Source organism: Tsukamurella sp. 1534, assembly GCF_000312385.1.
Lineage (GTDB): Bacteria > Actinomycetota > Actinomycetes > Mycobacteriales > Mycobacteriaceae > Tsukamurella.
This window is the reverse complement of sequence record NZ_HE997627.1, coordinates 724,019-807,776: the sequence shown is the minus strand read 5'-3', so window position 1 is coordinate 807,776 and position 83,758 is coordinate 724,019. Positions and strand designations below refer to the sequence as shown.

83 protein-coding genes are annotated in these 83,758 nt (G+C 71.4%); 52 read left to right on the top strand and 31 right to left on the bottom strand.

The genetic code is table 11. The annotated features are described in order from the left end of the window. The 4 genes from BN39_RS16235 to BN39_RS16220 all read left to right on the top strand — a co-directional run. Nucleotides 1–612 (top strand): NlpC/P60 family protein (locus BN39_RS16235; protein WP_019203492.1); only part of this gene is annotated, 612 nt, incomplete at its 5' end. A gap of 67 nt (nucleotides 613–679) precedes the next feature. Then, nucleotides 680–1,534, top strand: a complete 855-nt coding sequence (gene lepB, locus BN39_RS16230) for a signal peptidase I (RefSeq protein WP_019203491.1) — start codon at nucleotides 680–682, stop codon at nucleotides 1,532–1,534. 6 nt (nucleotides 1,535–1,540) lie between these two features. Continuing rightward, complete coding sequence (locus BN39_RS16225) at nucleotides 1,541–2,224, top strand: ribonuclease HII (RefSeq protein WP_040768135.1); 684 nt, start codon at nucleotides 1,541–1,543, stop codon at nucleotides 2,222–2,224. A 51-nt stretch (nucleotides 2,225–2,275) separates the two neighbouring features. Then, the gene (locus tag BN39_RS16220) at nucleotides 2,276–2,581 is read left to right on the top strand and encodes a DUF2469 domain-containing protein (protein WP_040768524.1); all 306 of its coding nucleotides are present in this window, start codon (nucleotides 2,276–2,278) and stop codon (nucleotides 2,579–2,581) included. Between the two features lie 30 nt (nucleotides 2,582–2,611). Here BN39_RS16220 and BN39_RS16215 read toward each other — a convergent pair whose 3' ends face one another. Continuing rightward, nucleotides 2,612–3,220, bottom strand: a complete 609-nt coding sequence (locus tag BN39_RS16215) for a vancomycin high temperature exclusion protein (protein WP_019203488.1) — start codon at nucleotides 3,218–3,220, stop codon at nucleotides 2,612–2,614. 158 nt (nucleotides 3,221–3,378) lie between these two features. On the opposite strand from BN39_RS16215, the gene BN39_RS16210 reads away from it, so the two are divergent. The 3 genes from BN39_RS16210 to dprA are packed head-to-tail and all read left to right on the top strand — an operon-like array spanning nucleotide 3,379 to nucleotide 6,418. After that, on the top strand, nucleotides 3,379–3,747 hold the full coding sequence (locus BN39_RS16210) for a YraN family protein (RefSeq protein ID WP_040768523.1): 369 nt from the start codon (nucleotides 3,379–3,381) through the stop codon (nucleotides 3,745–3,747). Next, entirely contained in the window at nucleotides 3,747–5,267 is a 1,521-nt protein-coding gene (locus BN39_RS16205) for a YifB family Mg chelatase-like AAA ATPase (RefSeq protein WP_019203486.1), read from the top strand. Before BN39_RS16210 ends, BN39_RS16205 begins: the two co-directional genes overlap by 1 nt. Continuing rightward, nucleotides 5,264–6,418: a DNA-processing protein DprA gene (gene dprA / locus BN39_RS16200; RefSeq protein WP_040768132.1), complete on the top strand. Its 1,155-nt coding sequence runs from the start codon at nucleotides 5,264–5,266 to the stop codon at nucleotides 6,416–6,418. The genes BN39_RS16205 and dprA overlap by 4 nt, the downstream gene beginning before the upstream one ends. An 11-nt stretch (nucleotides 6,419–6,429) precedes the next feature. Here dprA and BN39_RS16195 read toward each other — a convergent pair whose 3' ends face one another. From BN39_RS16195 to BN39_RS16185, 3 genes are read right to left on the bottom strand one after another with little or no spacing between them, the layout of a single operon-like run. Then, entirely contained in the window at nucleotides 6,430–7,230 is an 801-nt protein-coding gene (locus BN39_RS16195) for a MerR family transcriptional regulator (RefSeq protein ID WP_202803304.1), read from the bottom strand. After that, nucleotides 7,217–7,762, bottom strand: a complete 546-nt coding sequence (locus tag BN39_RS16190) for a VOC family protein (protein WP_019203483.1) — start codon at nucleotides 7,760–7,762, stop codon at nucleotides 7,217–7,219. Before BN39_RS16190 ends, BN39_RS16195 begins: the two co-directional genes overlap by 14 nt. A 57-nt stretch (nucleotides 7,763–7,819) precedes the next feature. Beyond that, complete coding sequence (locus BN39_RS16185; protein ID WP_019203482.1) at nucleotides 7,820–8,362, bottom strand: YdeI/OmpD-associated family protein; 543 nt, start codon at nucleotides 8,360–8,362, stop codon at nucleotides 7,820–7,822. A gap of 276 nt (nucleotides 8,363–8,638) precedes the next feature. On the opposite strand from BN39_RS16185, the gene BN39_RS16180 reads away from it, so the two are divergent. The 5 genes from BN39_RS16180 (at nucleotide 8,639) to BN39_RS16160 (ending at nucleotide 13,456) form a co-directional block, all read left to right on the top strand. Next, the gene (locus tag BN39_RS16180) at nucleotides 8,639–9,508 is read left to right on the top strand and encodes a MetQ/NlpA family ABC transporter substrate-binding protein (RefSeq protein WP_040768522.1); all 870 of its coding nucleotides are present in this window, start codon (nucleotides 8,639–8,641) and stop codon (nucleotides 9,506–9,508) included. Then, a complete protein-coding gene (locus BN39_RS16175) occupies nucleotides 9,505–10,551 on the top strand; it encodes a methionine ABC transporter ATP-binding protein (RefSeq protein WP_019203480.1) in 1,047 nt (348 codons plus the stop codon). The genes BN39_RS16180 and BN39_RS16175 overlap by 4 nt, the downstream gene beginning before the upstream one ends. Continuing rightward, the gene (locus BN39_RS16170) at nucleotides 10,548–11,225 is read left to right on the top strand and encodes a methionine ABC transporter permease (protein WP_019203479.1); all 678 of its coding nucleotides are present in this window, start codon (nucleotides 10,548–10,550) and stop codon (nucleotides 11,223–11,225) included. Before BN39_RS16175 ends, BN39_RS16170 begins: the two co-directional genes overlap by 4 nt. A gap of 112 nt (nucleotides 11,226–11,337) precedes the next feature. Further along, nucleotides 11,338–12,531 (top strand): alpha/beta fold hydrolase, encoded by a 1,194-nt coding sequence (locus BN39_RS16165; protein ID WP_019203478.1) that lies wholly within the window; start codon nucleotides 11,338–11,340, stop codon nucleotides 12,529–12,531. A 28-nt stretch (nucleotides 12,532–12,559) separates the two neighbouring features. Next, entirely contained in the window at nucleotides 12,560–13,456 is an 897-nt protein-coding gene (locus BN39_RS16160) for a tyrosine recombinase XerC (RefSeq protein WP_019203477.1), read from the top strand. 9 nt (nucleotides 13,457–13,465) lie between these two features. On the opposite strand, the gene zwf is transcribed toward BN39_RS16160, so the two are convergent. From zwf to BN39_RS16140, 4 genes are all read right to left on the bottom strand, one after another. Then, on the bottom strand, nucleotides 13,466–14,941 hold the full coding sequence (gene zwf, locus BN39_RS16155; protein ID WP_040768518.1) for a glucose-6-phosphate dehydrogenase: 1,476 nt from the start codon (nucleotides 14,939–14,941) through the stop codon (nucleotides 13,466–13,468). Between the two features lie 137 nt (nucleotides 14,942–15,078). Then, nucleotides 15,079–15,573 carry a M23 family metallopeptidase gene (locus BN39_RS16150; protein ID WP_019203475.1) on the bottom strand — a complete coding sequence of 165 codons (495 nt, stop codon included), beginning with the start codon at nucleotides 15,571–15,573 and terminating at the stop codon, nucleotides 15,079–15,081. Nucleotides 15,574–15,684: 111 nt separating this feature from the next. Then, nucleotides 15,685–16,773, bottom strand: coding sequence for a M48 family metallopeptidase (locus BN39_RS16145; protein ID WP_040768127.1), 1,089 nt, complete (start codon nucleotides 16,771–16,773; stop codon nucleotides 15,685–15,687). 9 nt (nucleotides 16,774–16,782) lie between these two features. Beyond that, nucleotides 16,783–17,970: a multidrug effflux MFS transporter gene (locus tag BN39_RS16140; protein ID WP_019203473.1), complete on the bottom strand. Its 1,188-nt coding sequence runs from the start codon at nucleotides 17,968–17,970 to the stop codon at nucleotides 16,783–16,785. Between the two features lie 237 nt (nucleotides 17,971–18,207). On the opposite strand from BN39_RS16140, the gene BN39_RS16135 reads away from it, so the two are divergent. Beyond that, complete coding sequence (locus tag BN39_RS16135) at nucleotides 18,208–19,578, top strand: dicarboxylate/amino acid:cation symporter (protein ID WP_019203472.1); 1,371 nt, start codon at nucleotides 18,208–18,210, stop codon at nucleotides 19,576–19,578. Here BN39_RS16135 and BN39_RS16130 read toward each other — a convergent pair. Next, nucleotides 19,536–21,053: a carboxylesterase/lipase family protein gene (locus tag BN39_RS16130; RefSeq protein WP_019203471.1), complete on the bottom strand. Its 1,518-nt coding sequence runs from the start codon at nucleotides 21,051–21,053 to the stop codon at nucleotides 19,536–19,538. The genes BN39_RS16135 and BN39_RS16130 overlap by 43 nt on opposite strands. A 91-nt stretch (nucleotides 21,054–21,144) precedes the next feature. Here BN39_RS16130 and BN39_RS16125 point away from each other — a divergent pair, with 91 nt between their 5' ends. Together BN39_RS16125 and BN39_RS16120 are read left to right on the top strand one after the other, a co-directional pair. Further along, nucleotides 21,145–21,741 carry a TetR/AcrR family transcriptional regulator gene (locus BN39_RS16125; protein WP_019203470.1) on the top strand — a complete coding sequence of 199 codons (597 nt, stop codon included), beginning with the start codon at nucleotides 21,145–21,147 and terminating at the stop codon, nucleotides 21,739–21,741. 102 nt (nucleotides 21,742–21,843) lie between these two features. Beyond that, nucleotides 21,844–23,382, top strand: a complete 1,539-nt coding sequence (locus BN39_RS16120) for a sodium:alanine symporter family protein (RefSeq protein ID WP_019203469.1) — start codon at nucleotides 21,844–21,846, stop codon at nucleotides 23,380–23,382. Between the two features lie 37 nt (nucleotides 23,383–23,419). Here the strand turns inward: BN39_RS16120 and BN39_RS16115 are convergent, their stop codons facing one another. From BN39_RS16115 to BN39_RS23005, 5 genes are read right to left on the bottom strand one after another with little or no spacing between them, the layout of a single operon-like run. Then, the gene (locus tag BN39_RS16115; protein WP_019203468.1) at nucleotides 23,420–24,616 is read right to left on the bottom strand and encodes a glycerate kinase; all 1,197 of its coding nucleotides are present in this window, start codon (nucleotides 24,614–24,616) and stop codon (nucleotides 23,420–23,422) included. Between the two features lie 8 nt (nucleotides 24,617–24,624). Beyond that, nucleotides 24,625–26,190 carry an SLC13 family permease gene (locus BN39_RS16110; protein ID WP_019203467.1) on the bottom strand — a complete coding sequence of 522 codons (1,566 nt, stop codon included), beginning with the start codon at nucleotides 26,188–26,190 and terminating at the stop codon, nucleotides 24,625–24,627. Next, a complete protein-coding gene (locus BN39_RS16105) occupies nucleotides 26,187–26,867 on the bottom strand; it encodes a response regulator transcription factor (RefSeq protein ID WP_019203466.1) in 681 nt (226 codons plus the stop codon). The genes BN39_RS16110 and BN39_RS16105 overlap by 4 nt, the downstream gene beginning before the upstream one ends. Next, nucleotides 26,864–28,309, bottom strand: coding sequence for a cell wall metabolism sensor histidine kinase WalK (locus tag BN39_RS16100; protein WP_019203465.1), 1,446 nt, complete (start codon nucleotides 28,307–28,309; stop codon nucleotides 26,864–26,866). Before BN39_RS16100 ends, BN39_RS16105 begins: the two co-directional genes overlap by 4 nt. Beyond that, on the bottom strand, nucleotides 28,302–28,703 hold the full coding sequence (locus BN39_RS23005) for a hypothetical protein (protein WP_019203464.1): 402 nt from the start codon (nucleotides 28,701–28,703) through the stop codon (nucleotides 28,302–28,304). The genes BN39_RS16100 and BN39_RS23005 overlap by 8 nt, the downstream gene beginning before the upstream one ends. Before the next feature lie 320 nt (nucleotides 28,704–29,023). Here BN39_RS23005 and rpsB point away from each other — a divergent pair, with 320 nt between their 5' ends. The 8 genes from rpsB (at nucleotide 29,024) to BN39_RS16055 (ending at nucleotide 35,284) form a co-directional block, all read left to right on the top strand. Then, nucleotides 29,024–29,878: a 30S ribosomal protein S2 gene (gene rpsB, locus BN39_RS16090; protein WP_019203463.1), complete on the top strand. Its 855-nt coding sequence runs from the start codon at nucleotides 29,024–29,026 to the stop codon at nucleotides 29,876–29,878. A 49-nt stretch (nucleotides 29,879–29,927) separates the two neighbouring features. After that, nucleotides 29,928–30,752 (top strand): translation elongation factor Ts, encoded by an 825-nt coding sequence (gene tsf / locus BN39_RS16085; protein WP_019203462.1) that lies wholly within the window; start codon nucleotides 29,928–29,930, stop codon nucleotides 30,750–30,752. 118 nt (nucleotides 30,753–30,870) lie between these two features. Then, a complete protein-coding gene (locus tag BN39_RS16080) occupies nucleotides 30,871–31,266 on the top strand; it encodes a VOC family protein (protein WP_019203461.1) in 396 nt (131 codons plus the stop codon). After that, nucleotides 31,263–32,042, top strand: a complete 780-nt coding sequence (locus BN39_RS16075) for an AraC family transcriptional regulator (RefSeq protein ID WP_019203460.1) — start codon at nucleotides 31,263–31,265, stop codon at nucleotides 32,040–32,042. Before BN39_RS16080 ends, BN39_RS16075 begins: the two co-directional genes overlap by 4 nt. 10 nt (nucleotides 32,043–32,052) lie before the next feature. Then, on the top strand, nucleotides 32,053–32,991 hold the full coding sequence (locus BN39_RS16070; protein WP_159103258.1) for an SGNH/GDSL hydrolase family protein: 939 nt from the start codon (nucleotides 32,053–32,055) through the stop codon (nucleotides 32,989–32,991). Between the two features lie 10 nt (nucleotides 32,992–33,001). Next, nucleotides 33,002–33,763 (top strand): UMP kinase, encoded by a 762-nt coding sequence (gene pyrH / locus BN39_RS16065; RefSeq protein WP_019203458.1) that lies wholly within the window; start codon nucleotides 33,002–33,004, stop codon nucleotides 33,761–33,763. Nucleotides 33,764–33,815: 52 nt separating this feature from the next. After that, nucleotides 33,816–34,373 carry a ribosome recycling factor gene (gene frr / locus BN39_RS16060; RefSeq protein WP_019203457.1) on the top strand — a complete coding sequence of 186 codons (558 nt, stop codon included), beginning with the start codon at nucleotides 33,816–33,818 and terminating at the stop codon, nucleotides 34,371–34,373. Nucleotides 34,374–34,375: 2 nt separating this feature from the next. Continuing rightward, the gene (locus BN39_RS16055; RefSeq protein WP_019203456.1) at nucleotides 34,376–35,284 is read left to right on the top strand and encodes a phosphatidate cytidylyltransferase; all 909 of its coding nucleotides are present in this window, start codon (nucleotides 34,376–34,378) and stop codon (nucleotides 35,282–35,284) included. A 6-nt stretch (nucleotides 35,285–35,290) separates the two neighbouring features. Here BN39_RS16055 and BN39_RS16050 read toward each other — a convergent pair whose 3' ends face one another. Both BN39_RS16050 and BN39_RS16045 read right to left on the bottom strand, forming a co-directional pair. Further along, on the bottom strand, nucleotides 35,291–36,547 hold the full coding sequence (locus BN39_RS16050) for a nitrate/nitrite transporter (protein WP_019203455.1): 1,257 nt from the start codon (nucleotides 36,545–36,547) through the stop codon (nucleotides 35,291–35,293). A 58-nt stretch (nucleotides 36,548–36,605) separates the two neighbouring features. Then, nucleotides 36,606–37,040 (bottom strand): lipopolysaccharide assembly LapA domain-containing protein, encoded by a 435-nt coding sequence (locus tag BN39_RS16045; RefSeq protein ID WP_019203454.1) that lies wholly within the window; start codon nucleotides 37,038–37,040, stop codon nucleotides 36,606–36,608. Between the two features lie 147 nt (nucleotides 37,041–37,187). Here BN39_RS16045 and BN39_RS16040 point away from each other — a divergent pair, with 147 nt between their 5' ends. Beyond that, a complete protein-coding gene (locus tag BN39_RS16040) occupies nucleotides 37,188–38,513 on the top strand; it encodes a DUF1254 domain-containing protein (protein WP_019203453.1) in 1,326 nt (441 codons plus the stop codon). 18 nt (nucleotides 38,514–38,531) lie between these two features. Here the strand turns inward: BN39_RS16040 and BN39_RS16035 are convergent, their stop codons facing one another. The 7 genes from BN39_RS16035 to BN39_RS16005 form a co-directional block, all read right to left on the bottom strand. After that, nucleotides 38,532–39,746 carry a CdaR family transcriptional regulator gene (locus tag BN39_RS16035; protein WP_019203452.1) on the bottom strand — a complete coding sequence of 405 codons (1,215 nt, stop codon included), beginning with the start codon at nucleotides 39,744–39,746 and terminating at the stop codon, nucleotides 38,532–38,534. Between the two features lie 63 nt (nucleotides 39,747–39,809). Further along, nucleotides 39,810–41,153 (bottom strand): DUF1254 domain-containing protein, encoded by a 1,344-nt coding sequence (locus BN39_RS16030; RefSeq protein WP_019203451.1) that lies wholly within the window; start codon nucleotides 41,151–41,153, stop codon nucleotides 39,810–39,812. A 47-nt stretch (nucleotides 41,154–41,200) separates the two neighbouring features. Next, complete coding sequence (locus BN39_RS16025) at nucleotides 41,201–41,515, bottom strand: DUF202 domain-containing protein (protein WP_019203450.1); 315 nt, start codon at nucleotides 41,513–41,515, stop codon at nucleotides 41,201–41,203. 1 nt (nucleotide 41,516) lies between these two features. Continuing rightward, complete coding sequence (locus BN39_RS16020; RefSeq protein ID WP_081586128.1) at nucleotides 41,517–41,918, bottom strand: YidH family protein; 402 nt, start codon at nucleotides 41,916–41,918, stop codon at nucleotides 41,517–41,519. Further along, nucleotides 41,915–43,270 (bottom strand): MFS transporter, encoded by a 1,356-nt coding sequence (locus BN39_RS16015; protein ID WP_019203448.1) that lies wholly within the window; start codon nucleotides 43,268–43,270, stop codon nucleotides 41,915–41,917. Before BN39_RS16015 ends, BN39_RS16020 begins: the two co-directional genes overlap by 4 nt. A 38-nt stretch (nucleotides 43,271–43,308) precedes the next feature. Continuing rightward, nucleotides 43,309–44,463, bottom strand: coding sequence for a CaiB/BaiF CoA-transferase family protein (locus BN39_RS16010; protein ID WP_019203447.1), 1,155 nt, complete (start codon nucleotides 44,461–44,463; stop codon nucleotides 43,309–43,311). Nucleotides 44,464–44,615: 152 nt separating this feature from the next. Further along, nucleotides 44,616–46,547 (bottom strand): alkyl/aryl-sulfatase, encoded by a 1,932-nt coding sequence (locus BN39_RS16005; RefSeq protein WP_019203446.1) that lies wholly within the window; start codon nucleotides 46,545–46,547, stop codon nucleotides 44,616–44,618. Between the two features lie 145 nt (nucleotides 46,548–46,692). Here BN39_RS16005 and rlmN point away from each other — a divergent pair, with 145 nt between their 5' ends. After that, nucleotides 46,693–47,808: a 23S rRNA (adenine(2503)-C(2))-methyltransferase RlmN gene (rlmN, locus tag BN39_RS16000; protein ID WP_019203445.1), complete on the top strand. Its 1,116-nt coding sequence runs from the start codon at nucleotides 46,693–46,695 to the stop codon at nucleotides 47,806–47,808. A gap of 40 nt (nucleotides 47,809–47,848) precedes the next feature. Here rlmN and BN39_RS15995 read toward each other — a convergent pair whose 3' ends face one another. Next, nucleotides 47,849–48,112, bottom strand: a complete 264-nt coding sequence (locus tag BN39_RS15995; protein WP_019203444.1) for a DUF2631 domain-containing protein — start codon at nucleotides 48,110–48,112, stop codon at nucleotides 47,849–47,851. A gap of 120 nt (nucleotides 48,113–48,232) precedes the next feature. Between BN39_RS15995 and BN39_RS15990 the strand changes: the two genes are divergently transcribed. The 7 genes from BN39_RS15990 to BN39_RS15960 are packed head-to-tail and all read left to right on the top strand — an operon-like array spanning nucleotide 48,233 to nucleotide 54,414. Further along, nucleotides 48,233–48,547, top strand: a complete 315-nt coding sequence (locus BN39_RS15990) for a DUF952 domain-containing protein (protein WP_040768507.1) — start codon at nucleotides 48,233–48,235, stop codon at nucleotides 48,545–48,547. Nucleotides 48,548–48,596: 49 nt separating this feature from the next. After that, complete coding sequence (ppk2, locus tag BN39_RS15985) at nucleotides 48,597–49,460, top strand: polyphosphate kinase 2 (protein ID WP_019203442.1); 864 nt, start codon at nucleotides 48,597–48,599, stop codon at nucleotides 49,458–49,460. Nucleotides 49,461–49,481: 21 nt separating this feature from the next. Beyond that, complete coding sequence (gene dxr / locus BN39_RS15980) at nucleotides 49,482–50,624, top strand: 1-deoxy-D-xylulose-5-phosphate reductoisomerase (protein ID WP_019203441.1); 1,143 nt, start codon at nucleotides 49,482–49,484, stop codon at nucleotides 50,622–50,624. A gap of 35 nt (nucleotides 50,625–50,659) precedes the next feature. After that, nucleotides 50,660–51,895, top strand: a complete 1,236-nt coding sequence (locus BN39_RS15975; RefSeq protein ID WP_019203440.1) for an RIP metalloprotease — start codon at nucleotides 50,660–50,662, stop codon at nucleotides 51,893–51,895. Between the two features lie 16 nt (nucleotides 51,896–51,911). Beyond that, nucleotides 51,912–53,060, top strand: a complete 1,149-nt coding sequence (ispG, locus tag BN39_RS15970; protein ID WP_040768117.1) for a flavodoxin-dependent (E)-4-hydroxy-3-methylbut-2-enyl-diphosphate synthase — start codon at nucleotides 51,912–51,914, stop codon at nucleotides 53,058–53,060. 34 nt (nucleotides 53,061–53,094) lie between these two features. Further along, nucleotides 53,095–53,919 carry a GNAT family N-acetyltransferase gene (locus BN39_RS15965; RefSeq protein WP_019203438.1) on the top strand — a complete coding sequence of 275 codons (825 nt, stop codon included), beginning with the start codon at nucleotides 53,095–53,097 and terminating at the stop codon, nucleotides 53,917–53,919. Nucleotides 53,920–53,937: 18 nt separating this feature from the next. Further along, nucleotides 53,938–54,414 carry a DUF456 domain-containing protein gene (locus BN39_RS15960; protein WP_019203437.1) on the top strand — a complete coding sequence of 159 codons (477 nt, stop codon included), beginning with the start codon at nucleotides 53,938–53,940 and terminating at the stop codon, nucleotides 54,412–54,414. Between the two features lie 59 nt (nucleotides 54,415–54,473). On the opposite strand, the gene BN39_RS15955 is transcribed toward BN39_RS15960, so the two are convergent. Beyond that, nucleotides 54,474–54,842 (bottom strand): ion channel, encoded by a 369-nt coding sequence (locus BN39_RS15955; RefSeq protein WP_019203436.1) that lies wholly within the window; start codon nucleotides 54,840–54,842, stop codon nucleotides 54,474–54,476. A 67-nt stretch (nucleotides 54,843–54,909) separates the two neighbouring features. Between BN39_RS15955 and BN39_RS15950 the strand changes: the two genes are divergently transcribed. The 6 genes from BN39_RS15950 (at nucleotide 54,910) to BN39_RS15925 (ending at nucleotide 62,341) form a co-directional block, all read left to right on the top strand. Then, nucleotides 54,910–55,641 (top strand): SDR family NAD(P)-dependent oxidoreductase, encoded by a 732-nt coding sequence (locus BN39_RS15950; RefSeq protein ID WP_040768504.1) that lies wholly within the window; start codon nucleotides 54,910–54,912, stop codon nucleotides 55,639–55,641. 88 nt (nucleotides 55,642–55,729) lie between these two features. Continuing rightward, nucleotides 55,730–57,568, top strand: coding sequence for a penicillin-binding transpeptidase domain-containing protein (locus BN39_RS15945; protein WP_019203434.1), 1,839 nt, complete (start codon nucleotides 55,730–55,732; stop codon nucleotides 57,566–57,568). Between the two features lie 266 nt (nucleotides 57,569–57,834). Continuing rightward, nucleotides 57,835–58,641: a hypothetical protein gene (locus BN39_RS15940; protein WP_051159028.1), complete on the top strand. Its 807-nt coding sequence runs from the start codon at nucleotides 57,835–57,837 to the stop codon at nucleotides 58,639–58,641. Between the two features lie 451 nt (nucleotides 58,642–59,092). Next, the gene (gene map / locus BN39_RS15935; RefSeq protein WP_019203432.1) at nucleotides 59,093–59,962 is read left to right on the top strand and encodes a type I methionyl aminopeptidase; all 870 of its coding nucleotides are present in this window, start codon (nucleotides 59,093–59,095) and stop codon (nucleotides 59,960–59,962) included. A 10-nt stretch (nucleotides 59,963–59,972) separates the two neighbouring features. Continuing rightward, a complete protein-coding gene (locus BN39_RS15930; RefSeq protein WP_019203431.1) occupies nucleotides 59,973–61,496 on the top strand; it encodes a cobyric acid synthase in 1,524 nt (507 codons plus the stop codon). 17 nt (nucleotides 61,497–61,513) lie between these two features. After that, nucleotides 61,514–62,341 carry an alpha/beta fold hydrolase gene (locus BN39_RS15925; RefSeq protein ID WP_040768503.1) on the top strand — a complete coding sequence of 276 codons (828 nt, stop codon included), beginning with the start codon at nucleotides 61,514–61,516 and terminating at the stop codon, nucleotides 62,339–62,341. A 212-nt stretch (nucleotides 62,342–62,553) separates the two neighbouring features. Here BN39_RS15925 and BN39_RS15920 read toward each other — a convergent pair whose 3' ends face one another. Further along, entirely contained in the window at nucleotides 62,554–63,969 is a 1,416-nt protein-coding gene (locus tag BN39_RS15920) for a mycothione reductase (protein WP_019203428.1), read from the bottom strand. A gap of 11 nt (nucleotides 63,970–63,980) precedes the next feature. Continuing rightward, nucleotides 63,981–64,973, bottom strand: a complete 993-nt coding sequence (locus tag BN39_RS15915) for an alpha/beta hydrolase (protein WP_019203427.1) — start codon at nucleotides 64,971–64,973, stop codon at nucleotides 63,981–63,983. Between the two features lie 128 nt (nucleotides 64,974–65,101). Here BN39_RS15915 and mqo point away from each other — a divergent pair, with 128 nt between their 5' ends. The 9 genes from mqo to BN39_RS23910 all read left to right on the top strand — a co-directional run bounded on the left by mqo (nucleotide 65,102) and on the right by BN39_RS23910 (nucleotide 76,913). Next, nucleotides 65,102–66,601, top strand: coding sequence for a malate dehydrogenase (quinone) (gene mqo, locus BN39_RS15910; protein WP_019203426.1), 1,500 nt, complete (start codon nucleotides 65,102–65,104; stop codon nucleotides 66,599–66,601). Nucleotides 66,602–66,605: 4 nt separating this feature from the next. Next, nucleotides 66,606–67,046, top strand: a complete 441-nt coding sequence (locus BN39_RS15905) for a GNAT family N-acetyltransferase (protein ID WP_019203425.1) — start codon at nucleotides 66,606–66,608, stop codon at nucleotides 67,044–67,046. Further along, nucleotides 67,043–68,914, top strand: coding sequence for a VWA domain-containing protein (locus BN39_RS15900; RefSeq protein WP_019203424.1), 1,872 nt, complete (start codon nucleotides 67,043–67,045; stop codon nucleotides 68,912–68,914). Before BN39_RS15905 ends, BN39_RS15900 begins: the two co-directional genes overlap by 4 nt. An 88-nt stretch (nucleotides 68,915–69,002) precedes the next feature. Continuing rightward, nucleotides 69,003–69,620 (top strand): cob(I)yrinic acid a,c-diamide adenosyltransferase, encoded by a 618-nt coding sequence (gene cobO, locus BN39_RS15895; RefSeq protein WP_019203423.1) that lies wholly within the window; start codon nucleotides 69,003–69,005, stop codon nucleotides 69,618–69,620. After that, nucleotides 69,614–70,969, top strand: a complete 1,356-nt coding sequence (locus BN39_RS15890) for a cobyrinate a,c-diamide synthase (protein WP_237741706.1) — start codon at nucleotides 69,614–69,616, stop codon at nucleotides 70,967–70,969. The genes cobO and BN39_RS15890 overlap by 7 nt, the downstream gene beginning before the upstream one ends. Nucleotides 70,970–71,032: 63 nt before the next feature. After that, entirely contained in the window at nucleotides 71,033–71,632 is a 600-nt protein-coding gene (locus tag BN39_RS15885) for a DUF4822 domain-containing protein (protein WP_019203421.1), read from the top strand. Nucleotides 71,633–71,662: 30 nt separating this feature from the next. Continuing rightward, the gene (gene cobA / locus BN39_RS15880; RefSeq protein ID WP_019203420.1) at nucleotides 71,663–72,913 is read left to right on the top strand and encodes a uroporphyrinogen-III C-methyltransferase; all 1,251 of its coding nucleotides are present in this window, start codon (nucleotides 71,663–71,665) and stop codon (nucleotides 72,911–72,913) included. Nucleotides 72,914–73,127: 214 nt separating this feature from the next. Then, nucleotides 73,128–75,509 carry an MFS transporter gene (locus BN39_RS22815; RefSeq protein WP_019203419.1) on the top strand — a complete coding sequence of 794 codons (2,382 nt, stop codon included), beginning with the start codon at nucleotides 73,128–73,130 and terminating at the stop codon, nucleotides 75,507–75,509. Between the two features lie 321 nt (nucleotides 75,510–75,830). Continuing rightward, nucleotides 75,831–76,913, top strand: coding sequence for a hypothetical protein (locus BN39_RS23910; RefSeq protein WP_019203418.1), 1,083 nt, complete (start codon nucleotides 75,831–75,833; stop codon nucleotides 76,911–76,913). A gap of 47 nt (nucleotides 76,914–76,960) precedes the next feature. On the opposite strand, the gene yaaA is transcribed toward BN39_RS23910, so the two are convergent. Next, nucleotides 76,961–77,713 (bottom strand): peroxide stress protein YaaA, encoded by a 753-nt coding sequence (gene yaaA, locus BN39_RS15865; protein WP_019203417.1) that lies wholly within the window; start codon nucleotides 77,711–77,713, stop codon nucleotides 76,961–76,963. A gap of 25 nt (nucleotides 77,714–77,738) precedes the next feature. On the opposite strand from yaaA, the gene BN39_RS15860 reads away from it, so the two are divergent. Beyond that, the gene (locus tag BN39_RS15860) at nucleotides 77,739–79,496 is read left to right on the top strand and encodes a proline--tRNA ligase (RefSeq protein ID WP_019203416.1); all 1,758 of its coding nucleotides are present in this window, start codon (nucleotides 77,739–77,741) and stop codon (nucleotides 79,494–79,496) included. A 69-nt stretch (nucleotides 79,497–79,565) separates the two neighbouring features. Here the strand turns inward: BN39_RS15860 and BN39_RS15855 are convergent, their stop codons facing one another. The 3 genes from BN39_RS15855 to BN39_RS23000 are packed head-to-tail and all read right to left on the bottom strand — an operon-like array spanning nucleotide 79,566 to nucleotide 81,339. Beyond that, entirely contained in the window at nucleotides 79,566–80,345 is a 780-nt protein-coding gene (locus BN39_RS15855; RefSeq protein WP_019203415.1) for a DUF4190 domain-containing protein, read from the bottom strand. 32 nt (nucleotides 80,346–80,377) lie between these two features. Next, complete coding sequence (locus BN39_RS15850) at nucleotides 80,378–80,812, bottom strand: ferritin-like domain-containing protein (RefSeq protein ID WP_019203414.1); 435 nt, start codon at nucleotides 80,810–80,812, stop codon at nucleotides 80,378–80,380. Continuing rightward, the gene (locus tag BN39_RS23000) at nucleotides 80,809–81,339 is read right to left on the bottom strand and encodes a hypothetical protein (RefSeq protein WP_019203413.1); all 531 of its coding nucleotides are present in this window, start codon (nucleotides 81,337–81,339) and stop codon (nucleotides 80,809–80,811) included. The genes BN39_RS15850 and BN39_RS23000 overlap by 4 nt, the downstream gene beginning before the upstream one ends. A gap of 115 nt (nucleotides 81,340–81,454) precedes the next feature. Here BN39_RS23000 and rimP point away from each other — a divergent pair, with 115 nt between their 5' ends. The 4 genes from rimP to BN39_RS15825 all read left to right on the top strand — a co-directional run. After that, the gene (rimP, locus tag BN39_RS15840; RefSeq protein ID WP_237741705.1) at nucleotides 81,455–82,021 is read left to right on the top strand and encodes a ribosome maturation factor RimP; all 567 of its coding nucleotides are present in this window, start codon (nucleotides 81,455–81,457) and stop codon (nucleotides 82,019–82,021) included. Continuing rightward, nucleotides 82,022–83,026, top strand: a complete 1,005-nt coding sequence (gene nusA / locus BN39_RS15835) for a transcription termination factor NusA (protein WP_019203411.1) — start codon at nucleotides 82,022–82,024, stop codon at nucleotides 83,024–83,026. Then, entirely contained in the window at nucleotides 83,023–83,277 is a 255-nt protein-coding gene (locus BN39_RS15830) for a YlxR family protein (protein WP_040768108.1), read from the top strand. The genes nusA and BN39_RS15830 overlap by 4 nt, the downstream gene beginning before the upstream one ends. 197 nt (nucleotides 83,278–83,474) lie before the next feature. Further along, the coding region (locus BN39_RS15825) for a translation initiation factor IF-2 N-terminal domain-containing protein (protein WP_040768106.1) at nucleotides 83,475–83,758 on the top strand (284 nt) is incomplete at its 3' end.

Below are 83,758 nucleotides of genomic sequence, written 5' to 3'. Positions count from 1 at the left end.
GCCGCGGGGCAGGGGGCCGCAGATCCGGCGGGGGCGGCGCGCGGGTTCGCGCAGAACCTGCTGAACTCCGCGACCTCCGTGTTCGGATTCGGCGCGCCCGCGCAGCAGCAGGGTGTGGCTCCCGCGCCCGCCGCCGCGCCCGCGCCCGCCGCCGCGCCCGCGCAGGCCGCCGCATCGTCGTCGGGGTCGCAGGCCATCGAGACCGTGATCGCGCGGGCCCAATCGGTGATGGGGACGCCCTACGTCTGGGGCGGCGGAACCCACTACGGCGCGAGTCAGGGCGTCCGCGACGGCGGCGTCGCCGACAGTCACGGCGACTTCGCCCGCTCGGGCTTCGACTGCTCCGGGCTGATCCAATACGCCTTCGCCGCCGTGGGCATCGGCCTACCCAAGTACTCCGGGTACCAGTACAACGTGGGACAGAAGGTCCCGGTGTCGCAGCTCAAGCGCGGCGACATCGTGTTCCGGGGCGAGGGCGGTACGCAGCACAACGCGCTGTACCTGGGGAACAACCAGATCATCGAGGCCCCGCAGTCCGGAGGGGTGGTGCACATCGTGCCCTTCGACGCGTCGACCTTCCTGCCCCAGGCGGTCCGGCTGATCAACAGCTGACCATCCCGCGGGCGACGGGCGCCGACGCTTCAGGACCGCGCGCGGGTGCGCTCGGTAGGGTGTATTCGTGCCCGAGCAGACGAACCCCCAGTCGGCCCCCGATCCCGACGGCTCCGCGTCCTCGGCCGCCGGACCGACCGGTCGGCCGCGCGGCCGCCACGCCGCGTCCGAGGCCGAACCCGCCACCGCGCCGCGAGCCGGGAAGAAGGGCAAGGGGGCCAAAGCCGGGAAGAAGACCAACTGGCCGCTGGAGATCGGCGCGATCGTCCTCGTGGCGCTGGTGCTCAGCTTCCTGCTGCAGAACTTCGTCGGCAGGCAGTGGTACGTGCCGTCCGAATCGATGGAACCCACCCTGATCGGATGCAACGGATGCACGGGAGACCGCATCGTGACGCAGAAGATCAGCTACTACGGCGGCGACCCGCAGCCCGGCGACGTGATCGTGTTCAAGGGCCCCACCGCGTCCTGGGACATGGAGGGGCGCCCGTCCGTGCGCTCGGAGAACACCGTGATCCGGGGGATCCAGGAGGGACTCTCCTACGTCGGCCTGCAGCCGCCCAACGAGAACGATCTCGTCAAGCGCGTGATCGCGACGGGCGGCCAGAAGATCGAGTGCCGCAACGAGACCGGCGTCACCGTGGACGGTAGGAAGATCACCGAGCCGTATCTCGCGGACGTCGCCAAGCAAGTCGCCCAGGCCGACGCGTGCTGGGGCAAGCCGTTCGGACCGATCAGCATCCCCGACGGCAACGTGTTCGTCATGGGCGACAACCGGACCGCCTCCGCGGACTCGCGATATCACATCGACGACGAGCTCCAGGGCACCGTCCCGAAGGCCGACATCCGCGGCAAGGTCGCCGCGATCATCTACCCGTTCGACCGGTGGCAGCGCGTGCGCTCCATCAACCCGCAGCAGGGCTAAGGCGTCATGCGTGACCGTTGGCCCCCTCGGCCGGTGGTGCGGACATCGTCGGGCCTGAGCACCCTGGAGAACGTGCTCGGCCGGGCGGGGCTGGGGCCCGTCGCGGGCATCGACGAGGCCGGGCGAGGCGCGTGCGCCGGCCCGATGACGGTGGCCGCGTGCGTCCTGCCGCCCCGCATCCCGCCGGCGCTCGCGCGGCTCGACGATTCGAAGAAGCTCACCGAGAGCGCGCGCGAGGAGCTGTACCCGAAGATCCTCCAGCACGCCGTCACGTGGTCCGTGGTGTCGATCCCGGCGCCGGAGATCGACCGGATCGGGTTGCACGTCGCCAACATCACGGGGATGCGACGGGCCGTGGCCGCCCTGCAGGTGCGTCCCGGGTACGTGCTGATCGACGGGTTCTCGGTGCCCGGGTTGGGCATCCCGTCGCTGCCCGTGATCGGGGGAGACGCCGCCGCGTCGTGCATCGCCGCGGCCAGCGTGCTCGCCAAGGTGACCAGGGACCGGGTGATGGCCGAGCTCGACGGGCACTTCCCCGGGTACGGCTTCGCGGTGCACAAGGGCTACTCGACGGCCGTGCACATGGACGCGCTCGGCGTGCTGGGGCCGAGCAGCGAGCACCGGATGCGGTACCAGAACGTGCGCGCGGCACTGGCCGCGTCTGCGGGTCGCGCGGCTGCGGCGCGCTAGTCTGGAAAGGTTCGCAGGGTACGTCAGATGGATGACGGTGAGGAGGACGACGTGAGCGCAGAGGATCTCGAGAAGTACGAGACCGCCATGGAGCTGTCCATGTACCGCGAGTACAAGGACGTGCTGAGCCAGTTCACCTACGTGGTGGAGACCGAGCGCCGGTTCTACCTGGCCAACGGGGTCGACCTGATCCCGCGCAACGCCGACGGCGAGGTCTACTTCGAGGTGCGGATGACCGATGCGTGGGTGTGGGACATGTACCGGCCAGCACGGTTCCTCAAGCAGGCCCGCGTGGTCACGTTCAAGGACGTCAACATCGAGGAGCTGGACAAGCCGGAGCTCCGGCTGCCGGAGTGACCGGCGGCGGAGTTCTCGGTGGCGCCGCGGCTAGCGTTCGCGGGTCCGCGGGCCCGGATCGCTGAGCGCGTCGAGCGCCGCCTTGGGCCGGGAGAGGGCGATCTCGCGGAACCAGTTACGGACGGTCAGGTAGACGCCGGCGTCCGAATCCGCCTCCGCGCCCACGGCGTCGATGCCCTCGGTGCGGCACAGGGCGACGGCGCGGCGCAGGTGGAAGTCCTGGGTCACCAGGACCGCGGCATCGATGGCGAACACCGCCTTCGCCCGGGCGCAGGTCTGGTAGGTCGTCACCCCGAAGCGATCGTCGGTGATCGATCCCGGGTCCACTCCGCGCTCGACGAGGTACCCGCGCATCGCCGCGACCTCGTCACCCTTCTTCGATCCCGCGTGGCCCGAGAGGAGAACGCGTTGGGCGCGGTGCTCGCGCAGCACGGTCAGCGTCGTGTCCAGCCGCTCCCGCAGGTACACCGACGGTTCCCCGTCGTGCACCCGGTCGCCCAGCACGATGACCCACTCCCGCGCCGCATTCGGCTCGACGCGCGACCGGCTCTCCCAGTGCACCCAGGCGCTCGACGCTGCGACGATGACGACGACCGCGATCACGACGATCCGGATCACGCGCCGGGAGAATGCCCACACCGGATCGAGCCTACTGAGCGTGGCGCGGAGCCGATTCGGCGCTGCTGATCGGCGATCGATCCACAACTGAACGTATGAAACTTCTTTTCTCCACAGGTGGTGCCTCTGGGCGGCGCACGTGCCGATTTCCGGGGCCGGCCCGGCGCATGATCTGCGCCATGGGGAACAACGAGGTTGGGCGCGCAGGGGAGGACCTGGTCTGCGAATACCTGGCCGACCGGGGGTGGACGGTGCTCGATCGGAACTGGCGGTACTCGGGCGGCGGGTTGCGGGGCGAGTTGGACGTGATCGCCCGGTCGCCGGACGGGCTGCTCGCCGTCGTCGAGGTCAAGACACGGTCGGGGACCGCGTACGGCAGCGGGTTCGAGGCGGTGACGCCACGGAAGGTCGCGCAGTTACGGGCGCTCACCTCGCGGTGGCTCGCGGAGCGTGAGGGTGCGTTCGCGCAGGTCCGGATCGACGTGGCGTCGGTGTTCACGCCGCCGGGCGGCCCCGTGACGCTCGAGTACCGGGCGGGGGTGGCGTGATGTCCGCGCTGAGCAAGGTGCACTCGGTCGCGATCACCGGGGTCGACGGCGCCGTGGTCGAGATCGAGGGGTTCATCGGCGGCGGGTTGCCGGCCGTGCACCTGGTGGGCCTCCCGGACACGGTGCTGCAGGAGTCGCGGGACCGGATCCGTGCGGCGATCGTCAACATCGGACTGAAGTTCCCCGACACCCGGGTCACGTTGGCGCTCTCGCCCGCTACGCTCCCGAAAGTCGGTTCCGTGTACGATCTTCCGCTCGCAGCGGCGATCCTGCGGGCGGTGGAGCGGGTGCCGGATGACATGCTCGCGGGCACGGTGCTGTTGGGCGAGCTGGCGCTGGACGGGCGGGTGCGGCCCGTGCGCGGGGTGCTGCCCGCGGTGCTGGCCGCGAAGGAGGCCGGGTTCCGGCGCGCGGTGGTGCCGCTGGCGAACCTCGACGAAGCCGGCCTGGTGGACGGGATCGAGGTGTTCGGCGCGGCGCACCTCGCCGACGTGGTCTCCTGGCTGGCGGGGGAGGGGCCGCTCGTCGCCCCGGCGGGTGGTCTCCCCGAGGCCGAGGCGCCGTCGGTGCCGGACCTGGCGGACGTCGTGGGCCAGCCGGAGGCGAAGACGGCGCTGGAGGTGGCGGCGGCCGGGGCGCACCACGTGATGCTCACCGGCCCGCCCGGCATCGGGAAGACGATGCTCGCCTCGCGGCTGCCCGGGATACTGCCGCCGCTGGGTCGGCGGGAGGCGTTGGAGGTCACCGCGATCCATTCGATCGTCGGGCAGTTGCCGTCCGACCGCCCGCTGATCACGGTGCCGCCGTTCGTGGCGCCGCACCCCACGTCGACGGTGAGTTCTCTCGTCGGAGGCGGCAGCGGCCTCGCGCGGCCCGGTGCCGTCTCCCTGGCCCACCGCGGGGTCCTCTTCCTCGACGAGTGCGCGGAGATGGGGCCCAAGTCGCTCGAATCCCTGCGGACGCCCTTGGAGGAGGGGCAGATCCGCCTCGCGCGCCGCGACGGCGTGGTGAAGTACCCGTCCCGCTTCCAATTGGTGCTGGCGGCGAACCCCTGCCCGTGCGCGCCCGCCCGGGACAGCGACTGCACCTGCACGGCGACGGTCCGCCGCCGGTACCTCGGCAGGCTGTCGGGGCCGCTGCTGGACCGGGTGGACCTGTGGGTGCGGATGGAACCGCCCGGGACCGGAGCCCTGCACGAGGCGGATTCGGCGGAGGAGTCGAGCGCGGCGGTCCGGGCGCGGGTACGGCAGGCTCGTGAGGCGGCCGCCGCGCGCTGGGCGTCGGAGGGGTGGCTGACGAACTCGGAGGTGCCGGGGGTGGTGCTGCGCCGACGGTTCCGGCTCTCCCGGGCGGCCCTCAAACCTCTGGAGGAGTGTCTCCGGAAGGGGGCGATCACCGCGCGCGGGGCTGACCGCTGCCTGCGTGTGGCGTGGACGGTGGCGGACCTGGCGGGGTTGGACGAACCGGGAGAGGCGGAAGTGGTGCAGGCGTTGTTGTTCCGGGATCAGGGGCGGCCATGAGCGGATGCGACGGTGCCCGGGTGGCATGGGCCTACCTCAGCCGTGTGGCGGAGGCGCCCTGCGGACCGCTGATCGGGCTGATCGATGCGGTGGGCGCCGAGGCCGCCGCGGACATGGTGCGGCGCAGGGAGTTCCCCGAGGAGTTCGTCGACGTCCTCGAGGCGACCGCGGCGCGTGCGGACCGAGTGCGGGCGGAGGCGGATCTGGAGCACATCGGCCACCTGGGTGGCCGGCTGGTGACGCCGGACGACGAGGAGTGGCCCGAGTACCGGTTCGGGGAGTTGGCGCTCAAGAACCAGACGCCGCAGATGACGCACGAGGACGAGTGGCGGGAGCTGCGTCCGGTGGCGCTCTGGGTGATCGGGCACGGACGCCTCGACGATCTGCTGGAACGGTCGGCGTCGATGGTGGGAACCCGCGCACCGTCGAGCTACGGGGAGCGCGTGGCCGACCAGTTCGCGGGAGACCTGTCCGCGCAGGGGTTCACGATCGTCTCCGGCGGGGCGTACGGCATCGACGGGGCGGCACACCGGGCCGCGCTCGCCGCGGGCGGCCCGACGCTGGCGTTCGTCGCGGGTGGGCTCGACCGGCCGTACCCGGCGGGCCACGCCGGCCTGTTCCGGCGGATCGGTGAGGAGGGGGCGGTCGTCTCGGAGTACCCGCCGGGAACGGTGCCCGGGCGGCATCGGTTCCTCAACCGGAACCGCCTGGTGGGGATCGCGACCCGCGGTGTGCTGGTCGTGGAGGCCGGATTCCGGTCCGGGACGAGGAACACCGCGACGTGGGCGAAGCACCGCGCCATCCCGGTGTGCGCGGTACCGGGGCCGATCACCGCCGCCACGTCCGTGACGTGCCACCAGCTGATCCGGGACGGGGCGACACTCGTGACACGCTGCGAGGAGGTCGTCGAAGCGGTGGGGACGATCGGCGAGATCGCGCCCGAGATCGACGCGCCGGTGCGCGCGACGGACGACCTCGACGGCCCCGCGCTGCGGGTCCACGACGCGCTGCCGGCGCGATCGGCGTTGCCCGCGTCGGAGATCGCCGCGATCGCGGGCCTGCCGGGCCGCGCCGTGATCGGCCAACTCGCGCTCCTCGAATCCAAGGGCCTGGTGACCCGCGACGGTGCGCTCTGGCGGTTGACCCGATGACCACCGCGGGGTCAGCGCCAGGTGGCCGCGTCCGGATCGATGCCGTGGGCGCGGGCCGACTCGTCGATGATGCGCCGGAACCATTCCGCCAGACCGGGGCGGATCCCGTTGTAGTGCCCCGCGAAGCCCGGATCCGACGCGAACATCCGGCCCAGGCACACCTGCATCTCCCGGGTGAGGGGGAAGAAGTGCGAGAACAGCTCGCGATGCTTCTCGGCGAGCGCCGTGGCGTCGTCGTCGCCCGGCTCGACGCCGCGGTCCGAGGCCCGGGCGAGCTCGTTCTGCAGCGCCGACATCGCGTCGGCGAGCGCCTGCCACTCCTGCCGGGACCGGGACGCGGAACGTTCGGCGAACTGCGCCCACTGCCGCGTGCCGCCCCACAGCGCGTGGGCGTCGGCGGACCGCCCGGCGTCCCACTCCGGCCCGAACACGGCGGACTGCTCCTCGGCTCTGAGCAGCACGCCGCGCTCATGGGCCTCGGACAGGCGCCCGAGATTCTCGTCGAGCCTTCGCAACTCGTCGATCCGCTCCGCCAGGTGCGCGCGGTGATCGCGCAGGGTGGCCGCGATCCCCGCGCCGCCGTCCACGATCTCCCTGATCGCGTCCAGGCCGAGGCCCGCGTCGCGGTAGGCGACCACGCGCCGCAGTCGCTCGAGGTCGTCCTCGGTGTACCTGCGGTGCCCCGCCGAGGTGCGGATCGAGGGGGAGGCGAGGCCGATCTCGTCCCAGTGGTGCAGCGTGCGCACCGTGACGCCGGCCGCCTCGGCGGCCTCCCCGACGGTGACGCCGTGCGCGCGTTCACTCTCGACCATCGACGTCATTGTCGCGCACCTCCTCCCGGGGCGCGGTGATCCCGGCCGCCGCGAGGTCCCGGGCCTCCTCGGAATCGGGATCGAACTCCTTCGGGGCGGTGAACACGACCCGCACCCGTTCCGGCGTGATCACCTCCACGTCGCGGGTGAGCCAGGGGGTGTCGCGGGGGCCGCGGACGCAGCCCGGCACGAGGCCCGCGCAGGCGGCGGCGACCTCGTCGATCTGGCTGAGCACGCAGGAGAAACTCACGGTCGTCGCCGGCGCCTCGGCGGGGAGCGGTTCCGTGGCCGGCACGAGCAGCACGTCCTGATAGGCCCACCGGCGCAGGTGCACCACCTGGCCGGGGACGGTGAACAGCTCGACGAAGCCGAGCCCGCGGAGCCAGAAGTCCGTCGAGACGGCGAGATCGGAGGTGGGGACGGTCACGAACGCGGGCATCGCGTAGATGCCGCGGAAGACCTCAGGGGCGGATGCATCGGCGCCGCGCTGGGACGTGGGGCCGATCTCGAAGGCGTCGAAGTACTCGTTCATGCCCCGGACGATGCACCCTCACGCGGCGTGAGGTGCAAGTCCGGAGCGTGCCGGCCGTCAGTCGGCCTCGATGAGCTTGCCGCTCGTGGAGATCTCGGGGTCGGTGCAGGAGGAGAGGTCGAAGCAGCACGGCCGCCGCTTGCCGGAGCGCATCTTGTCGACGGCCACGTCCACCCGCTTCGCCCGCGTCGCCGGGTTCTTGGTGGCGCCGATCCAGCGCACCCATTCCCAGCGCGCCATGGACGTGATGCCGGACCACACGTCGGCGATGTCGGGGGCGCCGTCGAGGGCCGCGGCGAGGTCGTCGGGAACCTCGGGCTCGGGCCACTCCTTGGTGGGCGTCAGCTCCAGTGCGACCGGATCGCCGGCACCCGCCCGGATCTCCTCGAGCGGACCGTCGATCCGGAGCCAGTGCCCCTTGCGCCCATCCGGTTCGACGACCGTGCGGAACTCGTGCCCGTCGACGGTGCCCGTGGCCGCGACCTGACCGCGCGACGGCAGCGCCGCGCTCGCCTCGGCGGGCAGCGGAACGATGGTGCGGTCGCCGATCCGGCGGACGACGGTGTCGAACGCGATCGATGCGGGTGCCTTCGTGGCCATGGTGTCCTCCTCATGGGGCCGCTGTACTCGCACTCCAGATTAGGAGCGGAGAGGCCGCGGGGCTTCTCGAATCCTGACCGACTCGGCGACCCCGCCCGCGCACGTGGTTTCGCGCACTCATGAGTCAAACCCGGTGCGCGCCGTCGACCCTGGTCAGCGGGACGCCGAACGGCGCGGAACCCGGCGTTCCGCGCTGCGCTGTACCGGCTGGTAGGTATCGTTTCCCGAGCTGGGAGATCCCCGGCGCACAACGACGTTGGAGAGCAATCCGTGAAGATGAAGCGTTTCGCGTTCGCCCTGGTAGTGCCCGTCGCCCTCGCCTCGGTCGCGGCGTGCGGCTCCGGCTCGAGCAGCGACACCATCAGGATCGGCGTCACGGACGGCGCCCAGCAGTTCTGGACCGTCTACAAGGACCTGGCCAAGGATCAGGGCATCGACGTGGAGCTGCAGAACTTCAGCGACTACCAGCAGCCCAACGCCGCCCTCAACGACGGCGACCTGCAGATCAACGAGTACCAGCACCTGCAGTTCCTCGCGGAGTACAACGCCAAGAACAACACCGACCTGGTGCCGATCGGCGCGACCGCGATCTACCCGCTGCCGCTGTACTCGAAGAAGCACAAGGCGGTCGCCGAGATCCCGCAGGGCGGCACCGTCGTGGTCCCCGACGACCCGACCAACCAGTCCCGTGCGCTCGGCGTGCTCTCCTCCGCCGGCCTCATCAAGCTCAAGGGCGATGTGAACCGCCAGGTCACCCCCGCCGATATCGACACCGCCGCCTCGAAGGTGTCGGTCAAGCCGGTGGACGCCAACCAGACCGCGCTCAGCCTGGACAGCGTGGACGGCGCCGTGGTCAACAACGACCCCGCCGAGAACGCGAAGCTGGGCAAGGACCTCATCATCGCCAAGGACGATCCGGCGAGCCCGCAGTCGCAGCCGTTCATCAACGCCTTCGTGGTGCGCCAGGCCGACAAGGACAACGCGACGTACCTCAAGCTGGCCGCGCTGTACAAGGACCAGAAGGTCGTCGACCAGCTCAAGAAGGACAAGGGCGACTCGTTCATCCTCGTGGACAAGCCCGCCGCGGAGCTGCAGCAGCTCACCGCCGACCTGCAGCAGCAGGTGAAGGCCGCCGGACCCAAGTGAGCACGGACACCGACACCCGGGTGGCCATCGAATTCCGCGAAGCCACCCGGGATTTCGGCACGACGAAGGCGCTCGACGGGGTCAGCTTCGCCGTGCGCGAGGGATCGATCACCGGCGTCATCGGCCAGTCCGGCGCGGGCAAGTCGACGCTGATCCGCACGATCAACGGGCTCGAGTCCACCACCTCCGGCGAAGTGCGGGTGCTCGACACCGTGGTCGGCACGCTCGGCGAGCGGGACCTGCGCTCCCTGCGCGCGGACATCGGAATGATCTTCCAGCGCTTCAACCTCATGAACTCGCGCACTGTCGCCGGCAACGTCGAGTACCCGCTCACGCTGGGCGGAACGGGGAAAGCGGAGCGTAAGAAGCGCGTCGCCGAGTTGCTCGACTTCGTGGGCATCGGCGACAAGGCGGATCAGTACCCCAGCCGGCTGTCGGGCGGCCAGAGCCAGCGCGTCGGCATCGCCCGCGCCCTGGCCCGGAACCCGAAGATCCTGCTCGCCGACGAGGCGACCAGCGCGCTGGACCCCGGCACCACGATCGAAGTCCTGGACCTGCTGCAGCGGGTGAACCGTGACTTCGGCACCACCATCGTGGTGATCACCCACGAGATGGACGTGATCCGCCGGATCTGCGACACCGTGGCCGTGCTGGACCAGGGCGCGCTCGTGGACCACGGCCCCGTGTACGACGTGTTCTCCGCGCCCACGTCGCCCGCCACGGCGTCGCTCATCCACGCGGCCGTCGGCGACGACGTCGCGCCCGAGACGCTGCGCCGCCTGCACGAGGCGCGGCCCGGCACCGTCGTCACCGTGGACGTGCGGGACGAGCCCGACGCCCTCGACGCGGCGGAGGTCTTCGCCGCGCACCGCGTGGCGGCCCGCGTGCTGTACGGCGGCGTCGCCGAGGTGGGCGGCCGGCCGTTCGGTTCGCTGACCTACTCGGTGACCGGCGACCAGGCCGGGATCGACGCCGCGATCGCGCAGCTCGGGCGCCTGGCGCACGTCAAGGATCCGCAGACGGGGAAGGAGATCGACCGATGACGTTCCTCAGCGACATCTTCCCTCCGGGCACGCAGGACGTGTTCGTCGAGGCCATCGGCCAGACGGTGTACCTGGTGGGCTTCACCATGATCATCGGCGGCGTCCTCGGCCTGGCCTACGGCACGCTGCTGTACGCCACCCGCCCCGGCAACCTGCTGGCCAACCGTGCCGTGTTCAGCGTGCTCAACGTGCTGGTGAACATCATCCGGCCCATCCCGTTCATCATCTTCATCACGGCCATCGCGCCCATCACCAAGGCGGTCATCGGAACCCGCATCGGCCCGGAGGCCGCCGCCTTCGCGATGACCGTGATGGCGACGTTCGTGATCGGCCGCGTGGTGGAGCAGAACCTCGTGTCCGTGGACCCGGGCGTGGTCGAGGCCGCGCGGGCCATGGGCGCGAGCCGGCTGCGGACGCTCGCGACCGTCGTGATCCCGGAGGGCTTCGCACCGCTGACGCTGGGCTACACGTTCATGTTCGTCGCCGTGGTCGACATGTCGGCGATGGCCGGTTACGTGGGCGGCGGAGGCCTCGGCGACTTCGCCCGCCAGTACGGGTACCAGCAGTCGAACTGGCAGCTGACCGTCGTGGTGATCGTCGTGCTCATCATCGTGGTGCAGATCGTCCAGTTCTTCGGCAACCGGCTCAGCCGCCGCCTGCAGCACCGCGGCTGACCGCGGCTGACCGCGGCTGACCGCGGCGCAGCTGCGGCGCGGCGCCGCGCCGGCCCGCACCCCGCCGCGTCGCGCCTGCGGTTCCGGCGACGAGTTGGGTACGGTCGGGGCCGTGGACCAGCTCGCCCGAAGCGCGGAACGACTCGTGACCAACGGCGGCGGCCGCGTGCGGCGCCCCGCCGGCGACGGCACCGTCGACGTCGCGTACGTGCGCCCCGCGCCCGACCGCGGCATCCCGCTGGTCGTGCTGCCCGGCGGCCCCGGCCTGGCGTCGGTCCTGCCGTACCGCCTGCACCGCAAGGACGCCGTCCGCCGCGGATTCGACGTGGTGATGATGGAGCACCGCGGGATCGGCCTCTCGCGCACCGGCCCGGGCGGCGGCGACATCCCGCCCGAGACCGTGTCGGTGACCGCCGCGGCCGACGACCTGGCCGCCGTGCTCGACGACGCCGGGCTCGACAACGCCGTGATCTACGGGACGTCGTACGGCACCTACCTGGCGCAGGTGTTCGGGGCCCGCCATCCGGAGCGCGTGGCCGGGATGGTGCTCGACTCGCCCGTGCTCTCCGGCGCGGACGACGTGCACGCGATCCGCGCCCACGTGCGTCGCCTGCTCTGGCAGGGGCCGGGGGACGCGGCGCGTGCGGCGCGCGACCTGCTCGGCGCCGGCATCGTCCCGGTGTCGGAGGTGGGTCACGTGGGCCGCATCGCCTACGAGTTCGCCGGCGAGGACGCGGTGGTGCGCCTGTTCCGCGACCGGCTGGCCGGCCGCTCGCGCAGGGTGTGGGATCGCCTCGCCCACCTCGGTGAGGGCGAGGTGGACGGGCCGGGCCGGCGGATGATGTTCGAGCTCGATCTGGTGCGGGGCATCACCTACGGCGAGCTCGGATTCGCGCACGCCCCCGACGGGCTGCCCTTCGATCCGCGCGAGGAGTTCGTCCGCGAGGGAACCCCGCCGTTCACCGGTGACCCCGTGGACCTGCCCGCCGCCCTCCCGGCCTTCACCTGGCCCACCGCGGTGATCTCGGGGGAGCGGGACCTGCGAACCCCGCGGCCGATCGCCGAGCGGATCGTGGATCTGGCCCCGAACGCGGTGCTCGTGCCGCTCGCCGACACCGGCCACAGCGCACTCGACACGCACCGCCTCGCGGGGTACGCGGTGGCCCGCGCCGTGGCCGAGGAGAACCACCGGGTGCTGCCCGAATGGGCCGGGGAGCTGGCGGGGCTGCCGCGCCGCGGGGTGTCCCGGCACCTGGGCTCGGTGATCCGCTGGGGACTCGCGGCCGACCGCGTGCTCCCCGGCTGAGCGCCCCGCCGCGCCTATCGTGGAGACCATGACCGACGCCCTGGCCGAGTACGAGACCTATCTCAGGCTCGAACGCGGCCGGAGCGAGCACACAGTGCGCGCCTACCTCGCCGACCTGCAGTCGATGCTCGCCTTCGCGGAGGAGCGCGGGGTGGCGGCGGACCGTCTGGACCTGGCGACGCTGCGGGCCTGGCTCGGTGGGCGCGCGGCGGCAGGCGCGGCACGCACCACGCTGGCGCGCCAGGCGTCCTCGGCGCGGACCTACACCGCGTGGGCGACCCGCCGGGGCCACCTCGACGCCGATCCGGGCGCCAGGCTCAAGGCACCGCGGGCGCGGCGGACCCTGCCGTCGGTCCTCTCCGCCGACGATGCGACGCAGGCGCTCGCCAACGCCGCCTCCGGCGCGGCCGAGGGCGACCCGATCGCCGTACGCGACCAGGCGATCGCGGAACTGCTGTACGCCACCGGCATCCGAGTCTCCGAGCTGTGCGGGCTGGACGTGGGATCCGTGGACCGGGGCAATCGCGTGCTGCGGGTGATCGGCAAGGGCGACAAGGAGCGGACGGTGCCGTTCGGCGCGCCCGCCGCCGACGCCCTGCGCCGCTGGCTCGACGAGGCGCGGCCCGCGCTGGTGGGGGCGCGCTCGGGTTCCGCGTTGTTCCTCGGGGCGCGCGGCGGGCGCCTCGACCCGCGGCAGGCGCGGACCGTCGTCCATCAGGTGACGGGATCCGTCCCGGGCGGGCGTGAGGTGGCTCCGCACGGGCTGCGGCACACCGCCGCCACGCACCTCCTGGACGGCGGTGCGGACCTGCGCGTGGTGCAGGAGCTGCTGGGGCACAGCTCCCTCGCCACCACGCAGCTGTACACGCACGTCTCCGTCGCGCGGCTACGTGCCGCCCACGAGCAGGCGCACCCGCGGGCCTGAAGCCTCGGGTCAGTCCCGCCAGCTGCGCTCGAACGGCAGCCGCCACGCGTTCGGCGCGATCAACTGGTGGATCGAGTTCGGGCCCCACGAGGCCGGCTCGTAGAGCTTCACCGGCGGCGGGTCGTCGAGCAGCGGAATCGAACGCTCCCACAGGGATTCGATGCCCTCGGCGGTGGTGAACAGGGTGTGGTCGCCGTGCATCGCGTCGAGGATCAGCCGTTCGTACGCCTCCAGCACGTCGTCGGCCCGATCCGTCTCCTCGGTGGAGAACTGCATCGACAGCTTCTCCAGCCGCATCCCCGGGCCGGGGCGCTTGCCGTAGAAGCTCAGCGACACCTTCGATTCGTCGGCGAGGTCGAAGGTGAGGTGATCCGGGCCCTGCTGGCCGATCCCGGATCCGCTGGGAAACATCGACTTCGGCGCCTCCTTGAAGGCGACGGAGATGATCCGCATGCCCTGCGCCATCTTCTTCCCCGTGCGCAGGTAGAAGGGCACGCCCGCCCAGCGCCAGTTGTCGATGCGGGCCTCCAGCGCGATGAATGTCTCGGTATCCGATTCGGGATCGACGCCCTTCTCCTGCCGGTAGCCCATGTACTGGCCGCGGACCACGTCCTCCGGGCGGATCGGTTCGAGCGATCGGAAGACCTTGTTCTTCTCCTCGGAGATGGCGCGCGGTTCCAGGGCGGTCGGCGGCTCCATCGCGACGAACGCCATCACCTGGAACAGGTGGGTGACCACCATGTCCTTGTAGGCGCCGGTCGGCTCGTAGAACGCGGCGCGCGCGTCCAGGCCCAGGGACTCCGGGATGTCGATCTGCACGTGATCGATGAAGTTGCGGTTCCAGATCGGCTCGAACAGGCCGTTGGCGAAGCGGAACGCGAGGATGTTCTGCGCAGCCTCCTTGCCGAGGAAGTGATCGATCCGGAAGATCTGCTTCTCGCGGAAGGTCTTGTGCACCTCCGCGTTCAGGGCCAACGCCGACTCCAGGTCCTCGCCGAACGGCTTCTCCATGATCACCCGCGAGCCCTCGGTCAACCCCGCCTTGGCGAGGGTGTCGATGACGGACGTCGCGGCCTTGGGCGGCACGCTGAGGTAGAACAGGCGGCGCACGCGCTGTCCCTGCTCCGCGCCCAGCTCCTTCTCCTTCTCCGCGACCGCCTTCGCGAGCGCCTCCGGCCCCGCGGAGGTGTTGACGTAGGACAGGTCCGGCGCGAACTCCTGCCACTGTTCGTCGGTGAGCTTGCGCGCGCCCACTTCGTCGACGGCGCTGCGGGCGAAAGCGCGGAACTGCTCGTCGGTCATGTCGTCGAGGCTGGTGCCGATCACCCGCATATCGGGCCCGAGCCCCGACACCGCGAGATAACCCAGGCCGCACAGGAGCTTCCGTCGCGAGAGGTCGCCCGTCGCGCCGAACAGCACGACGACGGTGGGGTCGTGCTCCGGCCGCTTGCGCCGGGTGCTCGCGGAGCTGCTGGGGTACGCGATGGTCTGGGCCTCCTGGAGCCGCTCGGCGGGCGTCTGGCCCGATTCGGGGTCCGACGGTGCGCTGTCCGGTGTCTGTTCGTCCGTCACGGGACCAATCGTTGCACCCGCGGGCCGTTTCCGCGCGACCCCGGCGCATTTCATCCGTCGGGCAGGAGCCGCACCGGAGCGGCTCCGACCAGCAGCCGCGGGTCGTAGTAGCGGGCCGCGTGTCCCGCACCCCTGCGCAACCCCCAGTGCAGGCACGCCGCCACCGGGCAGCCGGGATGGCCCGCGGCCACCCGGCCGATCGGGCTGCCCACGGACACCTCGTCGCCCTCGCGCACCAGCGGACCGTCGACGGGCTCGTAGGTGGTGAGGAGACCGTTCGGGTGCATCACCGAGACGACCGTGCGGTCGTCCACCCGGCCCACGTGGTGCACGCGCCCGGCGCCCGACGCGTGGACGGGCTGCCCGGCGACAGCGGCCAGGTCCACGCCGCGGTGCCCGGACTGCCACCGCTTCTCCGGGTTCGCGAACGGCGTCACCACCGCGGGCCGAGGATCCAGGGGCCAGTCGTAGCCCGGCGAGGCCCGCGCCGCCGGAGGGGACATCAGGACAGGCACCAGGCCGAGCAGGAACGTGATCGTGCGCATGCTCCGACGATGCGGCACGACCCCGTCGTGAACGGCGTGAACCAGGTGCTCCTGTGGAGGAGAACGCTTCCTCCACAGGGGGCTTGACAGATCAGCGGAAACGGGGGCCGGTCATTCGCCGGCGGCGTCCCCGGTGCCCCCGTCGTCGTACTTGCGGGCCGAGTTCCGGCGCCACTCGTCGAACTTGCGGCCGACGCCCGTCGCCACGTCGGTCACGCCCTGGCCGACCGTGTTGACCGCGGACGAGCCGTAGTCCCGCAGGGTCGTGATGAGGGGATCGGCGGACGCGTCGAAGTTCTCCTTGTAACCGCGCGCCGCGGTCCGGAACTCCTCGGCGGCGCTGGCACTGTCGTCGTCCTCACGGCGCGGGTACTCGCCGGCGAGGATCCGCCCGTAGTCGCCGCGCTCCACCCAGCGGTTGAGGTCGGCAGCCCGCAGCACGGAGAACGGGTGCGACCGCAGCTCCAGGTTGAGCAGCTTCAGGACGCCGTCCCGGAGGTCGCCCGTGCGCTCGTACTCGGCGGCCTGCGCGAGGAAGCGCTGGGTGTCCATCTCGTCCAGCCGGGTGCCGCCCGCAGTCTTCATGTGCACCCGCATCGCGACATCGGGGTCCTGCACGCAGAGCAGGCCCGCGCGGTCACCGGACAGCTCGGACTTGCGCTGCCACTCCATCAGGGCCGCGACCATCGCGCGCAGGGCCCACCCGCCGATCGGCATCCAACCGAAGCTGCCGGCCAGGCGCAGCAGGTGCATCAGCATCGTCCGGTATACCGCGTGACCGGAGAGCGCGTGGCCCAGTTCGTGGCCCAGCACGAAGTGCTGCTCGTCGGCGTCCATGAGGTCCAACAGGCCGGTGTTGATCACGATGAACGGCGTGTCCATGCCGATGGTGAAGGCGTTCACCGCGGGGTCCTGGACCACGTAGACCTCCGGCGTCGTCGGCGCGTCGAGGACGCGGACGCAATCGGCCAGCATCGCGTGCAACTCCGGGAACTGCCGCTCGTCCACCCGCACTCCCGACGCCAGGTACAACAGGCGGTGCTGGCGCTCGCGGAGGAGGGCGGATATGGCCTTGAGGATCGTGTCGAAGCCCTTGAGGCCGCGGAGGGCGACCAACGCGGCGCGATCCGAGGGGTGTTCCCACGCCCGCGAGCTGATCCCCGGGAACGAGGGCAGAGTTTCCAATTCTGAAGAAGCCATGTTTCGAACCTAGCGGGCGGCGGTTGGCTCCCGCTTGGCGAACGCGAAAGCAGCGGCCGCGCCGGCCGCGCACACCACTATCGCCACCCCCAACACCACCGGGTTCCCGCCGATCCCGGCGAACAGCGCCGCGACCCCGCCCAGGACGAACCGCGCCGAGCCCAGCGCCGCCGACGCGGTGCCCGCGAGCGAACCGTGATCCTCCAGCGCCAGCGCCGCCACTGTCGGCATCACGAGCCCCAGGCTCGAGACCGTGACGAACAGGGCCGCGATCACGAACGGCGGCGAATCCGCGGTGAGCGCGGCCAGGGACGCCACCGATCCCGCGACCATGCCCCCGAGGCCGAGCCGCACCAGCGCGCCCGCGGGGACCCGCGTCACCAGGCGGCCCGCGAGCAGGTTCGTCACCAGAAGCCCCACCGCGTTCACCGCGAACACCACACTGAACGCGGACTCGGAGTAGCCGTAGTGGCTCTGGAACACGAACGCCGACGTCGAGATGTACGCGAACATCGCCGCGAACGCGAGGCCGCCCGCCAGCGTGAGCGCGACGAACCTGCGGTCCCGGGCGAGCGAGGCGAACCCGGCGCCCACCGACGCCCAGCCCGCGGGCCGACGGTCCGCCGCCGGCAGCGTCTCCGGCACCAACAGCGCGGCGACGGCGAGCAGTGCCACGCCCAGCACGGCGAGCACGACGAACAGCCCCCGCCAGTCCATGACGCGGAGCAGCTGCGCGCCGGCGAGCGGAGCGACGATCGGCGCCACGCCGCCCACCGCCATCAGCGTCGCGATCATCCGCGCCGCATCGGCACCGTGGAACAGATCACGCACGATCGCGAGGCTGAGCACGATCCCCGCGGCGCCCGCCAGGCCCTGGAGGAGCCGCGCACCGTCGAGCAGGTACACCGACGGCGCCGCCGCGCACAGCAGCGAGCTCAGGATGAACAGCGCCATGCCGGCGATCATCGGGCGCCTGCGCCCGATGGAGTCCGAGAGCGGCCCGACGAACACCTGGCCCAGCGCCAGGCCGATGAGGCAGGCCGTGAGCGTCGCCTGGATGGACGCCTGCGAGGCCTGCAGATCCGCCGCCGCGGCGGGCAACGCCGGCAGGTACAGGTCCGTGGTGATGGGGCCGAACGCCGACAGCGATCCGAGGATCAGCGCGAGGCGCCCCGGCGACGGTGGCGTGCGGTTCATGTACTCCCGTTTCTCGTGGTCCGATCCTTTGACTCGTGAAGGATCACACTACGTGGACCGCGGTTCGTTACCGGGATGCAGGGGCGTACTGTGGACGGGTGCAGATCCTCCTGACGAGTCGGCGCTTCGTCGACCAGGTCCAGACGGCCAGCGCGCTCTGTCGCCGCTGAGCGCCGTCCCGCCTCCGCACATTCTTCGTCCGTGACCCGGACCCTCACATCTCCTAAGGACACGACTATGTCCAGCGCTGTATCCGCGGACCCCGCGAACAAGCCCTCCCGAATCCCGCCGCTGCTGAAGAACTTCGGCTTCCAGATCGTCGTCGGCCTCGTGGCCGGTGTGATTCTCGGCCTCCTCGCCCGCTCGCTGGCGCCCGCCGCCGACGGCAACGTGAACTGGCTGATCGGCACCCTCAAGACCATCGGCTCCAGCTACGTCAAGCTGCTCACCGTCGCGGTCGTACCGCTCATCGTGACCGCCGTGATCGCGTCGATCGCCAACCTGCGCAACGTGACCAACGCCGCGCGACTGGCGGGGAAGACCCTGCTGTGGTTCGCGATCACCGCGTTCATCGCGGTGGTCATCGGCATCGTCCTCGGCCTGGTGCTGCAGCCCGGTGCGCACACGACGGTGACCGGCGAGGGCAAGGCACCGTCGACCACCGGATCCTGGTGGGCCTTCCTCACCGGACTGGTCCCGTCGAACTTCCTCGGCCTGCAGGCCAAGGCGTCGGACGACGGTGCGATCTCGTTGAGCTTCAACGTGCTCCAGGTGCTCGTGGTGGCCGCCGCCATCGGTATCGCCGCCCTCAAGGTGGGGGAGAAGGCCGAGCCGTTCATCCGGTTCAACGAGTCGCTGCTCGCCGTGATCCAGAAGGTGCTGTGGTGGATCATCCGGCTCGCGCCGATCGGCACCGCCGCGCTCATCGGCACCGCGGTCGCGACCTACGGCTGGGATGCGATCGGCTCGCTCGGCGTGTTCACCGGTGCGATCTACCTGGGCCTCGCGATCGTCGGATTCGTGGTGTACCCGTTGCTGGTTCGCGCACACGGCCTCTCGGTGAAGCAGTTCTTCACGGGCGTCTGGCCCGCCGCCCAGCTGGGCTTCGTGTCCCGCAGCTCGATCGGCACACTGCCCGTCACCGAGCGGGTGACCGAGCGCAACCTGGGCGTGCCCCGCGAGTACGCGTCGTTCGCGGTGCCGCTGGGCGCGACGACCAAGATGGACGGGTGCGCGGCGATCTACCCCGCGATCGCGGCGATCTTCGTGGCGCAGTTCTTCCACCTGGAGCTCGGCATCACCGATTACCTGCTGATCGTCGTGGTCTCGGTGATCGGGTCCGCGGCGACCGCCGGCACCACCGGCGCCACCGTGATGCTCACGCTCACGCTGTCCACGCTGGGCCTGCCCCTCGCGGGCGTCGGCCTGCTGCTGGCCGTGGAGCCGATCGTCGACATGGGACGCACCGCGCTCAACGTGACCGGACAGGCGCTGATCCCCACGATCGTCGCCAAGCAGGAGGGCATCCTCGACGAGGACGCCTACAACGCGCCGCGCACGGACGTCTACGCCGACGAGTCCGAGGAGCCCTCGCCCGTCGCGGCCTGATCACGCGGGGCGAACGGCGCGGGTGGCCGGCCCTGCCAGATCCGGCGCGAGCGCTCCTCGGGATACGGCGCCGTCGTCGACGGGGCGCCGAGGAGCCGGGTGGTCCGGCGATCGGCGTCGTAGCGGGGCCAGCCCGGATCGCCGGTGGCGCAGAACCGCACCCAGGTGTGGAGGAGCTCGTCCGATACCGCGCGCGCACCGTCCGGCGCGTCCTCGCCGAAGAGGAGGACGCCCGTGGGGCAGTCCAGCGTTCCGAACGCGAGCGGGACGTCGATGCTGTGGCAGGCGCCGTAGACCTCTGACTCCCAGCACATCTCGAACAGGAACGATGTGCCGCCGGCCGCGGCGTTCGCCTCGGCGAGCAGCACGGACGGCATGCGGAAGGTGGCGTCGGAGTACACGATCTCCACCATCTCGTCCGCGGTCGCGTGCGGATACGCGGCGCGGTACTCGGCGGGGTCGCCGGGCGCGAACACCTCCCGCGCCGTGGCCGCGTCCTCCTCGGTGAACGTGCCGCGCACGCCCATCATGATGCTGAACAGCCGGAACTCGTCGCGCATGTGCCCGGCGAGCAGGTCGACGCCCGCGGCGCGGCCCGTTTCCAGTGCGGTCCAGGGGATCTCCCGAAGGAGGTCGCCGTCGATGATCGGGCAGACGACGATCCCGAGGTGGGCCATGCGGCCCCACCGCTCCCGGCGGGTCGGCGAGTCGGCGCAGAGCGCGGTGACCTCCTCGGCGAGGCGCTGCGGCGGGACCCCCGCGAAGGCCGCCGCGGTCGGCGCGACGCCGAGGCGCTCCGCGAGCGCGGCCGTGACCTCCGCCGCCAGCGAAGGGCTGATGTGCAGCCCGGGGACGGAGTGCGTGATGGCCCGCCGGAACAGGGGCCGCGCCCGCGGGATCGTGAGCAGGGCGGCGACCGACCCCGCGCCGCCCGACGTGCCGGCGATGGTCACCGCCTCGGGGTCGCCGCCGAACGCGGCGATGTTCCGCTGGACCCACTCGAGCGCGGCGATCTGGTCCAGCAGGCCCCGGTTCGACGGTGCGCCGTCCAACAGCGCGAAACCCTCGGCGCCCATCCGGCACTGCACGATCACGACCACCAGGCCCTCGCTCGCGAGCGCGGTGGGATCGAACATCGGGTCGGCCGCGGTCCCGGCCATGTAGCCGCCGCAGGAGATCCACACCAGGACGGGCAGCCCCGACCGGCCGGGGTCCGGCGTGCACACGGAGACGGTGAGCCAGTTCGCGTCGTCCGACGCCTCCGCCTTGGGGCCGGGCCCGGACTGCGGCGGCGGGGGCCCGAATTCGACCGCGGGCCGTACGCCCTCCCAATGGGGGGCCGGTTCGGGGGCGGCGAACCGCAACGCCCCGACGGGCGGCAGTGCGTAGGGGATGCCGCGGAAGACGGCGGTGCCCCGGAGGGAGCGGCCCTCGACGACGCCCTCGGCGGTACGGACTGCGGGATTCTCGCGCATCTCGGTGACCTCTCTGTGGCGCGTCGTCTGGTCCGAGGTTATCAGCCATATGTATTATTTCAAGTGTATTGAAGAGGAGAGGAGGGCCGCGATGCCGAAACAGGTCGATCATCAGGAGCGGCGCGAGGCGATCGCCCGTGCACTGTGGCGCGTGGTGGACACCCGCGGCGTCCTGCGGCTGAGCCTGCGCGAGGTGGCCAAGGAGGCGGGGATGTCGCACGGCCAGCTGCAGCACTACTTCGCCTCCAGGCAGGAGCTGCTCACCTTCGCCATGGATTTCGCCGCCGCCCACACGGGGGAGCGGGTGGCGCGCGGGCTGGCCGGCCTCGGCGAAGACCCGCACCCGCGCGACATCCTGCGGCTCACACTCGTCGAGATGCTGCCGCTGCACGATGACGCGCGCGCGACGAGCCGGATGAACGCCGCCTACGTCCTCGAGGCCCTGCACGACGACGCCGTCCGCGCCAGGACGCGGGACGGCATGCGGCAGGGGCGGGCGCAGGTCGAGGAGCTCATCGTGCGTGCGATCGCCGACGGACTGATCGCGGCCGACCGCGCACCGTCGACCGAGACGGACCGGGTGCTCGCGCTCACCGGGCTGACGCCCCTGCTCGAACTCGGCGTGATCACCCCCGACGCCGCGCTCGCCGCGATCGACCGCCACCTCGACGACCTCTTCGTGCGCTGACAGCGGCACGCCGACCGGGAAGTTTGCGGCGGGATTACTTGTGGGTAACAGAAGATCGCGGATGTGCTCCCATCCCTTGAGAGTCCGCTTAAGGTTGCTCGCATGTCTGAGCTGCTGGCGACGCTGAACGAGTACGTGTGGAGCAAGGGGCTGATCTTCCTCTGCCTCGGGGTGGGGATCTTCTTCAGCATCCGCTCCCGCCTGGTTCAGGTGCGGCAGATCCCGGCGATGCTCGGGCAGCTGAAGAAGGGCGAGAGCTCGGATTCGGGCGTCAGCTCCTTCCAGGCGCTCGCGATGTCGCTCGCCGGCCGCGTGGGCACCGGCAACATCGCCGGCGTCGCCACCGCCATCGCGTTCGGCGGCCCCGGTGCGGTGTTCTGGATGTGGGCGATGGCGTTCCTCGGCGCCTCCACGTCGTTCGTGGAGTGCACGCTCGGGCAGATCTACAAGGAGCGCGACCAGCTCACGGGGGAGTACCGCGGCGGGCCCGCGTACTACTTCAGGCGCGCCTTCGCGCACACGAAATTCGCGGTCGCCGGCAAGGTCTACGGCCTCGCATTCGCCGCGGTCACCGTGCTGGCCTGCGGCCTCCTCATGCCCATGGTGCAGTCCAACTCCATGGCCGCCGCGATGGAGAGCGCGTGGGGTATCGAGCCGTGGATCGCCGCGGTCGGCGTGGTGATCGTGCTCGCGTTCGTGATCATCGGCGGGGTCAAGCGGATCGCGACGTTCGCGTCGGTCGTGGTGCCCGTGATGGCGGTGCTCTACATCGTTGCCGCACTGATCATCATGGCGTTCAACCTCGACGCGGTCCCCGGCGTGATCGGCCTGATCATCAGCGACGCCTTCGACCTGTCCGCGGGATTCGGCGCCCTCGTGGGCACCGCGGTGCTGTGGGGCGTCAAGCGCGGCGTCTACTCGAACGAGGCCGGTCAGGGCACGGGCCCGCACGCCGCCGCGGCGGCCGAGGTGAGCCACCCCGCCAAACAGGGCCTGGCCCAGGCGTTCGCGGTCTACGTGGACACCCTGTTCGTGTGCTCGGCCACCGCGTTCATCATCCTGAGCACGGGCGCCTACCGGGTCTTCGAGGGCGAGTCGAACACGGACCCGGTGAAGTCGGAAGGCGGCGCCCTCATCGGGAATCCGACCGTCGGGCCGGCGTACGCGCAGCAGGGCTTCGACACCGTGTTCAACGGGGCAGGCGCCAGCTTCATCGCGATCTCGCTCGCGTTCTTCTGCTTCACCACGATCGTGGCGTACTACTACATGGCGGAGACCAACCTCCGCTTCATCATGGGCCGCGCGGCCACCGCGCTGATCCCCGGTCTCGGTTCGCCCGTCGGCAAGGTCCTGACGATGCTGCTCCAGGTGCTCATCCTGGTCTCGGTCACCATCGGGTGCGTCTCCGAGGCGAAGGACGCGTGGGCGATGGGCGACCTGGGCGTCGGGCTCATGGCATGGCTGAACATCCTCGGCATCCTGGTGCTACAGAACGCCGCCTTCGCGGCGCTCCGCGACTTCGAACGCCAGCAGAAGATGGGTATCGACCCGCAGTTCGATCCCACTCCGCTCGGCATCGTCGGCGCCACGTTCTGGGAGAAGCGCACCGTCGAGCGTGACCGCGAGAGGGTGCTCGAGTAGCGGCCGCTCGCCCCGGTGACCGACGGACCGATGCCGATCATCCGGTGGCGCCGAACGAGCAGCCCAGGGTGACGAGCCGCAGCGTGCGCTCGGTGGCGTTCGCCACCAAGGGGGCGGCCTCGCTGACGGCCTGCGCGATGTCCATCGGGATGGGGATGATCCCCATGACCGCGTCGATCCCGATGTCGTGCACATCGGCGGCGCCCTCGCCGATGCTGCCGGCCAGCGCGATCACGGGCTTGCCGTGCCGCTTGGCGCGGCGCGCGACCTCGGCGGGGATCTTGCCGTGCGGGGTCTGGTAATCGACGGCGCCCTCGGCGGTGAGGACCAGATCAGCGCGGCGGATGTGAGCGTCGAGGTCGACTCCGCTGAGTTCGCCGTCCATGAGCACCTCGAAGCGGCTCGTGAGCGCGGCCCCGCACACCGCGGCGAGTGCGGCGCCGATCCCACCGGACGCGCCGGTGCCGGGTCCGTTCCGTACATCGAGACCCGGTGCCGCGCAGGCGTTCTCCAGGACGTCCGCCCAGCGCTCGAGTGCGCTGCTGAGGAGCTCGACCTGCTGAGGGGTCGCGCCCTTCTGCGGGCCGAAGACCCGCGCGACACCCTTCGGTCCACACAGCACGTTGTGAACGTTGCAGGCGACCACGATCTCGGCCTCGGCCAGGCGGGGATCCAGGCAGGCGAGGTCGAGCCGGGCAGCGTCGGCGAGCCCGGCACCCCCGGGGGCGATCGGCGCACCGTCGGGCCCGAGAACCCGTGCGCCGAGCGCCGTGAGCATCCCTGCGCCGCCGTCGGAGACGCCGGAATCGCCGCACCCCACGATGATTCGGCGCGCGCCCGCGTCGAGCGCGCCACGGATCAGCTCGCCGACTCCGTGCGAGGTGGTGCGGGTGGGGTCGCGGAGGTCGGCCGGCACCAGCCGCAGGCCTGCGGCAGCCGCCATCTCCACGACCGCGGTGCCGGCGGCGTCGCCGCCGAGGAGGGCGAAGTGGGAGGCGACGGGCTCGCCGACCGGGCCGGTCACGATCGCGGGGACGAGGCGGCCGTCCGTCGCCTCCGCCAGCGCTCGCGCGGTGCCTTCGCCGCCGTCGACCATGGGGACCGCCTCGATGACCGCGCCGGGCAGCACGCGCCGTACGCCGCGAGCCATCGCCTCGGCGACCTGGGCGGCGCTGAGACTCTCCTTGAATCCGCTGGGGGCGACCAGGATGCGGTGGGGGACGGTGACGGGCACGGTGGTTCCTAACGGTGGACCGGCAGCCCGAGCGGCGGCCAGACGAGGTATGAGAAGAGCAGGACGAGCGCGATCATCAGAGGCGCGAGGAACAGCGACAGCTTCCGCAGGTGCCCGGGGGCGTACGTGCGGGTTCCCTCGACGTCGCTGAACAGGGCGACGGGCTTGGCCGACGACGGGAGCGTGTGGCAGAAGCCGGCCGCCGCGGTGGACGCGAACGCCGCGGCGGCGGCGCTGACTCCCATCGTGGGGGCGAGCGCCACAACGACGGGGATGAGCACGGCCGATCGAGCGGACCGGGACTGGATCACCAGGTGCGCGACGGTCGAGACCGCCACTATCGCGAGGAGGAACACGAAGGGGCTGCGCACACCCAGGCCGCCGAAGAGCCGGTTCGCGATCCACTCCGCCGCGCCCGAGGCGATCAGGGCGTCGCCCAGCGCCAGCGTCGCCGCCATGAACAACAGCAGCGACCACGGAACCGCACCCAGGGTCTTCTTCAGGGTGGTCGAGCCGTAGCGCGGGGAGGTGGTGACCAGCGCGCCCAGCAGCGCGACGATGGCGGGGTGCAGGCCGTGCAGCGGCTCGGTACACCACAACACGATCACCGACGCCAGGATCAGGGCCGCGCGCGACTCCTGCACGGTGAGCGGGCCGGTGACCGGGGTGCCCGAGGCGGCTTCGATGTCGGCGACCGGGATCGAGATCGGTTCGCGCCGGTCGGCGCGCCTGCTGAACAGCAGCAGCACGAGCTCCGCCGCGAGATGACTGGAGACCACGGCGAGGGGAAGCCCCAGCACCAGCCACTCCGCGAAGGAGAAGCCCGTGCCGGTCGCCGTGTGCAGCACCTGCGACGTGACCAGGTGCGCGCCGGCGCCCAACAGGGAGCCGACGGCGGACAGCAGGATCACGGTGGGGAACACCAGGGCGAGGACGAGCACCACGCGGTGGCGCGGCCCCGCACCGCGCCCGCTCCCGAGCGCGGCCGCGATCGCCACGAACACCGGCAGGGTGAGGGCCGCTCGGCCGGACGTCGACGGGATCGCGAACGCGGTCGCCACCAGCGCTGCGGTCACGACGTGAACCAGGCCGCGGACCGTGCGCGCCGAACCCACCAGCCACGCGGCGGCGCGGATCGCCAGCCCGGACGACGTGACGCCAGCGGCGATGACGAACGCCGAGACCAGCAGCCAGATCATGTCGGAGCCCAGGGTGGCGAAGAGCTCGTCACTGTCGACGACCTCGAAGACCACCAGTGCGGTGCCCGCTGCCAGCGCGACGAACGTGTCGTCGAGCGCGGTGAACACCCACGCCCATACCGCGATGGCGAACACCGTCAGCGTGATCCGGGCGTCCGGTGTGAGTGCGCCGTCGTCGGAGGGCAGCCGGGTGAGTGCGGCGAGGAGGGCGAGGAGCGCGCCGCCGCTGATCAGCAGGCGTCGGCGGGGGAGCCGGAGCCGCGGTGGCCGCCCGCGGTCCGGCCGCCGGGCTACGGGAGTGGTGCTGTGGAAGACCCGCGTGCCGCGGTCGTGGACGGCGTCGCCCGGGATACCGCTGCCGTGTACCGTGCTCATGGCGCGGCCTCGCGGAGCCGGTAGCCGAGCCCGCGCACGGTCTCGATGCGGCCGTCGCCGAGCTTGCGGCGCAGCGCCCGGATGAAGACCTCGACCACGTTCGACGTGGGGTCGTGGTCGTAGCCCCAGACTCGATCGAGGATCTGTTCCCGGGAGAGGATGTGGCCCGCGTTGAGCATCAACAGTTCGAGCACCGCGAACTCGCGTGCGGTGAGGTCGGCGATCACGCCGTCGCCGGAGACGCGCCGGCTGCGGACGTCGAGGCTCAGGCCGGCGGCCCGCATCGTGCCGGCTCCGCCTCCGCCGTTGCCGCTCTCGCCGGCGCGGATGCGCAGCCGCACCCGCGCCAGCAGTTCGGCGAATTCGAAGGGCTTGGTCATGTAGTCGTTCGCGCCGCCCTCCAGCCCCGCGACGGTGTCGTGCACGGTGTCTCGGGCGGTGAGCACGATGACCGGCACGGCGTTCCGTTCGTCGCGGAGCCGTTGCAGCACATCGAAACCGGAGAGCCGGGGGAGTCCGATGTCGAGGATCACCAGGTCGAAAGCTCCGGTGCGGGCGAGCAGGAGCGCGGTCTCGCCGTTGTCCGCCACGGTGGTCAGGTAGCCCGCCGACCGCAGCCCCTTCTCGACGAACGCGCTGATCCGCTCGGAATCCTCCGCGATCAGGACGTGACTCATATCCGCTCCTCCCGTGTCGGCAGCGCGATCCCGAACGTCGCGCCCTGCCCCGGCGTGGAATCGACGAACGCCGAACCGTTGTGGCCGTCCGCGATCGCGCGCACGATGGCGAGGCCGAGTCCCGCCCCGGAGTGCTCGCCGACGGTGCGCCGGGCGGTCCCGCGCGCGAACCGCTCGAAGATCGTGGACGCCTCGGCCGCGGGAACTCCGGGCCCGGTGTCCGAGACCGCGAACACCACGACCGGCGCGCCGGTCTCGTCCTGCGCGAAGTACGACGAGAGGCGGATCTCGGCTCCGTGGTCGGTGTGCTGCGTGGCGTTCTGCGCGAGTTGCAACATCGCCTGTGTGACGCGCTGGGCGTCGATGCGGGCGGGCCCGTCCGCCACGTGGGTGAGTACCCACGTGCGGGGTGCCAGTTGTTGCACCTTCGCATCGATGTCCAGCGTGAGCTCCGCGACGTCCACCCGACCTCCGATCTGGATGAAGTCGTCCCGCTCGGCCTTCGCGAGCGCCAGCAGGTCGGTCACGATGCGGCTCATCCGGTCGAGCTCCTGCGTCACCAGGTTCAGGGTGGCCCGGCGCTCCAGCGGATCATCGCCGAGAAGCTCCAGGTGGCCGCGGATGATCGTGATCGGGGTCCGGAGTTCGTGCCCCGCGTCGTCGACGAACCGCTGTTCGGTGGCGAAGGCGGATTCCAGGCGGTCCAGCATGGAGTTGAACTCGACCGCCAGATCGGCGAGATCGTCGTTGCCCTGGACCGGGATCCGCCGCGTGAGATCCTCACGTGAGATGTCCGCGGCGGTCAACCGCATCACCCGGATCGGCCGCAGGATCTGCCCCGCGATCAGCCAGCCGAGGATCGCGGTGAGCGCGACCGCACCGATCGAGGCGGCCGCCATCAGCCGTGTCGTGCTCGCGACCTCGGCGTACGCCGGTGCGGTGTAGTTCCCGACGAACAGGTGACCGCTCTCGCCCGCGTCCGTGGCGATCGCCGCCTTGGCCCAGCGCAGCTCGCCCGCCGGTGTCTGCGCGACGCCCGACGTGTCGTCCGATCCGAGGAGGTCGGTGTCGAGCGCCACGTCGTGCTCGGCGCGGGCCGGCGTGTCCGCCCCGCGCACCGACATCACCGCCCGGCCGCCGTCGACGATGCCCAACAGCACCTCGCCCTGGCCCGGCTGCTGGCGGCGGAGGAAGACGTCGAGCATCGGTTCCGCCGCGGTGAACGGCCGGGCGGTCTCCGGGTTGACGCCTTCGGCGGCGAACTGCCGGAACTCGGCGACCTCCTGCGCGACGTCGTCGTTCGCATCGTGCCCGGCCCGCGCCTGCAGCGCGCTGGACACGCTGATCACCATGGCGGTCAGAACGAGGGCGGTACTCAGCATGAGCCAGCCCAGGATCCGCCAGCGGGCGGAGAACCGGCTTCCCGCGCGCCCCTCAGTCATCGCCGTCCTCCCCGGCGTCGTCCCCGGCGTCGTCGCCCACGTCGTCGCCCACGTCGTCGCCCGGTGGGACGGGCTCGGTCGCGACGGTCGGTGCCACGTCGACGGCCCCGCCGCCGGTGGGAGCCCCCGGCCCGGTGGGCGCCGCTGGACGTCCGGGGGGCGGCGCCGCGGGCTGCGCCGGCGACGGTGCGCGGGTCGGCGACGGCGACGAAGCCGTCGGCGGCGGCGCGGGCGAGGGACTGACCGTGGGCTCCACGTGCACTGGGACCGGTGCGGTGTCGCCGATGTCCGGTGCCCCGGGGCGGGAGGCGATCGCCTGCGCCGCGAGGGCCAGCAGGACGGGCACCGCGAGAATCGTCACGAGTGCCAGGAGGCGAGCGCCGGACTTCGTCATGCCTCAATCCTGATCGATGGCGATGAGGCGGCCATGAGCCTCCGATGAGGGCTTCTTCATCGCGGGCTCCATCCGGGGTTCACGCACCGACGATTTCGCAGGTCGGCGCTGCGGGCGTACACTGAATCCGCGCTCCGTCCGTATGGCGGAGTGACTTCGCGTGTTCCCCCGGCGCCGCCAAGCGGCGTGCCGTGCAGCGCGGTCCCCTCCCCGGAGGGGTGCAGCACGGCGGAACACCAGGACACCGCGCACCGTCCGGCCCGCTGACCAGCGGGAACCGGCCGTCGCGGCGTGAGAACTACAACTACGAAAGAGGCATCATGGCTGTCGTAACCATGAAGCAGCTGCTGGACAGCGGCGCGCACTTCGGTCACCAGACCCGCCGGTGGAACCCGAAGATGAAGCGTTTCATCTTCACCGACCGCAACGGCATCTACATCATCGATCTGCAGCAGACGCTGACCTACATCGATAAGGCCTACGAGTTCGTCAAGGAGACCGTCGCCCACGGTGGCACCGTCCTCTTCGTCGGCACCAAGAAGCAGGCTCAGGAGAGCATCGCCGAGGAGGCGACCCGCGTCGGCATGCCCTACGTGAACCAGCGCTGGCTGGGCGGCATGCTCACCAACTTCCAGACGGTCCACAAGCGTCTTCAGCGCATGAAGGAGCTGGAGACCATGGAGCAGACCGGTGGCTTCGAGGGTCGCACCAAGAAGGAAATCCTCATGCTCACGCGTGAGAAGAACAAGCTCGAGCGCACCCTCGGCGGTATCCGCGACATGGCCAAGGTCCCCTCGGCCATCTGGGTCGTGGACACCAACAAGGAGCACATCGCCGTGGGCGAGGCCCGCAAGCTGGGCATCCCGGTCATCGCGATCCTCGACACCAACTGCGATCCCGACCTCGTCGACTACCCGATCCCGGGCAACGACGACGCGATCCGCTCCGCCGCTCTGCTGACCAAGGTCGTGGCCTCCGCCGTGGCCGAGGGCGTGCAGGCCCGCGCGGGCGTCGCCACCGGCGATGCCAAGCCCGAGGCCGGCGCCGGCGAGCCCCTCGCCGAGTGGGAGCAGGAGCTCCTCGAGTCGGCGACGGTCGCCGCCGGTGCCGACGAGGCGAAGGCCACCGAGGCGCCCGCCACGGAGGCCCCGGCCACCGAGACCCCGAACGCCTGATCGCGTTCGGTCGCACGACCTTCCCTTCTTAGATAGGAGCCGCACACACATGGCGAACTACACCGCCGCTGACGTCAAGCGTCTCCGCGACCTCACCGGGTCGGGGATGATGGACTGCAAGAACGCGCTCACCGAGACCGACGGCGATTTCGACAAGGCCGTCGAGGTGCTGCGCATCAAGGGCGCCAAGGACGTCGGCAAGCGCGCCGGTCGTTCCACCGCCGAGGGTCTCGTGGCCGCCAAGGACGGCGTCCTCGTCGAGCTCAACTCCGAGACCGACTTCGTGGCGAAGAACGCGGAGTTCCAGGAGCTGGCCGACAAGATCGTCTCCGCGGCCGCCGCCGCGAAGACGGGTGACGTCGAGGCCATCAAGGCGCTCGAGGTCGACGGCCAGACGGTCGAGGCCGTCGTCGAGGCCGCGTCCGCGAAGCTGGGCGAGAAGCTCGAGCTGCGCCGCGCGGCCCGGTACGACGGCCCCGTCGCCGTGTACCTGCACAAGCGCAGCTCGGACCTGCCGCCCGCCGTGGGCGTGCTGGTCTCGTACTCGGGCGAGGGCGACGACGCAGCCGAGGCCGCCCGCGGCGCCGGCATGCAGGTCGCCGCGCTCAAGGCGAAGTTCGCGAGCCGCGACGAGGTCCCCGCTGACGTCATCGAGAACGAGCGTCGCATCGCCGAGGAGACCGCGCGTGCTGAGGGCAAGCCGGAGCAGGCGCTGCCGAAGATCATCGAGGGCAAGACGATCGCGTACTACAAGGACACCGTCCTTCCCGATCAGCCGTCGGTGACCGACAACAAGAAGTCGGTCCAGCAGGTGCTCGACGAGGCGGGCGTGAAGGTCCTCGCCTTCACCCGCTTCGAGGTCGGCCAGGAGTAACACCCCCTTCGACGGGCCGTCGCCGTGCAGGAGCACGGAGGCGGCCCGTCGTCGTGTCTCGGGACGCGGTGCGGATTCCTTCAAGCCCGGGGTGCGGCCGCGGTGCGACCGTGGAGGCATGAACACGACACGCACTGACAAGAACATCTGGCCCGGACTCACCTACCAGGACCCGCTCGCGCAGCGGGACTGGTTGCGGCGCCTCGGTTTCGAGGACGGCGTCCTCGTCGAGGGCGACGGGGAGGGCGAGGTAGTCCACTCCGAGATGCTGTGGCCCGAGGGCGGCCGCGTGATGATCCACTCCGCCTGCAAGCAGGACAAGACCTTCTCCGCGCAGACCGGCACCGGCAATCTCTACGTGGTGGTCGGCGACCCCGACGCCGTGTACTCCCGCGCGCAGGACCTGGGTGCCCGCCTGGTGCGGGAGATGCGGGAGGAGGACTATGGGTCCCGAGGGTTCAGCATCGCCGATCCGGAGGGCAACTCGTGGAGTTTCGGTACCTACGCGGGATGACCGCCGTGCCCGGGGCGTCGCCCGTGGGCACCGCCCGTGCGGTCGCCTACGAGATCACCGGCGCCGCCCCGGGGGACCACCTCGCCGTACCGTCGCCGACCCTCACGATGATCGTCGACCTGGGGCACGGCCTCGACCTCACGGGGCCCGGTCTGGACGGCCTCACGACGTTCCGGCTGTGCCTCTCGGGCATGCACCCCACGCCCTACCTCGTGCACCACGACGGGATGCAGCGCGGCGTCCAGGTGGACCTGCGGCCCAGCCTCGTCCGCGCGCTCACCGGCATGCCCGCGGCCGAGCTCGCGGGGGAGGCCCTCGACCTCGAGGCTCTCCACCCGCGGCTGGCCCGCGAGCTGCACGGCCGCGTCGCGGCCGCGGCGCCCCACGAGCGGGAGGCCGTGGCCGCCGGGGTGCTGTCCCGGCACGCGACGTCCGAGCGGACCGTCCAGCCCGACGCCGCCGCGGCCTGGGATCACCTCGCCCGGCACGACGGGAACGTCACCGTCGCCGAGCTGACCGAACGCTCCGGATGGTCGGCGCGGTACCTCGCGATGAAGTTCACCGCCGAGTTCGGGATGGGCATCAAACAGGCCGCCCGCCTCATGCGGTTCGACGCGGCCCGTCGCGAACTGGAGGCCGGCGCGCCGGCCGCCGATGTCGCGGTCCGCCGCGGCTACGCCGACCAGGCGCACCTCAGTCGCGAGGTGCGCGCGTTCCTCGGGCTCTCGCCCTCCGCCTACCTCGCACGACGGCAGCGGGAATTCACCCCTGTGTAGTGTCGCCGGGGTGCCCAGGACTCTCCGTGCGACCGCCGCCCTGCTCGTGGTGTGTCTCGTCGCACTCGTGGTGGGCGCCTCGACCGCGATCGGCGGGGGTAGCGGGTACATCCATTACCAGTCGAATGGCAGAAACTACATCCCCGACCTGCCCGGCGGAGGCCAGTACGTCTCCATGGGCGACAGCTACGCCGCGTCGGGATCGCTGAGCAAGCGGTACGCCCTCGACTTCTGCAGCCGCAACTCCGACGATCTGGGACACGTCCTGGCCCAGCGGCTGCAGCCCAACACCTTCACCGACAGGGCCTGCTCGGGTGCCTCGCTCGACGACCTGACGCAGCTGTCCTGGAAGCCGCAGAGCTCGCCCCAGATCTACGGTGTCGGCCCGTTCACCCGCCTCGTCACCGTGATCGCCGGCGCGAACTCGCTCGGCTTCGGCGGCGTGATCACCCGGTGTTTCACCGACCCCGGCGTGCGCACCGAGGCCGCGTGCCGCGAGGAGGTCGAGCGCAACCTCCCCGGTACCCAGGGGTGGAACTTCGTGCGCGCCCAGTACGCGGCCACCATCGACGCCATCCGCAAGGCAGGCGCGCCGGACATGCGGCTGCTCATGGTCGGCTACCTGCCGCTGTTCCCCGCCGAGGGCGAGGTGGACCCCGCGTGCCTCGCCGCCGCCGAGATCCCGCAGTGGAGCGTTCCCCTGTGGCGGACCTGGTACGACGCGCTCCAGCGGATGGTGAAGGAGGTGGCGGCCGACCGCGGCGCCATCTACATCGACCCGCCCGTCGACCACCCGGCGTGCAGCCCGGATCCGTACGTCGCGCTGCGCGGCGCGACGATCAAGGGCGAGGGGCCGGACTCCTTCGGCCTGCACCCGACGGTGCTCGGGCAGCGGGCTCTGGGCAACCTGATCGAGGACCGGCTCCGAGGACTCGCGCGGCCCGCATAGGATAGGACCCGTGACGGACGTGGCCCAGGGACTTCAGGATCAGGACTCGGAGCAGAACCAGGGGCGGCACGGCTACAAGCGTGTGCTGCTCAAGCTGGGCGGTGAGATGTTCGGCGGTGGCCGCGTGGGCCTCGACCCCGACGTGGTGAGCACCGTTGCGCAGCAGATCGCCGAGGTCGCGCGCAGCGGGCACGAGGTGGCCGTCGTGATCGGCGGCGGCAACTTCTTCCGCGGCGCGGAGCTCCAGCAGCGCGGCCTCGACCGCGCCCGCTCGGACTACATGGGGATGCTCGGCACCGTGATGAACTGCCTGGCCCTGCAGGACTTCCTGCAGCGCGAGGGCATCGACACGCGCGTGCAGACGGCGATCACGATGGGGCAGGTCGCCGAGCCGTACCTGCCGCTGCGGGCGCGCCGGCACCTGGAGAAGGGCCGCGTCGTGATCTTCGGCGCCGGCATGGGCATGCCCTACTTCTCCACCGACACCACCGCCGCGCAGCGCGCACTCGAGATCGGCGCCGAGGTGGTCCTCATGGCCAAGGCGGTCGACGGGGTCTACGACGCCGATCCGCGCACCCATCCCGATGCGAAGCTGTTCGCCGAGATCACCCACCGCGAGGCGCTGGAGAAGGGCCTCAAAGTGGCGGACGCCACGGCCTTCTCGCTCTGCATGGACAACAGGATGCCGATGCTGGTGTTCAATCTCCTGGAGGAGGGGAACATCGCCCGCGCCGTCGCGGGGGAGAACATCGGCACCCTGGTCCGCCCCTGAGGCCCCACGGCCTCCTCGTGACACACCACCCACTTCAGCAAAGGACGACGCAGTGATCGACGAAACGCTCTTCGACGCCGAGGAGAAGATGGAGAAGGCCGTCTCGGTGGCCCGGGAGGACTTCCAGTCGATCCGCACCGGCCGCGCCAATCCGGCGATGTTCTCCAAGGTGGTCGTGGACTACTACGGCTCGCCGACCCCCATCACGCAGATCAGCTCGATCTCCACGCCCGAGGCGCGGCTCGTGGTGATCAAGCCCTACGAGGCCAACCAGCTCGGCAACATCGAGACCGCGATCCGCAACTCGGACCTGGGCGTCAACCCCACCAACGACGGCCAGCTGATCCGCGTGGGCATCCCGCAGCTCACCGAGGAGCGCCGCAAGGACCTGGTCAAGCAGGTCAAGGGCAAGGGTGAGGACGCGAAGGTCGCCATCCGCAACGTGCGCCGCAAGGCCAACGAGCAGCTCGCGAAGATCGGTAAGGACGGCGACGCCGGCGAGGACGAGGTGAGCCGCGCGGAGAAGGACCTCGACAAGACGACCGCCAAGTACACGGCGCAGATCGATGAGCTGGTCAAGCACAAGGAAGCCGACCTGATGGAGGTCTAGCGGTGGCAGATTCACCCGAGTCGGTCGGCTCCGACACCTCGCCGCCCGACTCCCCGGCAGGGGATGCGCAGTCCGGCAAGCGCAAGATCAGCGCCGGCCGCAACCTTCCCGCGGCGATCGCGGTCGGCGTCAGCCTGGGCGCGATGATCGTCGCGATCCTCGTGTTCGCGTCGCACCTGTGGGTGCCGCTCGTCGCCGCCGCCGTCGCCGTCGCCACCTGGGAGGTGGTCAAGCGGTTCCGCGCGTCGGGCACCAACCTGGAGCTGTGGCCGATGCTCATCGGCGGCCAGGCCATCATCTGGCTGTGCTGGCCGCTCGGCCCCGAGGGGGTGCTCGCGGCGTTCGTCGCCACGGTGCTCGTGGCCACCGTCTGGCGCCTCCTGGGGCATCAGAGCACCGCGGAACCGCACTCGTTCACCCGGGACATCTCGACCACCGTCTTCGTGCTCGCCTGGATTCCGCTGTTCGCCTCGTTCGGCGCCATGCTGGTGCTGCCGGAGGACCGCGGCCCGCAGCGGGTCGCGGCGCTGATCATCCTGGTCGTGTGCTCGGACGTCGGCGGCTACGCCTCGGGCGTCCTGTTCGGCAAGCACCCGATGGTGCCCGCCATCAGCCCCAAGAAGTCCTGGGAGGGCTTCGCCGGATCGATGGTGGCCGGCGCGATCGGCGCCGTGCTGGTGCTGAAGTTCCTGCTCGACGTGAATCCCGTCTGGGGCCTGCTGCTGGGCCCCGTCGTCGTGATCACCGCGACGCTCGGCGACCTCCTCGAATCCCAGGTCAAGCGCGACCTCGGCATCAAGGACATGGGCACCCTGCTGCCCGGCCACGGCGGCATCATGGACCGCCTGGACTCGCTGCTGCCCAGCGCGGTGGTGGTCTGGGCGGCGCTCACCGCCCTCATGGGGTCCTGACACCGGTCAGCGGCGGCGCAGCGCCTCGCGCAGTGGTCGCGGCGTGATCCCCTCGCGGCGCCGGGCCTTGCGTCGCGTGACGAGGACGCCGATCAGCGCGATCGCCCACAGCGGGTACTGGGCCGTCCACGCCGCGCGGAAGCCGTCGAAGGTCAGGCCGGCGCCGGAGCCCATGATGGAGCCCATGGCCTGGATCAGCAGGAGGCTCGCGAGGAAGCCGCCGATGTTGACCATGCCCTGCGCGGTGCCGAGCACGCGCGTCGTGTTGAACGTGCGGGCGTAGTCGAAGCCGATCGCGGAACTGGGGCCGCCGACGGCGATCACCAGCACCAGGAGCGTGAGTAGCCACACCGGTGACGGCTCGTCCCGCACCAGGACGATCGTCCAGAGGGTGGCGCTGGCGACGATGATGGTGATCACCATCCATGAGCGGCGCACCGGGAACCGGCCGGTGAGGAACCCGATGACGGGGCCGGAGGCCAGCGTCGCCAGCACGCCGAAGCTGATCACGCCGCCCGCCGTTCCCGACGAGAGGCCCTGGGCGTTCGTCAGGTAGGGCACGCCCCACATCAGCATGAACGCGGTCACGGAGAACATGGTGCCCATGTGCGTGAAGAACCCGAGCCGGGTGCCGGGGTGCATCCACGTGGTGCGGAGGATCCCGGGGATCTCCGAGACCTTCACCGTGAGGTGCGGCGCCGTCCGGCCGGGCGGGGCGTCGCGGACCGTCGCGAGCACGGCCAGCGTGGCGAACAGGCCGAGCGCCGCCGCCGCGGAGTAGGCGGTGCTCCATCCACTGCCCTGCAGCAGCGCGAGGAACGGCACCGCGGAGAGCACCTGCCCCAGCTGCCCCGTCATACCCGTCAGCTGGGTGACCAGCGGGATCCGGCGCACCGGGAACCACGCCGGCACCAGGCGCAGCACCGAGACGAAGGTCAGGGCGTCGCCGCTACCGACGGCCACGCGTCCCGCGATGGCGAGCGGTAGCGACTCCGTCAGCGCGAGTGCCAGCTGACCGAGGGCCATCAGGAGCGCGCCGCTCGCGATCAGCCGGCGCGAACCGAAGCGGTCCAACAGCAGGCCCGCCGGGATCTGCATGCCCGCGTAGACCACGAGCTGGAGCACCACGAAAGCCGCGAGCGTCGCCGGGGCGGCGCCGAAGCGTTCACCGGCTTCGGTACTGGAGACGCCGAACGATGTGCGCTGCAGGATCGCGACGACGTAGGCGAGAGTCCCGACCGACCAGACGACCCAAGCGCGCATGGGGTCATCGTTTCACCCCGGCCCGGGGCCGCGCATCACTGCCCGGCGCCGCGTCGAGTCAGTCCTGCAACTTCTTCGCCGCGCGGCGGAGCTGGACGATCCGTAGCGCTCCCGCCAGGCCGACGAGGAGCGCCCCGCCGATCGCGGCGATGAGGAGCGACACGCCCAGGGGCAGCGTCGCGGTCCAGAAGATCAGGTTGATCTCGGTGTTCTGCTGGTTCTGCACGATGAACACCAGCAGGAGCAGCAGCACCACTGCGCCGCCCACGAGCCCGGTCCACAGCGCGGCGGAACGGGTGTGCTTGACCTGCTCGTATGCGTTGCGGGTGTCGACGCCGCGCTTGGTCCCGGCGGCGTCCGCCGGCCCGCTCGGCAGGGCACCGTCGAGGTCCTCGCGCTCGACCGGGAGCCGCGCGTCGTCCGCCGCGTCCTCGGGCACCGCTGCTCCGAGAGATTCTTCGCCGTCCCGAACGCGGTCTTCGTCCTTCGCCATGGCGACATCCTGCCACGACGGGGAGTGCACCGTGCGTTGTGACGCGGCGACAGTGTCCCCGGCGCCGGCCTGGGACGGACGCCACTACTGCCGGCCTGCGCAGCGCGGCAGGGTGGGTGCATCCGATCGAAGACAGGAAGCGCACACATGACTGTTGACCACTCGGCCCCGCGCGACGCGCGACGCGATCCCATCGACGGTGCCGCCGATGCGGCGGCCCGATGGGCACGGCTCGGCTTCCGTGCGTACCTGTGGGGGTATCCGGCCGTGATCACGGCGCGCACGCGGGACTACGCCACGGACCCGACGAGACGGGACGGCTTTCCACCGAACACGTTCTCGCACAGCGCCGCGCTCTACACCCACGAAGACCGCCTGATCGTCAAGCCCAACAACGACACCGTCTACTCCTGGGCGTGGGTGGACCTGTCGGCGGGACCGGTCACCCTGACCGTGCCGCCCGTGCAGCGCTATCACAGCTTCCAGCTGATGGACGCGTACACGAACACCATCGGCTACGTCGGCACCCGCACGACGGGGTCCGGCGGTGGCGAGTACCTCGTCGTCGGCCCGGGCGACGAGGGTGCGCCCTCGTCCGGTGCGACGGTACTGCGGTCGCCGACCGCTCACGTCTGGCTGCTCGGTCGGACTCTGGTGGACGGACCGGATGATCTCGCCGCGGCGACCGCGATCGAGGAGAGTTACCGGCTCACCGGCCCCCACGTGGCACCGCCGAGTGGTCCGGCACCGTCACCCCACACCGTCCGCGAGGCGGGGCTCGGCTACTTCGACGAGTTGTGCGCCGTCCTCGCCTCCGACCCGCCCCCGGCGCGCGATGCCGAGTTCCTCGCGGAGTTGGCCGGATTCGGCATCGCCGCCGGTCGGGTTCCGAGCGTCGAGATCACCGACCCGGTGGCCCGGGAGATGTTGGGCGCCGCTGTCGGCGCCGCGCACGACTGGCTCGAATCGTACGGCGGCGCGACGACACGGCCGGGGTGGAGCTACAGCACCAGGCTCGGCGACTACGGAGCCGACTCCCTTCTCCGGGCGGCCATCGCGCTGCGCGGCCTCGGCGCCGTCACGGCGGACGAGGCCGTCTATCCGACCAGCAAGTACGACGCCGACGGCGAGCGGCTCGTGGGGAGCAACGAGTACGTGCTCAGGTTCGCCGCGGACGAACTGCCGCCGGTCGACGACGGGCACGGATTCTGGTCGATCACGATGTACGACGAGGAGAACTTCCTGGTCGAGAATCCGATAGACCGCTACTCGATCGGCGATCGGACGCCGGGCGTCGTCCGTGGTGCCGACGGCTCCCTGGAGATCCGGATCTCCGCCACGCCTCCGGCCGACGGAACCGCGAACTGGTTGCCCGCACCCGAGGGCCCCTTCGAGGTGACGATGCGGTGCTACCTGCCGACCGGCACGTTGCTCGCCGGCGACTACGTGGTTCCCGCGCTGCGGCGGGCGTGACGAATCGATCCGGATCGGTCAGAGCCGCGTCGGCGCTTCCGGATCGGACCATCCCCGGGCCGGATTCACCGCGACCGCCACGGTCAGGAGATCGTCGGCGCGGTGCACGTCCAGCCCCGTGAGGGTGCGGATCTTGGCGAGCCTGTTGTCGACGGTGTTCGGATGCACGCCGAGGAAGTCGGCGGTGGTCCGGCGGTCCATCCCGGACCGCAGATACGCACGGCTCGTGTCCACCAGCTCCGGCCGCTCGATGAGCGGCGCGCAGCGCGCGAGAAGCGTCGCCAGGCCGGAGCTGGGATGTGCGAGGTGGAGCTGCAGGGCCACGTCTTCGATGCCCACCGCGCACCCGCGCAGCCCCATCCGCAGCGCAGCACCCAGGATCTGGGAACCGTCGCGCGCCGCCCGCGGTAGATCCGAGATCGATTGTGCGGGAGCCACGGCCATGGTGACCTCGGCGCCGGTCGCGCGATGCAGATCGGCGGCGAGCGCGGACCAGTCGGTACCGTCCGGCGCGCAGATGAAGCGAGCCGTTCGCTCCCGGATGTCCATGAGCCACATGCCGGTCACGGCCCGCTCGATCCGGCCGCGGATCGAGCGGGCCTTGCGGCGCGCGGCGAGCGCGCGGGCACGTTCGTCGGGGGCGGTGTCCTCCGTCGCGCTCCGGGCGACGTCCGCGAGGACGACGACGGGCTGCTCGGGTGCGCCCGCCAGATCGCCGTCGGAGGGCGTTCCGGCGAACAGCGCGTCGATCGTGGCCGAGTCCCGGTCGCTGTCGGTGGCCGCGAGCGCCGTGGCGTAGCGCGTGTACGAGTCGATGGCGTCTCGCAGAACCGCGTCGGACACGGCGCGCATGTCGGCGCGTACTCGCTCGGCGTCCTGATCCGTCGCCGGCACGCGCCGGCGCAGCAGTTCGTCGAGCAGGCTCACCGCCGTCTGCCAGCAGCGGAGGTACTCGCCGACGGGCAGGCCCTCTCCGGCTCGTTCGGCGCTGCGCTCGAGGACGTCCGACAACGCGTCGGCGACGTCGACGTCCTCGCCCAGCAGCGCGCGGCAGGTCACCTCGACGAACACGCGAATGGAATGGGTGCTCTCCCGGAAGAGGTGCTCCGGCAGATTCTCGTCCGTCGCGTAGTAGGTCGAGGTGGCCACGTACCGGGTCATCGTCTCGCGGGCGATCGAGGGCGCTTCGCGGCGCAGGTCCAGCAGGGTCCGCTTCGTGCTGTCCGACCACACCGGGATGCAACCCCTTTCCCTGCGCTCACTGCGGGCGCGGTGAGCGCCCCCGATTGTCCACGATCAGCCCGGATCGCGGGCGAGGTCCTCGTCGATGAGGCGCACCGACGGGACGCGGTACGTGCCTTCGAGGACCTCCGCCCGGGGCAGGTAGAGGCGCAGGGTCAACTGGAACGGGCCTTCGGGTGCGGGCAGCCAGTTCGCCGTGTCCTCCGGCGCGACGTGCGCGATCGTGATCGCGAGCGAACCGTCGGTCCCGTACCGGATTCCGTCGGTGCGATCGCCGATCGCGAAGCGGCCGATCGGATTCGCGGTGAGGAAGTCCTGTTCGTCGTACATCGTCAGGGACCAGAACCCGTCCACCGGCGGCAACTGGTCCGCGGCGAAGTGCAGGAGGTACCGCCGTCGGCCGTCGAACCGCTCGCCGTCCGCATCGGCGCCGGCGTTGGCGTAGACGGCCTCCTCCGCGGTCAGGGCGCCGAGCGCGTTGAGGGCCACGACGGCTCGGAGCATGTGGTCACCGTCGTACCGACCGACCCCGAGGTCGTACTCCCAGTCCCCACCGGCCGACGACAGACCGCGATCGCTCGCCGCGATCACCGCGTGGGCGGCCGACATCCCCGCGCGGAGTCCGGCGCGGACGGCGGTATCGGTGATGTCCCGGCTCGGGACCCGGCCGGGGCCGATCCCCGCCGCTTCGAGGCGCGCGACGAGGGATGCGTCCGCAGCGGGCGCCGGATTGCCGCACATGGCGGTCGACAGCTCGTCGAAGAAGCCGAGGCCGGCCTCGGACACGGTGTGCGGGGAGGGCTCGGGGCCCACGACGGGAGTCGGCACGGTCGGCCCCACCACCTCGACGGACTGGGCGACCGTGCGAGCCGCGGCCAGGTCGTCGGGACCTTCGACGAGCACGCGACCGAGCATCCAGACGGTGTCGGTCGGCGCCTCGAGCACCGTCGACCCCGCCGCCGCACTCCCGCCGCCGGGGCCGCGCACGGTGTACGACGCCGCCTCGGATCCGGTCTCCCTCGTGCCGATGTAGCCGAAGGTCTCGGTGTAGGCGTCGAGGAACTGGAGCCCGTAGTAGCGGTCGATGGCGGGCACGGTGACGGTCACGGGACCTTCGCTGAGGTCGAGCCACGCGATCACGTAGATCGTGTCGTTGTTGGGCTTGACCACCTCGTGGTCGCGGTCGGTGAGGAGGCGGGGGATCGTGCTCGCGGTGTTGAGCAGGCTGGGCCTGCGGCGCGTCGGGTCGATGAGGGCGTTCCGCGTCCGCAGCATCAGGACGAGCGGGTACCCCCACACGTAGGCGTCGAATCCGAGACGGAAGGCGTTGGTCGCGGTGTCCGCCGACTCCTCCGTCGTCGCGTTCCGACAGCTGGTCGCGACTGTCGTCGGTGCCATGGGGCTTCCTTTCACAGGGGTGGTGGGGCGAAGCGTCCGCGCGGTCGTCAGTGGCCGCGCAGGAGGGAGGTCAGGGCGAGTGTCGCGCCGAGGAGCGCCAACACCAGGACGATCGACACGGTGGTACGGAGCAGGCGCCAGACGCCGTCGACGCCCGGTGGCCGATCGCGGCCCCGCGGGAGCATCGCGACTCCGACGAGGGCCACGCCGATCGCGGTCACGAGCGCTGCGCCCGCGACGGCGGGATGGCGGGTGTGGATGCCGACGAAACCGGTGCCGATCGCCGTGAGATACCCGGCGAGGTAGGTGCGCTGCCAGGCGAGCGCCGTGCGTTGGGGCTGGAGCCCGGGGTCGCCGACCACGTCACGCCGCCGACCACTGCACGACGGCGAGGACGCACAGCCCGGCCGCGGCGACCACGATCCCCACCACGAGCCAGGCGAGGTGCACGGGGGCGGGTAGTGCCGCCTTCAGGCGGAGTGCGCGTTCGTTCGCCGACCACCGGCGCACCGCGACGACCGACAGCACGGCTCCCGCCGTGCACGCCGCCGCCGAGACCGCGTACAGGGGCGCCGGAATGGTCGACAGGCCGGCGACGGTGGTCAGCGTGACACCGCCGGCGATCAGCGCCAGTGCGGTACGGATCCACGCGAGCGCGGTGCGTTCGTTGGCCAGGGAGAACCGGACGTCCGGTTCCTCGCCGACTCCGTAGACGCTGACCGGCCGACGAACGGGCGAATCCTTCTGGTGCACCGGCGTACTCACGCGGCGCGCTCCTCGCAGGTCGCGATCAGCCTGCGCGCGTCGCGTTGCGGGTGGGCGCAGAGGTAGGCCACCGCCGCGCCCGCCATCATGATGACGCCGACCACCATGAAGCCGTACCCGTACCCCTCCGCTTTGCTGTCGGTCCCCGAGACCAGCCAGCCGATCAGCAGCGGTGCGGCGGCGCCGCCCAGGCTGTAGATCGCGACGATCGTGCTCATCACCGAGGCGCGCTGCTTCGCGGGAACGACGTCGGAGAGCAACGAGAACGCCAGCCCCCATGCGGCGGTGTTCAGCGAGAACGCGAGGGTGATGAAGACGATCTGCAGCACGCCGGCGGGCAGGAGGGTGAACAGGATCATCGACACGCCGCCGCCGAGGAGCAGAGCCGCGGCGAGCGCGCCACGCGCCGTCCTCGACGAGACGCCGCGCAGCAACAGGCGACCGGAGACCATGCCGGCGAGGAAGGTGAACACCACCGCCGCCGCGAACGGCAGCGCGACCAGGTAGCCGGTCTCGGTCGCCGTGTAGTGCAGGCCCTGGCGCAGGTACACGGGCAGCCAGCTGACCTTGAGCGAGGTGGCCCAGTACGAGCAGAAGGAGAAGAAGGCGGTGCCGAAGACGGTGGGCAGCAGCCAGATCACGCGCAGCGGGGCGGTCTCCGGGAGGTGCGTGGAGGCTGCGCCGTCGGCCGCTGGTGCGCCGGCCTGGGCGGTCGCGGCCGGGCCTTCGCGGCCCACCACGAGCCAGAGCCCCATCCAGATCAGACCCAGGACGATGAGCACCTGGAAGCACGCCTGCCAGCCCCACTTCTGCATCACCCAGGTGAGCGCGGGCGCGGCGATCAGCGGGCCGAGCGACGCGCCCATGATGACGACCGAAGACGGCAGCGAGCGGCGCTTCGGCACGAACCAGGTGTGCGTGATCTGTTGGGCGAGTGCCGCGGCGGGCCCTTCGGCGAAGCCGAGGAGCATTCGGGCGACGACCAGGAGCGCGAAGGAGGAGGTGAAGATCCCGGTGAGCGGGATCAGGCTGACGATCCAGAGGGCCACGAGGCCGGTGAGCAGCCAGCGCGCGCTGACCCGGCCACCGAGCGCGCCGAGGACGAGCGCGCCGACGGCGAAGGGCCAGAAGAACACACTCTGCAGGAGGCCGTACTGCGCTGACGAGATGCCGAGGTCGTGCTGGAGTTCGACGCCGACGATGCCGACGACGGACTTGTCCGCGAAGTTGACGAACATGAACAGCATCAGGGTGATGGTGACGAGCCATCCCCGCCGCCGCAGGGACGCGGTGTCGGCAAGGGTGTCGTCGAGGTCGGCGATGCGGACCTCGCGGGAGGTGGTGCGAGACATGGGGATCGACTTTCTGATCACGTGAAGGAGTAGCGGACTCAGCCGACCGCGAGCTCACCGAGGATGCGGTCCGTGTCGGCGCCGAGGTCGGGCACCGCACCCCCGTCGGCGGTCCGGGGAACGCTCACGGCGCGGTAGGGGAGGCCCGGGATGGTGTACTGCTCACCGTCGGGAGTGACGGCCTCGACGAAGATGCCGGAGGCGACCACGTCGCCGGCCACGCGGGCCTGGTCGTACGAGCGGACCGCCCCCGACACGATGTTCGCGGCGGTGAGCATCTCGAGCGCGTCCTCGGTGGTGACGCCGGCGAAGAACGGCGCCAGCGCGGCCAGCAGTTCCGCGCGGTGGGCGACGCGGCCCGGGTTGTCCCGGAACCGGGGATCCTCGAGCAGCTCCGGCGTCTTCGCCAGTGCGCACAGGGCGGCGAACTTCTCCTCGGTGTAGGCGGAGACCACGATCGACCCGTCGGTGGTGGTGAACAGGTCGGCCGCGGGCGCGACACTCGGCTGGCCGTTGCCCTGCCGGACGGGCTTCGCGCCGACGGAGTAATCGGCCCAGTTCACGGCCTGCAGGTTGACCGCGACGTCGAGGAGTGAGACCTCGATGTGGTCGCCGGCCCCGGTGCGCTCCCTCCGAAACAGAGAGGCGAGCAGAGCCTGGGTGAGTACGTAGGCGGTCGCGTGGTCGATCACGGGCACGCCGACGCGCTGCGGGTCGCGGTCGGGCTCGCCGGTGACGTACATCAGGCCGGACTCCGCCTGCGCGGCGATGTCGAGGCCCGGCCGCCGGGCGGAGGGGCCGGTCTTCCCGAAGCCGGTGACCTCGGCGAAGATGACCGTGGGGTTGAGGTCGCGGATCGCATCCGCAGAGAGCCCCAGGCGGTCGAGTGCGCCGGGGCGCAGGTTGCTGACCACCACGTCCACGCTGCGGATCAGAGCGCGCGCCTGGGCGAGTCCGGCCTCCGACTTCAGGTCGACGACGACAGAGCTCTTGCGCCGGTTGTAGGCGCGGATGATCGCCTCGCCGTAGGACCCGATGGACCGCGCTTGATCGCCGTTCGGGTTCTCGACCTTGATCACCTCCGCGCCCAGATCCGCGAGCGCCTGGGTGGCGCCCGGTGCTGCGATGTACTGCCCGAGGTCGATGACGCGGATGCCGTGCAACGGCAGGTGATCGGGGGTGATGTTCGGCATGAAGTCCCTTGCTGTGTGGATCGTCGGCCACTGTGAGTGGCGTGGGTCTCAGCATGTCCGGCATGTGATCGGAGCGACATCCTCGCGCGTCACATGCGCCGGGGGACTCGCATGTGACGGATCACAATCCGCGCCGTCGGCGTCGCGGCGGGTCAGGGCAGCACGATGTCGAACCCCGGGCGCGGCTGGTCGAGCACCGCGGTGAGGTCGGCGAGCACCTGGGACGGGCCCTCCACCGACACGTCGCCGGACGCCAGTAGGTCGGCCGCCGAGTCACCCGAGAGGAGGCGGGTCAGGGCCGTCCTGGTGATCACGATCGCCGCGTCGGCGACCGGCAGATCGGACAACCCCGTCGGGTCGTAGTGCGTGAGGACGCCGTTGCGCAGTTCGACCCGACGCCGGCCGCCGTTGGGTGCGCTCACCGTCCAGTCGGTGACGGCGGCGACCGTCGCGGCCGCCGCCCCGTCGACCCGGATCGCGAGGGTGTCGAACAACTGCTCCGTGGTGAGGCCGCTCAGCATCGCCGGGGAACTGCTGCGCTTGGGGGACGGCAGCGTTCCGTTGCGCAGCTCCCAGGCACCACTCAGGTAGAAGTTGCGCCAGGTCGCGTTCTCCGTGGAGTACGCGAGTTGCTCGAACGTCGCCGCCTGCAATCGCCTGGCGGCGGCGTTGTCGGTGTCCGCGAACAGCACGTAGTCGGCCACCTGGCTCGCCCAGCGGAAGTCGCCCTGGTCGTACGCCTCCCGTGCGATCCCGAGCGCTGCGTCCGCCCCTCCCATCGCCCGGACGTGACGCTGCGCGGAGGCGACCGGAGGGTGCTGCCAGAGGTGGGCCGGGTTGCCGTCGAACCACCCCATGTACCGCTGATAGACGGCCTTGACGTTGTGGCTGACCGAGCCGTAGTAGCCGCGGGTCGCCCAGTTCCGCTCCAGCGCGGGAGGCAGCGCGAGCTCCTCGGCGATCTCGGCGCCGACGTACCCCTGATTGAGCAGACGCAGAGTCTGATCGTGCAGGTAGGCGTACATGTCGCGCTGGAGCGACAGATACTCGAGCACCCGGTCCTGGCCCCAGGTGGGCCAGTGGTGCGAGCCGAAGGAGGTGTCCGTCCGGCGGCCGTACAGATTGATGGCCTCGGTCAGGTACCGGGCCCAGATCCGTGCGTCGCGGACCAGGGCCCCACGGAGCGTGAGCACGTTGTGCATGGTGTGCGAGGCGTTCTCGGCCATGCACAAGGTGCGGGTCGCCGGGAAGTACATGTTCATCTCGGACGGTGCCTCGGTGCCGGGCGTCATCTGGAACTCGATCGTCACGCCGTCGAGGACGACGCTCTGCCCGGTGTGGGTGACGTCCACAGTCGGAGGGATCAAGCCGACCGTGCCGCGAGAGGTGGCCTGACCGAGCCCCGAGCCCACCGAGCCCAGCGGTCCCCTGGGCAGTCGAGCGCCGTACATGTACGTCGCGCGGCGCGTCATCGCGGTTCCGGCGTACACGTTCTCCGCCACGGCGTGTTCGAGGAAACCCGCCGGGGCGACGACGGGGCATCGCCCGTCACGGACGTCCTCAGCGGTCACCACTCCCGGCGCGCCACCGAAATGGTCGACATGGGAGTGCGAATAGATCAGCGCGGTCACGGGACGGTCGCCGCGGTGCTCGCGGTAGAGGCGCAGTCCTGCTGCGGCGGTCTCCGCCGAGACCAGTGGATCGATGACGATCACCCCGGTATCGCTTTCGACGAGCGTCATGGCGGACAGGTCGAACCCGCGGATCTGGTAGGTGCCCGGTATCACCTCGTACAGACCTTGGCGGACGTTGAGTCGGCTCTGGCGCCACAAGCTCGGGTTCACCGAGTCGGGGCACGGCTCGTTGACGAAGGCGTACGAATCGTTGTCCCACACCGTGCGGCCGCGTTCATCGCGAACGACGCCGGGACTCAGTGCCGCGAGGAAGCCCCGGTCGGCATCGATGAAGTCTTGGACGTCGTCGAACGGGAGTGACTCCGTCGTGCGGCGATGCGCCTCCGCGACGTGCTCGGTAGGGAGGGATTGCTCGTCGCTGGACAGGGGGTCCGGTGTGGTGGTCGTCATAGCGCCCTTTCGCTCGTCGTGTCGTCGGAGTGTCCACCGGGCGCCCTGGGGAAACCAGTGGTCGCCGTCACAACCACGGGCGCTGCGGTTGTGACGGCGGTCGATGGCGGCGGTGCCACTCCGGGCGTGGGACTATGGGGGAGTTATGAGCACCTCCCTGCCTCTGGTATTCGATGCGCCCAAGCGCGGCAAGCCGCCGCGCCACCTCGCCGACCTCACCGACGACGAGCTCAAGGCCGCGGTGAAGGACCTCGGCCTCCCGGCGTTCCGCGCCAACCAGCTCGCGCGGCACTACTACGGCCGGCTCGAGGCGGATGCGGCCACGATGACCGACCTGCCCGCCGCCGCGCGGGGCACCGTCGGCGATGCGCTCCTGCCCGAGCTGATGAGTCCCGTGCGGCACATCGCCACGGACAACGGCACGACCCGCAAGACGCTGTGGCGCCTGCACGACGGGACGCTGCTGGAATCGGTCCTCATGCGCTACACCGACCGCGCCACGCTGTGCATCTCCAGCCAGGCCGGCTGCGGCATGGCGTGCCCGTTCTGCGCCACCGGCCAGGGCGGCCTCGACCGCAACCTGTCCACCGCGGAGATCGTGGACCAGGTGCGCAGCGCCGCGAAGGCGATGCGCGACGGGGATGTCTCCGGCGGTCCCGGGCGCCTCTCCAACGTGGTTTTCATGGGCATGGGGGAGCCGCTCGCCAACTACAAGCGGGTGGTCCAGGCGGTGCGCCGGATCACCCAGCCCGCCCCCGAGGGGCTCGGGATCTCGCAGCGTCACGTCACGGTGAGCACGGTGGGCCTGGCCCCGGCGATCCGCAAGCTGGCCGACGAGGGCCTGTCGGTGACACTCGCGGTCTCGTTGCACACGCCCGACGACGAGCTGCGCGACACCCTGGTGCCGGTCAACAACCGGTGGAGCGTGCAGGAGGTGCTGGAGTCCGCGCGGTACTACGCGGACAGCACCGGCCGGCGCGTCTCCATCGAGTACGCCCTGATCCGCGACGTCAACGATCAGCCGTGGCGCGCGGACATGCTGGGAGACAAGCTCCGCAAGAAGCTGGGGCAGTTCGCGCACGTCAACCTGATCCCCCTGAACCCGACGCCGGGCAGCGAGTGGGACGCGTCGCCGAAGGACCGGCAGGACGAGTTCGTGCGAAGGGTGCAGGCCCAGGGCGTGTCGTGCACGGTGCGCGACACCCGCGGCCAGGAGATCGCGGCGGCCTGCGGCCAGCTCGCGGCAGAGGAGAACGCCTGACTCACGCGGCGTGAGTCAGGCGTCGGCGGAGCGGGCTACGTCAGTTCTTCCACTTGCCGCGGCTGGAGTACCAGTTGACCGCGATGACGCCGAGGATGGCGACGGCGAAGCCGACGAGCCAGATGTCCTCGGTCTTGCCGGTGTGGTTGCCGATGGTCATGGCCACCAGCAGCAGCGCGAACAGCACGCCGAAGATGCGCGCGGAGTTCGGGGCGTTGCCGCTCCAGCCCCAGTCCTTCGAGGGCACGTCGGCCTCGTCGACCGTCGAGTTGCTGCTCTGACGCTCCAGGTCGGTGGTTGCCACTGCGGTTCTCCTTCGTCGCTGCCTGCCGCGCCCGGGTCGCCCCGGGGATCGGTGTGATCCTATCCCGCTACGACCGGCTGTCGTATGAGGGGCGCCGGATCGGACGGTAGCGTGGCGCCGGTGATCCTCCACCTGGCGTTCGCGGACGACTGGGCGGCCGCGCGGGCCGCCGGCGTGTACAGCGTGTCCACCCGCGGTGCGTCCCTCGCGGACGTCGGCTTCATCCACTGCTCCACGCCGGAGCAGTGGCGCGGCGTGCGTGACCGGTTCTACGCCGACGTCCCCGCGGCGGACCTGCTGCTGCTCACCGTCGACCCGGCCGGGCTGGACGTGCGGTACGAACCGCCCGCTCCCGGCGTCGACGAGCTGTTCCCGCACGTGTACGGACCGATCCCGGTCTCGTCGGTGGTCGCGGCGGAGTCCATCCCGATCTGATTCGTCGCCGTTCACCGTGCCGCGGGTCCCGCGTTGGTACAGTCCGCGGATGAGTGATACCGCCGCCGGGACGGGGACGAAGACGCAGGCCAAGGCCAAGAAACCGAAGCCGGGTAAGCGCCGGAAACTGGATAAGGCCGCCTACGAGGCGGAACTGCTTCGCCTGCAGGCCGAACTGGTGGACATGCAGCAGTGGGTGAAGACGACCGGGACCCGGATCGTGGTGATCTTCGAGGGCCGCGACGCCGCGGGCAAGGGTTCGGCGATCAAGCGCGTCACGCAGTACCTCAACCCCCGGATCTGCCGCGTGGTGGCGCTGCCGGCGCCCACCGAGCGGCAGAAGACGCAGTGGTACTTCCAGCGCTACGTCGAGTACCTCCCCGCGGCGGGCGAGATCGTGCTGCTCGACCGGTCCTGGTACAACCGCGGCGGCGTGGAGCGGGTGATGGGCTTCTGCACCGACGACGAGTACGAGCGGTTCCTCCGCCAGGCCCCGGCGTTCGAGAACATGCTGGTCGAGGACGGGATCATCCTGCTCAAATACTGGTTCTCGGTGTCCGACGTGGAGCAGGAGGCACGCTTCCGCTCCCGCGCGACCGACCCGATGCGGCAGTGGAAACTGTCCCCGATGGACCTCGAGTCGATCACCAAGTGGGAGGACTACTCCCGCGCGAAGGACGAGATGTTCGCCCGCACCGACACCGAGGTGGCGCCGTGGTACACGGTCGAGAGCGAGGACAAGAAGCGCTCGCGGATCAACATGATCTCGCACCTGCTCTCGTCGGTCCCGTACACGAAGCTCGACCCGCCCGCGGTCGAGGTCCCCGAGCGTCCCGCGCCCACCGGCTACGCCCGACCGCCCAGGGAGGCGGCCCGGTACGTGCCCGACGTCGCCGCGGCCCTGGAGAAGTGACGCACTCGTTAGTGTGATCGGGTGACCACCCGCGTCCTCATCCTCGGCAGCACCGGCTCCATCGGCACCCAGGCGCTGGAGGTGATCGCCGAGAACCCGGACCGGTTCGAGGTGGTCGGCCTCGGCGCCGGCGGCGGCAACCCCGAGCTCCTCGCCCGGCAGGCGCGCACCGTCGGCCTGGGCGGGGCGCGGATCGGCATCGCGGACCCGTCGCGCGCCGGCGGGTTCGACGGTGCGCTGACCGGCCCGGAAGCCATGACGCGGCTCGTCGAGACGGTCGAGGCCGATGTGGTGCTCAACGGCGTGGTCGGAAGCCTCGGCCTGGGGCCGACGCTCGCGGCCCTCGACAGCGGCGCCCGTCTCGCCCTCGCCAACAAGGAGTCCCTGGTGGCGGGCGGTTCGCTGGTCCTGAATCGGGCGGCCGAGGGCCAGATCGTGCCCGTCGACTCCGAGCACTCCGCCATCGCGCAGTGCCTGCGCGGCGGCGCACCGTCGGAGGTGGACCGGCTCGTCCTCACCGCGTCCGGCGGGCCGTTCTTCGGCCGCACCCGCGCCGAGCTCGCCGACGTCACCCCGGAGCAGGCGGGGAAGCACCCCACCTGGTCGATGGGGCCGATGATCACCCTCAACTCCGCGACCCTGGTCAACAAGGCCCTCGAGGTGATCGAGGCGCACCTGTTGTTCGGCGTCCCCTACGACCGCATCGACGTCACGGTGCACCGGCAGTCCGTCGTGCACTCGATGGTGACCTTCGTCGACGGCGCCACCATCGCCAAGGCCTCGCCGCCGTCCATGAAGCTGCCGATCGCGCTGGCGCTCGGCTGGCCCGACCGGGTGCCCGGCGCGTCCGCCGCCTGCGATTTCGCCGAGGCCCACACGTGGACCTTCGCCCCCGTCGACCACGAGGCGTTCCCCGCGATCTCCGTCGCCCGCGACGCCGGCACCCGCGGCGGCAGCCTGACCGCGGTGTTCAACGCCGCGAACGAGGTGGTCGCGCAGGCGTTCCTCGACGGCAGGACCTCGTTCCTGGCCATCGTCGACACCGTCGCGCGGGTCGTGTCCGACGGTGCGCAGTGGCAGGCCGAGCCCCGGGACGTGGCGGACGTCCTCGCGGCGGAGGAGTGGGCCCGCGCCCGCGCCGCGGAGCTGGTCGGGTCGGCCTGAACCAGGACCCCTGAACCGCCGGTATCCTGGAGCCCATGATGTACGCCCTGGGTATCGCAGCGTTCGCGCTGTGCATCCTCGCCTCGGTCGCCTGGCACGAGTGCGGTCACATGTGGGCCGCCCAGGCCACCGGTATGAAGGTGCGGCGCTACTTCGTGGGTTTCGGTCCCACGGTGTGGTCCACGCGCCGCCCGAAGGGGCCCGACGGGATCGAGTACGGCCTCAAGGCGGTGCCGCTCGGCGGTTTCTGCGATATCGCGGGGATGACCATGCTCGACGAGCTGAAGACCCCCGTCGAGCGGGAGAAGGCGATGTACAAGCAGGCGCCGTGGAAGCGCCTCTTCGTGCTCTTCGCCGGGCCCGGTATGAACTTCGTGCTCGGGGCGCTACTCATCTACGGCGTCGCCGTGACCGCTGGGCTGCCCGCGGTCGACACGCCGCCGAAGGCCGCCGTCTCGGCCACCGGATGCGTCGCCGATTCGACCACAAAGCCCACGAAGGACCAGCCGCCCCGGCCGATCGGCGAGTGCCGGCCGAGCCCCGCGGCGCAGGCGGGCCTGAAGTTCGGCGACGAGATCGCCTCCGTCAACGGCACCGCTGTGAACGCGGAGACGGTCATCGACGCCCTGCAGAACGCCAACGGCCCAGTCCGCCTCGGCATCGTCCGGGACGGGCAGCAGAGCGAGGTCACCGTCGACCCCCTGACGTCGACGAAGTGGCGCCCCACGGAGGACCGTAAGGACTACACCCAGGTCACCGGTCCCACGATCGGCATCACCGTCGGCACGATCGGCGTGGTCAACCACTACAACCCGCTCACCGCGATCGGCGGCGCCGCGGCCTTCACCTGGGACCTGGGCGAGAAGACGGTGGTCGCGATCGGCCAGCTCCCGCAGAAGGTCCCGGCCCTGATCGATGCGATCAGGACGGGGGATCGTGGAATCGACACGCCGTCGTCCTTGGTCGGCGCGTCGATGATCGGTGGCGAGGTCGCAGAGCGCAACATGTGGGCCGTGTTCTTCCTGCTGCTCGCCGGGTTGAACCTCATGCTCGGCCTCATCAACCTGCTGCCCGTGCCGCCGCTCGACGGCGGTCACATGGCGGTGGTGATCTTCGAGAAGATCCGCGACCTGGTCACGGGGCGCAAGGACGGGCCCGTCGACTACTTGAAACTGGCGCCGCTCACGTACGTGGTGCTCGCGGTCGGGGGCAGCTACATGTTGCTCGTGCTGGTCGCAGACATCGTCGCACCCCTCAAACTCTTCAACTGAATCGGAGTAGTAGCGAATGTCCGTAGGTTTGGGAATGCCGGCAGCCCCGGCACCCGTGTTGGCTCCGCGCCGCAAGACCCGCCAGCTCGACGTGGGCGGCGTCGGCGTCGGCAGTGATCATCCGATCTCGGTGCAGTCCATGTGCACCACCAAGACGCACGACGTGAACGCCACGCTGCAGCAGATCGCGGAGCTCACCGCATCGGGCTGCGACATCGTGCGCGTCGCCTGCCCGCGGCAGGAGGACGCCGACGCCCTGCCGATGATCGCCAAGAAGGCGAACATCCCGGTGATCGCCGATATCCACTTCCAGCCCAAGTACATCTTCGCCGCGATCGACGCGGGCTGTGCGGCCGTCCGCGTGAACCCCGGCAACATCAAGGAGTTCGACGGCCGCGTCAAGGAGGTCGCGAAGGCGGCCGGCGACGCGGGCATCCCGCTGCGCATCGGCGTGAACGCCGGCTCGCTGGACAAGCGGATCATGCAGAAGTACGGCAAGGCCACCCCCGAGGCGCTCGTCGAATCGGCGCTGTGGGAGGCGAGCCTGTTCGAGGAGCACGGCTTCGGCGACATCAAGATCTCGGTCAAGCACAACGATCCCGTGGTCATGGTGGAGGCGTACCGGCAGCTCGCGGCGCAGTGCGACTACCCGCTGCACCTCGGCGTCACCGAGGCGGGTCCCGCGTTCCAGGGCACCATCAAGAGCTCCGTCGCGTTCGGCGCTCTGCTCTCCGAGGGCATCGGCGACACCATCCGCGTGTCCCTCTCGGCGCCCCCGGCGGAGGAGATCAAGGTGGGCGACGCGATCCTGCAGTCGCTCAACCTGCGCCCCCGCAAGCTGGAGATCGTCTCCTGCCCGTCCTGCGGCCGTGCCCAGGTGGACGTGTACAAGCTGGCCAACGAGGTGACCGCCGGCCTCGAGGGCATGGAGGTTCCGCTGCGCGTGGCCGTCATGGGCTGCGTCGTCAACGGCCCGGGCGAGGCCCGCGAGGCCGACCTCGGTGTGGCCTCCGGTAACGGCAAGGGCCAGATCTTCGTCAAGGGCGAGGTCATCAAGACGGTGCCCGAGGCGCAGATCGTGGAGACGCTGATCGAGGAAGCGCTGCGGATCGCGGAGGAAACGGGGGATAGTGACAGTGGTGCGCCCGTCGTCACCGTGTCATAGCCGATAAGCCGTCCGAGGAGTTGCGGTGCTGAGGATGCTGCACGAGCGGCCGGTCCCGCCCCGGGACCTGCCCACGGTGCTGGCCGTCCTCGACGCCGACCCGGTGGCCGCGTGCATGATCGCCGGTCGTGTCCAGGAATTCGGCACGGATCCGGGGTCCCTCGGCGGTGAACTGTGGACCAACCGCGGCATTACCTCGTCGCTGTGCTTCTCCGGTGCCAACCTCGTGCCGCTGCGCGGCGACGCGGAGGACATGCGCTACTTCGCCGCCCGCGCGGCGCGGGGCCACCGCGCGGCCGCGTCGATCGTCGGCCGCGCGGAGTACGTGCTGCCGCTCTGGGCGGACCTCGAGTCCGCCTGGGGCCCGGCTCGGGAGATCCGCCCGGACCAGCCGCTGATGACGATGCCAGCGCCGTCGCCGGCGTCGCACCCGCACGTGCGGCCCGCGCGGATGTCGGAACTCGATCAGTACCTCGACGCCTCGGTCGCGATGTTCACCGCAGAGGTGGGCATCGACCCCCGCGGCGGCGACGGCGGGCGGGCGTACCGTCGGCGGGTCGCCAACACGATCCTCGGCGGCCGGGCGTACGTCCTGTTCGACGGCCCCGACGTGGCCTTCAAGGCGGAGGTCGGGGCGGTGTCGCGCACCGTTGGGCAGATCCAGGGCGTGTGGGTGCGGCCCGACCTGCGGGGGCAGGGGCTCGGCGGGGCGGGCACCGCCGCGGTGGCCGACGCCGTCCTGCGGTCCGGTCGGATCCCCAGCCTGTACGTCAACAGCTTCAACACCCCGGCCCGGCGCGCGTACGAGCGTGTCGGATTCCGGCAGGTCGGGACGTTCGCGACGGTCCTGCTCGCGTGACGCGGCTACGCTTCTCCCGTGAACACCTGGGGGTACGTCGCCGTCGTCGCGCTGATGGTCGTGGGGTTGCTGGGCATCGTGGTCCCGGTGCTGCCCGGCACGACCCTCGTGGCGCTGGGCATCCTGATCTGGGCGATCGTCACCGGCGGCAGCGCGTGGGGCGTGTTCGCCGCGGCGCTCGCGAGCATGGTGATCGCGTGGGTGGTGAAGTACTTCGTCGGGCACCGCACGATGGCCAGGGCCGGGGTGGGGAAGTGGTCTCTCGTGGCCGGCGGCGTCGCCGGCATCGTGCTGTTCTTCCTGATCCCCGTGGTGGGCCTGGTGATCGGGTTCGTCGGCGGAACCTTCCTCGCGGAGGCGGCTCGCCTGCACGACGTGCGCGCGGGGTGGACGGGCGCGATCGCCGCCACCAAGGCGGCGGGGCTGCTCATCCTCATCGAACTGGCGGGCGCGCTGATCGCCGTCGGCATCTGGCTCGTGGCCGTCCTGGCCTGATGGGGTCCGGCTGATCGGATCCGGCCCGATCGGAACCGGCCCGATGACTCCCGTCCGGATCAGTCGCCGGAATCGCCGGACTTCTTGCCGCGCCCCGCGATCCGGTCCGCGTTGTTCTTGATCACCGCGTTCGCCAGGCCCGCGCCGACGGTGACGAACAGACCCACCACGAGCAGCGCGTAGATCATGGTGAACACCTTGGAGATGGCCATCGTCGGGCTCACCGAGCTGCCGCCCATCGGCAGGCCCGCGGAGACCGCGAAGTACAGCGAGTCGAGCACGGACCAGTGTTCGGTCAGCGTGTAGAAGAGCGTTGCGGCGAACACGATGACGAGCAGGCTCACCACGGCGCCGCGGAACGCCGGGTCCCGCCTGCCCGTGGTCAGCGCGGAGACGAATCGTTTGATCATGAGCGTGAGGCCGATCATCGTCGGAGCGTATCCGCTGCCGCCCGAGCCCGCGCCGCAGACCGTTCCGGGTGCGTACTGTGGGCCCATGAACTCGGACGTCGCCGCGCTGTTCGACCTCACGGGCCGCACGGCGCTGGTCACCGGCGCGAGTTCCGGCATCGGGGCCGCCATCGCCGACGCGCTCGACGGTGCCGGTGCGCGCGTGCTGCGGGCCGGCCGGGACCGCGGCCGGCTCGGCCCCGACGGGATCAGCGCCGATCTCGCCCGCGGAACCGACGAGCTGATCGCGGAGGTCGACGCCCGCACGGACACCGTCGACATCCTGGTGAACTGCGCCGGGACGAACCCGCGTCCGCCGCTCGCGGAGATCGACGACGCCCTGTACCGCGAGATCCTCGCGGTGAACCTCGACGCGCCGTTCACGCTGGGGCAGCACTACGGGCCGCGCATGGTCGCCCGCGGCTGGGGCCGGATCATCAACGTCGCGTCGACGCAGGCGCAGCGGGCGTTCGGCAACAGCGGCGCGTACGGCGTCGCCAAGGCCGGCGTCGCGGGGCTGAGCCGGAGCCAATCGGAGGCGTGGGCGTCGCACGGCGTGACCGCCAATTCGATCACGCCCGGCCTGGTGGCGACGCCGATGACCGCCGCCGTCCTCGCCGACGCGGAGCGGGCCGCGTACTTCCGCCGTCGAGCCCACACCGGGACCCTCGGCGCGCCCGAGGATTTCGCGGCCGTCGCGGTGTTCCTCGCGGGGGCGGGATCGCGGTTCGTCACGGGCCAGAACATCTGCGTCGACGGTGGCCTCTCGGTCACCTGACCCGGCCCGAATCGGTCACTTCCGCCTCAGTCGTCACAGCGCAGCGCGGCAACCGGGCGGCGGCCCCGGCGCGTCGTAGCCTGGCCGCGTGAAGAACCTGCGCGTCCGCTCGATCGCGATCCTCGCCGTGCTGGCGATGGTCGCGCCGGTGGCGTGCTCGTCGGAGAACACGAACGGCCCGGGGCCGGTGGCGGTCCGGTTCGGAGCGGCCCTCGCGGACAAGGACTTCGACGCCGCGGCGGGCCTCACCACGTCGCCCGAGACGGCCGAGGCGTCGCTGCGGAGCGCTTTCGAGCGTCTCCAGGCGCGCGGCGTGACACTCAAGATCGGCCAGGTGCGGACCACCGGCGCCACGAGCGACGTCGACTACGCGTACGAGTGGGACCTGCCCGCGGAGCAGGGGCGGTCCAGCCGCACCTGGGAGTACGAGGGCACGTTCACCACCGTCCAGGAGAACGGGCAGTGGAAGGTGCGGTGGGCCCCCGCCGTCCTGCATCCGCGTCTCGGAGCCAACCAGACCATGGTGCTGCGCGCCCTGCCCGCGCCCAAGGCCCCGGTGAACTCCGCGTCCGGCGGCTCCGTCCTGGTACCGGGGGTGGTGAACCGGATCCGCCTCGACCCCACCAAGGTGACCGCGCCCACGACGGTGCTCGACGTGGCGGGGCAGCTCACCCGGGCGCTGCAGCCGATCGTCCCCGACCTCGATCCGGTGCAGATCACGGAGCAGGCCACATCGCTCGGCGCCCCCTACGTGGTCGCGTCGGTGAACCAGGACGACCTCCGCAAGCTCCCCGGTGATCTCACGTCACTGCCGGGCGTCACCCTCATCGAGCAGGCCGATCTGGTGCCGACCGACCGCACCTTCGCTCCGGCGCTGATGTCGTCGATCAAGAAGAACGTGGAGGGCGACCTGGACGGCAAGGACGGCTGGGAGGTGGTGGCGGAGGCGGACACCGGTGCGCAGGTCACCACGCTGGCGTCCACTGCGCCGCAGCCCGCCCCGTCGGTCAAGGTGAGCATCTCGCCGATCGCCCAGGCGGCGGCGCAGGCCGCCGTCGACACCCGGCGCGACAAGCAGGCGATGATGGTGGTGATCCAGCCGTCCACGGGCGACGTGCTCGCCGTGGCGCAGAACCCGGAGGCCGACAAGCTGGGCTCGCTCGCCACGTCGGGCCTGTACCCGCCCGGCTCGACGGGCAAGATCGTCACGGCCACCGCGGCGATGTCCACCGGCCTCGCGACCCCGCAGACCATCGTCCCGTGTCCCGGCACGCTCACGATCGGCGAACGAGAAGTGCCGAACTACAACAGGTTCGCACTCGGTGACGTCACGATGCAGCGGGCGTTCGCGCGGTCCTGCAACACCAGCTTCGCGTTCCTCGGCTCCAAGATGCCGTTCGATGCGCTGCCCACCGCCGCCAAGGAACTCGGCATCGGCCCGGAGTACTGGATCCCCGGGCTACCGGTGTCCTCGGGCGGGTACCCCACGCCGAAGGCGTTGGTGAACCAGGTGGAGGACAGCTTCGGCCAGGGGCAGGTGCTCGTGAGCCCGTTCTCGATGGCCCTCGCCACCGCGGCCGTCGCGAAGGGCGGCGCGGTCACCCCGCAACTGCTGCAGGGCAAGCCCACCACGGTGACCGGCGACCGTCCGCCGCTCGACCCCAAGGCCGTCGACGGGCTCCGCGCGATGATGCGCGAGGTGGTCGCCTCCGGTACCGCCGAGTTGATCCGGGGGGCCGGCGACATCCTCGGCAAGACCGGTGAAGCGGAGGTCGACGGTGGCTCGCACGCCTGGTTCGTCGGCTACCGCGGCGACCTCGCGTTCGCCACGATGGTGGTCCTCGGCGGCAGCTCCGACAACGCCGTCGGGGTGACCAAGGCGTTCTTCGACCGCTACGACGCCCCGGTCGGCGCCACCCCCAGCTGACCGCGTGCCCCGGCGTTTCGTACCGACCGTCCCACCAGCAGCTCTGACCACACTGCGCCCCGCATTCCCGCGACACCGAGCCGCTCCCGCGATCATGAATCGTTCCCGCGATCGGGTCGTGGGGTTCCCGCGATCGTGAGCTGTTCCCGCGATCACCATGGTGATCGCGGGAACAGGTCGGTGTCGCGGGAAGCGGGGCGGGTGGTAGCCGCGCGGACTTGTCGGAGGGTTCTGCGAGGATCGCTGACACCTTGGGGGAGGTAGTCGTGAATCAGGAGAATCGGGATCCTCATGCGTCGCCGGATCCGGCGCGCGAACTCCGCACGCGCGCGCAGCTTCGTGCGATCGGGCGCGGGGACGCCGAGATCCGGGCGTACACGGATGCGCATCGTCTGGTCCGGGTGTGGCCGGGCCGCTACCGCGCCGCCGGACCGTTGCCCGCGGAGGAGGAGTTCCTGCTGATGGCGCGGGCCGCCGCCGAGAACTCCGGCGTCGGGCTGGTGCTCAGTCACGGTGCGGCCGCGGTGCTGCACGGGCTCGAGACACTCCATCCGGACTACGACTCGGTGGACTTCACCGCGCCGGGGAGAAGCGGGGGCCGCCGGTCGGGACGGCGACGCGTGCACATGCGGCGGCTCGACGCCGAGGACGTCGCGGTGGTCGAGGGTTTGGCGTGCACCGCGATCGCGCGGACGGCTCTGGACCTGGTGTTGGCCGGCACCTACGAGCAGGGGATCTGTGTTCTCGATTCGGCGCGCCGCCTCGGCGTGCCGCAGGAGGACCTCGTGGCTGCGGCGGCCCGGCTCGGGCGGCGCAACGGCGCCGACCTGCTGCGCGCGGTGCTGCCACGGGCGTCCGCCCTGCCGCAGTCGCTCGGAGAGTCCTACAGCCGCGCGCTGATGCACAAGTGGCCCGAGATCCCGGAGCCGGCGCTGCAGCGCGAGTTCCGCGGCGAGACGGGCGAGCTGCTCTGCGTTCCGGACTTCGAATGGCGCGGCGTCGTGGCGGGGGGAGTTCGACGGAGAGTCCAAGTACTCCAACGGCGCCACGGCGGAGGGGCAGTCCAACCGTGACGAGCTGCTCTCGGAACTCGGAATGAAGACCACGCACTGGAGGTGGAAGCACTGCCTCACGCCGGCGTTGTTGCGCGGCAAGCTGCGTCGTTCCCTCGGTACTGCCGGGCTGCTGATCGAGGTCGCGTGATCGACGCCGCGTGAGCGGCGGTCCGCTTCCCGCGATTGTGAGCCGTTCCCGCGATCATGAATCGTTCCCGCGATCGGGCACTGGGGTTCCCGCGATCGTGAGCTGTTCTCGCGATCACCATGGCGATCGCGGGAACGGCTCGGTGTCGCGGGAAGCGGGCGGGAGGTGCCGCGTGCTGTCGCGTGGACGTGTCGGCGGCTGAAGCGGGGGCAGGTGGAAGCGGGGGCGGGCAGAAGCGGGGGCGGGCGCAGGAACGACGGGGCGCCGGGCTGAGCGGGCCGCAAGGGAGGCGCGCGGGCGCGCGGCGGATAGGCTGGGCGGATGACGCGCGCAGCACTGACCCCCGGCACCGTCGCGCCCCGGCTGGCGGTTCCCTCCCAGATCGAGCGCCCCGAGTACGTCGACAAGAAGTCGGCGAACGAGGGGAACGAACCGTGGGTGCAGACCCCGGAGACGATCGAGAAGATGCGCCTCGCCTCGCGGATCGCCGCGGACGCGCTGCAGGCCGCCGGCGCGGAGGTGCGGCCCGGCGTGACCACCGATCACCTCGACCGGGTGGCGCACGAGTACATGATCGATCACGGGGCGTATCCGTCGACGCTGGGCTACCGGGGCTTCCCCAAGAGCTGCTGCACCTCCCTCAACGAGGTGATCTGTCACGGCATCCCGGACAACACCGTGATCGAGGACGGCGACATCGTCAACATCGACGTGACCGCCTACATCGACGGGGTGCACGGCGACACCAACGCGACCTTCCTCGCCGGCGACGTCTCCGAGGAGCACCGCCTGCTCGTGGAGCGCACGCACAACGCCACGATGCGCGCGATCAAGGCGGTGAAGCCCGGGCGCGAGCTCAACGTGGTGGGCCGCGTCATCGAGGCGTACGCGAATCGCTTCGGCTACACCGTTGTCCGCGATTTCACCGGCCACGGCATCGGCGAGACCTTCCACAACGGCCTGGTGGTGCTGCACTACGACGAGCCGAACGTGGACACGGTGCTGGAGACCGGGATGGTGTTCACGATTGAGCCGATGATCAACCTGGGCGGACTCGACTACGAGATCTGGTCCGACGGGTGGACGGTGGCCACCACGGACAGGAAGTGGACGGCGCAGTTCGAGCACACCCTGGTGGTGACGGAGGACGGCGCCGAGATCCTCACCCTCCCCAGCGATTCGGCTTCGTAAGCCGGGCGACGTGCACGGCGCCCTCCTCATCGCCGGCGCGACCAGCGACGCCGGGAAGTCCACGGTCACCGCCGGGCTCTGCCGACTGCTGGCCCGCCGGGGCGTGCGGGTGGCGCCGTTCAAGGCGCAGAACATGTCCAACAACTCCGTCGCCACCGTCGAACGCGACGGGACGTCGGGGGAGATCGGCCGCGCGCAGGCGACGCAGGCGCTCGCCTGCGGGCTGGCGCCGAGCACGCGGTTCAACCCGGTCCTGCTCAAGCCCGGCGGCGACCGCCGCTCCCAGCTGGTGCTGCACGGCCGCGCCGTCGGCGACGTGGGCGCCCGGGACTACGTCGAGCGCCGCCGGTGGCTGCTCGACGAGGTGACCGCCGGCCTGCGCCGTCTGCGCGACGAGTTCGACGTGGTGCTGTGCGAGGGAGCCGGCAGCCCCGCCGAGATCAACCTGCGCGCCACCGACATCGCCAATATGGGGCTCGCCGAGGCCGCGGATCTGCCCGTGATCGTGGTCGGCGACATCGACCGCGGGGGAGTGCTCGCGCACCTCGCGGGCACCGTCGCCGTCCTCGCACCGGAGGATCAGCGCCGCGTCTACGGCTACCTGATCAACCGGTTCCGCGGCGACCCGTCGATCCTGGAACCCGGCCTGGCGCAGCTGGAACGGCTCACCGGACGACCGACACTCGGCGTCCTGCCCTACCTGCGCGACCTGTGGCTCGACGCCGAGGACTCGCTCGCCGCGCTCGGTACCGACCTCGTGGGCAGGGGAGCGAGCCGCCCCGACGCCCTGCAGGTGGCCGCGATCGCCCTGCCGCGAGTCTCCAACACCACCGACGTCGAGGCCCTCGCGTGCGAGCCGGGGCTCACCGTCCGGTGGACCATCCGCCCCGCCGACGTGGCCGCCGCCGATCTGGTGATCCTCCCCGGCACCAAGGCCACCGTCGCCGACCTCGCCTGGCTCCGCCGGACGGGCCTCGCCGACGCCCTCGTGGCCAGGGCCGCGGCGGGCCGGCCGCTCGTGGGGATCTGCGGCGGCTACCAGATGCTCGGCCGCGGCATCGCCGACCCGCACGGCGCGGAGGCCCCGGCCGGCACGCGCATCGACGGTCTCGGCGTGCTCGATCTCGACGTGGAGTTCGCGGCCGACAAGTGTGTGCGGAACGTCACCGGAACGGGTTTCGGGGCGCCCGCATCGGGCTACGAGATCCACCACGGCACCGTCGTCCGGACCGCGGAGCAGCCGTTTCTCGCCGGACCGGACGGCCCCGAGGGCGCGGCCCGCGGCGCGACCTACGGCACCCACTGGCACGGCCTGTTCGGGGCCGACGAGTTCCGCCGCGCCTTCCTCGCGCGCACCTTCCCCGGGTTCGCCCCGGGGCCCGAGATCAGTTACGACGGTGCGCGGCTCGCCCAGTTGGACACCGTGGCCGACGCCCTCGAGGAGCACTGCGATCTCGACGCGTTGATGAATCCTTTGCGATCGCCGGGCGTGTTTTCGCCGATCCTGCCGTCCCTGCGCATCGTGGCCTACTAGCGTTAGTGTCCATGCCGATGGATTCAGCACACACGGAGCAAGTGCCCGCGGGTTCGTGGACATTCGACGTGTCGATCGGGGGGCCCGAGCACGGCGTTCCCGTGTTGTTGCTGCACGGATTCCCGCAGACCGAGGAGTGTTTCGACCTGGTCCGCGAGCGGCTGCACGAGGCGGGCCTGCGCACCATCGCCCCCCGGCAGCGCGGCTACAGCGCGGGTGCCCGCCCCACGGGGGTGGACGCGTACACGATGAAGCAGTTGGCGGAGGACGCCGCGGGGATCCTCGACGGGCTCGACGTGCCGTACGCCCACCTGGTGGGGCACGGCCTCGGCGCGACCGTCGCATGGCATTTCGCGGCGCAGTACCCGCTGCGCGCCATGAGCCTCACCGCGGTCTCGTTCGGGCACCCGTCGGCGTTCGGCGCGGCGATGGAGACCGACGAGGATCAGCGGCAGCGCTCGCGCTACCTGGATCTGTTCATGCGCGCCGGCGCCGCGGAGCAGTCGCTGCTCGACAACGACGCACGCACGCTGCTGGCCACCGCCCCGGGCGGCGGGATCGAGGCGCTGGCCAACGAGTCCGCGCTGACCGCGGGGCTCAACTGGTACCGGGCGAACATGGTGCCCGGCGGGGAGGGCTTCGACTGTCCCGCGATCGAGGTTCCCACCACGCTGGTGTGGGGCGCCCGGGATCCGATCGCGGGGCCGACCCAGGCCAAGGGCACCGGTAGGTTCCTCCGGGCCGACTACCGGCTCAGCGAGGTGCCCGACGGTGACCACTGGCTCCCGCTGCGCGCACCGGCGGCCCTCGCCTCGGAGATCGCGCTGCGGACGCTCCGGAACTGACCGCGCTGAGCGTCCGCGCGGCGCCAACCGGCCGCGCGGCGGCGCGGCGGCGCGACCGGTTCGCGGGCGGCGCGGTTACGTGTCGGAGCCGCAGGTGCAGTCGTCGCCGCACGAGCAGTTCTCGCACGTGCAGTTCGGGTTGGAGCAGCCGGCGGGCGCGATCAAATCATTGTGAATCATGCATATGACTGTACCCGGCGCGGCCGCGCCGGTCAGCGGTCTTCCGACACTCCCAGTAGGGCGTTCTCCACCAGCTCCGGAAGCGCCGGGTGGATCCAGTACTGACCCCGCGCGAACTCGCGGGCGGGGATGGAGAACGACATCGCGGTGATCGCCGACTGGATCAGTGCGGACGCCTGGTACCCCACGATGTGCGCGCCCACCAGGAGCCCCGTCGCGCGGTCGGCGATCAGCTTGCACACGCCCTCCGGCTCGTCCATGGCCCAGCCGTACGCGATGTCGGCGTACCGCTGCTCCGCCACGGCCACGTCGATGCCCTGGGCCCGGGCCCGCGCCTCGGTCAGGCCGACCGACGCCACCTGCGGGCGGGTGAACACCGCGCCCGGCACGTACCGGTGGTCGGTGGTGGCCGACGGGGTGTCCCATCCGGCCAGCAGGTTCTCCTGCACCACCCGCGCCTCGTGATTGGCCACGTGTTTGAGCAGGTACGGCGAGCTCACGTCGCCCAGTGCCCACACGCCGCGCACGGGGGTCCGCTGGTGCTCGTCGACCGGGACCCGGCCGTCCTCCAGCTCGATCCCGATCGCCGACGTGGCGAGGGTGTCGCCGTTCGGGGTGCGGCCCGTCGCGACCAGCAGGACGTCGCCGGTCACCGTCGACCCGTCCGTGAGGTCGACCTCCACCCCGTCGCCGACGGTGCGCGCCCCGGTCACCTCGGTGCCCAGGCGCACGTCCCAGCGCTCGGAGGCGACGGACGTGAACAGCTCGGAGATCGTGTCGTCCTGGCTGCGCAGCAGCCGGGGGCCACGGGCCACGACGGTGACCTCCGCGCCGAGCCCGGCGAACACGTGCGTGAACTCCGCGGCGATGTAGCCGCTGCCCACCACGATCACCCGGCCCGGGAGGTCCTCGAGCCGCATGATGGTGTCGTTGGTGTGGAACGGGACCCCGGAATCGGCGATCACCGGCGGGATCACCGCGCGGGAGCCGGCCGCGAGCACCACGTCCCGTCCGGCGACGACGGTGCCGTCGGCCAACTCGAGCCGGTGCAGGCCGTCGGCGGGGCCCGACGCGGGCGCGGGCAGGAACCACCCCTCCTGCTGGAACACCGTGATGTTCGGGCAGTCCTGCACCCGGTAGCGCAGCCCGCCCGCGGCGTACCGGTCGATGCGGCCGAACACCCGGTTCCGGATATCCGGCCACCGGGTCCGGGTCACGTCGGCGTCCACGCCGACCGGCCCGGCCTCACGGGCCTCGTCGGCGACATCGGCCGGCCAGACGAACATCTTGGTCGGGATGCACCCCACGTTGAGGCAGGTGCCGCCGTAGGCGCCGTTCGCCTGCCCCTTGTCGATGATCGCGATGGACCTGTCGTCGAAGCGCTCGTCCGGGATGGTGTTACCGCTCCCGGATCCCACGATGACGAGGTCGAAAACCTGCTCCGTCACGACGGCCTCCTCTAGTGCTCGATCTCGCGGGCCAGCCAGCCGGCGAGCTCCGCGTACGCGGCCTTGCGCGCGGGCTCCTCGGAGAGGAACACGTCGTGCTTCGCGTCCGCGATGGGTACCACCGTGAGCCGGTTCCCCAGGGCCCCCGCCCACTTCGCGATCTGCCGGGTGTCGAGCACCACGTCGGCACGGCCCGCCTCGGGGCTGTAGGACTTGGGGGCGAAGCTCTTCGTGGAGCGCAGCACGAGCGACGGGACGCCCACGTCGAGGCCGCGGTGCAGCAGGCTGTGCGCCACCCGCACCGCGCGCAGCCAGCCGAACCGCACAGGGAAGCCCTCGATCGGTTTGATCGTGGTGTCGAACTCGAACTCGCCCTGCTCGCTCACGTGGATCGACTGGCCGTACACGCCGACCGCCTCCACTGGGACGATGCGGGTGCCCACGGCCTTGCCGATGAGCTTCACCACCGGGGTCGCGACCTCGCGCAGGACCGCGGAGCCCTGCAGGTCGAACCACGGGCTGTCGAGCACCAGCCCCACCACCGGGGCGGTGCGGCCCTGTTGCCGGCGGCGGTCCAGCCACAGCGGCGTGATGAGGCCGCCGGTGGAGTGTGCGGCCACGACCACCCCGAGGCCGGGGTGGTCCGCGGCGATCGCGTCGAGCGCGAGGTCGAGCTCGGTGTCGTAGACCGTGAAATCGGTCGCGTAGTGCGCCGACTGCCCGTCGCGGAGGGACCGGCCCGACTTCCGGAGATCGAGCGCGTAGAACGCGTAGCCCCGCTCGGCGAAGAACTCCGCGATCGCGGTCTGGAAGAAGTAGTCGGAGAATCCGTGAACCCACAGCACGGCGTGGTGCGGATCGCCGGGGCCCGCGACGTGCTTCACCAGCGTCGCCGCGATGTCGCCGCCGGGCTCGCCGTCCGGGTCGGGGCCCAGGTCGAAGGTGTGCGCGACGTAATCGTCGCCGAGGATGTCGGGGGAGTAGGTCAGCTCAGTGGTCGCCACGGCTTCACTGTAGTGAGAACAACCACCCCGGTGTGCCGCACATCCGCCGGATACCCCAGAGTAAGGTTCTGGCCCAGAAGAGGGCCCGACGCCGGAGTCCTGCCACACCTCGAGGAGTGAATAGCCTGATGGCCCGTAACGTGATCACCACGGACGTCGCGCTCGTCGGAGCCGGGATCATGAGCGCTACGCTCGGCACCCTGATCCGCAAGCTGGAGCCGAGCTGGTCGGTGAGCGTCTTCGAGTCGCTCGACGCCGCCGGCGCCGAATCCTCCGACCCGTGGAACAACGCGGGCACCGGTCACTCCGCCCTCTGCGAGCTGAACTACACGCCGCAGCAGGCCGACGGTTCGGTCGACGTCTCCAAGGCGATCACGATCAACGAGCAGTTCCAGGTGTCCCGCCAGTTCTGGGCGTACGCCGTGGACGCGGGCGTGATGGACGACCCCTCCGACTTCATCAACCCCATCCCGCACGCCAGCTTCGTGCACGGCGCCGACAACGTCGAGTACTTGCGCAAGCGCTACGACGCGCTCTCGCACCAGACGCTGTTCGAGGGCATGGAGTACTTCACCGACCCGGCCACGTTCAGCGAGCGGCTGCCGATCATGGCCGCGGGCCGCAACTTCGGCGACCCCGTCGCCGTGAACTGGTTCGAGGGCGGCACCGACGTCGACTTCGGTTCGCTGACCAAGAAGCTGATCAATTTCGTCGGCAAGGGCGGCAGCGTCCACTTCGGCACCAAGGTCACCGACCTGAAGAAGCAGAAGGGCGGAGGCTGGCGCCTCACCATCAAGAACCTGCGCACCAACGAGATCAGCCACGTCGACGCGCGCTTCGTGTTCGTCGGCGCGGGCGGCGGCGCACTGCCCCTGCTGCAGAAGTCGGGCATCAAGGAGGCCAAGGGATTCGGCGGATTCCCCGTGTCCGGCCAGTTCTTCCGGTGCAGCAACCCCGAGCTCATCGATCACCACGCCGCCAAGGTGTACGGCAAGGCTCCCACCGGCGCCCCGCCGATGTCGGTGCCGCACCTCGACACCCGCGTCATCGGCGGCAACAAGGGCCTGCTGTTCGGCCCCTACGCCGGCTTCTCGCCCAAGTTCCTCAAGGCCGGCAAGTACACCGACCTGCCGCTGTCGGTGAAGCCCAACAACATCGTCCCGATGATGGCCGTGGGCCTCAAGGAGATGGGCCTCACCAAGTACCTCATCGGTGAGCTGACGCAGACCCCGGCGGACCGCGTGCACACGCTGTCGGAGTTCGTGCCCCGCGCCGACGGTCACGACTGGGAGCTGATCACCGCCGGCCAGCGCGTGCAGGTCATCCGCAAGGGCAAGGGCGGCGGCAACCTCGAGTTCGGCACCGCGGTCATCGCCGCGGAGCAGGATCAGATCGCCGGCCTGCTGGGCGCCTCGCCCGGCGCCTCCACCGCCGTCCCGGCGATGCTCGACGTGCTCGGCAAGTGCTTCCCGAAGCACATGCAGGCCTGGAAGCCGTTGCTGCAGGAGATGATCCCGTCGTACGGCACCACGCTCAACGACAACAAGAAGCTGTACACGCAGGTCTGGGACTGGACCAACCGTACGCTGCAGCTGGCCCCCGGCGTCGGGGCCGACGCGCAGGCCTGATCCCGTGCAGCGCGCCGCCGGCGACGAGCTCGACGCGACGACGCTCTACGCGCTGCTGAAACTGCGCGCGGAGGTGTTCATCTCCGAGCAGCGGAGCCCGTGGCTCGATGTGGACGGGCGCGACCTCGCCCCGTCGACGATCCACTTCTGGCACACCGACCCCGATGCACCGGGGATAGGCCTGGTGGCGACGGTCCGGGTGACCGACGAAGGGCCGGGCGCGGCCGCCATCGGGCGTGTGTGCGCGGCCCCGTCGCACCGGGGCACCGGACTGATCGGGACGCTCATGGCCGCCGCGCTCGACGAGGTGGCCGGCCGCCGCTGCTTGCTCGAGGCGCAATCGCATCTCGCGCCGATGTACGCGAAGTACGGGTTCGCCGTCACCGGAGACGAATTCGTCGAGGACGGCATCCCCCACGTTCCCATGGAGAGGCCCGCGACGTGACGGACACGCACGAGAGGTTCCCGTTCAGCGCCGTGGTCGGTCACGACCGGCTGCGCCTGGCCCTGACGCTGTGCGCCATCGCCCCCGCTGTGGGCGGCGTGCTCGTGCGCGGGGAGAAGGGGACCGCGAAATCGACTGCGGCGCGCGCCCTCACGCCGCTGCTCCCACCCCGCCCCGACGGGGCGCCCGCCGGGCTCGTCGAGCTGCCGATCGGCGCCACCGAGGACAGGGTGGTGGGCTCGCTCGACCTGCACCGCGTGCTCGGCGACGGCGAGGTGGCGTTCACGCCCGGCCTGCTCGCCGACGCGCACGGCGGGATCCTCTACGTGGACGAGGTGAACCTGCTCTCCGATCACCTCGTGGACGTGCTGCTGGACGCCGCCGCGATGGGCAGGGTCACGGTGGAGCGCGACGGCATCTCCCGCGCCTATCCGGCGCGGTTCGTGTTGGTGGGCACCATGAACCCCGAGGAGGGCGAGCTGCGCCCGCAGTTGCTGGACCGGTTCGGCCTCGCGGTCGACATCGCCGCCAGCCGCGAGGTGGACACCCGCGTCGAGGTGATGCGCCGCCGCCTCGCGTTCGAGGCCGACCCCGCCGGATTCGCCGCCCGCTACGCCGACGCCGACGCCGACCTCGCCCGGCGGATCGCCGCAGCCCGGGACAGGCTCCCGGCGGTGACGCTGCCCGACGCCGAGCTGCGCCGGATCGCCGCGGTGTGCGCGGCCTTCGATGTGGACGGCATGCGCGCCGATCTGGTGATCGCCCGGGCCGCCACGGCGCACGCCGCGTGGCGCGGCGCCGCCGAGGTCACCGAGGACGACGTGCGGGTGGCCGCGGAACTGGCTCTGCCGCACCGCAAACGCCGGGACCCGTTCGACGAGCCCGGCGTCGACGACCAGGAGCTCGACCGCGCCTTCGACGACGCCCGGGACGACGACCCCGGGCCGCCGCCGGACGGCGAGCCGGAACCCGAGCCCGAACCCGATCCCGACGGCCCCGGCGGTGGGGACGCCGCGGAACCTCCTGCGGAGCGCTCCGATCCGGGCGATCAGCGGCCCTCCGAAGGGGCGCCGCTGCCCACCGGAAGCAGCAGCACCGTCGCCAAGCTCACCGTGCCCGGCCTCGGCACCGGCGGGGCCGCGGGGCGCCGCTCGAAGGCCCGGTCCGACCGCGGCAGCGTGGTGCGGGCGGCGCCCGCGGGCACCGGGGCCGGGCTGCACCTGCTCGCCACCCTCCGCGCCGCCGCGCCCAGCCAGATCGCGCGGGGCCGCACCACCGGGCCCCTCCGGCTCGGGCCCGAGGACCTGCGCGCCCCGGTCCGCGAGGCCACCGAGGGGAACCTCGTGGTGTTCGTGGTGGACCTCTCGGGCTCGATGGCCGCCCGGGAACGCCTCGCGCTGGTCGGCGAGGCCGCCGTCTCGCTGCTCCGTGACGCCTACCAGCGGCGCGACAAGGTGGCGGTGATCGGCTTCCGCGGCGCCGAGGCCACGCTCCTTGTACCGCCCACCCGCAGCGTCGATCTCGCGGTCGCGCGGCTCGCCCGTGCCCGCACCGGCGGCCGCACCCCGCTGGCCGAGGGGATCCTCGAGGCGCGCCGCCTGCTGCGCCGCGAGGAGCTGCGCCCGGACGCGCGCCGCCCGCTCGTCGTGCTGCTCACCGACGGCCGCGCCACGTCGGGCCGGGACCCGTTGCCGAGGGCGATCGCCGCCGCGGCCGGCCTGCACGCGGACGGCCGCGCCGCCGTGGTGGTGGACTGCGAGACATCGATGGTGCGGCTGGGCCTGGCCGCGAAGATCGCCGCGGCGCTGGGGGCGGAACGGATCCCGCTGTCCGGCCTCAGCCCCCAGGAGCTGGCCCGCGTCGCCTGACGCGTTCCGAACCTCGGGTCCAGCGGCCACGCGAGGCAGAATCGTGCCGTGGAGGCCCGGAAAACCCGCAACCCGGTAAGGAGTCCCGATGCCCCAAGGCAAGGTCGCGAGCGTTCCGCAGGACGGTCTCACCACCCGGCAGCGCCGGAACCAGCCCGTGCTCGCCGTGCACACCGGCCCCGGCAAGGGGAAGTCCACCGCGGCGTTCGGCATGGCCATGCGCGCCTGGAACCAGGGCTTCCCGATCGGCGTCTTCCAGTTCGTCAAGAGCGCGAAATGGAAGGTGGGCGAGGAGGCGACGATGCTCGCGCTGGGTGAGCTGCACGAGAGCACCGGTGCGGGCGGCCCGGTGGAATGGCACAAGATGGGGCAGGGCTGGTCCTGGCTGCGGCGTACCGATGACGCCGAACAGGACCACGCCGAGGCGGCCCGTGCGGGCTGGGCGGAGATCGCCCGCCGGCTGGGCGCCGAGGAGCACCGGTTCTACGTCCTCGACGAGTTCACCTACCCGCTGAAATGGGGCTGGGTGGACGTCGACGAGGTGGTGGAGGTGCTCCGGAACCGGCCCGGGAACCAGCACGTCGTGATCACCGGCCGCGACGCACCGCAGGCCCTCATCGACGCGGCGGACCTGGTCACCGAGATGACCAAGATCAAGCACCCGATGGACGCCGGACGCAAGGGCCAGAAGGGCATCGAGTGGTGACTCCCGCCGTGGTGGTGGCGGCACCGTCGTCGGGCAGCGGCAAGACGACGATCGCCACCGGGCTCATGGGCGCGCTCGCCCGCACCGGGGGAGCGGCGGGCGGAGTCGCCCCGTTCAAGGTGGGGCCGGACTACATCGACCCGGGCTACCACGCGCTCGCCACCGGCCGCCCCGGCCGCAACCTGGACCCCGTGCTGTGCGGGGAGCACCGCGTGGCGCCGCTGTACCGGCACGGCGCCGCGGGCGCGGGGATCGCTGTGGTGGAGGGCGTGATGGGCCTGTTCGACGGCCGGATCACCGCGGACGGCCGGACGCAGGGCATCGGTTCGACCGCGGACGTCGCCGAATCGCTCGGCGCCCCCGTCGTTCTCGTGGTGGACGCGCGGGGGCACTCCCAGTCCCTCGCCGCGTTGCTCGCGGGCTTCGCCACGTACCGTCCGGGCATCGCGATCGCCGGAGTGGTGCTCAACCGGGTCTCCAGCGCGCGCCACGAGCGGGTGCTGCGGGACGCGTGCGCGCAGGCCGGGCTGGAGGCGGTGGGCGCCGTCCCCGGCGCGGGCGCGCTGGAGGTGCCCGCGCGGCACCTGGGGCTCATCCCCGCCGCCGAGCGCGGCCAGGACGCCGTCGACGCCGTGGGCGCGATGACCGACCTGGTGGCCCGGCACGTCGACGTCGAGCGCGTGCGCGAACTGGCGCGACCCGTCGCCGACGGCCCCGCGTGGTCACCGGTCGACGAGGTCTCCGCGGTCCCGGCACGCCCGACGGTGGCGCTGGCCGGCGGCCCGGCGTTCAGCTTCGGCTACGCCGAACACGAGGAACTCCTCGCCGCCGCCGGCGCGACGGTGCGCCGGTTCGACCCGCTCACCGATCCGCTGCCCGACGGGGCCTCCGCCGCCGTCTTCCCGGGCGGCTTCCCCGAGGTGTACGCGGAGAAGCTGTCCTCGAACGTCGTGCTGCGCGAGCAGGTGCGGCGGCTGGTCGCGGACGGCGGGATCGTGCACGCCGAATGCGCGGGGCTGCTGTACCTCGCCGAATCGCTCGACGGCGCGCCCATGTGCGGCGTGGTGCCCGGCGCCGCCGAGTTCACGCCCCGGTTGCGCTTGGGCTACCGCGACGCGGTGGCGCTGACCGACAACGCCCTCTTCCGCGCGGGGGAGCGGGTCACCGGGCACGAGTTCCACCGCACGCGGCTCGCGGGTTCGCCGACACCGGCCTGGGGCTGGCACGACGCGGACCGTCGTCCGGAGACCGACGGGCACGTCGCGCCGGGAGTGCACTCCTCGTATCTCCACGTGCACCCTGCCGGATACCCCGAGGTGGCGGAACGCCTGGTCAGGGCGGCGAAATGAGGAGTTCGTCTCACCTCGTGACGGCGCCTCGCCAACCCTGAACGTCTCCTGTACAAAACTTCTATGCACAAGAACATGAAGATCGCTTCGATGACCGCCGTGGCCGCCGCCCTCGTCGCCACGTCGGCCTGCGCCGCCGGCTCGTACGCCACCCCCGGCTCGCCGGCTTCCTCCTCCGCCGCCGCGTCCTCCTCCGCGAAGGCGAGCTCCGCGTCCTCCGCCAAGTCCAGCGCGCCGTCGTCCAAGCCGGCCTCCGCGAACCCGACCCCCGTCCGGGCCGGCACCCCGAGCGCCGTGCTCGCCGCGACCGCGTGGGAGACCACCGCCGCCAAGGACGAGAAGGGCGCCTCGGTGAAGCTGGGCGACGACGCCGTCAAGAACTACGTGGGCAACGCCTACTACAAGAAGGACGGCACCTTCACCATGTACACGCTGGACGACAAGCCGAAGATGCGGGGCGTCTGGTCGGTCTCCGCCGACGGCAAGAGCCGCACCCTCACCGCCAAGGACAAGGCCGGCAAGGTCCAGTTCACGCGCAAGGTCGAGATCACGAAGTTGACCGCGCAGGAGTTCACCTACCGCGTGTACCCCAAGGCCGAGGACAAGACGAAGTACTACGACATCGTCCACACGCCCACCAAGCACGCCGAGCCGCGCGCGTAGCCCGCACCCGCGCTCACTAAACTGCTGGGAATGACGAATCCCGGCGCCGCGCGCGACCCCTACCTCGTCGGACTGGATCTGCGAGGGCGCCGGGTCGTCCTGGTCGGCGCCGGCACCGTCGTCCAGCGTCGTCTGCCCCCGCTGCTCGCAGCGGGGGCGGACGTGCATGTGGTGGCCCCCGATGCCACCCCCGCCGTCGAATCGACCCCCGGCCTCACCTGGCACCGCCGCGCCTACGCCGAGGGCGATCTGGAGGGCGCCTGGTACGCCCTGGCCGCCACCGACGACCCGGCGGTGAACGCCCGCGTGGTCGCCGAGGCGGAGTCCCAGCGCACCTTCTGCGTCCGCGCGGACCTGGCCCGCGAGGGCACCGCCGTCACACCCGCCACCGTCGCGACCGACGGGCTCCAGGTGGGCGTCCTCGCTGCCGGCGATCACCGACGGTCCGCGGCCGTCCGGGACGCGCTCGGCGGCGTCCTCACGGGCGACGAGGCGGCGCGGCCCAGCCGCAAGCCCGAGGGCGTGGCCCTCGTCGGCGGCGGCCCGGGCGACCCCGACCTCATCACCGTGCGCGGCCGCGCACTGCTGGCGGTGGCCGACGTGGTGGTGGCCGACCGTCTCGCGCCGCCCCGGCTGCTGGCGGAGCTCGCGCCCAGCGTCGAGGTGATCGACGCCGCGAAGGTGCCCTACGGCCGCGCCATGGCGCAGCAGGCCATCAACGAGGTGCTCATCGACCGCGCCCGCGAGGGCAAGTTCGTGGTGCGCCTCAAGGGCGGCGACCCGTACGTCTTCGGCCGCGGTTTCGAGGAGCTCGAGGCGCTGGCCGAGGCGGGCGTCCCGGTCACCGTGGTCCCGGGCATCACCTCGTCGATCGCGGCACCGTCGGCCGCGGGCATCCCCGTCACCCACCGCGGCGTGACCCACGAATTCGTCGTCGTCTCCGGGCATGTGGAGCCCGGGCACCCGGACAGCCTCGTCGACTGGGACGCCCTCGGGCGTCTGCGGGGGACCGTCGTCGTGCTCATGGCGGTCGAGCGGCTCGGCGTCATCGCCGCGGCCCTCACGGCCGGCGGGCGCCCGTCCGACACCCCGGCGGCGGTTGTGGAGAGCGCCACCACCGGGGGACAGCGGACGGTGCGCGGCACCCTCGCGTCGATCGCCGCCGACGCCGCCGCGGCGGACGTCGCACCGCCCGCGGTCCTCGTCGTGGGCGCGGTCGCGGGGTTCACCGCGGCGATCGGTCCCGACGACGTCACGGGCGGCGCGCCGTCCGTGGGTTGACGGAGACCGGCTCCGGGCGGATTGTGACCTTCCCGTTACCCGCGATGCGGTCGCATCGTCGATCCGGGGCGTGGTCTGCGCAAACAGGACCCGGAGACGGGTGCGGACCGCAAGCATTCTGCGTCACATCCTTCACTTGTGACCCAATTGTCACCGCGAATGATTTCCGGCGGGCTTCTATCACCCGGTAGCCTCGGACCTCATGACATCAACGATGGCACCCGAGGGCCCGGCGCAGACGTACCGCGTCAAGGGCAGCGCTCTCGGGATCCCCATCTTCGTGCTGTGCGGCATGGTCTTCCTGGCCGTGCTGGACGGCACGGTCGTCTTCGTCGCGATGCCGGTCATCCAGGACGCCCTGAACCTCACGGACGCCATGAAGGTGTGGGTGTTCGGCGCCTACGCCCTCACCTTCGGCGGCTTCATGCTGCTCGGCGGCAGGCTGGGTGACACCTTCGGGCGCAAGAAGATGTTTCTGTTGGGCGTCGTCGGGTTCACGCTCGCCTCGGCGCTGGTCGGCTTCGCGACGAACGAGTACTGGATGCTCGCCGCCCGCGCGTCCCAGGGCCTGTTCGCGGCCATCGCGTGCCCGACGGCGCTCGCCCTCATCGCCACCACCTTCGCGCCCGGTAAGGCGCGCAACCAGGCGTTCGCCATCTTCGGCGCCATGGCGGGCCTCGGATCGGTGGCGGGCCTCGTCGCCGGCGGCCTGCTCGCCACCATCGACTGGCGCCTCGTGTTCTGGATCAACGTGCCCGTCGGCATCGCCTGCGCCGTCGGCGGCTACCTGTGCCTCGACGAGGCCACCTCGGAGCGCCGGCACGCGCTGGACGTCAAGGGCGCGGTGCTCGCGGTCGCGGGTTGCGTCTCGGGCGTCTACGCCCTCACCGCCGGACCGGAACTGCACTGGCAGAGCCCGCTGGTCTACGCGGCGCTCGTGTTCAGCGCCGTGTGCCTCGTCGCGTTCCTCATGGTGGAGCGCACCGCCAAGAACCCGATCCTCCCGTTCTCGCTGTTCAACAACCGCAACCGTGTCGCCGCCATGATCGGCATCCTGGTCTGCGGCGCCCTGATCCCCACCCTGGGCTTCTACGTCGCGCTCACGTTCCAGCTGGTGCTCGGGTACACGCCGTTCCAGTCCGGTATCGCCCTGCTGCCGTTCGCCGTGGGCATGGGCATCTCCATCGCCATCAGCTCCAAGCTCGTGCAGAAGTTCCAGGCCCGCTGGCTCGTGGCCTTCGGCGGCCTCATCGTGTTCGGGCCCTGCGTCTACGTCCCGACGCTGATGGACCAGGACCCCGCGACGATCTCGTACTTCCCGCAGATCGGCGTCCCCGTGTTCCTCATCGGCATCGGCGTGGGCTTCGCGATGCTGCCGCTCCCGCTGGCCGCGGTCGCCGGCGTGCGCCCCTCGGAGATCGGCCCGCTCACCGCTCTCATCGAGGTCGCGCAGAACATCGGCGGCATCGTGGGCCTGGCCTCGGTCCAGGTGGCGGTGACCTCGCGCATCATGAAGGAGGGCGGCCCGACCTCCGGTCACCTCACGCACGACACCCTCTCGCCGCCACAGATCACCGCGCTGGCCTCGGGCTACGGGCTCGCGTTCATCTCGTGCGCCGTGATCCTCATCCTCGCCGGCCTCGTGGTGGTGCCGTTCATGCGGTTCACCCCGGCGGAGATCGCCGAGGGCCAGGAGGCCGAGGCGTCCAGCAAGTCCGGCGGCGTGGTCCACTCCACGTCGTTCCCGGCGCAGGCGTTCGCGGACGAGGACGATGTGGACGAGGACTGGGAGCCCATCGAGGGCGACGTCACCTCGGGATCGTTCGCCGCGATCCGCCGCGAGGACTTCGACCGCGCCTACAACGAGAAGCCCGGCGATCCGGAGCCCGTATACTTCACGGACCGCTTCCGCGCCATCAAGCGGCCCGATGCGGAGGGGGCTGCGCGGCAGGACGGCCCGCAGGCCCCGCAGCCGACCACCCGCAACGTGCCCGTCGCGCCGCCGCAGCGGCCCGTCGGCCCGTCGGAGCCGCAGCAGGCCTACTCGCACCCCAGCGACCCGCTGCCGCGCCGCACCGCGCAGCCGGGGGACGACCTCGCCGGCGTCGCGCGCCCGTCCGGCCCGATCCGCCGCGAGAGCGCCGATATGCAGCGCCCGGCCGTGCCGCCGCAGCAGCCGCCCGCCGGGTCGCCGCCCGCCGGGCAGCCCCAGCAGCAGTACCGGCCCAGCCAGCCGATGCGGCGCCCCAGCCAGCCGCTGAACCGGCCGAGCGACCCCACCTACCGGCCGAGCGACCCCGCGTACCGGCCGAGCCGGCCGCTGAACCGGCCGAGCCAGCCGATGCAGCGCCCGCCGCAGGCGCCGGGACCGCAGCAGCCCCGTCCCTCGGGGCAGGTCCCGCGTCCCAGTCAGCCGATGCAGCGCCCGCCGCACGCGCCCGCGCCGCAGCAGCCGCAGCGGCAGTTCGTGCCGCAGGGGCCCGCTCAGGGGGGCCGGCACGCCGCTCCTGACGCGGACGGCATGCATCATCCCGATCAGTCGTCCCACGCGGACCGGGTCAGCCGTTCGCGGCGGCACCGCCGCGAGGACGACTGACCGGAGCAGGAGCCCGAGGCCCGCGCCCCGCTATTTGCAATAGCGACAAGGGATTCGGCTGATTCCCCGATGAGCCCGCGACCGATCGGTCGCGGGCTTTCTCGTTCCCCCGGGGATTCTCCGGGCGATATGCCCTGAATGCGGTTCATTTGTTCGCGTCGTTGGGATCGATATGGCGAGTCGGCGCGCCGACACGGGGTGAATCAGGGCAAGGTTGGGCTCAGGTGGCGCTGTCCAGCAACCGGCGCGGTCGCCGTTCTTCTGCAGATTCCGCACCGCACTTCGTGCGTGTGCGGACATCGCTGACCGAGAGGAGTAGTCATGACCTCCCAACTCGCCGTGGACTACGGCGCGGGTCTCTCCAATGCCTGGAGTTCCGTCGCGACGTTCGTCCCCAAACTCGTGGCCTTCCTGGTCATCCTCGTCATCGGCTGGATCATCGCGAAGATCCTCGCCAAGATCGTCACCACGGTGCTGGCCAAGGTCGGGTTCAACCGGCTCGCCGAGCGCAGCGGCCTGCAGCAGGTGCTCGCGAAGAGTGACTACGACGCGCCCAGCCTGCTCGCCAAGGTGGTGTACTACGCGATCCTGCTGATCACCCTGCAGCTCGCGATCGGCGTGTTCGGGCCGAACCCCGTGTCCGACCTGCTGTCCCGGTTCGTCGCGTGGCTGCCCAAGCTGTTCATCGCGATCCTCATCATCGTTATCGTCGCGGCCGTCGCCAAGGCCGTGAAGGACCTCGTGGGCGGCGCCCTGGGCAGCGCCTCGTACGGTCCGGTGCTCGCGACCATCGCGTCGCTGTTCATCTGGGGTGCGGGCATCATCGCCGCGCTCAACCAGATCGGTGTCGCGACCGCCGTCACCACGCCCGTGCTGGTCGCGGTTCTCGCGACCGTCGGCGGCGTGATCGTGGTCGGCGTGGGCGGCGGTCTCGTGCGCCCCATGCAGGACCGCTGGGCGAAGTGGCTGGACAAGGCCGAGGAGGAGATCCCGGCGCGCCGCGCGGAGCGCGAGCTCGCGCAGCAGTCGACGGCCCGCCACGGGCAGGCCGCACCGGCCGAGCGCGCCTCGCAGGCCGCACCGCCGCAGGCGCCGCAGGCTCCCGCGCCCAGCCAGGCGCCCACGGTCGGGACCCAGTACCCGCCGCAGCCGCAGGCACCGCAGCACGAGTCCTACGGCGGCGAGCAGTTCCCGGGGCAGGGCGGCCAGCCGCCCACCGGTGGCATTCCCACGCAGCCTCCCGGTCAGCAGCAGTTCGGCCAGCAGCAGTTCGGGGGGCGTCCGCCGCAGCACGGCGGTGCGGGCTACCCGCCGCAGGGGCCGTGGCAGCCCGGACCCGATCCCAGCAACCCCGGCAACCAGGGCCTGCAGGGGCCCCAGTACCCGCCCCGCGGCAACCAGTAGCCGCACCCCGGCACCCGTAGGCCCCGTGGACCCCGCGTCCGCGGGGCCTACGTCGTGACGATGGTGACCTCGGTGGGCGCCGACAGCTCCGCCCGGAGGCCGGCCTTCTCGGCCACTTTCACCACGGCCCTCGCGTCGCCGGGCTCGGCCCGGGTGGCGACGAGCGCGTGCGCGAGCAGTCCCTTGTGGTGCTTGTTGAAGTGCGAGACCACCGCACGGCTCCCGTCGGGCTTCTCCGTCACGACGGTGGCGGTCACGGCCTCGGGCACCCGGCCCAGCGCGGCGTACCCGCCCGAACGCAGGTCCACCACCAGTCCGCGGTCCGCCGCGGCGAGCGCGTCCGCGAGGCCCGGTTTCCACTGCGCGGCCAGGGTGCCGAGGCCCGGGAGCTTCGAGCCCGCCGACAGCCGGTAGGCGGGGATCGGGTCGGCGGCGCCGACCACTCCGAACAACGCCGAGCCGACGGCCAGGCGCGCGTCGGCCTTGGCGCGCTGCGCCTTCGTCATCCCGGGCACGTCGAGAGCCTCGTAGAGCACGCCCGTGTACTGCTCGATCGCGGGACGGGTGGCCGCCGTGCGGAGTGCCCGATTGCGCTCCAGCTCGTCGGCCTGTCCCTCGGAGAGACCCAGGGCGGCGCGGGCGGCCGCGGGATCGGAGCCGTCCGAGCAGACGGCGATGAGCGCCTCCAGGAGCCGCTCCCGGGTGGGGGTCAGGGACGGGAAGGTGAGCGCGCCCAGGTCGAGCGCGGCCCCCTCGCCGCCTCCGGCCTTGGTTTCGGACGGGGGAAGCAGGATCAGCACAGTGGGCACACTAAGCTATGCCCCCGTGATCACCCGATTCTCCCAGCTGTTCCTGCGCACGCTCCGCGACGACCCGGCGGACGCCGAGGTGCCCAGCCACAAGCTGTTGGTGCGCGCCGGTTACGTGCGCCGCGTGGCACCCGGCGTCTACTCCTGGTTGCCGCTGGGCCTGAAGGTGCTCCGCCACGTGGAGCGGGTCGTCCGCGAGGAGATGGACGCGATCGGCGGCCAGGAGATCCTGCTGCCCGCGCTGCTTCCCCGCGAGCCGTACGAGACCACGAACCGCTGGACCGAGTACGGCGACGCGCTGTTCCGCCTCAAGGACCGCAAGGGCGCCGACATGATGCTCGGCCCCACCCACGAGGAGATCTTCGCGCTCACCGTGAAGGGCGAGTACAACTCGTACAAGGACCTTCCGGTGATCCTGTACCAGATCCAGAACAAGTACCGCGACGAGGAGCGGCCCCGCGCCGGAATCCTGCGCGGTCGCGAGTTCGTGATGAAGGACAGCTACAGCTTCGACCTCGACGAGGGCGGGCTCAAGGACGCGTACCACAAGCACCGCGACGCCTACGAGAAGATCTTCGGCCGGCTCGGCATCGAGTACGTCGTCGTGTCCGCCACCTCGGGGGCCATGGGCGGCAGCGCGTCCGAGGAGTTCCTCGCGGTCAGCCCCGTCGGCGAGGACACCTACGTGCACAGCGATTCGTCGGGCTACGCGGCGAACGTCGAGGCCGTCGTCACGCCGGCGCCGCCCGCGATCCCGCTCGACGGGCTGCCCGCCGCGCAGGTGTACGACACCCCGAGCGCCCCCACCATCGAGACGCTCGTCGCCTGGGCGAATCAGGGTGCCGACGGTGCCTCCGTCCTCGGCCGGGAGGTGACCGCGGGGGACACCCTGAAGAACGTCATGGTCAAGACGCGTGCCCCGGGCGGGGAGTGGGAACTGCTCGGCGTGGGGGTCCCCGGTGACCGTGAGGTGGACTTCAAGCGCCTCGAGGCGTCCCTGGAGCCCACCGAGGTGGCGCTGCTGGAGGAGGACGACTTCCCGAAGTACCCGTTCCTGGTCAAGGGGTACATCGGCCCGAAGGCGCTGCAGGAGAACGAGGTCCGCTACCTCGTGGATCCGCGGGTGGTGAACGGCACCGCATGGATCACCGGCGCCGACGCGCCGGGCCGGCACGTCGTGAACCTCACCGCGGGGCGCGATTTCACGCCCGACGGCACCATCGAGGCCGCCGAGGTCCGGGACGGCGACGCCTCGCCCGACGGGCAGGGCTCGCTGGTGTCCGCGCGCGGCATCGAGATCGGCCACATCTTCCAGCTCGGCCAGAAGTACACCGACGCGTTCGAGGTGGACGTGCTGGGCGAGAACGGCAAGCCCGTGCGACTCACTCAGGGCAGCTACGGGATCGGCGTCTCCCGGCTGGTCGCGGTCATCGCGGAGCAGCAGCACGACGACAAGGGGCTGCGCTGGCCGAAGGAGGTGGCGCCCTTCGACGTGCACCTCGTGATCGCCAACAAGGACGAGGCCGCCTGGTCCGGCGCCGAGGAACTCGCCGCCGCGCTCGACGCCGCGCGCCTGAGCGTGCTCATCGACGACCGCAAGGCGTCGCCGGGTGTGAAGTTCAAGGACTCCGAGCTGCTGGGCGTGCCCACCGTGGTCGTCGTCGGCCGCGGCTGGGCCGACGGCGTGGTCGAGGTGCGCGACCGCCTCACCGGTGAGGCGACCGAGGTGCCCGTCGCCGAGGCCGCCGACCGGATCACCGCCGCGGCGCGGTAGCCCGGCGAACGCCGCACGAACGACGAAGGCCCGCAACCGGAACGGTTGCGGGCCTTCGATCGTGGTGGCTCAGCGCAGCAGGCTGAGCAGATAGTCCGTCGACGTGGAGTCGAACTCGCCGTTCGCGGCGAGGATGACGAGCACGATGATGGCGATCAGGCTGAGGGCCAGGTACACCGAGCCGAGGATGACGCCGGCGAGAGCCATGCCGTGGCCGTCCTGGCCGGTCTCCTTGACCTTCTTCATGGCGATGATCCCCATGATCACGCCCGCGATGGCGACGACGAACCCGCCGACGTAGGTGCAACTGAGCGGGAAGGCCGCGATGCCGCAGATGAGCGCCGCGATGGCGAGGCCGTTGGTGCCCGACTGGGGTGCCTGGCCGTACCCGGGGTAGCCGTAGCCCGGGGCGTTCTGGCCCGGGTAGGCGGGGTACTGCGGCAGGCCGCCCTGCGGATTCTGCTGCTGGGCGTACGGATCCGCCGCGTAGGGATTGCCGGCCTGGTACGGGTTCTGCTGCGCGGCATAGGGGTCCGACGGTGCCGCGTACGGATCGGCGGGTGCCGCGTACGGGTTCTGCTGCGCGTACGGGTCCGCCGGCGGTGCGTACGGGTTCGGCTGCTCCGGCGTCGAGGACGGCGGCTGCCCGTACGGGTTCGCGTACGGGTCGGGCTGCCCGTAGCCGGCGGCCGGCGGCTCGGCCCCGGTGCCGTACGTGGGGGCGATCCGGGTGGCGTCGGCGTCCCCGGGCGGGGTCGGCGAGGCCGATCCGCTCGGGTCGGCCTGCGGTCGGATCACCGTCGGGTCTTCGTCGCCCTGATCGGGCCGTTGCGGATCGCTGGACGTCATGTCCACAAGTGTAAAGGTTTGTGCCGTTTCGCCTAGGTCCGGATGCCGGGGAACGGCGGCCCCACGGGGGTGACGCCGAGCGCCACCCGCCAGCGCGCGCCCCGGGTCGCGGCCCCGCCGAGTCCCGTGACGCCCAGGTGCCGGACCCCGTCACCGTCGCCCTGGGAGAGCAGGTTGCGGTGGGCGGCGGCGCAGTCGTCCTCGAGGGCCGCCGCGAGCTCGGCCGCGCTGACCGGGTCGGCCACGGGCTTCGGCGGCGTGTACCCGGGTGCCGCCGCGGGGACCTCGACGCTCGCGGCCGTGAGCACCGCGATGAGCGAATCCCGTTGGGCGCGGTGCTCGGCGGTCATCGTCGCGATGTCCGACTTCCGTGCGGGGCTGGCGTACGCGTCCACTACCCCGTAGAGGTAGATGGCCGCGTGCTCTGCGCGGATCGCGGCGCCGACCGCCTCCTGTGAGGGCGTCATGCGAGCACCACCTCCGCGTGGACCCGGACCGCCGCCGCGACCGACCCCAGCAGTGCCGCCTGGTAGCCGTTCGCGGCGACCGCGGCGTCGCCGGCGTCCTTGGCGGACCGCGCCAGCTGGGCGGCGAGGCTCTGCCGCGACACCGTCGCGCCCGACGGGGGAGCGGACGAGGGCGCCGGGCTCACCGACGTGGTCCGCTGCACGTAGCGGGACAGCTCGTCGGAGAGGGCGGCCGCGTGCTGCGTGCGTTGCTCGGCGACGAACTGCAACTCCCGGCCCGATGCGCTGTCGACCACGGCGAGGCCGCGCGCGGCCTCCGCGTCCGCCTGAGCCTGCGCCGCTGCGGCCTGCAGCCGCTGCGCCTGCGGATCGTCGGCGCGATCCTCCGGGGTGGTGCAGCCGGTCAGCGCGGCGGCACCGGCGAGGGCACCGCCGGCGACGAGGGCGGACGTCAGCGCCGTGCGCCGGTCGACGCGCCGCGGCGGCCGCGCTCGGCCGTGGGTCGGGTGGGGAGGTTGGGCGGTCACGGGGAGAGAGTCTATTGGTTGGGTTCCGTGCGTACACTGGTCGGAGCGATCGGCACGGGGTGGACGCCCCGGACAACTTCACAGGGAGGCGCGTATGGCTTACGACGAATCAGCGGTGAGAGCCGTGATAGCGCCTCACCTGGAGGCGGCCGGCCTCGATCTCGAGCAGGTCCGGATCAACAACGCGGGCCCCAAGTCGACGATCGCCGTCGTCGTGGACAGCGACGCCGGCCCCACCCTGGACTCCCTCGCGGACCTCGCGCGCACCCTGTCGGCCGCGGTCGACGACGCCGACGACGTGTTCGGCGCACAGGCCTTCACCCTCGAGGTCACCACCCCCGGTGCCGAACGGCCCCTCACCCAGCCGCGGCACTGGCGGCGCGCCCGCGGGCGGCAGGCGGCGATCGAGCTGGCCGACGGCACCGAGCTGCTCGCCCGGGTCGGCCCCCTCTCGGACGACGGGGCGACGGTCACCGTCGTCCTGCCCGGGCGCAAGGGCGCGGCCCCGTCGACCCGCGAGGTGGCGCTGGCCGACGTGGCCTCCGCGGCGGTGCGCGTCGAGTTCCGCGCGCCGAACCCGAAGGAGATGGAGCTCTCGGGCCTCCCTCCCGGGCGCGTCTCGGCGGGAGCCGACCCCCAGGACCTGACAGCTGATGGAAACGATGCCGGAGAAGAGGACTAGATGAACATCGACATGGCGACCCTGCGGGCCATCGAGGCGGAGAAGGACATCTCCGTGGAGACGGTGATCGAGGCGATCCAGGTGGCCCTCCTCACGGCGTACAAGCACACCGACGGCCACGAGCCGCACGCCCGGATCGACGTCGACCGCCGCACCGGCGAGGTGAAGGTCCTCGCGCAGGAACTGGACGCCGACGGCAACATCATCACGGAATGGGACGACACCCCTGAGGGATTCGGCCGCATCGCCGCGGATTCCGCGCGGCAGCTGATCACCCAGCGGCTGCGGGACGCCGAGAACGACCGCACGTTCGGCGAGTTCGCGGTCTACGAGGGCGAAGTCGTCTCCGGTGTGGTGCAGGCGGATTCGCGCGCCGCCGCCCGCGGCTTCGTAGTGGTGCGGATCGGCGGCGAGCGCGAGGGCCACGAGGGCCTGCTGCCGCCCGCCGAGCAGGTGCCGGGGGAGAGCTACGAGCACGGCGACCGGATGAAGTTCTACGTGGTCGGCGTGAGCCGCGGGCAGCGCGGCACCCAGATCACCCTGTCGCGCACCCACCCCAACCTGGTGAAGAAGCTGTTCGCGCTGGAGGTGCCCGAGATCGCCGACGGTAGCGTCGAGATCCACTCCGTGGCCCGCGAGGCCGGGCACCGCTCGAAGATCGCGGTCGAGACCAAGGTCCCCGGCCTCAACGCCAAGGGTGCGTGCATCGGCCCCATGGGGCAGCGCGTGCGGAACGTGATGAGCGATCTCGAGGGCGAGAAGATCGACATCATCGACTTCGACGAGGATCCGGCGGTGTTCGTCGGGAACGCCCTCTCGCCGTCGTCCGTGGTGTCCGTCACGATCGTCGACGCGAAGGAGAAGGCCGCCCGCGTGGTGGTGCCCGACTTCAAGCTGAGCCTGGCGATCGGCAAGGAGGGGCAGAACGCCCGCCTCGCCGCCCGTCTCACCGGCTGGCGCATCGACATCCGCTCGGACGCGGACACCTCCGCCGAGTCCGAGTGAGCGAACCGGTCCGCACCTGCATCGGGTGCCGTCGGCGGGCCCCCGCGGGGGAGTTGATCAGGGTGGTCGCGGTCCCGGCGGAGGCGCAGTCCGACGGTGCGCCGCAGGTCGTCGTGGACGCCCGCCGCCGGCTGCCGGGCCGGGGAGCGTGGCTGCACAAGGACGACCGCTGCCTCGAGTCGGCGCGGAAGAAGAACGCGTTCCGCCGTGCCCTGCGGGTTTCCGGCCCACTCGAGGAGTCCCTGTGGTGAATCGATTTGCCCCGACGCGCTACTATTGACAACGGTCTGAAGGCGGTCCGGTCTGCAGTGGCCTCCGTACTCGGAAACGAAGAAACGAGCTGAAGCAATGAGCACCTTGTGAAGCACAAGCGATGAACGGCAATCGGTGTAACTAACCGAGGTCGGCGGGACCTGCAGCGCCCTCGACCTCGCAGATGAGGAGAGTAGTGGCAGGCAAGGCCCGCGTGCACGAGTTGGCTAAGGAACTCGGTGTCACCAGCAAGGAAGTTCTCGCACGGCTCAGTGAGCAGGGCGAGTTCGTGAAGTCCGCGTCGTCGACGGTCGAAGCACCGGTCGCACGGCGCCTGCGCGAATCGTACGGATCCAAGTCCGACGGTGCCGCGAAGCCGGGCCCCGCCCCGGCGAAGAAGCCCGGTCCCGCGGCCAAGCCCGCGCCCGCGCAGCGCCCCGCACCCGCCGCGGCGGCGTCCACCACTCCCGCCGAGGAGGC

Coding starts and splice junctions, on each gene's coding strand:
- BN39_RS16145 (WP_040768127.1), bottom strand. CDS start 16,773: ATGGCTTCTTCAGAATTGGAAACTCTGCCCTCGTTCCCGGGGATCAGC.
- BN39_RS15975 (WP_019203440.1), top strand. CDS start 50,660: ATGATGTACGCCCTGGGTATCGCAGCGTTCGCGCTGTGCATCCTCGCC.
- BN39_RS16120 (WP_019203469.1), top strand. CDS start 21,844: ATGTCTGAGCTGCTGGCGACGCTGAACGAGTACGTGTGGAGCAAGGGG.
- BN39_RS16185 (WP_019203482.1), bottom strand. CDS start 8,362: ATGGCCACGAAGGCACCCGCATCGATCGCGTTCGACACCGTCGTCCGC.
- BN39_RS16125 (WP_019203470.1), top strand. CDS start 21,145: ATGCCGAAACAGGTCGATCATCAGGAGCGGCGCGAGGCGATCGCCCGT.
- BN39_RS16210 (WP_040768523.1), top strand. CDS start 3,379: ATGGGGAACAACGAGGTTGGGCGCGCAGGGGAGGACCTGGTCTGCGAA.
- BN39_RS16030 (WP_019203451.1), bottom strand. CDS start 41,153: ATGGCACCGACGACAGTCGCGACCAGCTGTCGGAACGCGACGACGGAG.
- BN39_RS23910 (WP_019203418.1), top strand. CDS start 75,831: ATGACCTCCCAACTCGCCGTGGACTACGGCGCGGGTCTCTCCAATGCC.
- nusA (WP_019203411.1), top strand. CDS start 82,022: ATGAACATCGACATGGCGACCCTGCGGGCCATCGAGGCGGAGAAGGAC.
- BN39_RS16050 (WP_019203455.1), bottom strand. CDS start 36,547: ATGCGCGCTTGGGTCGTCTGGTCGGTCGGGACTCTCGCCTACGTCGTC.
- BN39_RS23005 (WP_019203464.1), bottom strand. CDS start 28,703: ATGACGAAGTCCGGCGCTCGCCTCCTGGCACTCGTGACGATTCTCGCG.
- BN39_RS16005 (WP_019203446.1), bottom strand. CDS start 46,547: ATGACGACCACCACACCGGACCCCCTGTCCAGCGACGAGCAATCCCTC.
- BN39_RS16190 (WP_019203483.1), bottom strand. CDS start 7,762: ATGAACGAGTACTTCGACGCCTTCGAGATCGGCCCCACGTCCCAGCGC.
- BN39_RS15965 (WP_019203438.1), top strand. CDS start 53,095: ATGCTGCACGAGCGGCCGGTCCCGCCCCGGGACCTGCCCACGGTGCTG.
- BN39_RS16130 (WP_019203471.1), bottom strand. CDS start 21,053: ATGCGCGAGAATCCCGCAGTCCGTACCGCCGAGGGCGTCGTCGAGGGC.
- BN39_RS15850 (WP_019203414.1), bottom strand. CDS start 80,812: ATGACGCCCTCACAGGAGGCGGTCGGCGCCGCGATCCGCGCAGAGCAC.
- cobA (WP_019203420.1), top strand. CDS start 71,663: ATGACGAATCCCGGCGCCGCGCGCGACCCCTACCTCGTCGGACTGGAT.
- BN39_RS16080 (WP_019203461.1), top strand. CDS start 30,871: ATGAACACGACACGCACTGACAAGAACATCTGGCCCGGACTCACCTAC.
- BN39_RS16100 (WP_019203465.1), bottom strand. CDS start 28,309: ATGACTGAGGGGCGCGCGGGAAGCCGGTTCTCCGCCCGCTGGCGGATC.
- BN39_RS16015 (WP_019203448.1), bottom strand. CDS start 43,270: ATGTCTCGCACCACCTCCCGCGAGGTCCGCATCGCCGACCTCGACGAC.
- BN39_RS16135 (WP_019203472.1), top strand. CDS start 18,208: ATGTCCAGCGCTGTATCCGCGGACCCCGCGAACAAGCCCTCCCGAATC.
- map (WP_019203432.1), top strand. CDS start 59,093: ATGACGCGCGCAGCACTGACCCCCGGCACCGTCGCGCCCCGGCTGGCG.
- BN39_RS15950 (WP_040768504.1), top strand. CDS start 54,910: ATGAACTCGGACGTCGCCGCGCTGTTCGACCTCACGGGCCGCACGGCG.
- BN39_RS16205 (WP_019203486.1), top strand. CDS start 3,747: ATGTCCGCGCTGAGCAAGGTGCACTCGGTCGCGATCACCGGGGTCGAC.
- BN39_RS16140 (WP_019203473.1), bottom strand. CDS start 17,970: ATGAACCGCACGCCACCGTCGCCGGGGCGCCTCGCGCTGATCCTCGGA.
- BN39_RS15955 (WP_019203436.1), bottom strand. CDS start 54,842: ATGATCGGCCTCACGCTCATGATCAAACGATTCGTCTCCGCGCTGACC.
- rpsB (WP_019203463.1), top strand. CDS start 29,024: ATGGCTGTCGTAACCATGAAGCAGCTGCTGGACAGCGGCGCGCACTTC.
- ispG (WP_040768117.1), top strand. CDS start 51,912: ATGTCCGTAGGTTTGGGAATGCCGGCAGCCCCGGCACCCGTGTTGGCT.
- BN39_RS16075 (WP_019203460.1), top strand. CDS start 31,263: ATGACCGCCGTGCCCGGGGCGTCGCCCGTGGGCACCGCCCGTGCGGTC.
- rlmN (WP_019203445.1), top strand. CDS start 46,693: ATGAGCACCTCCCTGCCTCTGGTATTCGATGCGCCCAAGCGCGGCAAG.
- cobO (WP_019203423.1), top strand. CDS start 69,003: ATGCCCCAAGGCAAGGTCGCGAGCGTTCCGCAGGACGGTCTCACCACC.
- BN39_RS16150 (WP_019203475.1), bottom strand. CDS start 15,573: ATGCGCACGATCACGTTCCTGCTCGGCCTGGTGCCTGTCCTGATGTCC.
- ppk2 (WP_019203442.1), top strand. CDS start 48,597: ATGAGTGATACCGCCGCCGGGACGGGGACGAAGACGCAGGCCAAGGCC.
- dprA (WP_040768132.1), top strand. CDS start 5,264: ATGAGCGGATGCGACGGTGCCCGGGTGGCATGGGCCTACCTCAGCCGT.
- BN39_RS16045 (WP_019203454.1), bottom strand. CDS start 37,040: ATGGCGAAGGACGAAGACCGCGTTCGGGACGGCGAAGAATCTCTCGGA.
- BN39_RS16105 (WP_019203466.1), bottom strand. CDS start 26,867: ATGAGTCACGTCCTGATCGCGGAGGATTCCGAGCGGATCAGCGCGTTC.
- BN39_RS16180 (WP_040768522.1), top strand. CDS start 8,639: ATGAAGCGTTTCGCGTTCGCCCTGGTAGTGCCCGTCGCCCTCGCCTCG.
- BN39_RS16110 (WP_019203467.1), bottom strand. CDS start 26,190: ATGAGCACGGTACACGGCAGCGGTATCCCGGGCGACGCCGTCCACGAC.
- BN39_RS15925 (WP_040768503.1), top strand. CDS start 61,514: ATGGATTCAGCACACACGGAGCAAGTGCCCGCGGGTTCGTGGACATTC.
- BN39_RS16010 (WP_019203447.1), bottom strand. CDS start 44,463: ATGCCGAACATCACCCCCGATCACCTGCCGTTGCACGGCATCCGCGTC.
- BN39_RS16225 (WP_040768135.1), top strand. CDS start 1,541: ATGCGTGACCGTTGGCCCCCTCGGCCGGTGGTGCGGACATCGTCGGGC.
- BN39_RS16160 (WP_019203477.1), top strand. CDS start 12,560: ATGACCGACGCCCTGGCCGAGTACGAGACCTATCTCAGGCTCGAACGC.
- BN39_RS16040 (WP_019203453.1), top strand. CDS start 37,188: ATGACTGTTGACCACTCGGCCCCGCGCGACGCGCGACGCGATCCCATC.
- BN39_RS22815 (WP_019203419.1), top strand. CDS start 73,128: ATGGCACCCGAGGGCCCGGCGCAGACGTACCGCGTCAAGGGCAGCGCT.
- BN39_RS16195 (WP_202803304.1), bottom strand. CDS start 7,230: ATGGTCGAGAGTGAACGCGCGCACGGCGTCACCGTCGGGGAGGCCGCC.
- mqo (WP_019203426.1), top strand. CDS start 65,102: ATGGCCCGTAACGTGATCACCACGGACGTCGCGCTCGTCGGAGCCGGG.
- BN39_RS15855 (WP_019203415.1), bottom strand. CDS start 80,345: ATGACGTCCAGCGATCCGCAACGGCCCGATCAGGGCGACGAAGACCCG.
- BN39_RS16170 (WP_019203479.1), top strand. CDS start 10,548: ATGACGTTCCTCAGCGACATCTTCCCTCCGGGCACGCAGGACGTGTTC.
- BN39_RS15885 (WP_019203421.1), top strand. CDS start 71,033: ATGCACAAGAACATGAAGATCGCTTCGATGACCGCCGTGGCCGCCGCC.
- tsf (WP_019203462.1), top strand. CDS start 29,928: ATGGCGAACTACACCGCCGCTGACGTCAAGCGTCTCCGCGACCTCACC.